This window comes from Cupriavidus sp. IK-TO18 (assembly GCF_015549295.1).
In the GTDB taxonomy this organism is placed as follows: Bacteria; Pseudomonadota; Gammaproteobacteria; order Burkholderiales; family Burkholderiaceae; genus Cupriavidus; species Cupriavidus oxalaticus_A.
This window is the reverse complement of the sequence record NZ_JADGMP010000034.1, coordinates 1-113092: the sequence shown is the minus strand read 5'-3', so window position 1 is coordinate 113092 and position 113092 is coordinate 1. Positions and strand designations below refer to the sequence as shown.

The 113092-nt window shown below is 67.3% G+C and carries 106 protein-coding genes (1 of these 106 cut by a window edge); 57 read left to right on the top strand and 49 right to left on the bottom strand.

Annotation, left to right across the window (positions count from 1 at the left end):
* From IPF36_RS26750 to IPF36_RS26690, 13 genes are all read left to right on the top strand, one after another.
* Positions 1-1131, top strand: the 3' portion of a protein-coding gene (locus tag IPF36_RS26750) for a TonB-dependent siderophore receptor (RefSeq protein WP_218959723.1). The gene continues 1089 nt to the left of window position 1, outside the view; 1131 of the gene's 2220 nt are visible here — the last part of the coding sequence; its start codon lies beyond the left edge, outside the window; the stop codon is at positions 1129-1131.
* A gap of 958 nt (positions 1132-2089) precedes the next feature.
* Positions 2090-3115: an IS110 family transposase gene (locus IPF36_RS26745; RefSeq protein WP_195431447.1), complete on the top strand. Its 1026-nt coding sequence runs from the start codon at positions 2090-2092 to the stop codon at positions 3113-3115.
* Between the two features lie 744 nt (positions 3116-3859).
* A complete protein-coding gene (locus IPF36_RS26740) occupies positions 3860-5941 on the top strand; it encodes a 3-hydroxyacyl-CoA dehydrogenase NAD-binding domain-containing protein (RefSeq protein ID WP_133096880.1) in 2082 nt (693 codons plus the stop codon).
* 30 nt (positions 5942-5971) lie between these two features.
* Entirely contained in the window at positions 5972-6616 is a 645-nt protein-coding gene (gene pncA, locus IPF36_RS26735) for a bifunctional nicotinamidase/pyrazinamidase (RefSeq protein WP_133096881.1), read from the top strand.
* Between the two features lie 45 nt (positions 6617-6661).
* A complete protein-coding gene (locus IPF36_RS26730; protein WP_135705059.1) occupies positions 6662-7840 on the top strand; it encodes an acetyl-CoA C-acyltransferase in 1179 nt (392 codons plus the stop codon).
* Between the two features lie 247 nt (positions 7841-8087).
* Positions 8088-9950 (top strand): acyl-CoA dehydrogenase, encoded by a 1863-nt coding sequence (locus IPF36_RS26725; RefSeq protein WP_135705060.1) that lies wholly within the window; start codon positions 8088-8090, stop codon positions 9948-9950.
* A gap of 41 nt (positions 9951-9991) precedes the next feature.
* On the top strand, positions 9992-10774 hold the full coding sequence (locus IPF36_RS26720; protein WP_133096885.1) for an SDR family oxidoreductase: 783 nt from the start codon (positions 9992-9994) through the stop codon (positions 10772-10774).
* Between the two features lie 106 nt (positions 10775-10880).
* On the top strand, positions 10881-11318 hold the full coding sequence (locus tag IPF36_RS26715; protein ID WP_195431405.1) for a PaaI family thioesterase: 438 nt from the start codon (positions 10881-10883) through the stop codon (positions 11316-11318).
* A gap of 80 nt (positions 11319-11398) precedes the next feature.
* Complete coding sequence (locus IPF36_RS26710; protein ID WP_116378597.1) at positions 11399-12409, top strand: NADP-dependent oxidoreductase; 1011 nt, start codon at positions 11399-11401, stop codon at positions 12407-12409.
* A gap of 103 nt (positions 12410-12512) precedes the next feature.
* On the top strand, positions 12513-13367 hold the full coding sequence (locus IPF36_RS26705) for a class II aldolase/adducin family protein (protein WP_135705061.1): 855 nt from the start codon (positions 12513-12515) through the stop codon (positions 13365-13367).
* Between the two features lie 81 nt (positions 13368-13448).
* Entirely contained in the window at positions 13449-14384 is a 936-nt protein-coding gene (locus IPF36_RS26700) for a glutathione S-transferase family protein (RefSeq protein ID WP_195431403.1), read from the top strand.
* Between the two features lie 68 nt (positions 14385-14452).
* Entirely contained in the window at positions 14453-15355 is a 903-nt protein-coding gene (locus tag IPF36_RS26695) for an SDR family oxidoreductase (protein ID WP_133096890.1), read from the top strand.
* Positions 15356-15387: 32 nt separating this feature from the next.
* On the top strand, positions 15388-16344 hold the full coding sequence (locus tag IPF36_RS26690; RefSeq protein ID WP_135705062.1) for an alpha/beta fold hydrolase: 957 nt from the start codon (positions 15388-15390) through the stop codon (positions 16342-16344).
* A gap of 63 nt (positions 16345-16407) precedes the next feature.
* Here the strand turns inward: IPF36_RS26690 and IPF36_RS26685 are convergent, their stop codons facing one another.
* Together IPF36_RS26685 and IPF36_RS26680 are read right to left on the bottom strand one after the other, a co-directional pair.
* Positions 16408-16929: an O-acetyl-ADP-ribose deacetylase gene (locus IPF36_RS26685; protein WP_133096892.1), complete on the bottom strand. Its 522-nt coding sequence runs from the start codon at positions 16927-16929 to the stop codon at positions 16408-16410.
* A gap of 62 nt (positions 16930-16991) precedes the next feature.
* Entirely contained in the window at positions 16992-18140 is a 1149-nt protein-coding gene (locus tag IPF36_RS26680) for an iron-containing alcohol dehydrogenase (RefSeq protein ID WP_133096893.1), read from the bottom strand.
* 305 nt (positions 18141-18445) lie between these two features.
* Here IPF36_RS26680 and IPF36_RS26675 point away from each other — a divergent pair, with 305 nt between their 5' ends.
* The 3 genes from IPF36_RS26675 (at position 18446) to IPF36_RS26665 (ending at position 21048) form a co-directional block, all read left to right on the top strand.
* Positions 18446-19453 (top strand): alpha/beta hydrolase, encoded by a 1008-nt coding sequence (locus IPF36_RS26675; protein ID WP_135705064.1) that lies wholly within the window; start codon positions 18446-18448, stop codon positions 19451-19453.
* 62 nt (positions 19454-19515) lie between these two features.
* Positions 19516-20499 carry a tripartite tricarboxylate transporter substrate binding protein gene (locus IPF36_RS26670; protein ID WP_133096895.1) on the top strand — a complete coding sequence of 328 codons (984 nt, stop codon included), beginning with the start codon at positions 19516-19518 and terminating at the stop codon, positions 20497-20499.
* Positions 20500-20610: 111 nt separating this feature from the next.
* On the top strand, positions 20611-21048 hold the full coding sequence (locus IPF36_RS26665) for a YbgC/FadM family acyl-CoA thioesterase (RefSeq protein ID WP_063241858.1): 438 nt from the start codon (positions 20611-20613) through the stop codon (positions 21046-21048).
* A gap of 115 nt (positions 21049-21163) precedes the next feature.
* Here the strand turns inward: IPF36_RS26665 and denD are convergent, their stop codons facing one another.
* From denD to IPF36_RS26630, 7 genes are all read right to left on the bottom strand, one after another.
* Complete coding sequence (denD, locus tag IPF36_RS26660; protein ID WP_135705065.1) at positions 21164-22138, bottom strand: D-erythronate dehydrogenase; 975 nt, start codon at positions 22136-22138, stop codon at positions 21164-21166.
* A gap of 27 nt (positions 22139-22165) precedes the next feature.
* Entirely contained in the window at positions 22166-22948 is a 783-nt protein-coding gene (gene otnI, locus IPF36_RS26655) for a 2-oxo-tetronate isomerase (RefSeq protein WP_135705066.1), read from the bottom strand.
* A gap of 65 nt (positions 22949-23013) precedes the next feature.
* Positions 23014-24378, bottom strand: a complete 1365-nt coding sequence (locus IPF36_RS26650; RefSeq protein WP_195431401.1) for an MFS transporter — start codon at positions 24376-24378, stop codon at positions 23014-23016.
* 149 nt (positions 24379-24527) lie between these two features.
* A complete protein-coding gene (locus IPF36_RS26645) occupies positions 24528-25181 on the bottom strand; it encodes an aldolase (protein ID WP_115709399.1) in 654 nt (217 codons plus the stop codon).
* Positions 25181-26452 (bottom strand): 3-oxo-tetronate kinase, encoded by a 1272-nt coding sequence (otnK, locus tag IPF36_RS26640; RefSeq protein ID WP_195431399.1) that lies wholly within the window; start codon positions 26450-26452, stop codon positions 25181-25183. Before otnK ends, IPF36_RS26645 begins: the two co-directional genes overlap by 1 nt.
* 12 nt (positions 26453-26464) lie before the next feature.
* Positions 26465-27358 (bottom strand): L-threonate dehydrogenase, encoded by an 894-nt coding sequence (gene ltnD / locus IPF36_RS26635; protein WP_133096900.1) that lies wholly within the window; start codon positions 27356-27358, stop codon positions 26465-26467.
* A 50-nt stretch (positions 27359-27408) separates the two neighbouring features.
* Complete coding sequence (locus tag IPF36_RS26630) at positions 27409-28164, bottom strand: FadR/GntR family transcriptional regulator (protein ID WP_135705068.1); 756 nt, start codon at positions 28162-28164, stop codon at positions 27409-27411.
* 209 nt (positions 28165-28373) lie between these two features.
* On the opposite strand from IPF36_RS26630, the gene IPF36_RS26625 reads away from it, so the two are divergent.
* On the top strand, positions 28374-28802 hold the full coding sequence (locus IPF36_RS26625; RefSeq protein WP_133096902.1) for a GNAT family N-acetyltransferase: 429 nt from the start codon (positions 28374-28376) through the stop codon (positions 28800-28802).
* A 16-nt stretch (positions 28803-28818) separates the two neighbouring features.
* On the opposite strand, the gene IPF36_RS26620 is transcribed toward IPF36_RS26625, so the two are convergent.
* The 3 genes from IPF36_RS26620 to IPF36_RS26610 form a co-directional block, all read right to left on the bottom strand.
* Positions 28819-29646 carry an NRDE family protein gene (locus IPF36_RS26620; protein ID WP_195431397.1) on the bottom strand — a complete coding sequence of 276 codons (828 nt, stop codon included), beginning with the start codon at positions 29644-29646 and terminating at the stop codon, positions 28819-28821.
* A 79-nt stretch (positions 29647-29725) separates the two neighbouring features.
* Positions 29726-30016: a DUF4936 family protein gene (locus IPF36_RS26615; protein WP_029048215.1), complete on the bottom strand. Its 291-nt coding sequence runs from the start codon at positions 30014-30016 to the stop codon at positions 29726-29728.
* Between the two features lie 23 nt (positions 30017-30039).
* On the bottom strand, positions 30040-31056 hold the full coding sequence (locus IPF36_RS26610) for a folate-binding protein YgfZ (RefSeq protein WP_195431387.1): 1017 nt from the start codon (positions 31054-31056) through the stop codon (positions 30040-30042).
* A 182-nt stretch (positions 31057-31238) separates the two neighbouring features.
* On the opposite strand from IPF36_RS26610, the gene mltG reads away from it, so the two are divergent.
* The 8 genes from mltG to IPF36_RS26570 all read left to right on the top strand — a co-directional run bounded on the left by mltG (position 31239) and on the right by IPF36_RS26570 (position 36951).
* Positions 31239-32234 (top strand): endolytic transglycosylase MltG, encoded by a 996-nt coding sequence (gene mltG / locus IPF36_RS26605; protein ID WP_195431385.1) that lies wholly within the window; start codon positions 31239-31241, stop codon positions 32232-32234.
* A gap of 7 nt (positions 32235-32241) precedes the next feature.
* Positions 32242-32853 (top strand): dTMP kinase, encoded by a 612-nt coding sequence (gene tmk, locus IPF36_RS26600; RefSeq protein WP_133096906.1) that lies wholly within the window; start codon positions 32242-32244, stop codon positions 32851-32853.
* Positions 32854-32881: 28 nt separating this feature from the next.
* Positions 32882-33895, top strand: a complete 1014-nt coding sequence (locus IPF36_RS26595) for a DNA polymerase III subunit delta' (protein ID WP_135705071.1) — start codon at positions 32882-32884, stop codon at positions 33893-33895.
* A gap of 98 nt (positions 33896-33993) precedes the next feature.
* Positions 33994-34398 (top strand): PilZ domain-containing protein, encoded by a 405-nt coding sequence (locus IPF36_RS26590; protein ID WP_135705072.1) that lies wholly within the window; start codon positions 33994-33996, stop codon positions 34396-34398.
* A 37-nt stretch (positions 34399-34435) separates the two neighbouring features.
* Positions 34436-34960, top strand: coding sequence for a GNAT family N-acetyltransferase (locus IPF36_RS26585; protein ID WP_195431383.1), 525 nt, complete (start codon positions 34436-34438; stop codon positions 34958-34960).
* Between the two features lie 24 nt (positions 34961-34984).
* Positions 34985-35779: a TatD family hydrolase gene (locus IPF36_RS26580; RefSeq protein WP_195431381.1), complete on the top strand. Its 795-nt coding sequence runs from the start codon at positions 34985-34987 to the stop codon at positions 35777-35779.
* A complete protein-coding gene (locus IPF36_RS26575; RefSeq protein WP_195431379.1) occupies positions 35772-36530 on the top strand; it encodes an ankyrin repeat domain-containing protein in 759 nt (252 codons plus the stop codon). Before IPF36_RS26580 ends, IPF36_RS26575 begins: the two co-directional genes overlap by 8 nt.
* Positions 36531-36543: 13 nt before the next feature.
* Complete coding sequence (locus IPF36_RS26570; RefSeq protein WP_135705076.1) at positions 36544-36951, top strand: YkvA family protein; 408 nt, start codon at positions 36544-36546, stop codon at positions 36949-36951.
* Positions 36952-36977: 26 nt separating this feature from the next.
* On the opposite strand, the gene egtB is transcribed toward IPF36_RS26570, so the two are convergent.
* Positions 36978-38267 carry an ergothioneine biosynthesis protein EgtB gene (gene egtB, locus IPF36_RS26565; RefSeq protein ID WP_195431377.1) on the bottom strand — a complete coding sequence of 430 codons (1290 nt, stop codon included), beginning with the start codon at positions 38265-38267 and terminating at the stop codon, positions 36978-36980.
* A gap of 206 nt (positions 38268-38473) precedes the next feature.
* Positions 38474-39094 (bottom strand): FMN-dependent NADH-azoreductase, encoded by a 621-nt coding sequence (locus IPF36_RS26560; protein WP_133096914.1) that lies wholly within the window; start codon positions 39092-39094, stop codon positions 38474-38476.
* Between the two features lie 118 nt (positions 39095-39212).
* On the opposite strand from IPF36_RS26560, the gene IPF36_RS26555 reads away from it, so the two are divergent.
* The 3 genes from IPF36_RS26555 (at position 39213) to IPF36_RS26545 (ending at position 41459) form a co-directional block, all read left to right on the top strand.
* Positions 39213-40160: a LysR family transcriptional regulator gene (locus IPF36_RS26555; RefSeq protein ID WP_133096915.1), complete on the top strand. Its 948-nt coding sequence runs from the start codon at positions 39213-39215 to the stop codon at positions 40158-40160.
* A gap of 219 nt (positions 40161-40379) precedes the next feature.
* Positions 40380-40790, top strand: a complete 411-nt coding sequence (locus tag IPF36_RS26550; protein ID WP_133096916.1) for a DoxX family protein — start codon at positions 40380-40382, stop codon at positions 40788-40790.
* Between the two features lie 102 nt (positions 40791-40892).
* Positions 40893-41459, top strand: a complete 567-nt coding sequence (locus tag IPF36_RS26545) for a DUF4136 domain-containing protein (RefSeq protein WP_135705077.1) — start codon at positions 40893-40895, stop codon at positions 41457-41459.
* A 16-nt stretch (positions 41460-41475) separates the two neighbouring features.
* On the opposite strand, the gene IPF36_RS26540 is transcribed toward IPF36_RS26545, so the two are convergent.
* Positions 41476-42696, bottom strand: coding sequence for an EAL domain-containing protein (locus tag IPF36_RS26540; RefSeq protein WP_135706250.1), 1221 nt, complete (start codon positions 42694-42696; stop codon positions 41476-41478).
* Between the two features lie 208 nt (positions 42697-42904).
* Here IPF36_RS26540 and IPF36_RS26535 point away from each other — a divergent pair, with 208 nt between their 5' ends.
* A complete protein-coding gene (locus tag IPF36_RS26535) occupies positions 42905-46393 on the top strand; it encodes a DNA translocase FtsK 4TM domain-containing protein (RefSeq protein WP_195431445.1) in 3489 nt (1162 codons plus the stop codon).
* Between the two features lie 26 nt (positions 46394-46419).
* A complete protein-coding gene (locus IPF36_RS26530; RefSeq protein ID WP_133098349.1) occupies positions 46420-46761 on the top strand; it encodes a cupin domain-containing protein in 342 nt (113 codons plus the stop codon).
* 57 nt (positions 46762-46818) lie between these two features.
* Here IPF36_RS26530 and IPF36_RS26525 read toward each other — a convergent pair whose 3' ends face one another.
* From IPF36_RS26525 to IPF36_RS26510, 4 genes are read right to left on the bottom strand one after another with little or no spacing between them, the layout of a single operon-like run.
* A complete protein-coding gene (locus IPF36_RS26525) occupies positions 46819-47415 on the bottom strand; it encodes a peroxidase-related enzyme (RefSeq protein ID WP_133098340.1) in 597 nt (198 codons plus the stop codon).
* Positions 47412-47945, bottom strand: coding sequence for a CMD domain protein (locus IPF36_RS26520; RefSeq protein WP_240745950.1), 534 nt, complete (start codon positions 47943-47945; stop codon positions 47412-47414). Before IPF36_RS26520 ends, IPF36_RS26525 begins: the two co-directional genes overlap by 4 nt.
* Positions 47946-47995: 50 nt before the next feature.
* Positions 47996-49462 (bottom strand): FAD-dependent oxidoreductase, encoded by a 1467-nt coding sequence (locus tag IPF36_RS26515; protein ID WP_195431373.1) that lies wholly within the window; start codon positions 49460-49462, stop codon positions 47996-47998.
* Positions 49455-50465 carry a LysR family transcriptional regulator gene (locus IPF36_RS26510; RefSeq protein WP_133098343.1) on the bottom strand — a complete coding sequence of 337 codons (1011 nt, stop codon included), beginning with the start codon at positions 50463-50465 and terminating at the stop codon, positions 49455-49457. The genes IPF36_RS26515 and IPF36_RS26510 overlap by 8 nt, the downstream gene beginning before the upstream one ends.
* A gap of 207 nt (positions 50466-50672) precedes the next feature.
* Here IPF36_RS26510 and IPF36_RS26505 point away from each other — a divergent pair, with 207 nt between their 5' ends.
* Positions 50673-52190, top strand: a complete 1518-nt coding sequence (locus tag IPF36_RS26505) for a glycine betaine ABC transporter substrate-binding protein (RefSeq protein ID WP_135706252.1) — start codon at positions 50673-50675, stop codon at positions 52188-52190.
* 60 nt (positions 52191-52250) lie between these two features.
* On the opposite strand, the gene IPF36_RS26500 is transcribed toward IPF36_RS26505, so the two are convergent.
* On the bottom strand, positions 52251-53666 hold the full coding sequence (locus IPF36_RS26500; RefSeq protein ID WP_195431372.1) for a PLP-dependent aminotransferase family protein: 1416 nt from the start codon (positions 53664-53666) through the stop codon (positions 52251-52253).
* Positions 53667-53827: 161 nt separating this feature from the next.
* On the opposite strand from IPF36_RS26500, the gene IPF36_RS26495 reads away from it, so the two are divergent.
* Genes IPF36_RS26495 through IPF36_RS26485 form a run of 3 tightly spaced genes read left to right on the top strand, consistent with a single transcriptional unit; the run spans position 53828 to position 57327 of the window.
* Positions 53828-54052: a DUF2970 domain-containing protein gene (locus IPF36_RS26495; RefSeq protein WP_133098345.1), complete on the top strand. Its 225-nt coding sequence runs from the start codon at positions 53828-53830 to the stop codon at positions 54050-54052.
* Positions 54053-54102: 50 nt separating this feature from the next.
* Positions 54103-55437 carry a cytochrome c gene (locus tag IPF36_RS26490; protein ID WP_255519909.1) on the top strand — a complete coding sequence of 445 codons (1335 nt, stop codon included), beginning with the start codon at positions 54103-54105 and terminating at the stop codon, positions 55435-55437.
* 42 nt (positions 55438-55479) lie between these two features.
* On the top strand, positions 55480-57327 hold the full coding sequence (locus tag IPF36_RS26485) for an NAD(P)-binding protein (protein ID WP_135705083.1): 1848 nt from the start codon (positions 55480-55482) through the stop codon (positions 57325-57327).
* 28 nt (positions 57328-57355) lie between these two features.
* On the opposite strand, the gene IPF36_RS26480 is transcribed toward IPF36_RS26485, so the two are convergent.
* Positions 57356-58258, bottom strand: coding sequence for an acyltransferase (locus tag IPF36_RS26480; protein WP_135706253.1), 903 nt, complete (start codon positions 58256-58258; stop codon positions 57356-57358).
* Between the two features lie 380 nt (positions 58259-58638).
* Here IPF36_RS26480 and IPF36_RS26475 point away from each other — a divergent pair, with 380 nt between their 5' ends.
* The 4 genes from IPF36_RS26475 (at position 58639) to IPF36_RS26460 (ending at position 64920) form a co-directional block, all read left to right on the top strand.
* On the top strand, positions 58639-59022 hold the full coding sequence (locus tag IPF36_RS26475) for a hypothetical protein (protein ID WP_133098347.1): 384 nt from the start codon (positions 58639-58641) through the stop codon (positions 59020-59022).
* Between the two features lie 237 nt (positions 59023-59259).
* Positions 59260-61869: a type VI secretion system Vgr family protein gene (locus tag IPF36_RS26470; RefSeq protein WP_135705084.1), complete on the top strand. Its 2610-nt coding sequence runs from the start codon at positions 59260-59262 to the stop codon at positions 61867-61869.
* Positions 61859-63700, top strand: a complete 1842-nt coding sequence (locus IPF36_RS26465; protein WP_135705085.1) for a triacylglycerol lipase — start codon at positions 61859-61861, stop codon at positions 63698-63700. Before IPF36_RS26470 ends, IPF36_RS26465 begins: the two co-directional genes overlap by 11 nt.
* Positions 63685-64920 carry a T6SS immunity protein Tli4 family protein gene (locus IPF36_RS26460; RefSeq protein ID WP_240745951.1) on the top strand — a complete coding sequence of 412 codons (1236 nt, stop codon included), beginning with the start codon at positions 63685-63687 and terminating at the stop codon, positions 64918-64920. The genes IPF36_RS26465 and IPF36_RS26460 overlap by 16 nt, the downstream gene beginning before the upstream one ends.
* Before the next feature lie 19 nt (positions 64921-64939).
* Here IPF36_RS26460 and IPF36_RS26455 read toward each other — a convergent pair whose 3' ends face one another.
* The 7 genes from IPF36_RS26455 to phnG are packed head-to-tail and all read right to left on the bottom strand — an operon-like array spanning position 64940 to position 70869.
* Complete coding sequence (locus tag IPF36_RS26455; protein ID WP_135705086.1) at positions 64940-66148, bottom strand: alpha-D-ribose 1-methylphosphonate 5-triphosphate diphosphatase; 1209 nt, start codon at positions 66146-66148, stop codon at positions 64940-64942.
* A 24-nt stretch (positions 66149-66172) separates the two neighbouring features.
* Positions 66173-66910 carry a phosphonate C-P lyase system protein PhnL gene (gene phnL / locus IPF36_RS26450; RefSeq protein ID WP_135705087.1) on the bottom strand — a complete coding sequence of 246 codons (738 nt, stop codon included), beginning with the start codon at positions 66908-66910 and terminating at the stop codon, positions 66173-66175.
* Positions 66911-66915: 5 nt separating this feature from the next.
* Complete coding sequence (phnK, locus tag IPF36_RS26445) at positions 66916-67692, bottom strand: phosphonate C-P lyase system protein PhnK (protein ID WP_133098234.1); 777 nt, start codon at positions 67690-67692, stop codon at positions 66916-66918.
* On the bottom strand, positions 67689-68591 hold the full coding sequence (locus IPF36_RS26440) for an alpha-D-ribose 1-methylphosphonate 5-phosphate C-P-lyase PhnJ (RefSeq protein ID WP_135705088.1): 903 nt from the start codon (positions 68589-68591) through the stop codon (positions 67689-67691). The genes phnK and IPF36_RS26440 overlap by 4 nt, the downstream gene beginning before the upstream one ends.
* The gene (locus IPF36_RS26435; RefSeq protein WP_135705089.1) at positions 68588-69751 is read right to left on the bottom strand and encodes a carbon-phosphorus lyase complex subunit PhnI; all 1164 of its coding nucleotides are present in this window, start codon (positions 69749-69751) and stop codon (positions 68588-68590) included. Before IPF36_RS26435 ends, IPF36_RS26440 begins: the two co-directional genes overlap by 4 nt.
* 1 nt (position 69752) lies before the next feature.
* Complete coding sequence (gene phnH, locus IPF36_RS26430) at positions 69753-70367, bottom strand: phosphonate C-P lyase system protein PhnH (RefSeq protein ID WP_135705090.1); 615 nt, start codon at positions 70365-70367, stop codon at positions 69753-69755.
* Between the two features lies 1 nt (position 70368).
* On the bottom strand, positions 70369-70869 hold the full coding sequence (gene phnG / locus IPF36_RS26425; RefSeq protein ID WP_135705091.1) for a phosphonate C-P lyase system protein PhnG: 501 nt from the start codon (positions 70867-70869) through the stop codon (positions 70369-70371).
* Positions 70870-71042: 173 nt separating this feature from the next.
* On the opposite strand from phnG, the gene phnF reads away from it, so the two are divergent.
* The 4 genes from phnF (at position 71043) to phnN (ending at position 74340) form a co-directional block, all read left to right on the top strand.
* Positions 71043-71777 (top strand): phosphonate metabolism transcriptional regulator PhnF, encoded by a 735-nt coding sequence (gene phnF / locus IPF36_RS26420; RefSeq protein ID WP_135705092.1) that lies wholly within the window; start codon positions 71043-71045, stop codon positions 71775-71777.
* Positions 71778-71846: 69 nt separating this feature from the next.
* A complete protein-coding gene (locus tag IPF36_RS26415) occupies positions 71847-73049 on the top strand; it encodes an alpha-D-ribose 1-methylphosphonate 5-triphosphate diphosphatase (protein ID WP_135705093.1) in 1203 nt (400 codons plus the stop codon).
* Complete coding sequence (locus IPF36_RS26410) at positions 73046-73768, top strand: DUF1045 domain-containing protein (protein ID WP_135705094.1); 723 nt, start codon at positions 73046-73048, stop codon at positions 73766-73768. Before IPF36_RS26415 ends, IPF36_RS26410 begins: the two co-directional genes overlap by 4 nt.
* On the top strand, positions 73765-74340 hold the full coding sequence (phnN, locus tag IPF36_RS26405) for a phosphonate metabolism protein/1,5-bisphosphokinase (PRPP-forming) PhnN (RefSeq protein ID WP_135705095.1): 576 nt from the start codon (positions 73765-73767) through the stop codon (positions 74338-74340). The genes IPF36_RS26410 and phnN overlap by 4 nt, the downstream gene beginning before the upstream one ends.
* Before the next feature lie 959 nt (positions 74341-75299).
* Here the strand turns inward: phnN and IPF36_RS26400 are convergent.
* The 6 genes from IPF36_RS26400 to IPF36_RS26375 form a co-directional block, all read right to left on the bottom strand.
* Entirely contained in the window at positions 75300-75773 is a 474-nt protein-coding gene (locus tag IPF36_RS26400) for a GNAT family N-acetyltransferase (RefSeq protein ID WP_135705096.1), read from the bottom strand.
* 5 nt (positions 75774-75778) lie between these two features.
* Positions 75779-76315, bottom strand: coding sequence for a phosphonate degradation HD-domain oxygenase (locus IPF36_RS26395; RefSeq protein WP_195431358.1), 537 nt, complete (start codon positions 76313-76315; stop codon positions 75779-75781).
* A 5-nt stretch (positions 76316-76320) separates the two neighbouring features.
* Positions 76321-77133 (bottom strand): phosphonate ABC transporter, permease protein PhnE, encoded by an 813-nt coding sequence (gene phnE, locus IPF36_RS26390; RefSeq protein WP_195431354.1) that lies wholly within the window; start codon positions 77131-77133, stop codon positions 76321-76323.
* 73 nt (positions 77134-77206) lie between these two features.
* Positions 77207-78205: a phosphonate ABC transporter substrate-binding protein gene (phnD, locus tag IPF36_RS26385; RefSeq protein WP_195431352.1), complete on the bottom strand. Its 999-nt coding sequence runs from the start codon at positions 78203-78205 to the stop codon at positions 77207-77209.
* Positions 78206-78266: 61 nt separating this feature from the next.
* The gene (gene phnC / locus IPF36_RS26380) at positions 78267-79115 is read right to left on the bottom strand and encodes a phosphonate ABC transporter ATP-binding protein (protein ID WP_135705099.1); all 849 of its coding nucleotides are present in this window, start codon (positions 79113-79115) and stop codon (positions 78267-78269) included.
* A gap of 78 nt (positions 79116-79193) precedes the next feature.
* On the bottom strand, positions 79194-79844 hold the full coding sequence (locus IPF36_RS26375; protein WP_133098301.1) for a DUF1345 domain-containing protein: 651 nt from the start codon (positions 79842-79844) through the stop codon (positions 79194-79196).
* A 332-nt stretch (positions 79845-80176) separates the two neighbouring features.
* On the opposite strand from IPF36_RS26375, the gene IPF36_RS26370 reads away from it, so the two are divergent.
* The 3 genes from IPF36_RS26370 to IPF36_RS26360 all read left to right on the top strand — a co-directional run bounded on the left by IPF36_RS26370 (position 80177) and on the right by IPF36_RS26360 (position 82070).
* Positions 80177-80419 carry a hypothetical protein gene (locus IPF36_RS26370; RefSeq protein WP_218959717.1) on the top strand — a complete coding sequence of 81 codons (243 nt, stop codon included), beginning with the start codon at positions 80177-80179 and terminating at the stop codon, positions 80417-80419.
* 223 nt (positions 80420-80642) lie between these two features.
* Positions 80643-81602, top strand: a complete 960-nt coding sequence (locus IPF36_RS26365) for a tripartite tricarboxylate transporter substrate-binding protein (protein WP_243737101.1) — start codon at positions 80643-80645, stop codon at positions 81600-81602.
* Positions 81603-81767: 165 nt separating this feature from the next.
* Positions 81768-82070, top strand: a complete 303-nt coding sequence (locus IPF36_RS26360; RefSeq protein ID WP_133098303.1) for a hypothetical protein — start codon at positions 81768-81770, stop codon at positions 82068-82070.
* 335 nt (positions 82071-82405) lie between these two features.
* On the opposite strand, the gene IPF36_RS26355 is transcribed toward IPF36_RS26360, so the two are convergent.
* The 6 genes from IPF36_RS26355 to IPF36_RS26330 all read right to left on the bottom strand — a co-directional run bounded on the left by IPF36_RS26355 (position 82406) and on the right by IPF36_RS26330 (position 88883).
* Positions 82406-83431 (bottom strand): TGS domain-containing protein, encoded by a 1026-nt coding sequence (locus tag IPF36_RS26355; protein WP_135705101.1) that lies wholly within the window; start codon positions 83429-83431, stop codon positions 82406-82408.
* A gap of 25 nt (positions 83432-83456) precedes the next feature.
* Positions 83457-84599, bottom strand: coding sequence for an AmmeMemoRadiSam system radical SAM enzyme (gene amrS, locus IPF36_RS26350; RefSeq protein ID WP_255519908.1), 1143 nt, complete (start codon positions 84597-84599; stop codon positions 83457-83459).
* On the bottom strand, positions 84596-85390 hold the full coding sequence (locus tag IPF36_RS26345) for a hypothetical protein (RefSeq protein ID WP_195431349.1): 795 nt from the start codon (positions 85388-85390) through the stop codon (positions 84596-84598). Before IPF36_RS26345 ends, amrS begins: the two co-directional genes overlap by 4 nt.
* Before the next feature lie 11 nt (positions 85391-85401).
* Positions 85402-85653: a DUF1488 domain-containing protein gene (locus IPF36_RS26340; RefSeq protein WP_133098306.1), complete on the bottom strand. Its 252-nt coding sequence runs from the start codon at positions 85651-85653 to the stop codon at positions 85402-85404.
* A gap of 331 nt (positions 85654-85984) precedes the next feature.
* Positions 85985-87208 carry a polyhydroxyalkanoate depolymerase gene (locus IPF36_RS26335; RefSeq protein ID WP_195431346.1) on the bottom strand — a complete coding sequence of 408 codons (1224 nt, stop codon included), beginning with the start codon at positions 87206-87208 and terminating at the stop codon, positions 85985-85987.
* A 748-nt stretch (positions 87209-87956) separates the two neighbouring features.
* A complete protein-coding gene (locus IPF36_RS26330) occupies positions 87957-88883 on the bottom strand; it encodes a LysR family transcriptional regulator (RefSeq protein ID WP_195431343.1) in 927 nt (308 codons plus the stop codon).
* Positions 88884-89132: 249 nt separating this feature from the next.
* Between IPF36_RS26330 and IPF36_RS26325 the strand changes: the two genes are divergently transcribed.
* The 4 genes from IPF36_RS26325 (at position 89133) to IPF36_RS26310 (ending at position 93367) form a co-directional block, all read left to right on the top strand.
* Complete coding sequence (locus IPF36_RS26325) at positions 89133-90311, top strand: CaiB/BaiF CoA-transferase family protein (protein WP_195431340.1); 1179 nt, start codon at positions 89133-89135, stop codon at positions 90309-90311.
* A gap of 97 nt (positions 90312-90408) precedes the next feature.
* The gene (locus IPF36_RS26320) at positions 90409-91224 is read left to right on the top strand and encodes a CoA ester lyase (protein WP_195431337.1); all 816 of its coding nucleotides are present in this window, start codon (positions 90409-90411) and stop codon (positions 91222-91224) included.
* 106 nt (positions 91225-91330) lie between these two features.
* On the top strand, positions 91331-92179 hold the full coding sequence (locus tag IPF36_RS26315) for a MaoC family dehydratase N-terminal domain-containing protein (protein ID WP_195431334.1): 849 nt from the start codon (positions 91331-91333) through the stop codon (positions 92177-92179).
* Between the two features lie 27 nt (positions 92180-92206).
* Complete coding sequence (locus IPF36_RS26310; RefSeq protein WP_135705107.1) at positions 92207-93367, top strand: acyl-CoA dehydrogenase family protein; 1161 nt, start codon at positions 92207-92209, stop codon at positions 93365-93367.
* Between the two features lie 182 nt (positions 93368-93549).
* Here IPF36_RS26310 and IPF36_RS26305 read toward each other — a convergent pair whose 3' ends face one another.
* Entirely contained in the window at positions 93550-95979 is a 2430-nt protein-coding gene (locus IPF36_RS26305; RefSeq protein ID WP_195431332.1) for a TonB-dependent receptor, read from the bottom strand.
* Between the two features lie 164 nt (positions 95980-96143).
* Here IPF36_RS26305 and IPF36_RS26300 point away from each other — a divergent pair, with 164 nt between their 5' ends.
* The 6 genes from IPF36_RS26300 (at position 96144) to IPF36_RS26275 (ending at position 102343) form a co-directional block, all read left to right on the top strand.
* Entirely contained in the window at positions 96144-96974 is an 831-nt protein-coding gene (locus tag IPF36_RS26300; protein WP_255519907.1) for an ATP-binding cassette domain-containing protein, read from the top strand.
* On the top strand, positions 96971-97975 hold the full coding sequence (locus IPF36_RS26295) for a PQQ-dependent catabolism-associated beta-propeller protein (protein ID WP_195431319.1): 1005 nt from the start codon (positions 96971-96973) through the stop codon (positions 97973-97975). Before IPF36_RS26300 ends, IPF36_RS26295 begins: the two co-directional genes overlap by 4 nt.
* Entirely contained in the window at positions 97968-99158 is a 1191-nt protein-coding gene (locus IPF36_RS26290) for an ABC transporter substrate-binding protein (RefSeq protein ID WP_133098316.1), read from the top strand. The genes IPF36_RS26295 and IPF36_RS26290 overlap by 8 nt, the downstream gene beginning before the upstream one ends.
* A gap of 10 nt (positions 99159-99168) precedes the next feature.
* A complete protein-coding gene (locus IPF36_RS26285) occupies positions 99169-99978 on the top strand; it encodes an ABC transporter permease (protein WP_133098317.1) in 810 nt (269 codons plus the stop codon).
* Between the two features lie 208 nt (positions 99979-100186).
* A complete protein-coding gene (locus IPF36_RS26280; RefSeq protein ID WP_133098318.1) occupies positions 100187-101938 on the top strand; it encodes a PQQ-dependent methanol/ethanol family dehydrogenase in 1752 nt (583 codons plus the stop codon).
* Positions 101939-102022: 84 nt separating this feature from the next.
* Positions 102023-102343, top strand: coding sequence for a c-type cytochrome (locus IPF36_RS26275; protein ID WP_133098319.1), 321 nt, complete (start codon positions 102023-102025; stop codon positions 102341-102343).
* A gap of 17 nt (positions 102344-102360) precedes the next feature.
* Here the strand turns inward: IPF36_RS26275 and pqqE are convergent, their stop codons facing one another.
* The 6 genes from pqqE to IPF36_RS26245 all read right to left on the bottom strand — a co-directional run bounded on the left by pqqE (position 102361) and on the right by IPF36_RS26245 (position 107754).
* Positions 102361-103530, bottom strand: a complete 1170-nt coding sequence (gene pqqE / locus IPF36_RS26270; protein WP_195431316.1) for a pyrroloquinoline quinone biosynthesis protein PqqE — start codon at positions 103528-103530, stop codon at positions 102361-102363.
* Positions 103502-103774 carry a pyrroloquinoline quinone biosynthesis peptide chaperone PqqD gene (gene pqqD / locus IPF36_RS26265; protein ID WP_195431427.1) on the bottom strand — a complete coding sequence of 91 codons (273 nt, stop codon included), beginning with the start codon at positions 103772-103774 and terminating at the stop codon, positions 103502-103504. The genes pqqE and pqqD overlap by 29 nt, the downstream gene beginning before the upstream one ends.
* Before the next feature lie 14 nt (positions 103775-103788).
* Positions 103789-104481: a pyrroloquinoline-quinone synthase PqqC gene (gene pqqC / locus IPF36_RS26260; protein WP_133098322.1), complete on the bottom strand. Its 693-nt coding sequence runs from the start codon at positions 104479-104481 to the stop codon at positions 103789-103791.
* Entirely contained in the window at positions 104478-105395 is a 918-nt protein-coding gene (gene pqqB / locus IPF36_RS26255) for a pyrroloquinoline quinone biosynthesis protein PqqB (protein WP_195431313.1), read from the bottom strand. The genes pqqC and pqqB overlap by 4 nt, the downstream gene beginning before the upstream one ends.
* An 85-nt stretch (positions 105396-105480) precedes the next feature.
* Positions 105481-105555 carry a pyrroloquinoline quinone precursor peptide PqqA gene (pqqA, locus tag IPF36_RS35025; RefSeq protein WP_012355514.1) on the bottom strand — a complete coding sequence of 25 codons (75 nt, stop codon included), beginning with the start codon at positions 105553-105555 and terminating at the stop codon, positions 105481-105483.
* A 222-nt stretch (positions 105556-105777) separates the two neighbouring features.
* Positions 105778-107754 (bottom strand): sigma-54-dependent Fis family transcriptional regulator, encoded by a 1977-nt coding sequence (locus IPF36_RS26245; RefSeq protein ID WP_195431310.1) that lies wholly within the window; start codon positions 107752-107754, stop codon positions 105778-105780.
* 287 nt (positions 107755-108041) lie between these two features.
* Here IPF36_RS26245 and pedF point away from each other — a divergent pair, with 287 nt between their 5' ends.
* Both pedF and IPF36_RS26235 read left to right on the top strand, forming a co-directional pair.
* Positions 108042-108515: a cytochrome c-550 PedF gene (gene pedF / locus IPF36_RS26240; RefSeq protein ID WP_133098325.1), complete on the top strand. Its 474-nt coding sequence runs from the start codon at positions 108042-108044 to the stop codon at positions 108513-108515.
* A gap of 81 nt (positions 108516-108596) precedes the next feature.
* Entirely contained in the window at positions 108597-109508 is a 912-nt protein-coding gene (locus tag IPF36_RS26235; protein WP_195431308.1) for an ABC transporter substrate-binding protein, read from the top strand.
* 15 nt (positions 109509-109523) lie between these two features.
* On the opposite strand, the gene IPF36_RS26230 is transcribed toward IPF36_RS26235, so the two are convergent.
* Complete coding sequence (locus tag IPF36_RS26230; RefSeq protein ID WP_195431305.1) at positions 109524-111935, bottom strand: SAM-dependent methyltransferase; 2412 nt, start codon at positions 111933-111935, stop codon at positions 109524-109526.
* A gap of 15 nt (positions 111936-111950) precedes the next feature.
* On the bottom strand, positions 111951-112586 hold the full coding sequence (locus tag IPF36_RS26225; RefSeq protein WP_135706258.1) for a protein-L-isoaspartate(D-aspartate) O-methyltransferase: 636 nt from the start codon (positions 112584-112586) through the stop codon (positions 111951-111953).
* Positions 112587-113092 lie beyond the last annotated feature (506 nt).

The following is a 113092-nucleotide window of genomic DNA, read 5'->3' as shown; positions in this document are numbered from 1 at the left end:
AGCGTGCTGTTCGGCTTCGAGTTCAGCCGCGACGATACCGACAACACGCCGTACAACGTCCTTTCGGCCAATCCTGCGAGCAATCCTACGCGGAGTTTGCCGACTGTCCCGGGCATCTGCAACGCGTCGCTGCTGGCAAGCTTCGACTGCACGTCGCTGGCCAACCCGAACCCGAACGACCCGTGGCGCGGCACCATCACCAAGATGCCCTTCACCACGACCACTACGACCAATACCCGCTCGGTCTACCTGTTCGATACGGTCGAGATCACCAAGCAGTGGATGATCAACGGTGGCGTTCGCTACGACAGCTACGACACGCACGCTTTCACCAACGCCTATACCAACCCGAACACGGGCGCGGCCGTGGCGCAGGTGGACATCCGCAACAAGTCGAATTTCTTCAACTACCAGGCGGGCGTGGTCTACAAGCCGGTCGAGTACGGCAGCATCTATGTGTCATATGGCACCTCGTCGACGCCGCCGGGTTCGACCAACGGTGACGGCGCCGACAACATCACGGCGGCGCAGCGCAACCTGGAGCCGGAAACGGCGCGCTCGGTGGAAATCGGCACCAAGTGGGATCTGCTGGCCAAGCGGCTGTCGCTGACTGGTGCGATCTTCCAGATCGAGAAGAACAATGCGCGCGTGGCGGTTGATGCCAACACGACCGTCAATGCCGGCAAGCAGCGTGTGAAGGGCTTCGAGCTGGGCTTTGCCGGCAACCTGACGGACAAGTGGGGCCTGTTCGGCGGCTATACGTACCTGAACAGCGAACTGATCGATAACGGCCCGCAGGCTGCGAACGCGGCCAACAACGGGAACCAGTTCCCCAATACGCCCAAGAACAGCTTCAGCCTGTGGACGACCTATCAGGTGCTGCCGGCGCTGACGGTTGGCGGTGGTGCGTACTATGTCGACAAGGTGTATGCCAATCCGGCCAACTCGCTGTATGTGCCGTCGTACTGGCGGTTTGACCTGATGGCGGCTTATCGCGTCAACAAGAATCTGTCGTTGCAGTTGAATGTGCAGAACTTGTTTGACAAGACCTATTACACCAAGGCGCATAACCACTACGGTGCGCTGGGTGCTGGGCGGTTTGGGATGTTGACGGCTAACTTCAAGTTCTAATTTTTTGATAATTCAATGCGGCCCGTTTCCTGTGATTTATGGGAGGCGGGCTGTTTTCGCTGGTGCCAGTGCTCTGTGCCTACTATGTCGCGGTTGGTGACATGCTGTCGGGTTTTGAGGCGCCGCGCTGTCGCTGTTGGTGACATGCTGTCGGCTTTTGAACCGCCTGGTTCCGCCCTCCTGGGCGGGTCACTTTTTGTCCGAGCGACAAAAAGTAACCAAAAAGCGCGTCGCCTAGCGGCTGGCTGGGCCAATTTGGCGCTTCTTGATGTATGGGCGTTATTGGTCTCAGTGAGAGGTGGTCGCGGGGCCAGCCTGCTACGCCAGGTGAGTGAGTGTGGGTGCCTGACGATTCCCGACTTTTGAACCATCCCCAGGACGGGTGTAGGCCGCCTGCTGCCTGCGGTATCGCGTCATCGCCTACGGCTGCGCTGCGCGCGGCTCAGTTTCGCGGGTGAGGTGTCCTGGCCCGAACCCGCATTGCTTCGCTCGCTGGGCGGCGACGGCAATGACCAGAGCGCTTTCGGCCGCTCTGCCACCTTGGGCCCGCGCGTAGCGCAGCCGAAGGCGTCCCACCGATGAGGCTTCTAGCAGGCGGCCTACGCCCGGCATGGAGATCGTTCAATAACCGGTTAACGTCAGGCACAGGCCCTGAATCACCTGGCGTTAGCAGGGTCGAACGGCCACCAAGCCCAAGCGGAAATCACCACCGCCCGAACCACCCACGCCGCCAACTTGATAGCCAGCCGCTCAGGCGACGCGTTTTTTGGTTACTTTTTGGCGCTCGGCCAAAAAGATGGAATGAACGCGCCCCGTCCCCCTACCTGCCGTCAATGAGGGGCGTAGTTCAGTGAGCATGGCGGAGAGGTGTTTGAGGAAGGGGGTCCCCCAACGCGAAACGGCATCAATGTGCCAGAGTGGAAGTTCTCACAGTCCACACAGGATGGAGGGACCCGAAATGAATACTACGACTTACGGCCTGGACATTGCAAAGACTGTTTTCCAGCTCTATTGGGTTGAGTCCGACGGCAAGTGTGTCAATCGCCGCTTCAGCCGGCAGCAACTGATCGAGTTCCTCGCCAAGCGGCAGCCTGCACGGGTGGCGCTCGAAGCGTGCGGCAGCGCTCACTGGTGGGCCCGCCAACTTTGCAGCCTCGGCCACAAGCCAATGTTGCTGCACGCCAACTACGTGCGTCCGTTTGTGCAAACCAACAAGACTGATGCCGCCGACGCCAAGGCCATCTGGACCGCGGCGCAGCAGCCCGGCATGCCGATCGTGGCGCCCAAGACCGAGTCGCAGCAGTGCGTGCTCAGTCTGCACGCCATGCGCCGGCTGCGCGTGAAGATGCGCACCATGCTGGTCAACCAGCTGCGCGGCACGCTGTTCGAATTCGGCGTCCACTTCCCCCGTGGACTGCGCACCGGCCTGCACGAGATCGTGCAGCACATGCTCGACATCGAGCAGAGCGTGCCGCCCCTGCTGTTCGAGTTCGTGCGTGAGCAATTGCAGAGCATCGAGCGGCTCGATGCCGAAATCGCCCGCCTCGACCAGCGGATCGACGCCTGGGGGCGGCAGAACCAGGCTTGCCAGACCATTCTCGCCATCCCTGGCATCGGCATGCTCACCGCCACGGCCATGGTCGCCACCATTGGCGATGTCCGCACCTTCAAGTCCGGCCGGCAACTGGCCGCCTATCTGGGACTGGTGCCTAAACAGACCGGCACCGGCGGCAAGGTCTGGCTCGGGAGCATCAGCAAACGCGGTGACCCCTACTTGCGCACTTTGCTCATTCACGGTGCCCGGGCCGTGCTGAGCCATCTGCGTCGAAAGAACCAGCCCGGCTGGCCTCTGACGCTCGCGCAGCGCCGCCCTGGCAACGTCGTGGCCGTCGCCATGGCCAACAAGATGGCCCGCACGCTCTGGGCCCTGCTGGCGCATGACCGGGCTTATGACCGAGACTACGTCTCGGTCAGGCCTGCCTGATGGCAGGCCGGGCTGGCAAGGAGGAAAGAAGGCAGGACCCGTCCCACAGGTTGCGACGGTTAGATGAACCTCATGGCAAGACAGGTCGGACCGCGGGAGCGCAAGCCCAACGGGTAACAGGTGCCTCAAAGCACGACAAAAAGATAGGGACGCTCCCGGCGCATATCCATGAAGGCCCGCAGGCTCGCCTGCACCGCAAGGCCGGATATAAGTCTGCAACCAGTCCTGCTCAAGCCAGAATGGTCGTCTTACCTTGCAAACGGGGCGCGTTCATATAAGTGACCCGCCCAGGAGGGCGGAACCAGGCGGTTCAACGGCCAACAGCATGTCACCAGCAGCCCCCGCCGCCGCCAGCCGCCACCCGCCGCCGCCAGCAGCCACCCCAGCGCCCAACCCCAAATCCCCATTTCCAAATCCCATACTAATCTAGAGCCAGCGCTCGCTACATTCACCAATGTGCCTGATGCGCCATCAGCAAACGGTCTCCCGCACGCCCAAGCTCCCGCCTCCATGCACCACGCTACAGGCCGAAATTCGCCCCACGCATGCCCCACAAAAACCCGTGAAATTGAAATTGAACGACCGTGCTATTTTGTGTATGCTTGTTTCGCCCAAGCCCCGGAAGGCTTGTGGCAAGCGGTAACCGCGGCGGGTTAACCCTGTGCCAATCACCCCTGCACCCAGCAGCAAAACAATAATTCGAGAATTCGAATCCCGAGACAAACTTTTGTAAAAGGAACCAGCATGACAGCGCAGTATCAGGTTCAGGACGGTGTAGCCGTCATCACGCTCGACAATCCCCCTGTCAACGGCCTGGGTCACAGCACCCGTCTTGGCATCGTCGAAGGCATGACCCGTGCGCTGGACGATGCCGCCGTCAAGGCCATCGTCATTACCGGCGCCGGCAAGGCATTCTCGGGCGGCGCCGACATCCGTGAATTCAATACCCCCAAGGCCATGCAGGAGCCGACGCTGCACTCCGTGATCCGCGTACTGGAAGCGTCGTCCAAGCCCGTGGTCGCGGCCGTGCACTCGGTCGCCATGGGTGGCGGGCTGGAACTGGCGCTGGGCTGTAACTACCGCGTGGCGTCCAAGGGCGCGCAGATCGCGCTGCCGGAAGTGAAGCTGGGCCTGCTGCCCGGCGCCGGCGGCACCCAGCGCCTGCCGCGCGTGATCGGCCTGGAGGCCGCCGCCAACATGATCGTGTCGGGCACCCCGGTGCTGTCCGAGAAGTTCGCCGGCACCAAGCTGTTCGATGAAATCGTCGAGGGTGACGTGCTGCCCGCGGCGGTCAAGTTCGCGCAGAACGTCGGCGCCGCCAGCGGCCCGCATCCGAAGGTGCGCGACCTGAAGGTGCGCCACGAGAACCCCGAAGGCTACCTCGGCTTCGCCCGCAACACCGTGGCCGCGATGGCCAAGAATTTCCCGGCTCCGCTGAAGTGCCTGGAAGCGGTGGCCGGCTCGCTCAAGCCGTTCGAGCAAGGCCTGAAGGAAGAGCGCGAGGGCTTCCTGTTCCTGGTGACCACGCCGGAATCGCGCGCGCTGCGCCACGCCTTCTTTGGCGAGCGTGCCGCCAGCAAGATCCCCGACGTGCCCGAAGGTACCCCCGTGCGCAAGATCGAGAAGGTTGCCGTGATCGGCGCCGGCACCATGGGCGGCGGCATCAGCATGAACTTCCTCAACGCCGGCATCCCGGTCACGATCCTGGAAACCAAGCAGGAAGCGCTGGACCGCGGCGTCGGCATCATCCGCAAGAACTACGAAAACAGCGCCAAGAAGGGCAAGCTCACGCAGGAGAAGGTAGAGCAGCGCATGGGCCTGCTGAGCACCACGCTGTCCTATGACGACATCAAGGACGCCGACATGGTCATCGAGGCCGTGTTCGAGGAAATGGGCGTCAAGGAAATCGTCTTCAAGAAGCTGGACGAAGTGATGAAGCAGGGCGCGATCCTGGCTTCGAACACCTCCACGCTGGACGTGAACAAGATCGCCTCGTTCACCAAGCGTCCGCAGGACGTGGTCGGCATGCACTTCTTCAGCCCGGCCAACGTGATGAAGCTGCTGGAAGTGGTGCGCGGCGAGAAGACCGGCAAGGACGTGCTGGCCACGGTCATGCAGATCGGCAAGAAGATCAAGAAGACCGCGGTGGTGTCGGGCGTGTGCGACGGCTTTATCGGCAACCGCATGATCGAGCAGTACAGCCGCCAGGCCGGCTACCTGTTGGACGAGGGCGCGCTGCCCGAGCAGGTCGACAAGGCCATCGAGAAGTTCGGTTTCGCCATGGGCCCGTTCCGCATGGGCGACCTGGCCGGCAACGACATCGGCTGGGCCATCCGCAAGCGCCGCGCCGTCGACAAGCCCGAGATCCAGTACTCGAAGACCGCCGACCTGCTGTGCGAGATGGGCCGTTACGGCCAGAAGACCGGCGCGGGCTGGTACGACTACAAGGCGGGCGACCGCAAGCCGTACCCGAACCAGCAGGTCAACGACATGATCGTGCAGCACTCCAAGGACTTGGGGCTGACGCGCCGCAAGATCTCGGACGAAGAGATCGTCGAGCGCCTGGTGTTCGCGCTGGTCAACGAAGGCGCCAAGATCCTGGAAGAGGGCATTGCTTCCAAGGCCTCGGATATCGACATGGTGTACCTGACCGGCTACGGCTTCCCGCTGTTCCGCGGCGGCCCGATGCTGTATGCGGACCAGGTCGGCCTGTACAACGTGGCGCTGGCAATGAAGCGCTACGCCAAGGGATACCACGGCGAAGCCTGGCAGGTCGCGCCGCTGCTGCAGAAGCTGGCGGACGAAGGCAAGGGCTTCAACGGTTAATTTGCCAAGAGGGTTCAGCAAGGAGCGGCCATGAACACCACCATCGGACCGGACGATTGCCTGCTGGTGATTGACGTGCAGAACGACTTCATGCCGGGCGGCGCGCTTGCCGTGCCCAACGGCGATGAGGTGGTGCCCGTCATCAATCGGCTGGCGCGCGCGTTCGGGCATGTGGTGGTGACGCAGGACTGGCATCCGGCCGCGCACGTCTCGTTTGCGGCCAACCATGCCGGCACGCAGCCGTTCCAGATGCTCACGCTGCCGTATGGCGAGCAGGTGCTGTGGCCGGTGCACTGCGTGCAGGACACGCCCGGCGCCGCGCTGCATGCGGGCCTGCACGTGCCGCACGCGCGGCTGGTGATCCGCAAGGGCCACCATGCCGACGTGGACAGCTACTCCGCTTTCCTTGAGGCGGACCGCACCACGCGTACCGGGCTGGCCGGCTACCTGCGCGAGCATGGCGTGAAGCGCGTGTTCTGCGCCGGGCTGGCGACGGACTACTGCGTGGCATGGAGCGCGCTCGATGCGCGCGCCGCCGGCTTCGAGGCCGCGGTGATCGAGGATGCGTGCCGGGCCATCGACCTGCAAGGGTCGCTGGCGAAAGCATGGCAGGACCTCGGCGCCGCCGGCGTCGCGCGCGTGATGTCCGCGGATGTGCTCAAGGGCCAGGGCTGAACCAAACCACCGAACTGAACGACACAAGATTCCGAGGAGCAACACATGAACGAAGCAGTCATCGTATCTACCGCACGGACCGGCCTGGCCAAGAGCTGGAAGGGCGGCTTCAATATGACCCACGGCGCCACCCTGGGCGGCCATGCGGTCCAGCATGCGATCGCCCGCGCCAAGATCGACGCCGCCGAAGTGGAAGACGTGCTGATGGGCTGCGCCAACCCGGAAGGTGCCACCGGCGCCAACATCGCGCGCCAGATCGCACTGCGCGCCGGCTGCCCGGTCACCGTCCCCGGCGCCACCGTCAACCGCTTCTGCTCGTCGGGCCTGCAGACCATCGCCATGGCCGCGCAGCGCGTGATCGCCAATGAAGGCGACATCTTCGTCGCCGGCGGCGTGGAAAGCATCTCCTGCGTGCAGCAGGAAATGAACCGCCACATGATCCAGGAAAGCTGGCTGGTGAAGAACAAGCCGGAAATCTACTGGAACATGCTGCAGACCGCCGAGAACGTGGCCAAGCGCTACAGCATCTCGAAGGAGCGCCAGGACGAATATGGCGTGCGCAGCCAGCAACGCGCCGCCGCCGCGCAGGAAGCCGGCAAGTTCAAGGACGAGATCGTGCCGATGACGGTGCTCGCCGGCGTCGCCGACAAGTCCACCGGACAGCTGGTGACGAAGGAAGTGACCATCGACCGCGACGAAGGCATCCGCGCCGACACCACGCTGGAAGGCGTGGCCAAGATCCGCAGCGCGGTGCCGGGTGGCGTGATCACCGCCGGCAATGCCTCGCAGTTCTCGGACGGTGCCTCGGCGGCCGTGGTGATGAACGCGCGCGTGGCCGAGGCCAAGGGCCTGCAGCCGCTGGGCGTGTTCCGCGGCTTTGCCGTGGCCGGTTGCGAGCCGGACGAGATGGGCATCGGCCCCGTGTTTGCGGTGCCCAAGCTGCTGAAGAAGGCTGGCCTGAAGGTCGAGGACATCGGCCTGTGGGAGCTGAACGAAGCCTTCGCGGTGCAGGTGCTGTACTGCGCCGACAAGCTCGGCATTCCGATGGATCGCCTCAACGTCAACGGCGGCGCCATCGCGGTGGGCCATCCGTACGGCGTGTCGGGTGCGCGCCTGGTCGGCCATGCGCTGATCGAAGGCAAGCGCCGTGGGGTGAAGTATGTGGTGGTCACCATGTGCATCGGCGGCGGGCAGGGTGCTGCTGGTCTGTTCGAAGTCCTGTAACTGCCGACAAAACCGGCACGCTGCCGGTTTGCTCCCCTCTCCCGCTTGCGGGAGAGGGGCAGGGGGTGAGGGCAGGCGGTGGCATACCACCGGCCTCTACTTCGTCGTCCCGCCGGCCCTCACCCCAACCCTCTCCCGCAAGCGGGAGAGGGAGCACACATGCGGTGCGATTCAATGCGGGGGCGGTTCGCACAAGAAGGCAACAAGAATTCACGGCGCACCAAGCAGTGCGCCGCATGGAGACACCATGTCGATGATCCTTTCCCGTCGCGACCTGAACTTCATTCTGTATGAATGGCTCAAGGTCGACGAGCTGACCCGCATCCCGCGCTACGCCGACCACTCGCGCGAGACCTTCGACGCCGCGCTGGACACCTGCGAGAAGATCGCCACCGACCTGTTCGCGCCGCACAACAAGAAGAACGACCAGCAGGAACCCGAATTCGACGGCGAGACCGTCACCATCATTCCCGAGGTCGGCACCGCGCTGAAGGCCTTCTGCGAGGCCGGCCTGATGGCCGCCGGGCAGGACTACGAACTGGGCGGCATGCAGCTGCCGGTGGTAGTGGAAAAGGCCGGCTTCGCCTACTTCAAGGGCGCCAACGTCGGTACCAGCTCCTACCCGTTCCTGACCATCGGCAACGCCAACCTGCTGCTGACGCACGGCACGCCGGCGCAGGTCGAGACCTTCGTCAAGCCGGAGATGGAAGGGCGCTTCTTCGGCACCATGTGCCTGTCGGAGCCGCAGGCCGGCTCGTCGCTGTCGGATATCACGACGCGCGCCGAGTATGAGGGCGAATCGCCGCTGGGCGCGCAATACCGCCTGCGCGGCAACAAGATGTGGATTTCCGCGGGCGAGCACGAGCTGTCGGACAACATCGTCCACCTGGTGCTGGCCAAGATCCCCGGCCGGGACGGCAAGCTGATCCCGGGCGTGAAGGGCATCTCGCTGTTCATCGTGCCCAAGTACCTGGTCAACCAAGACGGCTCGCTGGGCGAGCACAACGACGTGGTGCTGGCCGGCCTGAACCACAAGATGGGCTATCGCGGCACCACCAACTGCCTGCTGAATTTCGGCGAAGGCATGAAGTACAAGCCGGGCGGCAAGGCCGGTGCCATCGGCTATCTGGTGGGCGAGCCGCACAAGGGCCTGGCCTGCATGTTCCACATGATGAATGAGGCGCGCATCGGCGTGGGCCTGGGCGCGGTGATGCTGGGCTATACCGGCTACCTGCACGCGCTGGACTATGCGCGCAACCGTCCGCAAGGCCGCCCCGTCGGCCCCGGCGGCAAGGATGCCGCCAGCCCGCAGGTGAAGCTGGTCGAGCACGCCGATATCCGCCGCATGCTGCTGGCGCAGAAGAGCTATGTCGAGGGCGGCCTGGCGCTGAACCTGTATTGCGCGCGGCTGGTGGACGAGGAAGAAGCCGCGGCCGCCGCGGGCGACCAGGAAGCGCATGCGCGCCTGGCGCTGCTGCTCGACATCCTGACCCCGATCGCCAAGAGCTGGCCATCGCAATGGTGCCTGGAGGCCAACAACCTTGCGATCCAGGTGCATGGCGGCTATGGCTACACCCGCGAATACAACGTCGAGCAGTTCTACCGCGACAACCGCCTGAACCCGATCCACGAGGGCACGCATGGCATCCAGGGCCTGGACCTGCTGGGCCGCAAGGTGGTGATGAAGGATGGCGCCGCGTTCAAGCTGCTGGGCGAGCGCGTGCAGGCCACCATCGGCCGCGCGCTCGCCGCGGACGATGCCGAGCTGGCGCGGCAGGCGCGCGCGCTCGGCGCCGCAACCCGGCGCCTGGCCGAAGTGACGCAGACGCTGTGGAGCGCCGGCGACTCCAATGTGACGCTGGCCAACGCCTCGGTCTACCTCGAAGCCTTCGGCCACGTGGTGGTCGCGTGGATCTGGCTGGAGCAGGCACTGCTGGCACAGGCCGCGCTGGCGCAGGCGGGCGGCAAGGAAGACCAGGACTTCTATCGCGGCAAGCTGGCCGCGGCGGCGTACTTCTTCCGCTTCGAGCTGCCCAGGGTCGGCCCTCAGCTCGATTTGCTGGCATCGCTCGACCGAACCACGCTGGACATGCAGGACGCCTGGTTCTGACCGCTGACTACATCATTCAAAGACAACCGAGGAAGAGACACATGCGCACCATCCAGCAACTGTTTGACCTGAAGGGCAAGACCGCGCTGATCACCGGCGGCTCGCGCGGCCTTGGCCTGCAGATCGCCGAGGCACTGGGCGAGCAGGGCGCGCGTATCGTGCTGTCGGCACGCAAGGCCGACGAGCTGCGCGCGGCGCAGGAACACCTGAAGGGCCTCGGCATCGAGGCCGACTGGATCGCCGCCGATGGCTCGCAGGAGTCCGAGATTGCCCGCCTGGCCGACGAAGCCATCGCCAGGCTTGGCCACGTCGACATCCTGGTCAACAACGCCGGCGCCACCTGGGGCGCCCCGGCGGAAGACCATCCGGTGGAGGCCTGGGACAAGGTGATGAACCTGAATATCCGCGGCCTGTTCCTGCTGAGCCAGCGCATCGGCAAGCTGTCGATGATTCCGCGCCGCTACGGCCGCATCATCAACGTGGCGTCGATCGCGGGCCTGGCCGGCAATCCGCCGGGATCGATGGAGACCATCGCCTACAACACGTCCAAGGGAGCGGTGGTCAACTTCACCCGCACGCTCGCGGGCGAGTGGGGCGAGCACAACATCACTGTCAACGCGCTGGCGCCGGGCTTCTTCCCGTCCAAGATGACCAAGGGCTCGCTGGAGCGCATGGGCGTCGAAGCGATGTGTGCCGGCGTGCCGCTGCACCGCCTGGGCGACGATGAAGACCTCAAGGGCGCGGCGCTGCTGTTCGCCAGCGATGCCGGCAAGCACATCACCGGGCAGATCCTGGCGGTCGACGGCGGCGTCAGCGCGGTTTGAGCGCGGTCTGAACGACTGCCGGCGTTTGCGGCAATAATGCGGGATCGGCGCCGGCGGGCAAGCTGCCGCCGGCGCCTCTCCAGCCCCCACTTCGACTCGCATTGCCATGAACCAGTACACCGGCTCCCTGAGCCATATCCCCTTCCTTGCCGACCTCGGCGTGACCTGTAGCGTTGCAGAGAGCGGGCGCAGCGAGATCTCGCTGCCGGTTGAAAAACGCCACCAGAACAGCTGGGACATGGCCCACGGCGGCGTGATCATGACGCTGCTCGACGTGGCCATGGCGGTGGCCGGCCGCAGCAGCGATGCCGATGGTCGTGGCGTGGTGACCATCGAGATGAAGAGCAGCTTCATGGCGCCGGGCCGCGGCCAGCTGACCGCGCGCGGCACCACCGTGCACCGCACCACCACCATGGTGTTCTGCGAGGCGGAGATTGTCGATGCCGACGACAAGACCGTGGCGCGCGGCTCGGGCACGTTCAAGTACATCCGGCGCATGCCGCCGCAGCGCCCGGGCGAAACCGATACCGGCGCCGACGGCTGAGCGCCGGCGCCAGGACAGCGCGGGGCGGCTGGAGCCCCGCTTAGCAGCAGTTTCCATCTCCCATTGGAAGGAACCCGACCATGTCCAACACATTCAAGCGCATCGTCCTGGCCTCGCGTCCCGAGGGCGCGGTGACGCCGGCCAATTTCCGGCTGGAAGAAGTGCCCGTGCCGCAGATCGCCGACGGCCAGGTGCTGGTGCGCAACCACTACCTGTCGCTCGACCCGTACATGCGCGGCCGCATGAACGACAGCAAGTCGTATGCCGCGCCGCAGCCGCTTAATGAAGTGATGATCGGTGGCACCGTCGGCGAAGTGGTGGAAAGCAAAAACAGCAAGTTCAAGCCGGGCGACAAGGTGGTCGGCATGTTCGGCTGGCAGGAAATGGGCGTCAGCGACGGCACCGGCCTGCAGCCGGTCGATACCACGCATATCCCGCTGTCGGCCTACCTTGGTTCGGTCGGCATGCCGGGCGTGACCGCGTGGTATGGCCTGAACAAGATCATCCAGCCCAAGGCGGGCAAGACCATCGCGGTCAGCGCCGCGTCGGGCGCGGTCGGCAGCGTGGTGGGCCAGCTGGCCAAGCTGGCGGGCTGCCGCGCGGTGGGCTTTGCCGGCGGCAAGGACAAGTGCGACTACGTGGTCAATGAGCTGGGCTTCGACGCCTGTATCGACTACAAGGCGGCAAAAGACCCGAAAGAGCTCTACACCATGCTCAAGGAAGCCACGCCAGACGGTATCGACGGCTATTTCGAGAACGTCGGCGGCGAGATCTTCGACGCAGTGCTGTCGCGCATGAACGCCTTCGGCCGCATCGCCATGTGCGGCATGATCGCCGGCTATGACGGTCAGCCGCTGCCGCTGAAGAACCCGCAGCTGATCCTGGTCTCGCGCCTGACCATCGAGGGCTTTATCGTATCCGAGCACATGGAAGTCTGGCCGCAGGCGCTGAAGGAGCTGGGCACCGCGGTCGCGCAGGGCAAGCTGAAGTTCCGCGAGAGCATTGCCGAAGGCCTGGCCAGCGCGCCGGAAGCCTTCATGGGGCTGCTCAAGGGCAAGAACTTCGGCAAGCAGCTGGTCAAGCTGGTCTGAATGCAGCACCGGCACGCCGCGTCCCCACGGGCGTGCCGCGCAGCGAACGCAGGCAAGACAGTGCAGGCAAGACAGCGCAGGCAAGAAAGAGGAGGAGACACCCATGAATGCCCCGCAAGTTCCGCAAGTCCAGCAAGACACTAGCGACGATATCGGCGCCGGCCTGCCTGAAGAGGTCAAGGCCCGCTACCGCAACCTGCCGCGGCCGCCGCAGTTCGCCACCGTGGGCGAGGAGCGCCTGCACCGCAAGCAGCGCCTGGCCGCCGCCTTCCGGCTGTTCTCGAAATTCGGCTTCGATGAGGGCGTGGCCGGCCATATCACCGCGCGCGATCCCGAGTTTCCCGACACCTTCTGGGTCAATCCCTTCGGCGTGCATTTCAGCCAGGTCAAGGTGTCCAACCTGATCCGCTGCGACCACCATGGCGACGTGGTGGAGGGCGATTACCCGGTCAATGCCGCGGCTTTTGCGATCCATTCGCGCGTGCACCAGACCCGCCCCGACGCGGTCGCCGCCGCGCACTCGCACAGCACCTATGGCCGCGCCTGGTCGACGCTCGGCCGCCCGCTCGATGCGCTGACGCAGGACGTGTGCGCGTTCTACAACGACCACGCGGTCTATGACGACTTTGGCGGCGTGGTGGTCGAGCTGGACGAAGGCCAGCGCATCGCCAACGCGCTCGGCCAGAACAAGGCGGCGATCCTGCAGAACCACGGCCTGCTGACGGTCGGCAAGACCGTGGACGAAGCGGCGTGGTGGTTCATCACCATGGAACGCTCCTGCCAGGTGCAGCTGCTGGCCGAAGCGGCCGCGGCGCGCACGCAGGCGCCGCTGAAGGTGATTGCCGACGCTGCCGCACGGCAGGCGTATTCGATCGTCGGCACGGCGCAGGCGGGCTGGTTCCAGTTCCAGCCGCTGTACGCGCGCATCGTCAAGGAACAGCCCGACCTGCTGGACTGAGCGGCCTGCGGAAGGCATTGCAATGCGGCCGCCGCATGGCGGCCATCCCTGCAGTCGATCAACAACCGTGAGGTGGCACGCATGGCAGACATCATCCTTCACCAGTACGCAACCTCGCCGTTCTCGGAAAAGGTACGGCTGCTGCTGGGCGCCAAGGGCCTGGCGTGGCAGGCGGTGGAAATCCCGGCCATCCTGCCCAAGCCCGACCTGCTGGCGCTGACCGGCGGCTACCGTCGCACGCCGGTGATGCAGGTCGGCGCCGACATTTATTGCGACACGGCACTGATCTGCGAAGTCATCGACCAGCTGGCCCCGGCCACGCCGCTGTATCCGCCCACGCAGGCCGCGGCGGCACGCATGATGGCGGCGTGGTTCGACAGTGCGCTGTTCACCGCTGCCGCGACCTGCGTGTTCCAGCCGGCCGGCGTCGCCAGCATGCTGGGCCATCTGTCGCCCGCGCAGATCCAGGCGTTTGTCGCCGACCGCAAGGCCATGCGCGGCGACACCAACGCGCTGCGCATGCCGCTGCCCGAGGCCACCGCGCAGTTGCACGAGACCTTTGGCAGGGTCGAAACGCAGTTCGCCGCGGGCGTTGAGTATGTGGCCGGGCCATTGCTGTCCGTGGCGGACTTCTCGCTGTACCACAACCTCTGGTTTATCCGCCGCGCCGGCGCTCTGGCCCAGATGCTGGAGGCCTATCCCAGGCTGCAGGCCTGGTATGCGCGCATGAATACCTTCGGCCACGGGCGTCCGCGCGTGATCGATGGCGAGCAGGCCATCGGCATGGCGCGTAGCGCAGATCCGGTGGCGCTCGACGAAGGCGTGCGCGAGGGCGAAGGCCTGCAGCCGGGCGACCCGGTCACGGTCACGCCCACCGACTACGCGCGCGACCCCGTGGCCGGCGTGCTGCTGGCACTGGGCCCGCACCGCGTCACGCTGCGCCGGCAGGACCCGCGCGCGGGCGCGCTCAACGTGCACTTCCCGCGGCAGGGCTACCAGGTACAGCGCGCCGCCTGAACCGGTGCTGCGCTGCGCCGCTGCGCGCGGCCCTTCTCCTATTGATTTCACGCGACAGGACAGACGACATGAAGGATTTTTCCAACAAGGTAGCCGTCATCACCGGTGGTGCTTCGGGGTTTGGCAAGGAATTCGCCCGCATCGGCGCCGATCTCGGCATGAAGCTGGTGCTGGCCGACGTGCAGGAAGACGCGCTGGACGCGACCGTGGCCGAATTCAAGGCGCGCAACGTCCCGGTGATCGGGCTGCGCACCGACGTGTCGCGCGCCGAGCAGGTGCAGGCGCTGGCCGACGCGGCGATGGAGGCGTTCGGGCAGGTCAACCTGCTGTTCAACAATGCCGGCGTGGGCGCCGGCGGACTGGTCTGGGAAAACTCGCTGCAGGACTGGGAGTGGGTGCTGGGCGTCAATCTCTACGGCGTGATCCACGGCGTGCGCATCTTCACCCCGCTGATGCTGGCCGCCGCGGAGAAGGACCCGTCGTACCAGGGCCATATCGTCAACACCGCGTCGATGGCGGGCTTGCTCAACCCGCCGGCGATGGGCGTGTACAACGTGTCCAAGCACGCCGTGGTGTCGCTGTCGGAAACGCTGTACCAGGACCTCGGTCTGGTCAGCGAGCAGGTGCGCTGCTCGGTACTGTGCCCGTATTTCGTGCCGACCGGCATCAACCAGTCGCAGCGCAACCGGCCGGCGGAGCTGGCCAACCAGGCGCCGCCCACGCGTTCGCAGCTGGTGTCGCAGGCGCTGTCGGACAAGGCCGTCGGCTCGGGCAAGGTGACCGCGGCCGAGGTGGCGCAGAAAACCTTCGATGCCATCCGCGCCGATAGCTTCTATATTTATTCGCATCCGCAGGCACTGGCGCCGGTGCGCCAGCGCTTCGAGGACATCGTCGGGCCGCGCAACCCCGGCGATCCCTTTGCCGACAAGCCCGAAGTCCGTGCGGGCCTCGTGGCCGCGCTGCGCGGCTGACGCGCCAACGCCACCAACGAGGAACCACGCACATGGAGACCACCATGGCCGCCCCCGCCGTCATCCGGCACCTGCAGTACGCCAGCCTGCCCAACGGCACCCGGCTGCACTACGCCAGCGCAGGCGAGCGCGGCAAACCACTGATGCTGTTCGTGCACGGATTCCCCGAGTTCTGGTACGAGTGGGAAGCCCAGCTGGCCGAGTTCGGGCACACGCATTTCGCCGTCGCGCCGGACTTGCGCGGCTTCAACCTGTCGAGCAAGCCGGGCGACGTAGAGTCCTATCGGCCGCGCCATATCGTCGAAGACCTGGTGCAGTTCATCGGTGCGCTGGGCTATGACCAGGCCATCGTTGTCGCGCACGACTGGGGCGGCGCGATCTGCTGGAACCTGGCGATCCAGTTCCCGCAGCTCGTGCGCCAGCTCGTCATCATCAACTCGCCGCACCCGTACCTGTTCGCGCGCGCGCTGGCCACCGATCCGGAGCAGCAGGCCGCCTCCGCCTACATGAACTGGCTGCGCAAGTCGGGTTCGGAGAAGGCACTGGCCGCCAACGACTTTGCGCTGCTGGACCGCATGCTTGCCGATGCCGACGGCAAGCCGGCCGCGTGGTACACGCCGCAGACACGCGAGCGCTACCACGCCGCGTGGTCGCAGCCTGGCGAAGAGGGTGGAGAGGGTGAAGGGGGCGTGCATCCGCTGACCGGCGGCGTCAATTTCTACCGCGCGTCGCCGATGCGGCCGCCGGCCGACGGCGACGCGGGGCCGGATCTGTCAAAGCTCGATCCGGCCAGGTTCGTCATCCGCGTGCCGACGCTGGTGATCTGGGGCGAACGCGACCGCGCCTTGCCGAAATCCCTGCTCAATGGCCTGGAGGACTTTGTCACGGACCTGCGCCTGGAGCGCATCCCGGACGGCACCCACTGGGTCGTGCACGAGCAGCCGGAGCACGTCAACCTGCTGATCCGCAGCGCATTGCCTGCGGTTTAGCTGCGCCCTGCGGCATCCGGAAGGCCTGCGCTACAGGTTCTGACGCAGGCCCGGCGGCCAGCGTCAGGTCAGGCGCTCGCGGTACAGGCGGTAGTTCTCGTCGTCGAAGCAGACGAAGGTCACCTGCTCGATCTCGGGCGCTGCCGCCAGCGCTTCGCGCACCGCGGCGATGGCGATATCCGCCGCGCGCTCGCGCGGAAAGCCGTAGATGCCGGTGCTGATGTTGGGGAAGGCGAGCGTGCGCAGGTGGTGCTGCGTGGCCACGCGGATGCTGTTGCGGTAGGCGTCGGCGAGCTGTTCGTCCTCGCCCTGGCCGCCGCCATGCCAGACCGGGCCGACCGCGTGGATCACGTACGGCGCGGGCAGGCGCCCGCCCGTGGTGATGACCGCCTCGCCGGTGGGGCAGCCGCCCTGCGCGTCGCGGATCGCGCGGCAGGCCTCCATGATGGCGGGGCCGCCGGCCCCGTGGATGGCGCCGTCGACGCCGCCGCCGCCCAGCAGCCCGCTGTTGGCCGCGTTGACGATGGCATCGACTTCCATCCGGGTGATGTCGCCATGGACTACCTGCAGGTGCTCGCCGGTCATGTCGTCTCCTGGTTTGAGAGCGCGCCCGCCGCGGTGCCGGCGGGCCACCTTGCTGCTATGCACTACATGGATTGCTCAAGCATACGCCGATAATCCGCCGCGCTGGCTTCTTTCGGGTTGGTCTTGTGGCAATGGTCGGCCAGCGCGCCGGCAATCACCTTGTCGAACATGTCCTCGGTGACGCCCATCTGGCGCAGTCCGGTGGGCAGGCCAAGGCGTGCGGTCATGTCGTGCACGGCCTGCGCGAGATCAGCGCCGTCGGGCAGATGCATGGCGCGGCGCAGGCGCGCGTAGCGGTTGTCGCGCACCACCGTGGGCGCGTCGGCGTTGAAGCGCAGCACCGCCGGCATCACCACCGCGTTAAGCGTGCCGTGATGCAGGCCGGTGCGGCCGTCGATCTTCAGGCCGCCCAGCGGGTGCGATAGCGAATGCACGCAGCCCAGCCCTTTCTGGAAGGCCATCGCGCCCTGCATCGATGCGCTCATCATGTTCAGCCGCGCATCGCGGTCCTGGCCGTCGCGGGTGGCGCGCTCGATATGGGTCCAGCCGCGCTCCAGCCCGTCCAGCGCGATACCGTCGGCGGGCGGGTTGAAGGCGGGGGCGAGGTAGGTCTCGATGCAGTGCGCGATCGCGTCCATGCCGGTGGCCGCGGTCAACCCGGCCGGCAGGCCCAGCGTCAGTTCCGGATCGCAGATGGCCGATTTGGGCAGCAGGTGCCACGAGTGGAAGCCCAGCTTGCGCCCGTCGTCGAGAATGATGATGGCGCCGCGCGCCACTTCGCTGCCGGTGCCCGAGGTGGTCGGCACGGCGATCAGCGGCGCGGCCTGATCGGTGATCCTGGCGCTGCCGCCTTCGATGGTGGCATAGGTGGTCAGCTCGCCCGGGTGCGTGGCGAGGATGGCGATGCCCTTGGCCAGGTCGATCGACGAGCCGCCGCCCACTGCCACCAGCCCGTCGCAGCCGGCCTCGCGGTATTGCGCGGCGGCCTTGCGCACCATCGCCTCGGTCGGATTCGATGGGGTCTCGTCGAATACCGCGACTGGCAGGCCCTGCATGGCGTCGATGGCGCGCTGCGCCACGCCGGCCGCAACCACGCCCTTGTCGGTGACCAGCAGGGGGCGGCGGATGCCGATGCGCTCGCATTCCGACTTGAGCAGGCTGACCGCGCCGAAATCCAGGTGGATGTGGGTCAGATAGTAGATAAACGCCATATTTGCTTGCCTCCTGCAGGGATCTGCCGCGAACCGGGGTCAGGGTAAGGCACTGGCCAGGCGCGCTGCCTTCGGTTTCAATGAGTTGTTGTGACCCGCGCCGCGCGTCAGCCGATCATCGCGCAAAAAGTGGCCGCGTGGCAGGGGCTGGCGAGAGCTTTCGGGGTTATCTCGTACTGCCTCGTTTCAGAAACATCTGGCATCATACTAAAATCGAACGATCGTTCACTATTCGAACTTCCACCCGGGCGGCGTGCACGACACGCTGGCCGTCGCAGCAGAAGCTCGGATTTAACTGATTTCTCATGTCCGCCGTACCATCCTCCGTCAACCAAATGCCCGGCTTGCCGTCGGCGCAGCTCGACCCGCAGGTGGCACAGCTGCTGGAACTGATCGCCCGCGCCAAGCGGCCGCCGATCAACGCACTGGACCCGGAGGACGCCAAGATCGCCTACGAGAAGAGCGCGCCGATCCTCGACATCAGCCCGCCCGCCGTGCACGCAACCGAAGACCTGCACGTGCCCGCGCGTGACGGCCATGCCATCCCGGCGCGGCTGTACACGCCGCGCGAGGCCAGCTGGGCCGAGCCGCTGCCACTGCTGGTGTACTACCACGGCGGCGGCTTTACGGTCGGCAGCGTCAATTCGCATGATGCGCTGTGCCGGCTGCTGTGCGGCGAGGCCGATTGCATGGTGCTGTCGGTGGATTACCGCCTCGGGCCAGAATGGCGCTTTCCAGCCGCGGTCAACGACGCGTTCGACGCGCTGCACTGGATCTTTGCCGAGGCCGGGCGGCTGGGCGCCGACCCCGCCCGCATCGCGCTGGGCGGCGACAGCGCCGGCGGCACGCTGGCCGCGGCCAGCGCGGTAGAGGCGCGCAACGCCGGGTTCGCGCCCGTGCTGCAGATGCTGTTGTACCCCGGCACCTGCGCGCGCCAGGACACGCCGTCGCACCGTGCACTGGCCGAGGGGTACCTGCTGACCGCTGAAATGATCCGCTGGTTCTTCGCGCAGTACCTGGACCAGGAAGCCAGCCGCGACGACTGGCGCTTCGCCCCGCTGGACGGTGGCGGCAACGGTGCCGACGTGCGCAACGTGTGCCCCGCCTGGGTCGCCGTGGCGGGCTACGACCCGCTGCATGACGAAGGCGTCGCCTACGCGGCCAAGCTGCGCGCCGCCGGCGTGCCGGCCACGCTGGCGAACTACCCCGGCATGATCCATGATTTCTTCAAGCTGGGCCGGTTCGTGCCGGCGGTGGCGCAGGCGCATGCCGATGCCGTCGCCGCGCTGCGGACCGCCTTCGCCCAGCCCTGAACAAAAAAAAGCAGCACCGACATTTTTCAGCAGTGACTTGCAGCACAAGGAGACCTAGTCAAATGCAACGCCGCCAATTTATCGCCCGCGCGGGCCTCGCCGCCGCTACCGCAGCCATCGGCCTGTCCGCCATGCCTGCCCAGGCACAGGCCGACAAGTTCCCGCAGCGCCCGATCCGCCTGGTGATCGGCTATACCGCCGGCGGCTCCACCGACATCCCGTTCCGCGTCCTGGCTGACAACGCCTCCAAGATCCTGGGCCAGCCGGTGATCGTCGAGAACAAGCCCGGCGCTGGCGGCGTGCTGCCCGCGCAGCTGATGCAGACCACCGCGCCCGACGGCTACACGCTGGCGCAGGTCGCCATGCCGGTCTACCGCCTGCCGTACACCACCAAGATCAACTGGGACCCGGTCAAGGACCTGAGCTACATCATCAACCTGGCCGGCTATTCGTTCGGCCTGGTGGTGCCGGCCGATTCGCCGATCAAGACCATGCAGGATTACGTCGCATACGCCAAGGCCAATCCGGGCAAGCTCACCTATGGGTCGCCTGGCAGCATGACCACGCTGCACCTGACCATGGAAGAACTGGCGCTGAAGCAGGGCGTGCAGTTCTCGCATATCCCATACAAGGGCAATGCGGAATCGATGCAGGCGCTGCTGGGCGGTCACGTGATGTCGGTGGCCGACACGCCGGCGTGGGCTCCGTACGTGGAGCAGGGCAAGCTGCGCCTGCTGTCGACCTGGGGCGAGAAGCGCTCGGCGCGCTTCCCCAACGTGCCGACGCTGAAGGAACTGGGCATGGGCATCGTGCAGACCTCGCCGTTCGGCCTGGTCGCGCCCAAGGGCACGGATCCGAAAATCGTGCAGAAGCTGCATGACGCCTTCAAGAAGGCGATGGAAATGCCCAACTACCGCGAATCGCTGGCCAAGTTCGACATGGAGCCGTTCTACATGAACAGCCAGCAGTACGCGCAGTTCGCCGCCGAAACCGTCAAGAAGGAAAAGGCGATCATCGAGAAGCTGGGCCTGGCCAAGCCGCAGTAAGCCAGCACCAGTTGCGTTCAACCAGGCCGCCGCGCCTGCCGGACCCGTGCCGGCGGGGCGGCGGCCTGATGCTTTGCATTGCTCCGACAAACAAACAGGGAGACCACGTCAATGGCCAAAGAGGAGTTCCGCCACACCATCCCGCTGCGCGTGCGCTGGTCCGAAGTCGATCCGCAATCGATCGTCTTCAATGCGCATTACCTGACCTATTGCGATATCTGCGTGACGGAGTACTGGCGCGCGCTGGGGATCCGCTATCCCGAGGACGTATTGCACGCGCATGGCGTCGATATCTTTGTGGTCAAGTCCACGCTGGAGTATCACGCATCGGCGCGCTTTGACGACGAGCTGGAACTGCGCGGGCGCATGGCGCGGCTGGGGCGATCCAGCATGTTGTTCCGGGTGGAGATGTACCGGGGCGACGAGCACCTGATCACCGGTGAAATCGTCTATGTGTGCGCGGATCCGGCGACGCAGAAGTCGGCGGCGATCCCGGGGGTGGTGCGGGAGATTATCGAGGGGTATGAAGTGGTGAAGCCGGCGGGGTGATGGCGTGCCACTGAGCCTTGAATCCCGCATGTTTGCTCCCCTCTCCCGCTAGCGGGAGAGGGAACAGGCTCTCAGCAGCTGAGGAGGCCGTCGTCATAGCGAAGGCGGCAAATTTTTACTTGCCCACACCCGCATCTTCCATATAAGCCCGGATCACCGCATCAAAGCTGGCATCGCTCTCGAATCCCAGCGACAAGGCCCGTTCCGCATTCCATGCCGCCGGCCAGGTGCCGACGATCTTCTCGACGCGCTCTTCGCGTTCCCAGGTCACCCGATCCGCCACCGCATCGCCGGCCACGCGGCGCAGCGCATCGACCATGCCCGCGGCCGTCACCGACAGCCCCGGCAGGTTGATCACGCGGCGGTTGCCCAGCCGTTCGCCGGCCAGTTCGATGCCATTGATCAGCGCGGCCACCGCCGCGCGCGGCGACAGCAGCCACAGTTTGGTCTCCGGCGCCACCGGGCAGTTCGCTGCCACGCCGGACAGCGGCTCGCGGATGATGCCGCTGGCAAACGACGAGGCCGCCGCATTGGGCTTGCCCGGGCGCACGCTGATGGTCGGCAGGCGCAGCACGCGGCCGTCGACGAAGCCGCGGCGGCTGTAGTCGGACAGCAGCAGTTCGCCGATCGCCTTTTGCACGCCGTACGACGATTGCGGGTTCAGTGCGGTGTCGTCCTGCACCACCGCCGGCAGCTCGCCGCCATAGACCGCGACGGAGCTGGTGAACAGCACGCGCGGCTTGTGGCCCAGCTCGCGGCAGGTTTCGAGCAGCGCGCGCGAGGCGTCGAGGTTGACGCGCATGCCCAGTTCGAAATCCGCCTCGGCCTGGCCGCTGACCACGGCCGCCAGGTGGAACACCGCGCCGGTGTCCTGGTCGATGGCCTGGCGCAGCACCGCCGGGTCGGACAGGTCGCCGGTCACCACGCGCACGCGCGCATCGTCAAGACCTTGCGGCGCGACCACGTCGAGCAGCGTCAGGCGGTCGAAGGCGACGGCCTGGCCGTCCAGGTTCAGGGTGCCGCGTTGCAGCAGCAGGCGGGCGAGTTGCAGGCCGAGGAAGCCGGCGCCGCCGGTAATCAGTACGTTCATGGCAAGAGATCTGTGGTTGTTCTGTAATCAGCGGCCGAGGTAGGGCTTGAGCCAGCCCAGTCCTTCGGACGTGCCGGCACGCGGACGGTATTCGCAACCGATCCAGCCCTTGTAGCCGAGCGAGTCGATCAGGTCGAACAGGTACGGGTAGTTCAGCTCGCCCAGGTCCGGCTCATGGCGCTCGGGCACGCCGGCGATCTGGATATGGCCGATGCCGGCCATGTCGCGCCTGAGCTTCATCGCGATATCGCCCTCGACGATCTGGCAGTGGTAGCAGTCGAACTGCACCTTCAGGTTGGCCGCGCCGACTTCCTTGCAGATTGCCTGCGCGTCGTCCTGGCGGTTCAGGAAATAGCCCGGCATGTCGCGCGTGTTGATCGGCTCCAGCACGATGGTCACACCCTGCGCGGCAGCCGCCTTCGCGGCAAAAGCGACGTTTTCCAGGTAGGTGGCGCGGTAGCGCGCGCGGTCGGCATCGGCCGGCACCAGGCCCGCCATCACGTGCACGCGGTCATTGCCGATCACGCCGGCGTATTCCAGCGCGCGGCCGACGGCGTCGCGGAATTCCGCCTCGCGCCCCGGCAGCGAGGCCAGGCCACGCTCGCCCGCTGCCCAGTCACCCGGCGGGGCATTGAACAGCGCCTGGGTGAGGCCGTTCGCGTCGAGGCGTGCGCGCAGCTCGGCGGCGGGGTGCTCGTACGGGAACAGGTACTCCACCGCCTGGAAGCCGTCCGCCGCCGCAGCGGCGAAGCGATCCAGGAAAGCGTGCTCGTTGTACATCATCGAGAGATTTGCGGCGAAGCGCGGCATGGGAACTCCAGAGCGTAGGACGAAGCCGGGCCGGTCGCGGCCAGCGCGACCGGCCCGGCCGGATTTCAGCGGTTGACCAGTTTAGCCGGCGTCAGCCACACCAGCACGGCGCCCACCACCAGGATCGCGGACAGCACGTACATCGGCAGCTGCGTGCTGTGCGTCAGGTCCTTGAGCGCGCCAACCATGTATGGCGACACGAAACCGGCCAGGTTGCCGACCGAGTTCACCACGGCGATGCCGGAGGCGGCGGCAATGCCGGACAGGAACGCGGTGGGCAGCGACCAGAACAGCGGCGCGCAGGTCAGCACCCCGGCGGCGGCCAGCGACAGCGCGGCGATGGACACGGTCGTATTGTTGGTGAACGAGGCGGCAATGGCGAAGCCCACCGCACCCATCAGCGCCGGCACGATCAGGTGCCAGCGGCGTTCCTGGCGCGCATCGGCGCTGTGGCCGAGGATGTTCATGACGATGATGGCGCAGATGAACGGGATCGCCGACAGCAGGCCGATCTTCAGGTTGCCGGTGACGCCGCTGGCCTTGACCAGCGTGGGCATCCAGAACGTCAGCGCATACTGGCCGGTGACGAAGCAGAAGTAGATCAGGCACATCCACCACACGCGGCGGTCTCTGAACACGGCGCCCAGCGAATGGCCGTGGGCCTGGCCGGCGGCGGCGCCGGCCTTCTTCTGGTCTTCCTCGACATTGCGCTTGAGCACGCGCTTTTCATCGGCGCTGAGCCACGGTGCCTTGTCGATGCCGTCGCGCAGCACGAAGATCGTCACCACGCCGATGACCAGCGCGGGCAGGGCTTCCAGCAGGAACATCCACTGCCAGCCGCTCATGCCATGCGTGCCGTTGAAGGCGTCCATGATCCAGCCCGACAGCGGGTTGCCGAACATGCCGGCGACCGGGATGCCCGACATGAACAGCGCGATCATCTTGGCGCGGCGGTTGGCCGGGTACCAGTAGGTCAGGTACAGGATCACGCCGGGGTAGAAGCCCGCCTCGGCCAGGCCGAGCAGGAAGCGCATCACGTAGAACTGTGTCGGCGTCTTCACGAACAGGAACAGCGCCGAGATGATGCCCCACGTGATCATGATGCGCGCGATCCAGATGCGCGCGCCGATCTTGTGCATCAGCAGGTTGCTGGGCACTTCGAACAGGAAATAGCCGATGAAGAACAGGCCGGCGCCCAGGCCGAACACGGTCTCGGAAAAGGCCAGGTCCTGGCCCATCTGCAGCTTGGCAAAGCCGACGTTGACGCGATCGAGGTAGGCGACCACGTAGCACAGCATCAGGAACGGCATGATGCGCCAGAACACCTTGTTGTAGGCGCGTTTCTCGATCTGGGTGTCGGTGTCGAGCCGGGCGTTGCCGCCCAGGCTGTCGAAGGCTGGCACGCTGGCCGCCGGTTGGTTGGATGGCATTGGTGGTCTCCGGGTAGAGTCAGTCTGGTCTAGTAATGGGTGGCGGCCGCGCGAATTGCAGGCATGCGCGAGTCCCGCACGGTGGCCACAAGGCAACCGCGCCGGTCAGATCCGTATGGCCGTGTCAGTCGGAAAAACGGGTGGCCGTGCTACCAGCGCGCCTGGAAGGCGTCACGCAATTCAGCCAGTGCGCCGTCAGGCAGCGCCGCGCGGGCGGCGAAGCCCGGCGTGTCTTTCATCATCATCCATAGCTTGGCGGTCTCCTCCAGTTCTTCCAGCGCGAACGCGGCGCGCGAGACGCTGGACTCCCACACCACCGGACCGAGGCGCTCCAGCAGCACGCCGCGCACCTGCGCGGCCAGCGTGGCCACGCGCGCGGCGACCGCGGGATCGCCGGGCCGGTGATAGGGAATCAGCGGGATATGGCCGACCTTCATCACGTAATACGGCGTGAGCGGCGGCAGTACGTCGTCCGGTTGCCAGGCACCGGCCAGCGTCAGGGCCACGAGGTGCGTCGAGTGCGTGTGCACCACGGCGTGCGCCCCGGGGTTATTGTCGTAGATCGCGCGATGCAGCGTGAGCGTCTTGGACGGCTTGTCGCCCGACACCCAGGTGCCGTCGGCGGCGACCTTGGCTACCGCGGCCGGATCCATCATGCCCAGGCAGGCGTCGGTCGGGGTGATCAGCCAGCCATCGTCCAGCCGCGCGCTGATGTTGCCGGCCGAGCCGACGGTATAGCCGCGCTGGTAGAGGCTGGCGCCGATGCGGCAGATCTCTTCGCGCAGCTTGCTTTCGGTGCTCATCATTGGCCTCCGAGCTGGCGCAGCGCTTCGTCAAAGAAGTCCGGGCCGCCGAAATTGCCCGACTTGAGCGCCAGGGCCAGCGGCGTGGCGCCGAGCGTGACCGTGGCCGGCACGCCGGGTGCGATCTGCGTGCCAATGCGCAGCGCGCGGACGTTCAGCGCCTGCACCACGGCGCCGGAGGTCTCGCCGCCGGCGACGACAAAGCGGCGCGTGCCGCGTGCGAGCAGGCCGGCCGCGACGGTGGCCAGGCATTGCTCGACCAGGTGGCCGGCGCGCTCGACGCCCAGTTCGGCCTGCACGGCCTTGACCTCGTCGGGGCTGGAAGTGGCGTAGACCAGCACCGGCTCGTCGTGCGAGGCGGCGAAGTCCAGCGCGGCGTCGGCCACGGCTTCGCCGCGCGCCAGCGCGAGCGGGTCGATGCGCAGCGCCGGGCGGCCTTGCTCCAGCCAGCGGGCCACTTGTCCGTTGGTCGCGCGCGAGGCGCTGCCGGCCAGCACCACGCCCGGGCCGTCGACGGCCGGGACCGCGTCGGCATCGCCACGCTGCGGCAGCAGGCCGGCGCGGCGGAAATTCCCGGGCAGGCCCAGCGCGATGCCGGAGCCGCCGGTGATCAGCGGCAGGCCGGCGCAGGCTTCGCCCAGCGTGAGCAGGTCGGCGTCAGACACCGCATCGGCGATCGCCAGCCGCACGCCGTCGTGGCGCAGCGACGCGATGCGGTCGGCCGTGGCCTGCGCGCCGCGCGCGACCGCGTCATAGCGCAGCAGGCCGACCTTGCTCTGGCTTTGGCGCTGCAGCACGCGCACCAGGCTGGCATCGGTCATCGGCGTCAGCGGGTGGTGCTCCATGCCCGATTCGTTGAGCAGCGCATCGCCCACGAACAGGTGGCCGCGGAAGATGGTGCGGCCGTTCTCGGGGAAGGCGGGGCAGGCGATGGTGAAATCGCTGTCCAGCGCGTTCAGCAGCGCTTCGGCGACCGGGCCGATATTGCCGGCATCGGTCGAATCGAAGGTCGAGCAGTACTTGAACACGAACTGGCGGCAGCCCTGCGCGCGCAGCCATTCCAGCGCGGCCAGCGACTGCGCCACGGCCTCGGCGGCGGGGATGGTGCGCGATTTCAGCGCGACCACCAGCGCATCGGCCGCGCCGGTATCGGCCACGGATTCAGGCACGCCGATGGTCTGCACGGTGCGCATGCCATTGCGCACCAGAGTGTTGGCGAGGTCGGTGGCGCCGGTAAAGTCGTCGGCGATACAGCCAAGGAGCGCGGTCATCGTTGGTGCTCCTTATTCGGCCGTGCCCGGCAGTTCGATGCCCGGGAAGATCTTGATCACGGCCGAATCGTCTTCGCCGCCGTGGCCGGCGGTGGAGGCCATCATGAACATCTGGTGCGCGGCGGCCGACAGCGGCAGCGGGAATTTGCTGGTGCGCGCGGTGTCGAGCACCATGCCAAGGTCCTTGACGAAGATGTCGACCGCCGACAGCGGCGTGTAGTCGCCCTTCAGGATATGCGGCACGCGGTTCTCGAACATCCACGAATTGCCGGCGCTGTGCGTGATCACGTCATAGAGCGCGTCCGGGTCCACGCCTTCGCGCATGCCAAGCGCCATCGCCTCGGCCGCGGCGGCGATATGCACGCCGGCCAGCAACTGGTTGATGATCTTGACCTTGGAGCCCGCGCCGTGGGCGGCGCCCAGGCGGTATACCTTGCCGGCGATGGCGGCCAGCACGTCCTCTGCCAGCGCGTAGGCTTCGGCGGGGCCCGAGGTCATCATGGTCATCTCGCCGCTGGCGGCGCGCGCGGCACCGCCGGAGACCGGCGCGTCAAGCATCAGCAGGCCCTTTTCGGCGAGGCGCTGTCCCAGCGTCTCGGCAAAGCCCGGCGGCACCGTGGCGCTGGCGATCACCAGCTTGCCCGGCTGCATCTCGGCCACGGCGCCGTTGGCGCCGAACAGCACGGCCTCGGTCTGCTGCGCGTTGACGACCAGCGTCAGCACCACGTCGCAGCGGCTGCCCAGTTCGGCGGGCGACGCGCACGGCACGCCGCCTTCATCGGCAAAGCGCTGCAGTACTTCGGGACGCAGGTCGCAGGCGTGCACCTTGAAACCGGCACGCAGCAGCGACTGCGCGACACCAAAGCCCATGGCACCAAGGCCGATGACGCCGATATTCCTGGACATAGAGGACTCCTGAATCTGATACGGGGAAAGCTTGAAAGGTGCGGCTGGCGTCAGTTCGACGCGCCCCGCGTGGCGGCGGCTTCATCGTCACCGGCGCCGTTCTCGTCGGCGCCCAGCTGGGCCAGCCGGCGGGCGGCGTTGTACATGTGGTTCTGCGCGGCATTGCGCGCGGCCAGCGGGTCGCCGGCGCGGATCGCCGCGACGATGGCCTGGTGTTCCTCGCGCACCTGGCGCGAGAAGTCGGCGCGGCGTGCCTCGTTGGTCCGGGTCACGCGGGTGGCCGCTTCGAGGTACTGGCTGAGGAATTCCAGTGTCTTCAGGAAGTAGGGGTTGCCGGTGGCGCCGGCGATGGCGCGATGGAAGGCCACGTCCGCGGCCACGCCGTCGCCGCCTTGCCCGACTTCCTCGTCGATGCGGGCCAGCGCGGCATCGATGGCGGCCATCGATGCGTCGGTGCGGCGGCGCGCGGCCTGCGCGGCCACCTCGGCTTCGATCGCGCGGCGCAGCTCGACGATCTGCAGCACCGATTCCAGCGTGCCGGTGTCGGTGTAGTCGATGCGCAGCGGCCGGATGCCGGCCTGCAGCGTCACGAACACGCCGCTGCCCTGGCGCGATTCGACGACGCCTTCGTACTTCAGCCGGGAAATCGCCTCGCGCACCACGGTGCGGCTGACGCCGAACTCTTCGGACAGCACCGCCTCGGTGGGCAGCTTGTCGCCGCGGGCAAAGGCGCCGCTCTGGATCTTGTCCAGCAGCTGTTCGGCGACGTTGTCGGTCAGCGCTCGGGCAGGGACTTTCTGGAACATGCGGATTCGCCGGGTTATTCGGTAATCAGGTCATCATACAAATTTGCTAGGACCATGCGATCCCGGGAAAACCCTAGGATGGTGCGTTGGTAGTTACCAATGCTCCACTTTGGTGCTTCGCCGCCTGCCCCGGGCTGGCGTATCATGGGCGCCCGCCCGAGCCTGGAAGGCCGGGACACCTATTGCTACCCACGCCAGACCCAACCGCCATGCCAGTCACCGTCCTGATCTGCCCCTGGTCCGAAGCGCGCGAACGTGCCCGCGCCATCCGCTACACCGTGTTTGTCGAAGAGCAAAACGTGCCGGTGGAACTGGAATGGGACGAATGGGACGAGCCCAGCTGGCACGCGCTGGCGCTGGCCGGGGATGGCACCCCGGTGGCCACGGGCCGGCTGCTGCCCGACGGCCATATCGGCCGCATGGCCGTGCTGAAGGCGGCGCGCGGCACCGGCGTCGGCGCGCAGGTGCTGCGGGCGCTGATGGAGAAGGCCGCGCAACTCGGCTACCCGGAACTGGTGCTCAATGCCCAGACCCATGCCGCGCCGTTTTACCTGCGCGCGGGGTTTGCCCAGTCGGGGGAGGAGTTCGAAGAGGCCGGCATCCCGCATATCGAGATGCGCAAGCGGCTGGCGGGCTAAGCGCCCGCTGCCGCCATTACCGCGGCGCCTGCACGATGCCCGTATCGCGCGGCAGGTTCAGCTTGCCGTGGTAGGACACCTCGCCGATGCGGCCACTGGCGTCGAAGCTGCGTTCGCTCAGGTCGAAGCGGCCATCGTGCCGCACGCGCAGCACCGTGCTGGCGCGGGTGCCGTATGACGCCGAGCGGATAAATGCCGATGACAGCAGCTTCTCCCACTCCGGCGCGACGCCGGTGGAGGGCAGCTCGAAATCCGCCGCCTGGCGCTCGTCGGCCAGCATCTGCAGGTAGGGCTCGGCGCTGGCATCGGCTCGCCCGCTGTCGGCCGCCAGCACCTCGGCAAGCGCGCCCACGCGGCTGCGCACCTTGGGCCAGGGGGTGTCGAGCAGTGCATTGGACAACCCGTACAGTCCCGGGCGCAGCTTCTGCGGCTGGCGCGTGGCCGAGCGGTTGCTGTACCACCAGAATTCGCGCAGGTCGCAGGCAAGCAGGTTGAAGCCGTTGTAGCAGCCATCCTCGCCGGCCAGCCCGTCGAGATAATCGAACGGCGCATCATGGCCGCGCAGGAAGCCGGCCACCAGCTCGCCGCGCGAGCGCGCGTCGGTGCGTTTCTCGGAAGGGGCGCGGTAATTGGTCAGCGCGGCAAAACGCCCGTCGGCGTTGACGCCCATCCAGGTGCCGGGCTCGCCGATCACTTCCGCCAGGTCGCGTCCGGCCAGCACCTGAGGCGCATCCTGCCACCAGTGCACGGCCGCCGCGGGGCGGACATAGAATTCATCGCGGTTGCCGGCAACGACCAGGGCATAGTCCGGGTGGGATTGCCAGGCAACCAGGATCAGGCACATCGTTCGGCTTCCTTTGCCGCCGGGGACGCTGGGGGCGCGGGCGTTCCGGCGTACTTCGCGTTTCTGCAGTTCCGGGACGCTACAGCACGTCCAGGTCGATAAAGTGTTCGGCCTGCCGCTCGCCGTCCACCCACTGGTCCAGCCCGCTCTGGCGCCACAGGCCGGCCAGCGTGACATCGAAGGCGGGCGGCACGTCGGCGTAGCATTCCATCCAGGTCTGCACGCCGGCTCGGGTCTCGGGCCTGCGCATCAGCGTACCACCAATTCCGGTCGCCTCGGCAACCGTCTCCATCCAGCGGTGCCAGAGCGGCAGCGCTTCGGCGGCAACGGCCTCGGGCACGCGGAAATAGACGAACAGGTGGTCGCTCATGGCAGGGTCCCGGTTCCGAAATGTCAGCCCGCCGCCTGGGCCGCTTCGCCCAGCGGCACGTCATAGGGCAGGGTGGCGGTCGCCAGCGCAGGGCCTTCGGCGTTGCCCAGCCGCAGCGCGCTGCCGGCGGCGTCGATCTTCAGCTCGGCCAGCCCGGCCCAGCCGCCCTGCGGCGCGGGCGCGGCGTTGACGATCATGCCGCACGGCTGGCCGGGGTCTTCCGGCCGGTAGATCTCCGCCGCGGGCGCCGGCACCTCGCCATCGCCCTGCACCAGCCACATGCGGCGCTTGAGCGTGCCGCGGTACTGGCTGCGCGCGACGATTTCCTGGCCCGGGTAGCAGCCCTTGCGGAAATTCACGCCGCCGACCAGCTCGAAATTGATCATCTGCGGCACGAACTGTTCCTGCGTCGCGGCGACGATGCGGGGCAGGCCGGACTGCACTTCCAGCCAGTCCCACAGCGCCGGCGGCGCGTCCTGCAGCTTGCCGGCCAGCGCCGCGCGCACGGCCTCGGCGCGCCCGGCGGGCAGCAACAGTTGCCAGCGCGGCTGCCCGGCGGCGTCCGGCAGGCGGATCACGGCAACGCCGTCGGCCTCGGCAACGGCAAAGGCCGCTTCCGGCGCCGGCAGGTTCGCGGCCGCCAACGCATCGGCGGCACCGGCACCGGCGACGCCGACGATGGCGCTGGCGGGCGTGATATCGGCCAGTTTTGCCTTGGAGCGCAGCACGAACATCGACAGCCGCTTCTGCACCGCGGCCTGGATATCGGCGGACAGCTGCAGCACGATGCCTTCTGCATCGCGCCACATCAGAAAGGTGGCGAGCAGGCGACCCTTGGGCGAACAGTAGCCGGCCAGGCGCGCGGAGCCCGGCGTCAGGTCCTCGACCGCATTGGTGAGCTGGGTGTGCAGGAAGCTGGCGGCATCGTCGCCGGCCACGCGGATCAGTCCGAGCCCGGCGGGGGCACAGACGATTCCGCTTGCCTGCAAGGATTCGAGGCTGGCGGCGAGTTCCGGGGCTTTGGCATTCATCACTGGCATTGCGAAATCGTGGCGATCGTCCGAGACAGATCGGGTTGGAAAGGCACCGGTGGCGGCGCGCGCGGCCAGGTGCGCAAGAGGCGCCGGAGCCGCCGCGCATGGTCGGTGCGAGGCTGCCGGTTATTATATGGGGCTACGAGATTTTCGGCCGATGCGCCGCAGTCTCACCCCGATCCTGATACATGAAACGTTTTTTCCTTCGCCTGGGCCTGGCGTTCCTGGTACTCGCGCTGGCGGCAGCCGGCGGCTTTGCGTGGTGGGCCAATCACCCGCTGGCGCTGAACCGTTCGCCGGTCGAAGTGGTGATCAAGCCCAATTCGGGCGTAGCCAGCGTCGGCCGCCAGATCCAGCGCGGCGGCGTCGGCATGGACCCGCGGCTGTTCACGCTGCTGGTGCGCCTGACCGGCCACGGGCCCGACCTGAAGGCCGGCGGCTATGAATTCGAGACCGGCGCCACGCCGCTGTCGGTGATGGGCAAGCTGGTGCGCGGCGAAGTCACGCACTACGTGGTTACCGTGATCGAGGGCTGGGAGTTCCGCAAGATGCGCGCGGCGGTCGATGCCAGCCCGGCGCTGAGCCACGATACGCGCGACATGTCCGACGCGCAGCTGATGAAGGCAATCGGCGCCGCCGAGGCCTCGCCCGAGGGGCTGTTCTTCCCGGACACCTACCTGTTCGCGCGCGGCAGCAGCGATATCGACCTGTACAAGCACGCCTATCGCGCCATGCAGCGCCGGCTCAATGAAGCCTGGAACGCACGCGCGCCCGACCTGCCGTACAAGTCCCCGTACGAGGCGCTGGTGATGGCGTCGATCGTGGAGAAGGAGACCGGGCAGGCGTCGGAGCGCCCGATGATCGCCGCGGTGTTCATCAACCGGCTGCGCAAGAACATGATGCTGCAGACCGACCCGACCGTGATCTACGGCCTGGGCCAGGCCTTCGACGGAGACCTGCGCAAGCGCGACCTGCAGGCCGACACCCCGTACAATACGTACACCCGCACCGGCCTGCCGCCCACGCCGATCGCGCTGCCGGGCCTGGCCTCGCTGGCGGCGGCCACCGCACCGGCGCCGTCCGATGCGCTGTACTTCGTCGCCCGCGGCGACGGCAGCAGCCATTTCTCCAACTCGCTACCCGAACACAACCGCGCGGTCGACAAGTACCAGCGCGGCAAATAGGCATTCCATGCGCGGAAAATTCATCACTTTCGAAGGCATCGACGGCGCCGGCAAGAGCACCCATATCGACTGGGTGGCGGCACGGCTGCGGGCGCGCGCCGGCATTCCCGCCGTGGTCACCACCCGCGAGCCGGGCGGCACGCCGCTGGGCGAAGACCTGCGCCAGCTGCTGCTGCACCGGAAAATGCACCTCGAGACCGAGGCGCTGCTGATGTTCGCGGCGCGCCGCGAGCATATCGCCGAGGTCATCGACCCCGCGCTGGCACGTGGCGAATGGGTGATCTCCGACCGCTTCACGGATGCCACCTTTGCCTACCAGGGCGGGGGCAGGGGCCTGCCGACGCAGCGGCTCGAAGTGCTGGAAGACTGGGTGCAGGACGGCCTGCAGCCGGACCTGACGCTGCTATTCGACGTGCCGCTGGAAACCGCCAGCGAGCGGCTGGCCGGAGCCCGGGCGCCGGACAAGTTCGAGGCGGAATCGCGTGCGTTCTTCCAGCGCACCCGCGACGAATACCTGCGCCGGGCCGCGGCGGCACCGGGGCGCTTCCGCGTGATCGACGCCACGCGCAGCATCGACGCAATTCGAGAAGAACTCGATCAGATTATCGCAACCCTTTGATCTGACGGCACTATACTCCCTGATTCACATGCTCTATCCCTGGCAGAAGGAAGACTGGCAACGGCTCGGCATCCTGCGCGAACGGCTCCCGCATGCCTTGCTGATCCATGGCCAGCAAGGCATCGGCAAGCGCGACCTGGCGCTGCATTTCGCGCAAGGCCTGCTTTGCGAAGCGCCGCGGCCCGACGGCCAGCCCTGCGGCCAGTGTTCCGCGTGCCACTGGTTCAGTCAGGGCAATCACCCTGATTTCACCGTGGTGCGCCCCGAGGCGCTGGATGCCTCGGCCGAGCCTGATACCGACGAAGGCGGCAAGAAAAAGGCGCCGAGCAAGATCATCCGCATGGAGCAGGTGCGCGCGCTGATCGAGGCGGTGGGCGTCGGCACGCACCGTGCAGGCCTGCGCGTGGTGGTCGTGTATCCGCTCGATGCGTTGCAGACCGAGGGCGCCAACGCGCTGCTGAAGACGCTGGAGGAACCGCCCCCGTCGACCGTATTCCTGCTGGTGACCGACCGGCTCGACCGTATCCTGCCGACCATCCTGTCGCGCTGCCGCCAGTTCTCGGCCCAACGCCCGACGCCGGAGGCCGCGCTCGCGTGGCTGCAGGGCCAGGGGGTTGCCGATGCCGAGGCCCAGCTGGCGCAGGCCGGCGGTTCGCCGCTGACCGCGCTGCACGCGGCCGAGGCCGAGGAGCAGCCGCTGCAACGCCTGCTGGTCAGCCAGCTGGGCGCGGGCGCCGCGTTCGACGCCTCTGCAGCCGCCGAACAACTGCAGAAGCTGCCGGTGCCCGCCGTGCTTGGCATCCTGCAGCGCTGGACGTACGATCTGCTGAAGCTGCGGCTGGATGGCGCCGGCGGCACCGCGCCGCGCTACTTCCCCAAGGAGCGCGCCGCGCTGGCGCGCTGCGCCGGGGCCACCGACGCGCACCGGCTGCAGGCCTACGCGACGCGGCTGACCGCGCATCGCCGCAGCGAGAACCATCCGCTGGCGGCAAGGCTGGTGATGGAGGCAGTATTCCTGGAGTACCGGCAGCTGTTCCGATAAGGCAGCGCCCCTACGCAGTGCCGCTACGCAGTGCCGTTTCGGGGCAACACCATAACAACAAGCAGTAACAAGCAGCATCGTCATTCAGGGGGTCAACCATGAACACTGCAGTCACCGGGGCACCGCCGGGCGCCCCGCTGGGCGCGCCGACCGGCAGCGGTGCGGCATCGCGTCCCAACGTGCTGTCGTTGTCGATCAAGGATCAGGCCGGGCTGTACGCGGCCTATATGCCATTCCTGGCGCGCGGCGGCATTTTCGTGCCGTCGAACCGCCCGTTCCGGCTGGGCGAGCAGGTGTTTCTGGTGCTGTCCCTGCTGGACCGGCCGCAGAAGTACCAGATCGCGGGCCAGGTGGCCTGGATCACCCCGGCGGGCACGCCGATGAAGACCCCCGGCGTCGGCGTACACTTCCCCGACGACGACAACGGGCGCAACCTGCGCCGCGCAGTGGAGGAGATCCTGGGCAAGATGCTGGAATCCGGGCGCCCCACGCAAACCATATGAAGATTGCGAAGATTGCTTCGCAATCCATTGATAGTTAATGAATTCTTCCCGTTTTTCCCTGCGCATTGCCGAGCCCCGCGACCTGCCGGGCATCGTGGCGATCTATAACAGCACCGTGCCGTCGCGCATGGTCACCGCCGACACCGAGCCGGTCACCGTGGACTCGCGCCAGGCCTGGTTCGACGCCCACCAGCCCGGACGCCGCCCGCTATGGGTGTGCGAGGATGCCGACGGCCGCATGGCCGGCTGGATGAGCTTCTCGGATTTCTATGGCCGCCCGGCCTATGGCGGCACCGCCGAGGTCTCGATCTACCTGGACGCCGAGCGCCGGGGCCAGGGGCTGGGCCGGTACTTGCTGCAGCGGGCCATCGACCATGCGCCCGCGGTCGGCGTGAATACGCTGCTCGGCTTCATCTTTGGGCACAATGCCCCCAGCCTGGGCCTGTTCGCCGCGATGGGCTTTACCCGCTGGGGCGACCTGCCGCGCGTGGCCGTGCTCGACGGCGTCGAGCGCGACCTGATCATCCTCGGCCTCCGCGTGGATGGCGGGCAGCCGGCCTGAGCGGCCGAAGACAAGAGAATTCCCATGTTTGTCGATTCCCATTGCCATATCGATTTCCCCGAGCTGGCCGCGCGCCTGCCCGAACTGCTGGAAAACATGCGCGCCAACCAGGTCACGCATGCGCTGTGCATCTCGGTGACGCTGGAGGACTTCCCGCGCGTGCTGGCGCTGGCCGAGCAGCATCCCAACCTGTATGCCTCGGTCGGCGTGCATCCCGACTATGAAGAGGGGGAGGACCCGTCCGTCGAGCGCCTGGTCGAGCTGTCGGCGCACCCGCGCGTGGTCGGCACCGGCGAGACCGGGCTGGACTACTACCGCCTCAACGGCCGCAGCATCGCCGACATGGAATGGCAGCGCGAACGCTTCCGCAACCATATCCGTGCCGCGCGCCAGACCGGCAAGCCGCTGATCATCCATACCCGTTCGTCCGCCGACGACACGCTGCGGCTGATGCGCGAAGAGAACGCGGGCGAAGCGGGTGGCGTGATGCACTGCTTTACCGAGACCTGGGACGTCGCCCGGCAGGCGCTGGACCAGGGCTTCCATATCTCGTTTTCCGGCATCGTCACCTTCAAAAGCGCCGCCGACCTGCAGGAGACCGCGCGCAAGGTGCCGCTCGACCGCATGCTGATCGAGACCGATTCACCCTACCTGGCACCCGTGCCACACCGCGGCAAGACCAACGAGCCGGCCTGGGTGCGCCACGTAGGCGAGTTCATTGCGCAGCTGAGGGGGGTGCCGGTGGCGCAGGTGGCTGAGCAGACCACGGAAAATTTCTTTAACCTATTCAAGCACATCGACAGGAATGCTCATGTTTGACCTGAAGTTTGTCCGCCGTGCCGCCGGCGCCGTGGTGCTGGTGGCGGCCACGCTGGCGCAGGCCACGCCGGCCGACGACATGCGCAAGGCGGTCGAGTTCGACGATGCCAATACCGTCAGGAAGCTGCTGGCCAAGGGCGTCGATCCCAATATCGTCGACAGCCGCGGCAACCCGGCGCTGGTGCTGGCGCTGCGCGAGAAGTCGCTCAAGGTGGCAACGGTGCTGATCCGCGCCAAGGACATCGATTTCGACAAGGCCAACCCCGCCGGGGAGACCCCGCTGATGATGGCGGCGCTGCAGGGCCAGCTCGACATGGTCAAGCTGATGGTCGACGAGATGGAGGCCGAGATCAACAAGACCGGCTGGACCCCGCTGCACTACGCCGCCACCAATGGCCACAACAACGTGGTCAAGTACCTGGTCGACCATGCCGCGTATATCGACGCCGAGTCGCCCAACGGCACCACGCCACTGATGATGGCCGCGCGCGCGGGCCATATCGAGACCGTCAAGCTGCTGCTGGACGAAGGCGCCGACATGCGCCTGAAGAACCAGCAGGGCATGACCGTGATCGACTTTGCCGAGCGCTACAACCAGGCCGAGATCGCCAACGGGCTGAAGTCGCGCTGGCAGAAGATGTATCCGCAGACGCCGATCGTGCCGGCGCCGCCGCTGAAGGCGCCCACCGGGACGCCGGGCGGCCAGCGTCCCGCCACCGCGCCGGCTGCGCCGCAGACCAAGGGCTGGTAAGGCGCGCCCCGGCATGGATGCAACCCCCGCCCCGACCGCACCGGGCCGGCTGCGCCAGTGGGCACGGCGGCTCAAGGCCAGCCTGCTGACACTGTGGTTCTGCAGCCGCCACTCCGGCACGCCGCTGGGCGCGCGGCTGCTGGCGGTGCTGGTGGTCGGCTATGCCTTCAGCCCGATCGACCTGATTCCCGATTTCATCCCGGTGCTGGGCTACCTCGACGATGTCGTGCTGGTGCCGGTGGGCATCTGGCTCGCCTTGCGGATGATTCCGCCCGCGGTCACCGAGGAATGCCGCGGCCGCGCCGAGGCCTGGCAGGCCACCCATGCGCAACGGCCGCGCATTCGCGCGGCCGCCGTGGTGATCGTGCTGCTGTGGGGCGTGCTGGCGTGGCTGGCCTGGCGCTGGCTGGCGCCGCGCTGACAGCGCGCTGACAGCGGGCACAGCCTCTAGACGTCGTCCGCCAGCCGCACGCCCGTGAACTGCCAGCGCTGGTGCGGGTAGAAGAAGTTGCGGTAGGTTGCCCGGATATGCGATTCGGGCGTGACGCACGACCCGCCGCGCAACACCATCTGGCTGCTCATGAACTTGCCGTTGTACTCGCCGACCGCGCCGGCGTTCGGGCGGAAGCCGGGGTAGGGCAGGAAGGCGCTGCCGGTCCATTCCCACACATCGCCGAACATCTGGCGCAGCACGCCCGAGGTGTTCTGCCGGTCCGGCAGCGGCCGCAGCGCGCGGCCTTCGACGAAATTCCCCGTGGCCGGCAGGCTGCGCGCGGCGTGCTCCCATTCCGCCTCGGTCGGCAGCCGGCGCTCGGCCCAGCGCGCGAATGCGTCGGCCTCGTAGAAGCTGATATGGGTGACCGGGCTGTCCGGATCGACCGGATGCATGCCGCGCAGCGTCATCTGCCACCATGTGCCTTCGCGCGCTTCCCAGTACAGCGGCGCCTGGATGCCTTGCTCGCCGACCCAGCGCCAGCCGTCGGACAGCCACAGGCCGGCGGTCTGGTAGCCGCCGTCGTCGATGAACTCGAACCACTGGCGGTTGCTGACCGGGTGCGAGCACAGCGTGAACGGCTGCAGGTAGACCTTGTGGCGCGGCGCCTCGCAGTCAAAGGCAAAGCTCTCGCCGCCATGGCCGATCTCGACCACGCCGCCGTCGAAGCCGATCCAGTCGGGCGCCGGGCGCGGGTCGGCAATCACCGGCTCGGGCAGTTCCGGCGCAAAGGCCGGCCGCAGCGGATTCTGCGCGAACAGGTGCAGGATGTCGGTCAGCAGCAGTTCCTGGTGCTGCTGCTCATGCTGCAGGCCGAGCATGAGCAGCGCGGCCTCGGCGTCGGTCTGGGCGCTGCCGAGCAGCGCCATCATCGACTCGTCCACGGCCTCGCGGTAGGCCAGCACCTCGTCCAGCGACGGGCGCGTCAGCAGGCCGCGCTGCGGGCGCGGATAGCGCGGGCCGACTGCCTCGTAATAGGAGTTGAACAGGTAGCGGTAGTCCGGGTCCACCGGCTCATAGTCGGGGATGCGCGCGGCCAGCACGAATTCCTCGAAGAACCAGGTGGTGTGCGCCAGGTGCCATTTCGCCGGACTGGCGTCGTCCATCGACTGCACGGTGGCATCGGCATCGGACAAGTCGGCCACCAGCGTCTCGGTGCTGGCGCGGACGTGGCGATACTGCGAAAGCAGGGCGGGTTCGTGCGGAGGATGGAGGGCGGCGGCGGGCAACAGGGCTGAAGTCATGCGGGCTCCCGGAATGGATCGATCGATGACTGCAGGCGGCCGGCGGGCGCGTCCTTGCTGGCTGCGCCAGCGTGCCGCCAATGGCACGCGGGGCGCCGTAGCGCCCCGATCCATCATAGACCCGATCCGTTGCCGGGGCGAGCAGGCGCCGTCCTACACGGCGCGCGGCTGCCCGCTGGCTTCAGTCAGCCATTCCAGCAAGCCGTTCAGGCGGCCAGCCGGGTGGCGTCGTTCAGCGCCGCGACTTCGGTGCGGGCGTTGGCCAGGCCGGCTTCGCGGAACTCCGGACCCATGGCCAGGCCGTGGGCGCGCACGTAGGTAATGTCGGTGATGCCGAGGAAGCGCAGCACCACGTCGACGGTGACTTCGTGCAGGTCCAGCGAATTTGCATCCTGGCGCACGCCGCCGCGCGACGACACCACGATCACGCGCTTGCCGCCGGCCAGGCCGACCGGGCCGTTCTCGGTGTACTTGAAGGTGCGGCCAGCCTGTGCGATGCGGTCGATCCAGGCCTTGAGCTGGCTCGGGATGCCGAAGTTGTACTGCGGCACGCCCAGCACCAGCACGTCGGCGGCGAGGAATTCGGCCAGGAACTGCTCGGTGCGCTCCAGCTCGGCTTGCTGCACGGCGTTCAGGCCATCCTTGGGACCGCCCAGAACCGGCAGAAGGTTGCCCGACAGGTGCGCCGGGCCATCCCGGTCCAGGTCGCGCACGGTGACCTTGGCTTCAGGGTTGGCCGCGACCAGGTCGGCCACCACGCTGGCGGTCAGGTTGCGGGAAACGGAGTTGTCGCCGAGGACGCTGGAATCGATCTGCAGGATGTTCATGTCTTTCTCCACGAAGGGGCGGTTGCGATGGAGGAAAGATACTGGCTGGCCATTGGTATCGGTAGTGAGGCAAAATGCAAATGATTGTTCTGTCGATGCAACGCCAAGCCAAACCGTCATGCAAGACCTCAACGACCTGTCCCTGTTCGCGCAGGTGGTGGAACACGGCAGCTTTTCGGCGGCCAGCCGCGCCACCGGCGTCCCCAAGTCGCGCCTGAGCCGGCGCATCGCCCAGCTGGAGCGCGACCTGGGCGTGCAGCTGCTGCGCCGGACCACACGGCAGGTGCGCGTGACGCCGCTTGGCGAGTCGTTCTACGAACGCTGCCGGGCCATGCTCAACGAAGCCCAGGCCGCGCGCGAAGTGATCGAGCAGGCGCGCGAGCAGCCTGGCGGCACGCTGCGCGTCAGCTGCCCGGTGGCGATAGCGCAGATCCTGCTGGCGCCGGCCATCGGGCATTTCATGCGGGCCAACCCGGCGGTGCGGATCGAGCTGGAGGCGACCAACCGGCGTGTCGACGTGATCGCCGAGGGCTTCGACCTGGCGCTGCGTGTGCGCGAGGTGATGGAAGACTCGAGCCTGGCCGTGCGCACCTTCGGCGAGAGCCAGCTGATGCTGGTGGCCAGCCCCGCGCTGCTCGACAGCATCGGCCGGCCGCGCACGCCGCAGGCGCTCGACGGCATGCCCGGCGTGGGCCAGCACCCGCATGACGGCAAGCATGTCTGGATGCTGCGCTGCCAGCCCGGCGAGACCATCCAGATCGCCTACGACCCGCGCCTGGTCACCGATGAATTCGCGCTGCTGCGCGAGGCCGCGATCGCCGGCGTGGGCGTGGCCATGCTGCCGCGCATGTACTGCCGCGATGCCATCGACAGCGGCCAGCTTGAACTGCTGCTGCCCCAGTATGAGATGCCGGTCGGCACGCTGCACGCGGTGTTCCCGTCGCGCAAGGGCGTCACGCCGGCGACCCGGCGCTTTCTCGATTTCCTGGGCGAGATCCTGCCCGAGTGCGCGCGCAAGGTCGGCATGGTCGAACCGAGGCAGCCGGCCATGCACAGGGTGGTCTAGCGCGCGCCCCGTCCGGGAGCGTGTGGTGTGATCGGCGAGAGGGCGGACGTCGCACGGATCTCGGCCGCGCGGGTCATCGGCGCGCCACGGGCAAGTCTGGCAATTGCGGCTTTACCTTCACGCCGGCTCGCACTAAGGTACAGGGGCGGCACCTGCGCGTGAGGGTAAAGGCGCATGGAAGCCGGACCGTTCCCAAAAAACTCGGCAAGGAGAATGGCCATGGGTGGCTCTCAGGATTTGGGCAAGGCGCTGTTGCGCATCGTGCTTGGCGTGCTGATCCTGATGCACGGCATCGCCAAGGTGACCGGCGCATCCGGCATCGGTTTCGTGTCGAAGGTGGTCGCGGATGCGGGGTTGCCGGCCTGGGTTGCCTATGGTGTCTATATCGGCGAGCTGGTGGCGCCGATCCTGCTGATCATCGGGTTGTGGAGCCGGCTGGCGGCGATCATCGTCGCCATCAACATGCTGTTTGCGCTGTTCCTGGTGCACAGCGCCGAATTCGGCGCGCTATCCAAGACCGGCGGCTGGGCGCTGGAGCTGCAGGGCATGTTCCTGGGGGCGGCGCTGGCGGTGGCGTTGCTGGGCGCCGGCAGGTTCAGCGTGGGCGGCATCAACGGGAAGCTCAACTAGCTTCCGCGGGTCTGGCGCCGCGCGGCACCGTGGCGTTCCGGCGCCGCGCGGATGGGCAGGGGTGCCGGGTGAACGCGTGACCGTGGCCTCTGGAGACGTATCGTGAAATCCTTCCGGTTGTCCTTTCCGCTGGTGGCGGTGGCGCTGACCGTGGCGGGCTGCGCCAGCGCGCCCGACATCAAGACCGACTACAATCGCTCGGCCGACTTCAGCGCCTACCGCAGCTTCGGCTTCGTCGAGCATCCGGGCACCGACCGACAGGGATACGAGAGCCTGACCACCCAGTACCTGAAGGGCGCGGTACAGCGCGAGATGACCGCGCGCGGCTACCGCTACGCGCAGCAGTCCCCGGACCTGCTGGTCAACTTCAACACGCGGTTGCAGGAAAAGGTCCAGGTCAGCCCGGCGCCGGCGCCGATGATGGGCTATTACGGCTATCGCGGCGGCCTCTATGCGCCGTGGCCCGGCTACGGCTTCTACAACGACGTCTATACCTACACCGAAGGCACGCTCAATATCGACCTGGTCGATGCCCGCCAGAAGAAGCTGGTGTGGGAAGGCGTGGCGGTGGGCAGCGTCGATACCGGCGACAAGGCCGATGCGCAGCAGCGCATCGACAAGGTCGTGGGGCAGATCTTTGCGAAGTACCCGTTCCGCGCGGGGCAATAGCCCGCGCTAGCCTGCACTAGCCGGGCCGCGGCGCGCGCTCGATCGCCTCGGCGATAAAGGCATCGACGGGCTTGGGCGCCGACCACAGGTAGCCCTGGCCAAGCGGGCAGCGCAGCGCGCGCAGTGCTGCGCGCTGCGATTCCGTTTCCACCCCTTCGGCCACGCACTCCAGCCCCAGGTCGCGCGCCATTGCGATCATGTGGCGGCAAATGGCTTCGCGCTGGCCGTGGCCGTCGATCTGCGCGACGAAATAGCGGTCCAGCTTGAGCTGGGTGAAGGGCAGGTCCGCCAGCAGCTTGAGCGTGGCGATGCCGATGCCGAAATCGTCGATCGCCACGCCGTAGCCCATCAGCCGCAGCCGGTTCAGCGCGACCGACAGCGCCACCGTGTCGGGCACGGGATAGCCTTCGGTCAGTTCCACCGTCAATGCGCGCGGCGACACGCCGCTGGCCGCCACCAGCGTATCGAGCTGTTCCAGCACGCCCGGCCGGCACAGGGTTTGCGCCGACGCGTTGATGCCCAGCGTGATGTCGATGCCTGCGGCCTGCAGTCGCTGCTGTGCCGCCAGGCACTGGCGCACGACGAATTCAAACACCAGGTGGGCGGCGTCCAGCGCTTCCAGGCGCGGGACAAAGGCATCGGGCCGCAGTAGTCCGTGCCGCGGATGGCGCCAGCGCACCAGCGCTTCGGCGCCGGCCAGCCGGCCGCTGGCAAGGTCGTGCTGCGGCTGCAGCATCACCAGCAGGCCGTTGCCCGAGCGCGCCGCGGCGGTCAGCTCGGCATCGTCGGGCAAGCAGGCGGGCATCTGTGCGTCGTGTTCCGGGCCGGGCGCCAGCACGGCGGCCAGGACTTCCTCTACGGCATCGCGCGAGAGGGGTTTGCGCAAGGCATGCACGCGCGCAATGCCCGCGGCGTGCGCCAGGCTGCGATTCGATTCCAGGATGTCATCCGCCAGCGCGGTAACCCAGACCCAGACCGGCGGTGCCGCGGCAAACGCCTGCGCGCCGCGGCGATGCAGTTCGGCGATCAGTTCCGGGCCATTGCCGCCAGGCATCTCGATGTCGCACAGCACGGCGTCGAACGGCTGGCGGCCAAGCAACTCGGCGGCCTGCATGCCGCTCTGCGCCGACACCACCGTCTGCACCCCCAATTGCCGCAGCAGTCCCTCGGCCGCGAGCCGCTGGAACGGGTGGTCTTCGACAACGAGGATGCGCAGGGTAGCGTAACGGATCGGCATGGGAGGGGGGCGCGGCGAGCGCATCCGGGCATGGTAGCGCGGCATCGGCGCGCCGGCCAGCAGTGGGGCTGTCGCCATGGCGCAGCGAAATTGGCGATATAGCCGGTGAAACGCGCTGCGTTACGAATATTTGCGCTTTCCGGTTCAATGACCCGCTGCCATACCCGCTACAATCGCTGCCCGTAGTTTTGAACATGGCATGTCGATAATGGGTTTGGGCTGGTTCGGATTCTCGACTTTCTGGGTGCTGCCGCTGGTCTGGCGGATGGCCGGGCGCTGGCTTGCCGGCGATCGCCGTCTGGCCGGGCCGGGCTCGCTGCGTACCTGGCTCGGTACGCTGGCGGTGCTGTGTGCCAGCGCCAGCCTGGAGGCGCTCACCGGCGGGTCCGACCCGGAGTCCAGCGCGGGCGGTTCCGCGGGACGCGCGCTTGCCGGCATGTTCGGCAACCTGTTCGGCTGGACCGGTGCCTTGCTGCTGATGCTGGGCGTGCTGGCGCTGGCGGCACCGATGGTGTTCGGCGAAACCTGGCGCAGCCTGTTCGCGCGCAAGCCGCGCCGCGCGGCGGACCCTGATGCCCCGACAGACGAGCCGGCGCCGGCCTTCACCAACCCGTTCGCCAATACTTTCACGCCGCAGGCGCCGCGCGAAGCCGAGCGCCGCGAGGCCGCCACCGGCGCCCAGGGCAACTGGAGCGCGCCGCCCCAGCGCCACCGCAGTTTCGAAGCGGTTTCGGCGCGGCGCCAGCCCGCGTGGCAGCCGCCGCGGCGTACCCGTGAATCGCCGCCGCAGCCGGGCGAGATCTGGCTGCATGCTGCCGATGCGCCGGCCGCGGGCAAGACCGTGCGCGCCGCGGGACCCTCCGCTGCGGCAGGCGCGGCCCAGGCCGTTGCGCAGGCGGCGCCGGCAGCACGGCCTGCGCCGGCGCCGGCGCCACGCAAGCCCGCAGCGGCCGCAGCGGCCGCAGTGGCTGCAGCGCCGGCACAGGCAGCAGCGGCCGCACGTCCTGCGCAACCCCCGCGCGCAACCGTCGTCAGCACCCCGTTCCGACAGCCGCAGCCATTGGTGCGCTCGTCGATCACGACTTTGCCGGAGGCGCAGGCGAAGGCGGCGGCAACGGTGCCATTGGCTGCGCTCTCGCCTGCCGCAGAGGTTGTGCCTGCCGCGGCGGCCGGCGTTGTCCAGGCAGCAGTCGAGCCGGCGATTGCCATCGCCAAGCCGGCGGTGCCGGAAACGCCGGTGGCCGAGGCCGACACGGCTGTCGCCGCTGACACGGTTGTGATCGAGCCCGACGACGCGGCGCCGGTCACGCCGGCCGGGGCGGCAGAATCGGCAGAGCCGGCAGAGCCGGCAGAGCCGGCTGCGCAGCCGGCTATCGACAAGGACATTGCCGGCGACATCGACGCCGTCACGCTGGCAGCAATCCGGCAGGAAGCGCTGGACCTGCTGGCCGAGTTGCAGGCGCTGGCGGGCAAGGCCAGGCAGCCTGCGTCCGTAACGGAAGTCGCCGCAGTTCCTGAAAGTCCCGCAATCACGGCGGCGCTGGCCGACATTGCCGACGCGACGGATGCTGCGGACGAAATCGATGCTGCGCCGAAGGATGAAGCAGACGGCCTGGTCCCGGCAGGCGAAACTGAGGTCGAAAGCCAGCCGGTGGGCGCCGTGCCGGCTGACGACACTGACGATCTCGGTGCCGTGGCACAGGCCGTCGCTACCTCGGCGATGGAGGAGGAGAGTGGGGCTGCACCGGCCTCGGCCGACCCTGCCGCCGAGCGGGACACGGAAACGCTGATGGACGGTAACGGTCTGGTCGGCGAAGCGGTTGCTGATAGGGGGGCAGGCGAACCTGATGCGGAGGCGGAGGTCGCTGAGGCCGTTGAGGTTGCTGAATCGGCCGAGGTCGTTGAGTCGGCTGAGGTCGTTGAGTCGGCTGAGGTCGTTGAGGCAGCTGAAGCAGTTGAGACTGTTGAAGCAGTCGAGTCAACCGAAGCTATCCAGCCGGAACAAGAGCTAGCGGCTGCCGCGATCGAGGCGGCAGCGGAACCTGCGGAAGCGACCGTCGCACCCGAGCCGGCACCGCCCCCGATCGCCGCGCCCCTGGCCAAGCCCCGCATCGTCCTGCCGGCCGTGGTCGGCCGCACGGTGCCGCTGGGCTCGAGCCAGCCCGCTCCCGCACCCGCACCGGTTCCCGAACCGCCCGCGCCCCGCCCGCCGGTCGACTACCGCCTGCCGCCCGCCGACCTGCTGGAAAACCAGCTCGACAGCGGCGAGCAGGTGTCGGAAGAGCGCCTTCGCGACACCGGTGAACTGATCGCGCAGCGCCTGGCCGAGTTCAAGGTACCCGTCGCCGTGGTCGGCGCCGATGCCGGCCCGGTCATCACGCGCTTCGAGGTAGAGCCCGCCATGGGCGTGCGCGGCGCGCAAGTCGTGGGTCTGATGAAGGATCTTGCCCGCGCGCTCGGCGTGACCTCGATCCGCGTGGTCGAGACCATCCCCGGCAAGACCTGCATGGGCCTGGAGCTGCCCAATGCGCGCCGGCAGATGATCCGGCTGTCCGAGATCGTCCAGGCGGCCTCGTTCCAGGCACACCATTCGCGCCTGGTGCTGGCGATGGGCAAGGACATCACCGGCAATCCGGTGGTCACCGACCTGGCGCGCGCGCCGCACCTGCTGGTGGCGGGCACCACGGGTTCGGGCAAGTCGGTCGCGGTCAACGCCATGATCCTGTCGATGCTGTACAAGGCCACGCCGGAAGATGTGCGCCTGATCATGATCGACCCCAAGATGCTCGAGCTCTCGGTCTACGAGGGCATCCCGCACCTGCTGTCGCCGGTGGTCACCGACATGAAGCAGGCCGCGCACGCGCTCAACTGGTGCGTCGGCGAGATGGAAAAGCGCTACAAGCTGATGTCGGCGCTGGGCGTGCGCAACCTGGCCGGCTACAACCAGAAGCTCCGCGCCGCCGAGGCGGCGGAGCGCAAGGTGCCCAACCCGTTCTCGCTGACGCCGGACGCGCCCGAGCCGCTGTCGCGGCTGCCGATGATCGTGGTGGTGATCGACGAGCTGGCCGACCTGATGATGGTCGCGGGCAAGAAGATCGAAGAACTGATCGCGCGTTTGGCCCAGAAGGCCCGCGCCGCCGGCATCCACCTGATCCTGGCGACGCAGCGACCGTCGGTCGACGTGATCACCGGGCTGATCAAGGCCAATATCCCGACGCGGGTGGCGTTCCAGGTCTCGTCCAAGATCGACTCGCGCACCATCCTCGACCAGATGGGCGCCGAGAGCCTGCTCGGCCAGGGCGACATGCTGTTCCTGCCGCCGGGCACCGGCTACCCGCAGCGCGTGCACGGCGCCTTCGTCGCCGACGAGGAAGTGCACCGCGTGGTAGAGCACTGGAAGCAATTCGGCGAGCCGGATTACGATGAAGCCATCCTGGCCGGCGACCCGGCCGAGGCCGGCGGCGCCGACCTGTTCGGCGAAGGCGGCGGCGATGGCGAAGCCGATCCGCTGTATGACGAAGCCGCGTCCTTCGTGCTGACCAGCCGGCGCGCCTCGATCTCGGCAGTGCAGCGCCAGCTGCGCATCGGCTACAACCGCGCGGCGCGTTTGATCGAGCAGATGGAAGTCGCCGGGCTGGTGTCGCCAATGGGCCGCAACGGCGCGCGCGACGTGCTGGCGCCGGGGCCGGCGGACTGACACGACGTTACCTTCCGGAGGCGATGATGGCGCTCGAGCATGGAAGCTTGCTGGCCGCTGTGCCGGTGAACCTGGCGGAAGAAGTGTTCGAGCCGCTGCTGGCTCGGCCTGGCCTGAAGATCGAGCGGATCGTCTCCAACGGGCAGGCCAGTCCGGCAGGGTTCTGGTACGACAGCGCGGAAGCCGAGTGGGTGCTGCTGGTCAGCGGCAGTGCTGCGCTGGAGATTGAAGGTGAGGCAGTTCAGCATGTGATGCGGCCCGGCGACTGGCTGCACTTGCCGGCGCATTGCCGGCATCGTGTGGCATGGACTGACGAAACGCAGCCGACGGTTTGGTTGGCGGTGCATTACGGGGGCGGTGACAGCTAGACCGTGTCCCGCGACAGCGCATGTTGCTGGCTATCGAGGCCGGTCCTCAGTCACCCCTCACCCCTCAGCCTGATCCGGAAACACCGGCTCGCCAAGATTCAGCATCAACCGGTTCGCCCACGCAAAGATCGCGACCGAGTGGATCAGGTCGAGGATCTCCGCATCCGTCACCCCCGCATCGCGCAGCGGTTTGAGCAGTGCCGCGGTTACCTCCGCCGGCCGCTCCGTCAGTTCGATTGAGAACTGCGCGATCGCTTTCTCACGCGCGGTGGTCCCCGCCGAGCGCGGGTCCTCGAACACTTCCCGGATCACGTCATTGCGCTTGGCCAGTTGCTCGAAGCGCTGCGCATGCACCGACGCGCAGTACACGCAGCCATTGATGCGCGACACCACCGTGGTCGCCAGCTCGCGCTCGGCGCGCGGCATGCCGCCGGGTGCGTACATGATGGCGTTGAAGGCGGTGGAGCGCTGGCGCAGGATCTCGGGCTGGTGCACCAGGAAGCGGTAGTAGTCCTGCACCTTGGCCTTGGGATGGCTTTCTTCCAGCACGGCAACCTGTTCGGGCGTGGCCTGGTCCAGTTCGACAATATCGAGCCAAGCCTTCCAGTCCAGCACTTCGTTGGTAAAGCCGTGGGATTTGATGATCTCGCTCATGCCTGGGCTCCTGCAGTGTCGTTCAATGCCTTCAAGGCGTCCAGGCCGGCTACCAGCCGAACCTGGTACGACAGGAAGGCAATCAGCTGCGCCAGCGTGACCACGGCGGGCGTGCTCAGGCCCGCTGCGGGCAGCGCCTGCAGCGCGGCCTTGTCGCCTTCGACGGGTTTTTCGATCAGCGTGCGGGTGAACGCGAGCATCGCGCGCAGGCGCGGCTCGGCGATCTCCTGAGGCTGGCCTTCGGCGGCGGCGCGCACGTGCGCGGCATCGGCGCCGAGTTGTTCCAGCCGCGCGCGGTAGTGCGCCGCCAGCGCCGCGGAGGGCGTCAGGCGCGCCGCGTACAGCGCGACCAGCAGGCGTTCTTCGAGCGAAAGGCCGGGCAGGGCCGGGTCGAACAGGGCGTCATGGCTGCCCTGGGTGGCGGCCACGACCTTGTCGCGTTGATGGCGCAGCGCGTAAGTGGCGCTGCCGGGCACCAGGCCGGTGAGCTGGTCGATCAGGTCGACCGCGGGGGCGGAGGTCTGGGTCATCGGACTCTGTTGGTTCGGAAGTATCGGTTCAAGGTTCAAGGTATTTGCGCTCAGGCCTGCGCGGTGCGCAGAGCCGGCGGCAGCGCCGGAGTCCATTCGTCGCCGAAGACTTCCGGCTCGGCAAAGGCCTGCAACGCGGCATAGTGCAGTTCGACGTCTTCCCGGTACAGCAGCGCGGCGATGCCCTGGCCAAGCCGGCGCGCGCCGTCGCTGATCGCCGGGATATCGCCGGAAATGGTGCCGTGCGACAGCGCCGCCGGATAGCAGAAGCAGTGGATGCGCGACAGGCCAGGGCACGCGCCCGGTTTTTTTTCCTGGAATTCAAACGATTCGCCCAGGTCCGGCGAATCGGACAGCTCGCGGTCTTCCTGGCCTGCCGGCGGCACGTAGCGGTCGCGCCAGTAGCGGATATGCGGGGCAAAGGCGGCAAATTCCGCCCGGGTTTCCAGGTCGATGCGGAAGCCGGTCGAGAAGATCAGGAAATCCAGCTCGAAGGTGCCCTGCGGCGTGGCGACATGCAGCACGTCGCCACGCACTTCGACCGACTCCAGCGCCGCGCCCAGGTTGAAATGCGCATTGGCATGGCGCGAAACCCGCAGCGTGCTGCCGCGCGGCGGCGGCACCTGCTCGGTGTTGATGTAGTTTCGCAGCCGCCATTTCCAGGCATCCGGCAGGCCATAGTGGCCGTGGGTCAGCCCCGGGTTGCCGGCACCCTTGCTCTTGTTGACACGCGGGATGTCCTGGCGCCGCACCAGCATCTCGACGGAGGCCGCGCCGGCTTCAAGCGCGGTGGCGGCGCTGTCCATCGCCGACGCGCCGGCGCCAACCACGCCCACGCGCTTGCCGCGCAGCGTGGCGTAGTCCATCTCGTCGGACGAGTGCGCCCACAGGTGGCGCGGCAGCGCCTCCGCCAGCGGAGGCACGTAGGCGCCGCCGAGGCCGTCGCGGCCGGTCGCCAGCACCACGCGGCGCGCGAGGACGGTCAGCGGGCCTGCGGGGGACCGCATCGACAGCGACACCAGGCCATCGGCGCGCGGCACGATCTGTTCGACGCGGTGCTCATTGCGGATATCGAGGTCCAGCACCTGCCGGTACCAGCGCAGGTAGTCCATCCATTGCAGCCGCGGGATCTTGTCCAGCGCCTGCCATGCGTCTTCACCGAACTGCGCCTCGAACCAGGCGCGGAAGGTCAGCGCCGGCAGCCCCAGCGCGGGGCCGGTCAGCTGCTTGGGCGAACGCAGCGTTTCCATGCGCGCCGTGGTGGCCCATGGGCCCTCGAAGCCGGCCGGCGCGCGGTCGAAGGCGCGCACGCGGATGCCAAGGTGCGCCAGCGTGGCGCTGGCCGCCAGGCCGGCCATGCCGCCGCCGATCACGGCGACGTCGAGCACGTCACGGCCGTCGTGGGTGCGCGGCATGGTCCACGGCTTTGCGGGCAGTTCCAGCCAGGACAGGTCCTGGCGCAGGCGTGCCTCGAGGGCGGGCAGGCCGGCGGGGGTGGTAGTGGTGGGGTCAGTCATGGCTGGGAAGATCGGTGTCCGGTGAAAACAAGTCGGTGCCGGCGCCGGTGTCGCCGTACAGCGATTGCAGCAGCGCGCCGTGCTCGGCCGCATCGCGCAGCAGCAGGTCCGGCAGCAGCGCGGCGGCGGCATCGGCCGCCGCCTGCACCAGCGCCAGCACGGCGGTGCTGGCCGGTCGCGCCTGCGGCGTGATGACGCCGAAGTAGAACGGGATATCCGCGTCGATCGGGCGCACCGCGATGTCGGTCAGCGGCAGCCCGCGTGCGGTCACGGGCTCCAGCAGCGCAATGCCAAGCCCGGCGCGGACCAGCGTCAGCGCGTTGATCGAGGTGTTGGTGTCAATCACGCCGGCGGCCGGCACGCCCGCACTGGCCAGCGCCCGGTCCACGCGGCGGCGCAGCCGGTAGGGGTTCTGCATGGTGACGATGCGGCGCGCGCGGCAATCCTGCAGTGAAATCGCTGCCTGTGCCGCGAGCGGATCGTCGCCGCGCACCGCCGCCACGCAAGCCGACTGGCCGATCCAGTGCACGGTTACGCCGCGGTGTTCCAGCGGCAGGCTGTTCAGCCCGATGTCGGCGGCGCCGGTCAGCACGGCATGCACCACCTGTTCCGGCGATACGGCCTGCACGGCCACGCGTTCCGGCGCGCACTGGCCGCGCTCGAACGCCAGCGCCAGCGCGGGCGGCAGCAGGCCGGCGGCCAGTGCCGGCGTGGCGGCGATGCGCAACGGCCGGCCGTCGCCGCGTGCCAGTGCCGCGGCCCGGCTGCGGATCTGCTGCATGCCGGCCAGCGTCTGCTCGACCTCGTCGTAGAGCAGGAAGCCCTGTTCCGTCGGACTGACGCGCGGGCCGCTGCGGGTGAACAGCGCAAAGCCGAGTTCGGCCTCCAGCTCCTGGATCAGGCGCGTGATGGCCGGCTGCGAGCGGCCGAGCAGGCGGCCCGCGGCGGTGACGCTGCCGGTGGTCACGACGGCGGCGAAGGCTTCCAGTTGCCGGATTTCCATTGGTGTTGGCGATGTATGTTCAATCCGGATTCTGACGTGCTTATCATGCAGATGCCAAATACTATTTCGGGATAAGGCTATGCCGCGGCTATGATGTAGAGATGCCGGGAGCACACCGGCCCCCCAAAAAGGACGGACGTGTTTGCCTGGCTCGGTGGCTATCGGCAGGTCAATGAAAGGACCACGCTGTGGCGCTTGACGCTCTGGGTGCTCGCGACAGCACTCGTGGGAGCGGCGCCCGCGCAGGCCGCCGACCCCTTGCGCGTTGGCTCCAAGCGCTTTACCGAGTCCTATATCCTTGGCGAACTGCTGACGCAGGCCGCCGGTCCGCCGGGCACCGCGCAGCACCAGCAAGGGCTGGGCAATACCGCGATCGTGTTCGAGGCGCTCAAGGCCGGCAGCATCGACCTTTATCCCGACTACACCGGCACGCTCGCCGCGGAGATCCTGAAGCTGCCGCCCGGCGCCGGCCTGGACGCCATCCAGCGGGCACTGGCCCCGCTGGGATTGGGTGCGGCGATCCCGCTCGGCTTTGAAAACACCTACGCACTGGCCGTCTCCGACACCCGCCCGCCCAACCTGCGCCGGCTCAGCGACCTGGCCGCGCAGCCGCGGCTGCGGCTGGGCCTGTCGCATGAATTCCTCGGCCGGGCGGACGGCTGGCCCGGCCTTGCCAGCCGCTATCGCCTGCCGCAGCAGCCGGTCGGGCTGGACCACGGCGTTGCCTACGAGGCGCTGGCGGCGGGGCAGGTGGATGCGATCGACATCTATTCGACCGACGCCAAGATCCTCAAGTACCGGCTGCGCGTGCTCGAAGACGACCGCCGCTATTTCCCGCGCTATGACGCCGTGGTGGTGTACCGGCTGGACGTGCCGCAGCGCTTCCCGCAGGCGTGGCAGGCGCTGCAGCGCTTGTCGGGCCGCATCAGCGCGGCCGACATGGTGGCAATGAACGCCGCGGCGGAGATCGACCGCAAGCCGTTCGATCTCGTCGCGCGGGAGTTCGCGGCGCATGGCCCGAACCCCGGCGCCGAACCGGCCGCAGTACCGGCGTCCGCGGCGTCCGCGGCCTCGGTGGCAGGCACCAGCGATCGCGGCCTGCTGGGCGCGCTGCTTGGACCCGACACCAACCGGCTGGCGCGGCGCCATGTCGGCCTGGTGGCAGGCGCCGTCGGCGCCGCCACGCTGGCCGGCGTGCCGCTGGGCATCCTGGCTGCGCGCCGCCGGCGCACCGGCCAGGTGGTGCTGGGCGCCGTCAGCGTGCTGCAGACCGTGCCGTCGCTGGCCTTGCTGGCGATGCTGATCCCGCTGCTGGGCCGCATCGGCGTGTGGCCGGCGCTGGTGGCGCTGTTCCTGTATGCGTTGCTGCCGATCGTGCGCAACACCGCCACCGGACTGGAGCAGGTGCCGCCGGGCATGCGCGACGCTGCCCGCGCGCTCGGGCTGCGCGGCGGCCAGGTACTGCGCTACGTGGAACTGCCGCTGGCGCTGCCGGTGCTGCTGGCCGGCGTCAAGACCGCCGCCATCATCAGCGTGGGCACGGCCACGATCGCGGCCTTCGTCGGCGCCGGCGGCTTTGGCGAGCGCATTGCCACCGGGCTGGCGCTCAACGACACCACGCTGCTGCTGGCCGGCGCGATCCCGGCCGCGGTGCTGGCGCTCGCCGTGCAGGCCGCGTTCGAGACGCTGGAATGGGCGCTGCGCCGCCATCGCGACGCGCGCTGAGACCGCTGAGACCGCTGAGACCGCTCAGGCCGCTCAGGTCGCTCAGGCCGCTCAGGCCGCTCAGGCCGCCTGTTGCGCGATCAGCCGGCCGAGCGTGGCGACCGCCGTCTCGGCCTCGTCGTTCCACAAGTGCCCGTAGTTGAGCCGGATGCAGTTGCGGTAGCCCTGCCGCGCCGAGAAGATCGGCCCCGGCGCCAGCCCGATGCCGGCCTCCAGCGCGGCATGGTGCAGCGCCAGCGCATCGAAGCCGGGCGCGAACTCGACCCACAGGAAGTACCCGCCCTCCGGCCGCGATACGCGCACGCCCTCCGGGAAATGCCGGCCGATGGCATCGAGCATCTGGCCCTGCTGCATCTCCAGCACATGGCGCAGGCGGCGCAGGTGCTTGTCATAGCCGCCGTGCTGCAGGTACTCGGCCAGCGCTACCTGGGTGGGCACGCCGGCCGACAGCGTGGTCATCAGCTTGAGCCGCTGGATCGCCTCGCCGAAGCGGCCCGGCGCCACCCAGCCGATGCGGAAGCCCGGCGACAGCGTCTTCGAGAACGAACTGCAATGCATCACCAGCCCCTGCGTATCGAAGGCCTTGGCCGGTAGCGGGCAGCGGTTGCCGAAATAGAGCTCGCCATAGACATCGTCTTCGATCAGCGGCACCTGGTGACGGGCGAGCAGGGCCACCAGCGCCTTTTTCTTGTCTTCCGACATGCTGGCGCCGAGCGGATTCTGGAACTGCGTCATGAACCAGCAGGCCTTGACCGGGTGACGCGACAGCGCGTTGTCGAGCGCGCCCAGGTCGATGCCCTGCGCCGGATCGACCGGGATCTCCAGCGCCTTGAGTCGCAGCCGTTCCAGCGCCTGCAGCGCGGCATAGAAGCCCGGAGACTCGATCGCGACCACGTCGCCCGGCTGGGTCACGGCCATCAGGCACAGGTTCAGCGCCTCCAGCGCGCCGTTGGTGACGACCAGGTCTTCGGCCGGCTGCGGCGCGCCCGCGCCGAGGTAGCGCAGCGCGATCTGCCGCCGCAGCGCCGCGTTGCCGGGCGGCAGGTCGTTGACCGAATGCCACGGGTCCAGCGCACGGCCGGCCCGCGCCAGCGACTTGCCCAGCCGCTCCCACGGGAACAGCTCAGGCGAGGGGAAGGCCGAGCCGAACTGCACCAGCTTGCGGTCGCGCGCGCCTTCAAGCACCGCGAACACTAGCTTGGAGATGTCGACCTGGGTCGACACCTGCCGCGACGGCCGCGCCTGCGGCTGCGGCAGGTCGCGCCGGGCCGGCCCCGCCACGTAGTAGCCGGAACGCTCGCGCGCGCGCACCAGTCCGCGCTCTTCCAGCCGGTAGTAGGCCTGGAACGCGGTGGACGGGCTGACCCCGTATTGCGCCACGGTCTTGCGGATCGACGGCAGGCGGGTGCCGGGCGGCAGGCTGCCGTTGCGGATATCGGCGGCCAGGGTTTCGGCGAGGGCTTCGTACCGTTTCATGGGGCGCAGTCGGGCGGGGCGGGGCGGGGTGTAGGGTGCCATTATCGCCCCGGGTCCGGCAACTGATACGTAAATTTTCCGGGTACCTGATGCTGTTATGGCCGGCGGCTGGCGGCCATAATCGGTTGTCGTCGCCAAAGGCTTTCGTGCAAGGAGAGACAATGAACCCGTTGAGGCTGTTGCGGACCGTGCTGTGGGGCTTCTTTGGCCTGCGCAAGGGCCAGGAACACCAGCGCGACCTGGAAAACCTGCGTCCCGTGCCGCTGATCCTGACCGGCGTGGCCGTGGCCGCCGGACTGGTAGCCTGCCTGGTGCTGGCCGCCAACTGGGCCGTGTCGGGCGCATCGGCAGCGGCAAGCGCCATACCGGCCATGACGATAGCCTGAGCCGCGGCGTCGCGTTACATTCTCATCACAACAACAATCTGATCGACCCCATGTCTCGCCCGACCGGGCGGCATTGCGCCGCCGCTTTGCTGCCCGCGCAGTGGCTGTCCTGGCTACCCTGGCTGTGGCTGTCCCTGGCGCTGCTGGTTGCCTGGCCGGCCCGTTCGGCACTGGCCGCGGGCGCCGCCGAGGCGCAGCAGGTCGAACGCGGCCGCTATCTGGCGCGCATCGCCAACTGCGCCGCATGCCATACCCGCGAGGGCGGCAAGCCATTTGCCGGCGGGTTGCCGATCCGCACCGCCGTCGGCACCCTTCACTCGACCAATATCACCCCCGACGCCGCCACCGGCATCGGCGCTTATACGCTGGCGGAGTTCGACCGCGCACTGCGCCAGGGCGTGGCGCGCGACGGCAAGCGCCTGTATCCGGCCATGCCGTACCCGTCCTACGCCCGCATGCGTGCCGACGACGTGGCCGCGCTGTATGCCTACCTGCGCGCGGAAGTCGCGCCCGTGGCGCAGCGCAACCCGGCGCCGCAGCTGCGCTTTCCGTACGGCATGCGCTCGCTGCTGTCGGTCTGGAACCTGCTGTTTCTCGACGACGACCCGGTTCGCACCGAGCCCGCGCGCGGCGACCCGTGGAACCGCGGCGCCTACCTGGTGCAGGCCGTGGCCCACTGCGGAGCCTGCCACACGCCCCGCGGCCGGTTGTTCGCCGAGCAAGGACTGGACGAGCGCAGCCGGCATTTCCTGTCGGGCGCCAGCGTGGAAGGCTGGTCCGCGACCAACCTGACCGGCGACCAGGTCACCGGCCTCGGGGCATGGTCGCGCGCGGACATTGCCGAGTTCCTGCGCACCGGGCGCAATGGGCACGCAACCTCGTTCGGGCCCATGTCCGTCGTGATCTCCACCGCCACGCAATACATGAGTCCGGGCGACCTCGATGCCGTGGCGGCCTACCTCAAGTCGCTGCCCGGCGCGCGCGGCGAGGACAAGCCGTTCCGCCCCGATCCCGCCACCGCGCAGCAACTGCACCAGGGCCGCTTCGACGTGCCGGGCGCACGCCAGTACGCGGTGTACTGCATGCCGTGCCATGGCGCCGACGGCAAGGGCTTCGCGCGCGTGTTCCCGCCGCTGGCAGGCAACCCGACCGTGGCCGATCCCGATCCGGCGTCGCTGGTCAACCTGCTGCTCGATGGCGCCGTGACCGCGCGTGTCGGCACCGCCGCCACCGACTACCACATGCCCGGCTATGGCTGGACGCTGGATGACCAGGAACTGGCCAGCGTGCTGACTTTCATCCGGCGCGGCTGGGGCAACCGTGCCGGTCCGGTGACCGAAGCCGACGTGGCCGCGCGGCGCAAGGCGCTGGCGGCACAGCGCTGAGGCGAAGCGCTCCGGCACGCACCGCTTTCCGATGAGCATCCGATGACGATCACGCGCAGAGACTTCCTCAACGGCACCGCGCTGACCATTGCCGCCGGGCTGGCACCGGTGCAATGGCTGCACGCGCAGCAGGGCGGGGCGGCAAGCGCCGGCTATCCGCCGGCCCTGACCGGGCTGCGCGGCAACCATGACGGCACGTATACGCTGGCCCACGGCCTGGCGCGCGAGGGCGCCAAATATCCCGTGGTGCTGGCGCGCGAGGCCTTCGACCTGGTCGTGGTCGGCGGCGGGGTGAGCGGACTGGCGGCGGCATGGTTCTACCGGCGCCGTTTCGGCGCCGCCCGGCGCATCCTGATCCTCGACAATCACGACGACTTCGGCGGCCATGCCAAGCGCAACGAATTCACCGTCCGCGGCCAGCGGCTGGTCACCTATGGCGGCAGCGCCGAGATGCCGCCCGGCGCAGCCAGCGACGCTGCCATGCGCGAGCTGCTGGCCGGCATCGGCCTCGATCCCGCGCGCCCGCCGGCTGCACCGCCGTCCGACCCATATGCCGCGCTGGGCATGGGCCGCGCCGTGTTCTTCGATGCCGAGCATTTCGGCCGCGACCAGTGGCTCGGCGGCGATCCGTTCGGCGAACTGGCCGATGCGCGCAATGGCCTGCGCGCGCAGGGGCCCGATGCCGCTGCCTTGCAACGCTTCCTCGAGCAGGCGCCGCTACCCGCGGCGGATCGCGCCGCGCTGGCCCGCCTGGCGGCCGGCACCACCGACTACCTGCCCGGCCTCGACAACGCCGCACGCGCCGCGGCGCTGCGCACCATGCGCTACGCCGCCTTCCTGCGCGACAAGGCCGGCCTCGGCCTGCCGGCGCTGCGCTTCCTGCGCAGCCGCAGCAACGATGCCTATGCGCTCGATGCCGACGGCATCTCGGTCGCCGATGCCATCGCCATCGGACTGCCCGCCGGCGCCAACATGCCCGCGCCGGCGCCGAACCCCCGGCTGGGCAAGTCGCCGGCCTCGCGCCTGTGGTTCCCGGATGGCAATGCCTCGCTGGCACGGCTGCTGGTGCATAGCCTGATTCCGGGCGTGGCGTCGATTGCCGTGCCGGCAGAGGTGGCCACTGCCGCCTTCGACTACAACCGGCTGGACCGCGACGGCGCGCCGGTGCGGCTGCGGCTGAACAGCACCGCGATTGCGGTCGAGCCCGATGGCAACATCACGCGCGTGACCTACGGCTGGGGCGGCAACCTGCACCGTGTCGAAGCGCGCCACGTGGTGCTGGCCGGCTACAACATGATGATCCCGTATCTGTTGCCGTCGCTGCCGGCCGCACAGAAGGCGGTGCTGCGCGACGAGGCCAAGGCCCCGCTGGTCTACACCAAGGTGGCGCTCGACAACTGGCAGGCCTTCGCCGCGCTGCGCGCGCGGCGCATCCACGCGCCGGCCATGACGTACACCGACCTGTGGCTGGAGCCGCCCGCTGGCCCCCGTCCGTCCGACCCGGCAGTGCTGCACATGCTTTATGTGCCAACCGTGCCCGACAGCGGCATGCGCGCGCGCGACCGCTTCCGCGCTGGCCGCGCCTTCCTCTTGGGAACCCCGTTCGATGCGCTCGAGCGCGACATCCGCGCGCAGCTGGACCGGATGCTGGGGCAGGCCGGCTTCAGCGCCAGCAAGGTGATCCGCGGCATCACGGTGAACCGCTGGGCGCACGGCTACAGCTATATGCCGGACAGCGTGGCAGGCGAGAACGTGGCTGCCGACGCGGCCTGGCCGGACCTGGCCGGGGTCGGCAACATCAGCATTGCCAACAGCGACAATGCCGGCAGCCCGTCGGTGACGGCGGCGGTCAGCCAGGGCAAGCGGGCGGTGGAGCGGTTGCCGGGCTAGCCGGGCGGCGGCCGGCCGATGCGCGCGGTCAGTCGGCGCGCCGGGCCGTCAGGGCGTCGATCTCGTCGTCCTTGGACTGCCACTGATGCGCCAGCCAGTGGTGGAATTCCGTGCGGAACGCCTTGTCGGTGGCGTAGTCGGCCTCGCAGAATGCCGGTGGCACCGGCAACTGGTGCATGCGCACCACCACCATGCCGGCGCGGCCGCAAGCAAGGTCCCAGAAGCTTGGCACGCCGTCTGGATAGGCGATGGTCACGTCGATCATCGAGCGAAAGCGCGTTCCCATTGCATTCAGCGCCACCGCCAGCCCGCCCGCCTTGGGCTTGAGCAGGTGACGGTACGGCGACGCCTGCGCGACGCGCTTGGCCTCGCTGAAGCGCGTGCCCTCGGCAAACACCATCACGCTGGTTGGCACCAGCGAGAATTTCTCGCATGCGCGCCGCGCCGTTTCCTGGTCCTGGCGCCGCAGCGCCGGATTGCGGCGCAGTTCCGCCTTGCCATGGCGCTTCATGAACGGAAAGTCCAGCGCCCACCACGCCAGCCCGATCACCGGCACATAGATCAGCTGCTGCTTCAGGAAGAATTTCAGCAGCGGGATGCGCCGGTTCAGCGAGCGCTGCAGCACAAAGATATCGGCCCACGACTGATGGTTGCAGTTGACCAGGTACCAGTCCGCGTAGCGCAGCCCGGTATTGCCCTGGATATCCCACGGCGCCTGCTGGATGCGCGCGAACCAGCCGGTATTCCAGGAAATCCACGCCGTGGCAATACCGTTGAGTACCGGATCGATGCGCCGGCGGACCGCGGCGAACGGCAGCACCAGCTTCAGCAGCGCCAGCGGGAATAGCAGCAGGCACCAGAACAGGGTGCTGGCAACCAGCAGGATCCAGCTGACGATGCCGGTGACCCATGCAAGACGGCCGCGCGGCAAGGGCAGCGGGCGATGGGACCTGGACGAGGCGCTGGCTTGGCCAGCATTGGCGGCGCGGGGCGTGCCGGATGGCGAGGTAGGAAAAGTCATGGATGACAGTTTGCTAGCGCTCGGCGAGTAAAGGCTTGAGCAGAGTCAAGGCGGGCACTACGAACATGGAACCGCAAGCGTCAGTGCGGCGCCAGTGCCTAGTGTACGACAGCAAGCGGATCCGGAATGGCGCCGGAGGCACCTGCATTGTCAGGTCAACCGGACGCAAGCCGACGCCGCCCGGAGCGTCTATGCTTGAAGCAGGGCATGCCGGACGCAATGCGGGGCTCCGCTGGCAGCACGGCCCTGCACACGCTCCCCGCCACGCACCATGGTACGGCGGTGACGACATGAAACGTGTTCACGCCCTGATTGCAGCCAGCGCGATGCTGGCTGCCTGCGTTTCGACGGGCGTCAATGTCCGGCAGGAGCAATTGGAGAATTTCCTGCTCGATTTCTCCACGCTCGACGACGTCACCACGCAACTGGGCCAGCCTACCTCGCAGACGACCCTCAGCAACGGCTCGACCATCCTGGTCTATTCCTTCGCGAGTTCCCGGCCGAATCCCGAAAGCTTTATCCCGTTCATCGGACCGCTGTTCGCCGGCGGCTCCATCCGCTCGTCGACGGTGCTGCTCGAGTTCGACGAGAACGGGGTGCTCAGGAGCCAGCGCCGGACCATGTCGACCAGCGCGTCGGGGTTGAGTGTGTTGCCGGAGGATGCGTTGCCTTAGGGCCGTCTTACATTTCCCCGCGGCTGCGGAGAAATATCAGCGTCCGCCGTGTGAATTCAATTTGCGCTTTGTCTGCGTGTCCGCTGGGAAGAATCTGAACTTGCATCGGTACCATCAAATGTCGCGATAGTCGGGCCTCTTCAGGCATGTTTTGCGGATAGCATCGACTCCCTCCGCAGAACGTGCTCGACGTGCATCCGGGCACCCTGTGGTTGTCTTCATTCCAGGAGTGCCCGCATGAATGTCCGCGACCATCTGCCGATCTCCGTCCGCACCGTCACAGTCTCCGGCCCGGCATTGCCGCATGGCCGCGGGCAGGCACCGTTTGCCTTCGTACGCCTGCAGGGCAAGGAAGGACTCTGCGGCCTGTTCGAGTACGAGATCGAGCTCAAGACTTCCGACAAGGACTTCAACTTCCACGGCCGGGAAGGCAATGTCGATTTGCGCGAAATGAACGGTCGGGAGTTGACCGTGCATATCCAGCTCGATGGCATGGGAACCGGGCTGGCGGGCCGGATCGGCGCGGGCACCCGCGAGATCAGCGGCATCGTCGATCGTGCCCGCTACCTGCGTGCCGAAGGGCGGCACTTCGTCTATGGCCTGACCCTGCGTCCGTGGCTGTGGCTTGCCACGCTTAACAGGAACAGCCGGATCTTCGAGAACCGAACCGACATCGAGATCATCGAGGAGGTGCTGTCCGCCTACTCCTTTCGCGTTGAGCGCAGGCTGGATGTGGCGAAGTACCCAACGCGGGCCTACCGGACCCAATGCGACGAGAGCGACTACACCTTCATCGCCCGTCTCATGCAGCACTGGGGCATCTCATGGTTCTTCGCGCATTCGGAGGGAAAGCACCGCCTCATCCTGGTAGACCATGTCGGCGGCTATCCCAGGATGCCGAGCGAGGCCTATCAGGTGCTTGCAGTCCATCCGCCCGGCGTCAGGATCGACGAGGAACACCTGGACGATTTTTCCGTAGTCGATGCCGTGGTCGCCGGCAGGTACACGACCAATGCCTACAGTTTCACCCAGCCGCGCGGCAACCTGACCGCCGGCAGCGCCGATGCCCGCGAAACCGGCCAGAACACCGGCGCGCTGCACCAGGAGGTCTACGAATTTCCAGGCGAGCACGCGCAGCCGGCGACGGACAACCGCCCCTGGGATGAAGGCGAGACGATCGCCCGCATCCGCATGGAAGAGATTCGTTCCCGGGGGCTTCGCTGCTTCGGCAAGGGCAACCTGCGCGCTGTCGTGCCCGGGCACACCATGCACGTCAGCGGGCATCCACAGCTGGCCGCCAACCGGGAGTACGTGGTGCTCGACACGCACCTCACGGTCGAAGACGTGGCGGAAGCCGCCGGCGAAGGCCAGCGTTGGCACTGCAGGGTGGCATTCGAATGCCATCCGGCACAGGAGGTGTTCCGTCCCGCCCTGAGCGTGCCGTGGCCCGTGGTGACAGGTCCGCAAAGCGCGACAGTGGTCGGCCCGGAGGGCCATGCGGTATGGCCAGACCGCTTCGGGCGTGTACGCGTGCAGTTTCCGTGGGACCGGTTCAACCGGATGTCATGCTGGGTCCGGGTGGCAACGCCATGGGCGGGCTCGCAGCATGGCCAGGTCGGCATCCCCCGCATTGGCAGCGAAGTGCTTGTGATGTTCCTGGATGGCGGCAATCCGGACAAGCCTATTGTCATGGGCGCGGTGCCGAACAGCCTGAACATGCCGCCGTGGCAGTTGCCGGACCAGCATGCATTGACGGGCATTCGTAGCCGGGAACAGGACGGCTCGGGCAGCGGCCATCTGGTATTCGACGATACCAAGGGCGAGATCCAGTCCCAGCTGTCCTCCGATCATCAGCGGTCCCAGCTCAGCCTGGGCTACCTCACCCGTATCGAGGACAACCGGGGGCGGCAGGACCATCGGGGCGAGGGCTTCGAGCTGCGTACCGATGGGCACGGCGCCATACGCGGCGCCAACGGCCTGCTGGTCAGCACCGAGGCCCGGCCCGATGCCAGGGCGCATCACAAGGACATGGGCGAAACGCTGGACCGCCTGCACCACGCGCAGCACGCCCATCACACCACCGCACAGCTCGCCCGTCACCACCAGGCGCAGGACAGCGAACAGCAGGACGTCGCCACGGTCCTCAAGGCTCAACACGAAGAGATCTGTGGCTCGGGCGAGGTCAACGGCGAACTGACCGCACCCCATCTGGTAATGGCGTCCGCAGCAGCACTGGCTGCGACGGCTGCACGGTCCACCCACTTGCATAGCGGGGAGCATCTGGCCGTCACGACCGGCAAGCATGCGTCGTTCGCCAGCAGCGGCGGCTTCTTCGCCAGCGCGGCCCGGCGTATTGCGCTGTTCGCGCACAGCCTGGGGATTCGGCTGGTGGCCGCGACCGATCACATTGCACTGGAAGCGCAGGGCGGCGACATCAAGGGCACCGCTCGGCGCAACATCCACTTTCGGGCGCTCGGCGATATCGTCCTTGAAGCCGACCAGGGCATCGTGCTCAAGGTCGGGCAGACCTACCAGCGCTGGACGCCTTCGCAGATTGTGGAAGGCATGCGCGGGACAAAGCAGATTCACGCCGCCGGATTCTGTCTCGATGGCCCGGATGGAATGAGTCCAAGCTCGCTGGCATTGCCGCACAGCGATTTCGACCAGGAGGTGTACTTGCACCTGCCCGACGGCTCACCGGCCAGGAATCGGAGATTCCGCCTGACGCAGTCGGATGGCAGCGTGATCGAGGGCGTCACCGACATGGATGGGCTGAGCACGTTCCAGCAAAGCCAGGGCGCGGAAAACGTCACGATCGAGATCGGGGAGGCAGCAAGTGGCCAATGATCGCATCCACCTGAAAACCGGCGAAGAGATCGGCGGCCGCGCCGGTGCCACCGTTGCCCTGACACCGTCAACCGACAAGCGCCGCGTCAGCTTGCCGGTGCCTCCGGACTGGGTCATTCCGATCATCTTTATTCCCGGCGTGATGGGATCCCATCTGCGCATGAGCCGGAAGCGTCAGGCCGAGCTCGAGCGCACTGACAACCGGGCGTGGCGGCCGGACGAGAAGATCGACAGCCTTTCCCGCCGCAGAGACTCACCGAAACGCCGGCAACTGAACTTCGATCCCGACGAGACCGAGGTCGATCGCTACGAGGTGACCGAAGACGCGGGAAAGTTCGACCTGATGGGCGAGGCGACCGCAACTTCCGACAAACGGCACCGCAATGTTCCGGATGGCCTGCCCGACATCGGCTTGCTGATGAGCGCCCCCATGCCCGCTGCAGCAGAGCAATGGAAGGCGAAGCGCGGCAGGCATGAGGCCACCGCGGCACAGAAGGCCCGCTGGCGCGGCTGGAGCGAGGTCATGTTCGAATCGTACGGCACGGCCATCAAGCTGATGGAAGCGAGAATGAACGATCTGCTGGCACCGACGGGAGAGGTGTCGCTTGCCTGGAAGATGCCGCACAGCATACCGGTGCTGGGCGTGGACCCAAGGGAGTGGGGCGGTGGTGCAGGCCAGCCATTGACCGAGGATGAGATCCGGCGGGTCGGGAACTGCTGGTATCCGGTCTATGCCATGGGATACAACTGGCTGCAAAGCAACGGCGTATCGGCGGGCAAGCTTGCCAGGCGCATTGACGAAGTGATCGCGATGTACCAGGCCAATGGGCGCCGCTGCGAGAAGGTCATCATCGTGACGCATTCGATGGGCGGGCTGGTTGCCAGGGCGATGTTGAATCCGAAGTACGGCAACGGTATCGGCAAGAAGATCCTTGGCATCTATCACAACGTCCAGCCCCCCGTCGGGGCAGCGGCGGCCTACAAGCGGGTACGTGCGGGCTTTGAGGATGCGAAAGGCAACCTGATGGGCGCCATCGAACGCGCGGTGATCGGCAAGACCGGCAAGGAAGTCACAGCGGTCTTTGCCAACGCACCAGGGCCATTGGAGTTGTTGCCGAGCGCTTCTTATCCGCGGGGTTGGCTTCGTGTCCAGACCAGCGAGTACCGGCAGGTGATGGCGTTGCCGATTGCTTCGGACGAGCCGCTCAAGACTTATCGTAGCGAAATGCAGTTGCATAAGACCTTGGGAACAACAAGGCCCGGCGCGCCAGTAGCCGTTGGCGATCCCTTGTATGACATCTACGCCCGCGAACCTGATGCGTGGTGGCGCCTGTTGAACCCGGAGTGGGTCAATCCTGCAAACAAGAAATATGAAGGCTACAACCCGTATGGGTTGGCAACGAAGAGAATTGCCGAAGCGCAGAGGTTTCACCGGGATATCCAGGACCTGTACCATCCGACCACCTACGCTAGCTATGGCGCGGACCCTTATCAAAAAGCCTTCGGTGCAGTCACGTATCGGGTGAACGCAACAGGCCTAAAAGGATTCGGCAATCCGCTTTCATGGAGGCTTATCAGTGAAGACGGGGAAGGGCGCATTATGGTTCGCGCCGAGAATCGTCACACCCTGCAACTCAGACTTGAGCCGCCCATTGATGCCGGCGATCAGACTGTTCCCAGCGACGCATCAGCATCGCGTGTGCGCGGCACACTAGTCTTCCGGCAATCCGGCTATGAGCACCAGAACAGTTACAACAACGACAAGGTTCTCGCATCATTGTTGTATTCGCTCGTCAAGATCGCCAATACCGCACCATGGTGGAAATCATGAGCGACTGCGGAAAATTTGTTGCCATGCTGGCATGTCTGCTGTTGGTTTCTTGCCAGCCATATTCATACAAGGAGAACGGTGTGCCGAACGAAGTCGAACTGTCACCACGCCTGCAAGCCCTGTTCGGCAAGACCCGACAGGTCTGCTTCGGAAGATATGTCCTGGAAGTGCCAGCCGAAGCGAGATTGATATTCGGACCGCAGGATTTTCCCGGGAAGATTGTGACGCACGTTGCTGCAGCAGACCGCTTGACTGAAAAGGCGGACGCCTACCGCAAGAAGATTCTGGACAAGGATGACACAGCGAAGATCACCTATTTCGGTCGAAGTGCCAAAGTGGAAAGCATAGAAATCCGCTACTACGAAGACGACTTATCCGTGAAATACGGTCTTGAGGGGGCACACACCCTTGCCGCAGCGGGCAATCATTTGTACGAATGGTTCTATGGCGGAGAAGAGATTGCGCCGCTCGTTCGCGGCTTGCGCGCCCGCGACAACGCAGAAATACCAAAGGACCCCGGCGTTTGCATCGACCACGGCTTCATCGTGGACAGCAGCGGCGTACACCAGGAAATCATGCGGGCAGGCATCGCCATCCCCAGCCTGCCGGACGTCAGCTTTTCAGTCGACTCCAACAAGCTGGCGAGCGTGGACGGTGCAAACGGCGAAGGGCTGCTTGCTTCCATCGCGGCGCAGAGAGCGGACCTGGGCAAGCGCTATCCGAAGCTGACTACCCTGCGCGAAGGCAAGCGCATTGTCGGCGTCTGGCAAGGAGAGGAGTCCCTGGTCCGCCGCGCGGACGGTACCCACGATTTCGAGTGGGAAGCGGTCGGCAAGGAGCGCACCACCCTGCATCCGTCATCCATTGGCGCAAAGATGTACACAAAGGTGGCAGCCAACCGCATCGGCGCCGCGGACGAGGCGTCGCTGAGCGACGATGAGGCCGTGGCCCTGTGGGACCGGCTCCTGGGCGGGCTGCGTTTCCGTGTCGATGCGCCGCCGACGCAGACCGGCAAGCCTGTCACGGTGCGCTCGGGGCAGGTCGTACCGCGCTCAGGCATGTGGCGCGCCTCGCTGCCGTCCGGCCACCCCCTGGCGGCGTGGGTGGCCGGCAAGTCCGGCGTGGTGCGGCAGGCTGGGACGCCGATGATCAGTTTCGGGCTATCGCCGTCAGATGAAGCACAGGTGGTCTGGACGTGGATGGGCGAGGCCAGCACATGAACGCATGCCGCGCCGATGGTCAGGCCAGCGCGTGGATTTGCGGCCGCCGGGACGTACCCGTAGCCTCGGGCTGGCCGCCACGGTACCCCGCCGCGAACACCATGCGCCCCCCAGACCATGTATGGGTGACCATCGGCTGGCCGGCCACGCTGGCCACGGCGATCACGTCGGCGCGCAGCCCTGGCGCCAGCCGGCCACGGTCACGCAGCAGGCAGGCTTCCGCGGGGTTCGCCGTCACGAAGGCCAGCGCTTCGTTCAGCGGCAGCTCGGCCTGCCGGGCGGCGGCATAGGCCGCGGCGATCAGCGTTGACGGCTGGTAGTCCGAGCACAGGATGGTGCCGACGCCGGCATGGATGGCGTCGATCGCGCGCATCGAGCCGCTCTGGCTCTTGCCGCGCAGCACGTTGGGTGCGCCCAGGATGGTCGGCAGTGCCTGTGCGCACGCGGCTTGCGCGGTCTCCAGGTTGATCGGGAACTCGCTCATGCGCACGCCCAGCGCCTGCATGGCGGCGATGCGCTGCGGCGAATCGTCGTCATGGCTGGCGGTCGGGATGCCGAGGCGGTGCGCCTGAGCCACCAGCCGGTTGACGCGTTCATGCGCGCCGTCCAGCGCGGCGGCCTTCTTGTCGGCGGCGTCGGCGGCTTCCTCGCGGGTCATGCCGTGGTTGCCCATCATGTAGGCGAGGTAAGCGTCCAGCGTCTTGAACTGGCCCTGGCCCGGCGAGTGGTCCATCACCGACAGCAGGTCGACTACGCCCTCGGCCATCAGCAGTTCCAGTACGGGCACGGCGCTGGAATCGGTCACTTCATAGCGGCAATGGATGCGGTTGTCGACCAGGCTATCGCCGCGGAACGCCGCAACGGCGCGCACCAGCGTGGCCGCGGTGTCGACGTTGCGCACGCCGAAGTGGTTGCCGGCAAAGGAAAGCGCATGGTACGGCGTGGTGATGCCGGCCGCGGCATTGCGGCGGTCGACCTGCGCCACGGCGAAATCCAGCGGGAACAGCACGTTGGCGCGCGGTTCCACCTCTTTCTCGATGGCATCGCAATGCACGTCGATCAGCCCGGGCATCACGGTGTGGCCGCGCAGGTCGATCACGTCGGCATTTGCAGGCGCGGCGCCCGGTTCGATGGCGGCGATATGGCCGTCCTCGATCAGCAGCGCGCTGTCGTGCAGCACGCGGTCGGGCAGTACCAGGGTGGCGTGCGTCAGGTAGGTCGCGGTCATGTCCGGCTCCGTTGTTCTGGACAGTTACTGGCAGTTGGGGGCGAGGGCGGTGGCGGGCTGCAGCGGCAGCAGGCGCGTGGCCACGGCGTCGCGTACCGCCTCGTCGTGGAAGATGCCGATCAGCGCGCGGCCGTCGGCCAGTGCCTCGCGGATCAGTTCGACCACGACCGCGCGGTTGTCGGCGTCGAGCGACGCGGTCGGCTCGTCGAGCAGCAGGATCGGGTGCCCGCCGATCAGGCCGCGGGCGATGTTGACGCGCTGCTGCTCGCCGCCGGAGAACGTGGCAGGAGGCAGGTCCCACAGCCGGCGCGGCAGGTTGAGCCGTGCCAGCAGCACCTCGGCGCGGGCGCGCGCTTCTTCATGGCTGGTGCCGCGCTGCTGCAGCGGATCGGCCACCACGTCCAGCGCCGACACGCGCGGGATCGCGCGCAGGAACTGGCTGACATAGCCGATCACGTCGCGGCGCAGCTTCAGCACGCGCTGTTCGGGGGCGTGGTTCAGTTCGACCCACGGTTCGCCGTCGGCGCTGGTGTCGCGCAGGCGGATGCTGCCTTCGGTGGCGAGGTAGTTGCCGTAGAGGCAGCGCAGCAGCGTGCTCTTGCCGGTGCCGGACGGACCCGACAGCACCAGGCATTCGCCGCGCGCGGCGTCGAAGTCGATCGCGTTCAGCACCGGCAGGCGGATGCCGCCCTGGTTGTGCAGCGTAAACATCTTGCCGAGGCCGCGGACCTCGACCAGCTTCTGTGCATTGTCTGCTTGCATCGTCGTCAGCCTTGCAGGATGGAAGAGACCAGCAGCTGCGTGTAGGGATGCTGCGGATCGTCGAGGATCTGGTCGGTCAGGCCTTGCTCGACCACGCGTCCGCCCTGCATCACCAGCGTGCGGTGCGCCAGCAGGCGCGCGACGGCGAGGTCGTGCGTGACCAGCACGGCGGCCAGGCCAAGGTCGGAGACCAGCCGGCGCAACAGGTCGAGCAGGCGCGCCTGCACCGAGACATCGAGCGACGCGGTGGGCTCGTCCATGAACACCAGCCGCGGATGCGTGACCAGGTTGCGCGCGATCTGCAGGCGCTGCTGCATGCCGCCCGAGAACGTGCCGGGGACGTCGTCGAGTCGGGCCAGGTCGATCTCCATTTTCTCCAGCCAGCTGCCGGCGACTTCGCGCAGGTTGCCGTAGTGGCGCTCGCCCACGGCCATCAGGCGCTCGGCGATATTGGCGCCGGCGCTGACCTGCATGCGCAGGCCGTCGCGGGCATGCTGGCGCACGAAGCCCCAGTCGGTGCGTGCCAGCAGCCGCATGCGTGCGCTCGACAGCGTGGCCAGGTCGGTCAGGCCGCATTCGCGCATGTCATAGCTGACGCTGCCGCGCTGCGGCGGCGCCTGCATCGACAAGGCCTGCAGCAGCGTGCTCTTGCCGGAGCCGGATTCGCCGACCACGCACAGCACTTCGCCGGGATAGAGGTCGAAGCTGACGTCATGGCAGCCATGCAGGCCGTCCCAGGTGCGCGTCAGGTTGCGCACCGACAGCAGCGGGGTCGTGCTCATCGTGCACCTCCCGCGGCTTGCGTGACTGCCTGTTCCGCCTGGCGGTCGGCGCAGTACTCGGTGTCGGAGCAGACGAACATGCGCGTGCCCGCATCGTCGGTGACGATCTCGTCCAGGTAGCTGTCGGTGGCGCCGCATTGCGCGCAGCAGCTCGTCCATTTCTCGACCGTGAAGGGATGGTCGGCGAAATCCAGGCTCTTTACCGAGGTATACGGCGGCACGGCATAGACGCGCTTCTCGCGCCCGGCGCCGAACAGCATCAGCGCGGGGCTGCGGTCGAGCTTGGGATTGTCGAACTTGGGAATCGGCGACGGCCGCATCATGTAGCGCTGGTTGACGATCACGGGATAGTCGTAGGTGGTGGCGATATGCCCGTGATGGGCAATGTCTTCATAGAGCTTCACGTGCATCGCACCATACTCCGACAGCGCGTGCATGGTGCGGGTCTCGGTCTCGCTCGGCTCCAGCCAGCGCAGCGGCTCGGGGATCGGCACCTGGAACACCATGGTCTGGCCCGCGCGCAGCGGCGTTTCCGGAATGCGGTGGCGGGTCTGGATGATGGTCGCCTCGGCGGTACGCTCGGTGGTCTGCACGCCGGTCACGCGGCCGAAGAAGCGGCGGATATTGATGGCGTTGGTGGTGTCGTCCGAACCCTGGTCGATCACCTTGAGCATGTCGGGCTTGCCGATGATGGCCGCGGTGACCTGGATGCCGCCCGTGCCCCAGCCATAGGGCAGCGGCATTTCGCGGCTGCCGAACGGGACCTGGTAGCCGGGGATCGCCACGGCCTTGAGCAGAGCGCGGCGCAGCATGCGCTTGGTCGATTCGTCGAGGTAACCGAAGTTGTAGTGCTCGTCGCGGGCGATGCCCGTGGCGGCGGATGCGTTCGCGGCGGTCATGCCAGCGTCTCCTCTTGCGGCTGGGGCTGGGGATGCGGTTCGGGGTGCGCGGCTTGCGTGGCTTGCGGTTCGGCCTGCGCGGCGGCGTCCGTGCCTTCCTGCTCGGCGCGCAGGCGGCGCAGCAGTTCCAGGTTGGCCTGGAAGTCCACGTAGTGCGGCAGCTTCAGGTGCTGCACGAAGCCGGAGGCCTCGACGTTGTCGCTGTGGTACAGCATGAATTCGATATCGTTGGCCGGGGCGTCGGCGGCCTCGCCGAGTTCGGCGGCGCGCATCGCGCGGTCGGTCAGTGCCATCGACATGGCCTTGCGCTCGTTGTAGCCGAACACCAGCCCGTAGCCGCGCGTGAAGCGCGGCGCTTCGTCGGCGTTGCCGGTGAACTGGCTGACCATCTGGCATTCGGTCAGCTCGATTTCGCCGATCGTCACGGCGAAGCCGAGTTCTTCGACGAACAACTCGACCTCGGCGGTGCCGTAGCGGATTTCTGCGGCGAACGGGTGCGAGTTGCCGTAGCCACGCTGCGTCGAATAGCCCATCGACAGCAGGAAGCCTTCATCGGCGCGCGCCAGGTTCTGCAGGCGCGCGGCGCGGCTGGCGGGGAAGGTCAGCGGCTCGCGCGTCAGGTCGGGCGGGGGGGGGTCGCCGGCGGGGATCTCGTCGGCTTCGACCAGTTGTTCCGCCTCGAGCAGCCCGGTCACGCGCGGCATGCTGGCGGGCAGCAGCTCGGCCGAAGGCGGCAGCGGTGCGGGATCGCGGCCGGCTTCGAGCGAAAAGTCCAGCAGGCGCTGCGTGTAGTCGTAGGTCGGCCCGAGGACCTGCCCGCCGGGCACGTCCTTGAAGGTCGATGAAATCCGGCGCTGCAGGCGCATCGCGCCGGTATCGACCGGCACGGTATAGCCGAAACGCGCCAGCGTGGTCCGGTACGCGCGCAGCAGGAACACCGCTTCGATCTGGTCGCCGGCGGCCTGCTTCAGCGCCAGCGCGGCCAGCTGCGGGTCGTACAGCGAGCCCTCGGCCATCACGCGCGACACGGCCAGCGGCATCTGCTCGCGGATCTGCGCCAGCGTCAGCTCGGGCAACGCCGTGTCGCCGCGGCGGTAGGCGTCGAGCATCTGGTAGGAATTCAGGATGGCGCGTTCGCCACCCTTGACGGCTACATACATGTCAGGCCTCCATCTGCGTGGTGCGCGTCAGCGCGCAGAACCGGTCGCCGCTGGCGAGCAGCAGGTCGACGCCGAGCGGAAAGCCGGCGTTGTTGGCGCGCCAGGCGCCGCGGAAGCCGGCCGGCAGGCCGGCTACGCGCAGTGCTTGCGTGTGTTCGATACCGGGGCCGCGCAGCGTGAAGAGGTCGCCGTCGTCGAGCGAGGCGACTTCCACCAGCAGCGTGGCCGAACGGTCCGGGAACGCGGACTCGCCCTGCGTGCAGTCCGCCAGCGCCGGCATGGCGTGGCCGGCGGGCACGCACACGAAGGTGGCGGCGCGGAGGTCGTCGGTCAGCGGGCAGCCGCAATGGAAGCGCAGGAATGCGCGTGCGGCGAGGGGAACGCCCGCCGGCAGCCACACCGGGGTGTCGGGATCGGCCAGTGTCAGCAGCAGCGCGGCGAGCGCCGGCGACAGGCCCTCGGGCAGGCCGGTGGTCGCCGGCAGGGACTGGACTTGTCCGGGATGGGCAAAGGCATGCAGCGTGGCGCGGAACACCTGCTGGGCGTCGTCGACCGGGTTGTCGAAGCCCGGCACCAGCGAAGTGGCGGCGGACAGCATGGGTTGGGTTGAAATCATGTCAGTCCTCTCCCCGGACCATGGTGAAGAACTCCACGCGTGTTTGCGCGGCGGTAGCGGCCTGCCGGGCCGCGCGTGCGGCATGGGCGTCGGCCAGCGGCGCCAGCACCGCGTCGTGCACGCGCTGGTGCCAGGCCGGCCGCTGCAGCAGCGCGTCCAGCACCGCCGCCTGCTGCGCGTGTTGCGTGCTGCGGCCCTGTACATAGGCAACGCCTACGGTGCCGCCGGCACCGTCGTCATCCAGCACGACCGCGCAGCGCGTGACCGTGATTTCGCCGAGGTTGAACTGCGCTCCGGTGCCGCCGGCACGCGCGCGCACCATCGCCATGCCGGACTCCGGCTTGCGCAGCAGGCGCCACGCGGGCAGGGCCGCTGCCTGGCCCAGCCGGGCATAGGCCGCGTCGAGCGCCTCGGTTGGCGCCATCGCCAATACCCGCAGCCACGCAGCGCGGGCCGGGTTCGCATCGGTCGTTGCCGGACCGGCGGTTTCGCTTTGCATCATCACCCCTATACGTCTATACGTTTAGATGTCACAACGTGAACACGCCGCTACTAGACCACAGGCAGATGAACGTTTCGTGACGCTGCCCGGCATTAGTCGGACTCCGTGCCATGCCGGAGTAACTCGGGCACAATCGCATGGCAACAATGAACGCTTGATGACAAGAGGGCAGGATGTCTGATCGGGAAGTAGAACGGGGTTCCGGCGTGGCGGTGTGGCGCCAGATCGGCGAGGCGCTGGCGGAGGACATTCGCAACAAGCTGTACCAGCCCGGCGAGCAGCTGCCGCCGGAGCCGGAGCTGGCGACACGATTCGCCGTGAACCGGCACACCATCCGGCGCGCCATGGGTGAGCTGGAGCTGAGCGGACTGGTGCGCATCGAGCAGGGCCGCGGCACCTTCGTGCAGGAGCATGCGATCGACTATGCGATCGGCCGGCGCACGCGCTTTTCGCAGAACCTGGCCGCGCAGGGCATGCGCGGGCATACGGAGATCATCGGCTGCCAGGAGCTGCGCGCGCCGGAGATCGCACGCCACCTGGGCCTGGCGCGTACTGCGACGGTGCTGCACGTGCAGATGCTCGGGCGGGCCGAGGCCCGCACCATCGACGTTGCCGAGCACTATTTCGATCCGAAGCGCTTCCCCGGCATCGACGAGGTGTTGCGCGCGCAGCAATCGGTGTCGCGCGCGCTCGCGCAGTTCGGCATCGCGGACTACACCCGCAAGTGGTCGCGCATTACCGCCGCGATGCCGAGCGCCCCGGTGGCACGGCTGCTGAACCAGCCCAAGACGCGCCCGGTGCTGCAGGTGGAGGCGCTCAACGTCGATATCGACGGCGCGCCGGTGCAGTACAGCGTGACGCGCTTTGCCGGGGATTGGGTGCAGCTGACGGTTTCGGACACCGACTGACGTTGCCCGGACGCCGCGCGCATTGGTCTAGACATCTGCTTGTCATTTGCCGGCGCTAACGTCCCGTCCATGCATACGATCATTCCAACCCAAGCGCCGCAACTGAGCGGCATCACGGGGCGCCGCGTGCTCGGTGCAGCGGGCCTGGGGCCGGCTACACTAGGCTGGCGCGATGGCACGGTGGTCCAGCATGCGCCTGCATCCGGCTTATGGATCGACGCGGGCGACCTGCTGGTGCTGCCTGGCATCGTCGATATCCATGGCGACGCTTTCGAGCGCGCGGTCATGCCGCGACCGGGCGTCAGTTTCCCTTACGCGGGTGCGCTGCTCGACGTGGACCGCCAGCTGCTGGCAAACGGCATCACCACCGAGTTCCATGGGGTGACCCTGTCATGGGAGGGCGGGCTGCGCGGCGAAGCATATGCGCTGCGCATGTTCGAAGCGCTCGCGCAGCTACGCCCCGTGCTGGGCGCCGAGCACAAGGTGCATCTGCGCTTCGAGGCATTCCACCTCGCCGGCATCGATACGGCGCTGGCCTGGATCGCCGACAGGCGCATTGGTCTGCTCGCCATCAACGACCACTTGCCGATGATGGCGCGCCGCATGGCCGACGAAGGCAAGCTGCGCCAATACGCCGAACGCGCCGAGTGCGACGTCGAGACCTTCCGCCGGCGCCTGCGTGCGGCCAGCGCCAATGCGCAGGAAGTGCCGGAGGCGATGGCGCGCCTGATCGCCGCGGCGCGCGCGGCAGGGCTGCCGGTGGCTTCGCATGACGACCCGGACGTGGCCACGCGCCAGCACTACCACAGCCGCGGCTGCCGTATCGCCGAGTTTCCGCTGACCGTCGACGCCGCCACGCTGGCGCGCCAGCTGGGCGACGACATCGTGTTCGGCGCGCCCAACGTGGTGCGCGGCACCAGCCACACCGGCGCACCCAACGCGACCGAGATGGTCGCCGCCGGCCTGTGCACGGTGCTCGCTTCCGACTATTACTACCCGGCGCCGCTGCAGGCGGCGCTGCGCCTGGCGCAACTGTGCGTGCTCGAATTGCAGTGTGCGTGGCACCTCGTGTCGCGCAACCCTGCGCGCGCCGCCGGACTGCGCGACCGCGGCACGCTCGCCGCGGGCCTGCGTGCCGACGCGATCCTGGTCGACGACCGGCAGCCCGGCGCGCCGCGCGTCTGCGCCACCATCGTCAATGGCGAACTGAAGCATGCCGCAGCGATGCCGCCGCTGGTCGATCTTGCCGACGCCGGCACACTGGCGGCATGACCATGCACGCACACCGTTACGCGATCTACCTGGCGCCGGGCGAGCCGTTCCGTACCTTCGGCAGCCAGTGGCTCGGCCGCAATGCCGATTCCGGCGCCGCCGCGCCCATGCCGCCCGGCTTCACAGCGCCGCCGTCCGAGTGGGTGCGGGCGCCGGCCCACTATGGCCTGCATGCCACGCTGAAGCCGCCGTTCCGGCTTGCCGAGGGCACCGACGCCGCGCAGCTCGACGCCGCCGCCCGTGCTTTTGCGCGCGGCCGCGCAGCGTTCGACACGCCGCTGGCGTTGCGCTCGCTGCGGGGCTTTGTCGCATGGTGCCTGGCCGAAGCGTCGCCGCCGATGCAGGCGTTGGCCGATGCCAGCGTGGTGGCATTCGAGCGCTTCCGGGCGCCGCCGGCCCCGGCCGAACTGGCCCGACGCGTGCCGGAGCAGCTGAGCGCGGCACAGCGCAAGATGCTCGATGCGTGGGGCTATCCGTATGTGTTCGAGACCTTTGTCTTCCACATCACGCTGACGGGCATGCTCGATGCCGCCAGCGAGGCCGCCGCGCTGGCACGGCTGTCGGCGGATAGCGGCAAGCTGCTGGAAACGCCGCTGCATGTCGATGGCATCAGTGTGTTCGTGCAGCCGCAGGCGGGCGACGCCTTTATCGTCGGGCGCCACTATGGCTTCGATGGCGGTATCGATGATGGCGCCGGTGCGGCGTACCTGGACGCATGAATACGGGAATCAAGACTGACGGCAGTGGCCTGTTCTACGTAATGGGGCCGTCCGGCAGCGGCAAGGATTCGCTGCTGCGCGCGCTGCGCGAGCGCTTGGGTCCAGAGGATCGCGTCGTGGTGGCGCATCGCTATATCACGCGCGAGGCCGATGCCAACGAAGCGTCGGTGGCCCTTAGTCCCGATGAGTTCCGGCGCCGCCAGGCGCTTGGGTGCCTGGCGCTGAACTGGCACAGCCATGGGCTGCACTATGGCATTGGCGTCGAGATCGAGCAGTGGCTCGCCGCAGGGCTGACGGTGATCGTCAATGGATCGCGGGAGTACCTGCCGCAGGCGGTGGCGCGCTATCCGAAGCTTTGCGCGATCCATGTACGGGTCAAGCCAGAGGTGCTGGCTGCGCGGCTGCGTCAGCGTGGGCGCGAGTCAGAAGACGCCATCGCGCGGCGGCTGGTGCGTGCGGGGCAGGCGTTTGATGTTCCGGATGGGTGTTCGTTGGTGGAGATTGATAACAGTGGGGCGTTGGGGGCATCGGCGGAGGTTTTGGCGCGGGTGGTGGGGGTTGGGGGGGATTAGCAGGGGTTTTGGGACTGGGGTCGCTGTTGGTGACATGCTGTTGGCGTGTTGATGCGTCGCTCTCGCAATTGGTGACATGCTGTCGGCCGTTGATGTGTCGTTGTCGCAGTTGGTGACATGCTGCCGGCCGTTGAACCGCCTGGTTCCGCCCTGCTGGGCGGGTCACTTTTTGGCCGAGCGCCAAAAAGTGACCAAAAAGCGCGTCGCCTGCGGCTGGCTAAGCCAATTTGGCGCTTCTGGCTATATGGGCGGTTTTGGTCTCAGTGAAGCGTGGTCGCGATGCCCGCCTGCTACGCCAGGTGAGTGAGTGTGGGTGCCTGACGAATCCCGACTTTTGAACCATCCCCAGGACGGGTGTAGGCCGCCTGCTACCTGCGGCATCGCATCATCGCCTACGGCTGCGCTGCGCGCGGCTCAGTCTCGCGGGGGAGGTGCCCTGGCACGGACCTGCGTCGCTGCGCTCGCAGGGGCGCTGTTGGTGACCAAATCCAAATCGGCCGCTCTGTCACCTTGGGCCCGCGCATAGCGCAGCCGAAGGCGTCCCACCGATATGGCATGCAGCAGGCGGCCTACGCCCGGCATGGGGATCGTTCAATAGTGGGTCGACGCAGCCACTATCCCAAACTCACCTGGCGTAGCAGGTTCGAACCACTACCCACATCGGCCGGAAATCACCACCGCCCGAACGACCCACGCCGATGAATTGATAGCCAGCCGCTCAGGCGACGCGTTTTTTGGTTACTTTTTGGCGCTCGGCCAAAAAGTGACCCGCCCAGCAGGGCGGAACCAGGCGCTTCAACGGCCGACATCATGTCACCAGCCGCGACACCTAAGCTTCAACGGCCGACAGCATGTCACCAGCCGCGACACCTAAGCTTCAACGGCCGACAGCATGTCATCAACAGCGACACCTAAGCGTCAAAGCGCGACACCATGTCACCAACAGCGACAGCCCCGCCTCAAAGCCCAACACTAAAACTAACCCCATGCTCAATAAACCCAAGCCCCCGATAAAACCGATGCGCCTGCAGCCTCCGCGCATTCGATGACAACGCCAGCTTCGCAGCCCCAGCCTCCCGCGCCAGCCGCATGGCCTCCCGCATCATCGCCTTGCCAACGCCCATGCCGCGCGCATGCGGCGCGACCACGACGGCTTCGACGATCGCCTCGGGCCGTCCATCATGAACCATCACAGGAAACACCAGCAGGCTGAACGTGCCAAGCGGTATCCCGTCAGCCCCCACCATCATGTAGCAACGATAATCCGGATAGCGCCGCATGGTCGCATACCGCTCGCGCATCGTCTCCAGCGACAACGGTGGCTCGCCATCCATGGCGGCGAGCAGCGCCGACAGGTGCCGCAGCTCGGCATCGGAACCGCGCACCTCGCGCAGCGCCAGCACGGCTTCGGCCGTGTCCTGCAATCCGTTCATACCATTCACGAGGGGGCGTGCGCGCAGCGCGCGGCGATAGCGAGGTAGTGTGCCAGCGGCGGCGTGGCCAGGTCGACAACCTTGGCCAGGTCGTCGTAGCGGCGCAGGCGCACCGCGGCGTCGGCATGGGCGCTGGCGGCGAACGCCTCGGCGCCGGCCGCGTCATAGGGCCCGCCCTGCAGCGCCAGGCTCTGCACTGAGGCGGGCGACAGGGTGTCGAAGTAGGCGCGATCGACCGCGCACAGGTAGCGCTTGGCGGCGACGTGCAGCCGCACGGGCTCGGTAACATGCTCGCCAAACAGCGCCGCAAGCGCGTCGGCGGCGGCCTCCTGGTGGCGTATGTCGGTGGTGGTGCTTTCGGCGAGCATCAGGTGGCCGATGTCGTGCAGCAGGGCCGCTACGACCAGCGTATCGGGCTCGCCGGCCTGTTCGGCCAGTTGCGCGCACTGCAGCGCATGGGCGGTCTGGCTGATGGACTCGCCGCCATACCATTCGGTGCCATGGCTGGCGAAGAGGGCTTCGATGCGTTCGATCGTCAGCATGTCGCTCACACCAGCACCTTGCGAATCTGCGCCGAAATAATGTCGATGCTCGACACAAACAGGATGATGATGATCATCACCGCGCAGGTCTGCCCATACTGGAAGCTGCGGATGATTTCCCACAGCACGGAGCCGATGCCGCCGGCGCCGACAATGCCCACCACCGAAGCCGAACGCACGTTCGACTCGAAGCGGTACAGCGCAAACGACAGCCACAGCGGCAGCACCTGCGGAATCACGCCGTAGACGATCTCTTCGACCGGGCCGGCGCCGGTGGCGCGCACGCCTTCGACCGGGCGCGGGTCGATCGCCTCGACCGCTTCCGCAAACAGCTTGGCCAATACGCCGGTAGTGTGGATCCAGATTGCCAGCACGCCAGCGAACGGTCCCAGGCCGACGGCGACGATGAACAGCATCGCGAACACCATCTCGTTGATGGCCCGGCAGGCATCCATGACGCGGCGCGCCGGCTGGTAGACCCACGCGGGCACAATATTGGCCGAGCACAGCAGCCCCAGCGGCACCGCCATCGCGACTGCCATGGCGGTACCCCACAGCGCGATCTGCACGGTGACGAGCATCTCGTCCAGGTAGTGGCGCCAGTCGCGGAAATCGGGCGGGAAGAATTCGGCGGCGAATTTCGCCATGTTGTCGGAATCGCGCAGCAGGTCCAGCGGGCGCATGTCGGCGCCTTGCCAGGACAGGCCGAGCAAGGCCAGCACGACCGCCCAGGTCAGCATCATGGCAAGGGACGTGCGCGGCGGCCTGGCGGGGTTTCGGGACGACGGGGGCAGGCCGGGCGTGGCGGTGGCGGTCATGGGCAATCCGGTTTGAAGCAGGGAATGTGGGGACGGCACAGGGCCGGCGCCAGGCCGGCCCTGCAAGGCGCAGTTACTGCGCGGCGGTGGCCGCGGCGGCCTTGTCCAGCTCGGCCAGGCGGCGCGAGACGTCGGCCAGGCGCTTGTCCTTGTCGGCAGCGGCCAGCGTGGTGTCGGTCTCGATCTTGGCCTTCTCCCGGGCCAGCTCGATCTGGCGGATCGGCACCAGCTGCGCGTCGGTGGAGGGGCGGAAGCCCTGGTACGTCAGCGCGGCCAGCACCTGCTTCTCGCGTGCGGCGTCGGTGCCCTTGCCGTAGTTGACGAAGAAGGTCTGGATCTTCTTCTTCAGCTCGGGCGACAGGTCCTTGCGGTAGACCATCGGGTCGGCCGGGATCAGCGGCGACTTCCACAGCACGCGCACCTGGTCAAACGGATTCTTGCCCGTGTTGATGCGGTAGCGCTCCATGTTTTCGGTGTTGTTCACCGCCACGTCCACCTGCTTGTTCAGCACCGACAGCAGGTTGGCTTCGTGGTTGCCGATGCGCACGGCCTTGAACAGCGTTTTCAGGTCGACCTTGTTGGCGGTCCACAGGTAGTAGCCCGGGACCGCGGTGCCCGAGGTCGAGTTGGGGTCGCCGGCGCCGTAGCTCAGCTCCTTGCCGCGCTTGATCACGTCCTCGACGCTCTTCAGGTCGCTGTCCTTGTTGACGATCAGCAGCGACCAGTAACCCGGGTTGCCGTCCTTGTCGATCACCGAGGCAAAGACCTCGCCATTGGCGCGGTCCACGGCTTCCATCGCGGACTTGTTGCCGAACCAGGCGATCTGGACCTTGTTGAAGCGCATGCCTTCGATGATGCCGGCATAGTCCGAGGCGAAGAACGGCTTGACCGTCACGCCCAGCGTCTTGCTGAGATCGTCGATCAGCGGCTGCCAGGCTGCCTTCAGGTTTGACGACGACTCCGTCGAGATAAAGCCGATGTTCAGGCTCTTGGCGTCCTGGGCAAATGCGGACAGGGACGGCAGGGCGACCAGGCCGGAAGCGACGACGGCGACAAAGGTTCTGCGAAGCATGGACAACTCCGATTGGGAAAGCTTGGGAAAGACTGCGGGAAGGGGCGGGAAGGGGCGGCGCTCAGGCGGCCGCCAGGTTCATGGTGACCATCGCGGGTGCGGGCATTGCCGCGGCGGGTTCGTCGGCATCCGTTGCGGCATCATGCAGCAGCTCGTCGGCCTCGGTGCCGTACAGGTCGCGCAGCATGGCCGACGTCAGCGCCGCCGAGGGACCGTCATAGACCACCTTGCCGTGGCGCAGCGCCACCACGCGCGGGCAGTAGCGCATGGCCACGTCCACCTGGTGCAGCGATACCACCACCGCCACCTTGCGCGTGCGGTTGATCTGGGTGAGCAGCGACATCACGCGGCGCGACGACTCCGGGTCGAGCGAGGCGATCGGTTCGTCGGCCAGGATCACGCGCGCGTTCTGCACCAGCGTGCGCGCAATCGCCGCGCGTTGCTGCTGGCCGCCCGACAGCGTCGAGGCGCGCTGAAACGCATAGTCGTCTATACCAACCTGGGCGAGTGCATCGAGCCCGGCACGCAGTTCATCGGCCTTGAAGATGCGGAACAGGCTGCGCCATTTCGGTATGCGGGCCAGCATGCCGACCAGCACATTGGTGATCACCGGCAACCGGCCCACCAGGTTGAACTGCTGGAAGACGAAGCCGATTTCGCCGCGCACCTGGCGCACGTTGCGGGCCAGGCGGCCATTGCGCTGCACCGGGCGGCCGTTGACCAGGATCTCGCCGGCATCGGCGGTGACAAAGCCGGCCATGTGGCGCAGCAGCGTAGACTTGCCCGATCCCGAGGCGCCCAGCAGTGCAACCATTTCGCCGGGGGCAACGCTAAGCGTGACCTCGTCAAGCGCCTTGCGGTCCGCGCGGAACGATTTGGAAAGCCCGCGGACTTCAATTGTGTGGGTCATGACGACTCCGTGGCTTGAATGACGTCACGGATTCTGGCGGGCGTATATGTCAGACAGATGAACGCCGGACCACCCGTGCTACAAGCCGCCGAGGGCGTTCACGGTGAACGCCAGGATCCCCATGTTGAACAGGAACGCGGCCATGCAGTGCGCCAGCACCACCCTGCGCATATGCGCGCCGTGAATGGTGATGTCCGACGTCTGGAACGTCATGCCCAGCGTGAAACTGAAATACAGGAAGTCCCAGTAGCCGGGTTCCCGCACGCCGGGCACTTCCAGTCCGCGCCGGTCGCCGGTGGGCGACTGCAGGTAGAAGAGATGCGCATAGTGCAGCGTGAAGACAGTATTGGCGAAGAGCCAGGACAGGACCAGCGTGGCGACGATCAGCGCGACGTCGAGCCAGTGCGGCGTCCCGGGGCGCGCGACCAGCGTGCCGATCGCCACCAGGATGACCATCGACAGCAGCACGGTGATTGCCAGCAATGCGGGCCGGTTGGCGTCGTTGTGTTCTGCGGTGCGCCGCATCGTAGCGGCATCGGCGCGCAACAGCGGCAGCGCGGCGCCAAGGAAGACCAGCGCGGCGAAATCGAAGCCGATCAGCAGCGCGATGCGCAGCTGCGCGCCGAGTGCTGCCGCCGCGCCGGTCGCGACGATCAGGATGGCGCCGCACACCAGGAAGCGCGGCGGCGCAAGTCGTTTGCCGATGGCAATGAAGGGTGTCGTGTGCATGACTGAGGCTACTGTCTTTCATGGGCGCAGGCTGCCGGCGCTGCGCGGGCGCGGCGGGAATTCGCATACCGACTAACCGGTCGGACATTGCCGCCGCATCTCCATGTTGCACCGCGGCGCGAGCGCCGACTGGCAGGGCAATGTGAGGATAATGCAGCGGCTCTTCGTTCTGCATCCGGCATTGAACAGTCCCGGGTGACCGACTAAGATGGACTTTCGCGGCGCGAACGGTAAGCGTCGCCAGCCAATCTAGGCGCCCCGCAAAACAGGGTCTGCACCACCAGACCGGACCACAGAGGGCGCTAGCGCAGTCCCGTTGCAACACACTACCCATGTTTGCCGAGGAGACGCCTGTGCTGAGTCATCACGAGTTTGCCACCCTGGTCCTTGTCAACGACAGCAGCGACCCGCCCGAGCTGGACCGGACCGATGTGGAAGCGCTGCTCGCGCACCAGCTGATAACGCTCGAACGGGTCGGGCCCAGTGTCAGCCGGCCGCAGGTCACGCTCCAGGGTTACCGTTTCCTCAAGGCGCTTGGGCGCATCCGGGCGAAAGAGCCGCGCGCCTGCCGGTAAGCTCTGCCATGCGCGGCTTGCCGCCGCTGCGTGCCTGCCAGTCCCTCGAAGTCATCCCTGCATTCGGTTTTGCCATATGGTCCGTTCGGGAAATCCGGATAGCCAGCCGTAGCCTTGTGCTGCAATCTGGCGCCGATCGATAACCGACCGGTGCACAGGTGCCGGCAGCATGGAGACGGCAACGATGGTGACGCAAGCAGTGCAGGGCAAGGGTTGGCAATGGATGGTGGTCGGAGCGCTGGGCCTGGCGCTCGCCGGCGGGACGCAGGCTGCGGATGCCTTTCCGTCGAAGCCGATCACGCTGGTGGTGCCGTTCTCCGCAGGCGGACCCACCGATGTCGTGTCGCGGGCACTCGGCCAGGCGATGGCCAGGGACCTGGGCCAGAGCGTGGTGGTGGAAAACCGCCTGGGCGCCGGCGGGACCGTCGCGGCGGCGTTCGTGGCGCGCGCGCAGCCGGATGGCTACACCATCCTGATCCATCACAACGGCATGGCCACCGCGCCGGCGCTGTACAAGAAGCTGTCCTACAGCCCGCTGAAGGATTTCGAATACATCGGCCAGGTTGCCGATGTGCCGATGACGTTGCTCGGCCGCAAGGACCTGCCGCCCGCCAACGCGGCTGAACTGGTGAAGTACGTAGCGCAGAACAAGGACAAGGTGTCGCTGGCCAATGCCGGCCTCGGCGCGGTGTCGCAGTTGTGCGGCCTGTTGTTCGAGGAAGCGGTGCACGTCAAGATGACGGCTGTCCCTTACCAGGGAACGGGTCCCGCGATGACTGCCCTGCTGGGCGGCCAGGTCGACCTGCTGTGCGACCAGACCACCTCGACGCTGCCGCATATCAACGCCAACCGCGTCAAGCTGTATGGCGTGACCACACCCAACCGCATCAAGGCGCTGCCTAATGCGCCGACGCTGCAGGAGGGCGGGTTGAAGGGCTTTTCGATGAAGGTCTGGCATGGCGTGTACGCGCCCAAGGGCACGCCGCCGACCGTGGTGGCGCGGCTGACCAAGGCATTGCAGCAGGCGCTGAAGGATCCGGTGGTGGCCAAGCGCCTCGATGACCTGGGCGCCGAGATCGTGCCCGCCGACAAGCAGACGCCGGAGGGGCTGAAGACCTGGCTCAAGGCCGAAAGCGACAAGTGGCAGCCGCTGCTGAAGACCATGAAGGTCGAGGCCGACTGAGCGCGCGCGAACATCGAACTCGACTGACGGGGGGCAGTGCCGGCCGCGCGCGCCGGCACGCCTCCGGGGATGCTCCAGGCGTATTAACATGGGAATGAGCGGAGGCGGCTGCTGCCCGCGCTGATGACGTCCACGCCACGGTCTTCCGCGCGATGGGAGAAAGACATGGCAACTTACGAGTTCAAGGACAAGGATCTCCAGTTCCTGGCCCAGGGTGCTGACTCCTGTTTTGCGTCTCCTGACACGGCTTTCGTTGAATGCGCGGACGGACATCCGGCATTCATGGTGACATGGCCGGAGAGCGGATCGACGATGATGAGCCTCAAGGTGCAGATCCGGGCAAGCCAGTACGCCAGTTACCTGACGGATCCGTTCAGGGGACGGGAAGTCCTGCGCAAGGCTGTCGAAGATCGCCTTGCGCTGATCCACACCGTGAAAAGCGGAGTGCTGCTGGCTCCCGATATCTAGGGAACACCCAACAAAAAAGCACCTTCTGCAGGTGCTCGGCGCTTTCCGCCCTTTCAGCCTTTTCAGCCACCAGGGGGCGTCCGAACCGGGTCAGCAACTCATGATCCGGCTCGGACCTGCAGGCGTATTTCGCCTGCACGATCACGCTTCAACCAGCAAACCATCCAGGAAACATGATCGTTTCGCTGACCTGCCTTCGCCTTGTCAAAGCGCCTCTCAGCCAGCAGGTTGATTATAGGGCGGCCGACGAACAGGTCAACGTGAATCCGGCTGTGCCGCCGCGCGCAGCCTGATCCACTCTGCCAAGGGGCGCAGGCTTTTGGCCGGCGATGCGCCTATGCATGCAGTTCCACGACGTCCCGATCGGCGACCGGATGATCGGCGCCCACCTGCTGCCCGCTGAACTTGCCGCTCCCCCAGATGCGGGCGAATTTGAACGTACGCGCGAGATCCGGGTGCACCCGCAGGGCGACATCCAGTACGGTGTCGCCGCGGCGCATCGTAAACGGCCGACTCTGCTCGACGGGTTTCCCGGGGGCCTTGGTGTAAACACGCACAATGCCCAGGGCCCTGAAAAGAAACGGACCGATTTCGGCCAGTCCTTGTCCGCGGGTTGCCGAGGTTGCGAGCGCCGGAAAATGTACGCCGAGCAGGTCTTCGAGCACGGCCGCGTCGTCGGGGCTGGCGAGATCGGCCTTGTTGGCCAGCAGCAGTGCAGGGAGGTGGACACTGAACGGGTCAGGCGCCGACGCCGGCGATGCGGCCGATGCGGCAGGGCTGTCCGCCTCGCCTGGCCAGCGCTCCGACAGGTTGATCCTGGCTTCGGCGAGTCGCCGGAGAATCAGCGCCAGCTGTTCCGTACAGTCGGGCGCACTCAGGTCGACCACGAGCAGCACGCCGTCTGTCACCCGCACCATGTCGGTGATCCCGGGTTGCATGAATTCGGCTGAGACAGGTGGCAGGTCCACGAGCTGGAATGCAATGTCCTCGAACGGCAACATGGCGGGGACCGGAAACTGGGTTGGGTGAGGATAGGGCCCGGCCTCGCTGCCCGATCCTGTCAGCTGCGCATGCAGGCTGGATTTTCCCGCGCCGGACGGGCCGATCAGGCAGAGCTGGGCCGCGCCTTCGGCATGCACCGCATGTGACGGCCCCTTGCGAGCCGCCTTCCCGTGGCCCGCGGATTCGTGGGTCAGTTCCCTGATCCGCGATTTGATATCGGCTTGCAGGCGCTCCGTCCCCTTGTGCTTGGGAATGACACGGAGCATCTCCTTCAGGCACTCGAGCTGCTCACGCGGCTGGCGCGCCAGCCGATAGGCCTGCTCGGCCTGTTTGTACTCGGGAGAGAGGTTTGCTGGCATGGGCCGTCAGCGCTGCACCACTGGGCTACGTTCCGATGTGCACGGGAATCCGGCGCCGCCCGAAGTGATGCTCGAAATGCCCGAAGCAACCGGCAACCGGCTCAAAGCAGTCGGGGCAGGTTCCGGTTGGCGTGAGGCGATAGCTCTCGATCGCATGCCAGTCGCGCACGATCAGCGGTGCGCGGCAGGCGGGGCAGTAGGTGGTTGCGCCTTCCCTGTCGTGGACGTTGCCGGTGTACACGTAACGCAGCCCCTCATCGATCGCGAGCTTGCGGGCATGCGCCAGCGTGGAGAACGGCGTCGGCGGCACGTCGCGCATCTTGTAGTCGGGATGAAACCCCGTAAAGTGCAGCGGGACGTCGGTGCCAAGTTCCCTCGCGACCCACCGGGCCTCCGCGCGGATTTCCTCATCGCTGTCGTTCTTGCCGGGAATCAGCAGGGTTGTGATCTCGAACCAGACTTTGGTCGCGTGCTTCAGGTACAGGAGCGTATCCAGCACAGGCTGCAGATGTGCACCCGTGAATGCAACATAGAACGCGTCGGTAAAGCCCTTCAGGTCGACGTTTGCCGCGTCCATCCGGCCATAGAAATCGCGTCGTGCCTGCTCGCCGATATACCCGGCGGTTACCGCCACCGCCATGATGCCCAGTTCGCGGCAGGCATCGGCAACGTCCATCGCGTATTCGGCGAAAATCACCGGGTCGTTATAGGTGAAAGCCACGCTCTTGCAGTCATGGGCCGCCGCCGCTTCGGCAATGGCTTCGGGCATGGCTGCCACGGCCAGTGTCTCCATTTCACGCGATTTGCTGATGTCCCAGTTCTGGCAGAACTTGCAGGCCAGGTTGCAGCCTGCCGTGCCGAACGACAGGACGGCGCTGCCCGGGTAGAAGTGGTGGAGCGGCTTCTTTTCGATCGGGTCGATACAGAAGCCGGATGAGCGGCCATAGGCGGTCAGCAGCATCCGGCCGCCAACCCGCTGACGCACGAAGCAGGCGCCGCGCTGCTCGTCATGCAGGCGGCAATGGCGCGGACACAGGTCGCATTGCATGCGGCCGTCGTCCAGGAAATGCCAGTAGCGACCAGGATATGTTGCCGGAGAGGGGTTTTCGCTTGCCGTCATGGCATGTTTCTCCTGAAGCGCGCTTTCAGGCGGTTCGGGTACCGTCATGTCCCTTCCTCCACGATGCGGCGCCGCTTCAGCCTAAGCAAGACGCCATACACGGCCAGCGCTGCGATCACGTGCTTGAGCGTGTGCCCGCTGACCAGTCCCGTCAGCGCGGCGATCTGGTGGTCCAGTACATCGCAAACCAGGGCCAGCGCATAGCCGCCGGTGATGGCCAGCACATCCCGGTCGCCAGTGTAGCGCGGTGCATAGAGGCAGAGCAGTAGCGGCACCACCAGCATGGCGCAGGCCTGGACCAGGAGGTAAGGGCGCAGGTCTCCGCTGCCGCGGGCTTCGCTCCATGCCCAGTAGCCGACGCTGGCCGGCCCCGCGATCAGCAGCAGCGGCAGCAGCCGCAAGCCGGCCTTCAGGCTGGCGCGCTCGCACACGTTGGCGCCCAGCCAGGCCATCAGCGCGAGCGCCAGCGGTGCCCGGTCCCACACCAGCCGCTGGTTGTCCGGGGCCAGGTGGTAGTAACCCGAGCCCAGCCCCACGAGGAAGACGGCGAGAAAAAGCACCCGGTAAGGCCAGGCCTCAACGGGTGCGATAAAAGCTCGGCTGGAGGCGCTCGCACCGAGATAGCGCAGGCCGGCCGCGCCCGCGAGCAGGAACAGCAGGTTCGAGCCAATGTCGAGGCAGTGGGGCGTGCCGAAGCAGGCGTAAGGATCGGCAAAACGATGATACTGCGGCGGCTGCGCGATGCGCGGCAGCAGCCAGGCCCCGGCGGCCATGGCCGCCACCAGCAGCCAGACCGCGGCAGCGCTGGCGGCAGCGGGGGCTTGCCGGCAGGCGCGCATTAGCAGGCTCCTCAGTGCAGCACGTAGAGAGTCTGCTGCCCCTCGGCATAGAGCGCCATGGCGATCTTCAGAATCTCATCGCGATGCCGGTCAAAGGAGGCCAGCACCCCGGCTTCGTCGGAACAGGGCGCGGAGTCGAAACTCAGCAGTACGCGGTCGTCCACAAGGAAGCTAATTTCGCGTGCGTTGTCATAACCCCAGAACCACACGCCATGCCTGGATGCATCATAGCTGCGGCTGGGGTTGGGGAAGGCAAGTGCCATACAAGTTGCGTGTCATGTGCCGCGTCTGTGCGGCCAACCGATTTATGTCTTCTTCTTGGCGACACCTTCGTTTCCGACCCTCGAATGAACCATGCTGAACGGGGTTGCCGGCACTGGCGGCTTCTTGGGCTGCTTGGGTTTTTTCGGTTCGCGAGTGCTGCGTAGTTGACTCTTTGCCATGATTGCTCCTGGTGCGTTGCTTGCCAAGATGGCAGTTCCAGCATACGCGCGCAGAAGCTCTAACCAAATGATTTTCATCACGGCCGCACGAAAAAGGCATGCGGGCAAAGGTTAGAGGTCCGCACCTCGCTTCGAGGCTGTGACATTGCGCTCAGTCCGCACACCGCTGGATGAACTGCGAAATGGCCGGCAGGATGGATTGCCGGAATCCCTGGCCGGCGAACGTCCCGTAGTGACCCACGCCGTCAACGACCAGGTGCGCTCTGCGGTCATTGGCAATGCCTGTGCAGAGTGCGTGGGCCGCTTCGGTCTGGCCCCGGCCGGTGATGTCGTCCTCGCTGCCTTCGATGGTCAGCAGTGACACGTTCGTGATGGCCTCGGGGCAGACGCGGCGCTGGCCAACCTCCATGCAGCCGCGGCACAGGTGATGCTCCAGGAAAACCTTCCGGATGGTTTCCAGGTAGTACTCGGCCGGCACGTCGAGCACGGCGTTGTACTCGTCATAGAACTGGCGATGCCTGGCGGCCTCGTGCTGCCTGCCATCGACCAGGTGGCGGTAATAGTCAAGGTGCGCGCCGGCGTGGCGTGCGACGTTCATCGAGACGAAGCCAGCAAGCTGCAGGAAGCCGGGATAAACCTTGCGCCCCCGTCCCGGGTAACTGTCGGGTACGCGTTCGATGACATTCGACTCGAACCATGGCAGCGAATATTTTTGCGCGAACCGGTTGACCGCCGTCGGGCTGACGCGGGTGTCGATCGGCGCGGCGATCAGCGTCATGGAGCACGGTTGGGCGTGCTCGTTGTCCTCCGCCATCTGGGCGGCCGCACAGAGCACCGGAACCCCTGGCTGGCATACCGCCACGATATGCGTGCCGGCGCCGAGGTATCGCATGAACTGCTTGAGGTAATCGACGTAATTGCCAAGGTCAAAGCCGCCCGCATCGAGCGGGACCAGGCGCGCGTCGGCCCAGTCGGTAATGTAGACATCATGCCCGGGCAGCAAGGCTTCGACCGTCGGGCGCAGCAGCGTGGCGTAGTGGCCCGAGAGCGGCGCCACCAGCAGCACGCGGGGACCGGGGCTTGGCATGTCCTTCCTGAAATGCAGCAGCCGGCAGAAGGGCGCCTCGATCAGCACGGTCTCGGTAACCGGCACCTGTTGACCGCACACGATGACCTCGTCGATGGCGAAGCGAGGCTTCCCGTAGGACCTGGTCAGCCGGGTAAACAAATCAAGCGCGGCACCGGCCTCGCGCATCCCGGGCAGCCACGCGATGGACTCGCCCCAGAAATCGACGGCACGCTGACCCGCTTCGATCATGGCCCCGAGCGGCCCGACCGACTGCAGCGTGAGTTCACGCAGAGCATAGAGCGCCATGGCAATCCCTGCCTTCCGAAAATATGGTTGCCGCGTTGATCCAAGGCCGGGTCCGGCAAACCGGGCCTCTTGCTGGCGCGATGCCGCGATCGCTTCAGCGCACAGGGTGCGCCGGACAGCTGCAGGAGCGACTTCGCTCAAGGCAAAGCGGCGGACGGCAGGCTTGTAACGCAGGTCGGCAGGCGGTAGGCGGGCGTTGAAGCGCCGTGGTGAGGCGCTGGGCACGGCCGAAGTGCCGTCGGTGACGAATTGCCTGAGCGCGGATAGCGGGCGTCTTGCCGGGACGGCTGTTCCGGCTGCTGTGGCCGGATGCGAGCGTGCCGCTCAGGCCGCACGCGAATCGATTGGAATGCTGCATGACGTCCCCACTGCTCAGGGCTACCGACCTTGCAAAGTCGGCGGAACAACATGCAATCAAGTTACGTCATTTACATTCAGTAACACATTCGATGAAACCCTACTGCAACGCCTTGCATACGGTTTTTCGCCGAAAGTGACTGACGTGGCATGGTTTGTCGAAGCCGTCCGTGCCAGGGCACTTGCGAAGTGATGCTTGATTCCCGGCGCGCCGCTGCAAAAGGCACCGGCACCAGAGCAATTTGTAAATCTTTGCAAGCGGCGGGCGTGCTGTCGCCGGAGCAGTCACACATGATCCATGTTGCCCCCGGGCCAGGCGCCCTCGAGCACCAGCCGCTTCGGGCAATCCTTTCGCGATCCGCCAGGCGCGAGAAGGCTGCTCTGGTGTGGGTCATCTTGAAAGCGTGCCTTCCGGGCTCCCGCCCGCGGCCTGCGCCACTTCGATCAGTTCATCGATCAGCGCCTTCGCGCACCCGGGCAAGCCGTCCAGCTCGCGCACGATCACCGCGCGCTCGCGTACCGCCCAGGCCTCGGGCAACTCGATGATGTCGATCTTCATGGTCTGGCGATGCCGCAATGCGGCCGACAACGGCACCACACCGATGCCGACGCCGGCTTCGATCATCCGGCACATCGCTTCGAAGCTGCGGATCTGGATGCGGATCTGCAGCTTGCGGCGCTGGTCGCGCACGAGTTCGGTCAGGAACGCATGCAGCGTGCTGCCTTCATGCAGGCTGACATGCTCGTATTCGAGCGTGTCGTCGAAGGTGACGTTCTTCTTCCGCGTCAGCGGATGTCCCACCGGCGTGGCCAGCACCAGCTTGTCGGTGCTGAAGTGGATGACCTCCAGCCCTTCCGCATTGAGCGGTCCGGAGATGATGCCAAGGTCCGCGCTGCCGTCCAGTATCCCGCGGATGATGTCCCGCGTCAGGCGTTCCTGCAGGTCAACGGTGACGGCAGGGCGCTCCGCCATGAAGCGGGCCAGCACCTCGGGCATGAACTCGGTGACCGCCGTCGTGTTGGCAAAGATGCGGATATGGCCGACCGAGTCTTTCGAATATTCCTCGAACTCGCTGCGCACGTGCTCGAACTGGCGTTCGATCACGCGTGTATGCCGCAGCAGGCGCTCGCCGGCCGGGGTCAGGGCCAGGCCCTTGCTTTCGCGGTAGAAAAGCCGGGTGCCGAGCTGGTCTTCCAGCGCCTTGAGTCGCGCGCTGGCCGCCGCGGGCGACAGAAATGCCTTTCTCGCCCCGCGCGACAGGTTCTCTTCTTCGGCGATGCGCGCAAACAGCCTCAGGTCGGCAAAATCAAAATGCATGGGGGCTCCTTGGGCGTAACTTTATCAAGGTGCCGCATGGAGCGTAAACCGTTGCCGGGCACGCCAGGGCGGTGCTTTCGGCGTGGGTGAACGGCTGCTTCGAGAAAACGAGATTTACGGGCCATGCCGGGGCTGCGAGACTTGCAGCGAAGCGGCTGGCGATGCGACTAGCGAAGCGGGCCGCCAACCGGATCCCCGCCGTTCGTGCCGCGATGGCAGTGCGAGCGCAATCTTCACGAAAAGGCTGCTATGCGTCCCCTTGATGGCATTACCGTGGTTTCACTGGAGCATGCGATTGCTGCGCCGTTCTGTACCCGCCAGCTGGCAGACCTGGGTGCACGCGTTATCAAGATCGAGCGGCCGAAGGTCGGCGACTTCGCGCGCGGCTACGACGAGCGCGTCGACGGCATGTCGTCGCACTTCGCCTGGACCAACCGCTCGAAGGAAAGCCTGGCGCTGGACCTGAAGCATCCGGAAGCGCCGGCAATCCTGCAGAAGATCCTGGACCAGGCCGATGTGCTGGTGCAGAACCTGGCACCGGGTGCCGCCGACCGGCTGGGCCTGTCCTACGAAGTGCTGTCGCAGCGCTATCCCGGCATCGTCGTCTGCGATATCTCCGGCTATGGCAACGACGGCCCGTACCGCGACAAGAAGGCCTATGACCTGCTGATCCAGGCCGAGTCCGGTTTCGTCTCGATCACCGGCACGCCGGAGAGCCCGTCCAAGGCGGGCTGCTCGATCGCGGATATCGCGGCCGGCATGTATGCCTACACCAATATCCTGGCGGCGCTGCTGCAGCGCGGCAATACCGGGAAGGGCGCGCATATCGATGTGTCGATGCTGGAAAGCATGGCCGAGTGGATGAGCTTCCCGCTGTACTACGCCTTCGACGGCGCCACGCCGCCGCCGCGCGCCGGCGCCTCGCATGCCACCATCTTCCCATATGGGCCGTTCACCGCCGGCGACGGCAAGACCATCATCCTGGGCCTGCAGAACGAGCGCGAATGGGAGGCCTTCTGCCGTGTCGTGCTGGAGCGGCCGGAACTCAGTACCGACGAGCGCTTCGTCACCAACTCCCTGCGCTCGAAGAGCCGGGTCGAGCTGACGCAGGTAATCACAGAGGTCTTCGCCGCCTTGACGATCGACGACGTGGTCGAGCGGCTGGAGCGCGCGCAGATCGCCAACGCGCGCATGAACGACATGCGCGACCTGTGGAACCATCCGCAGCTCAAGGCGCGCGAGCGCTGGACCTCGGTCCGGTCCCCGGTCGGGGTGATCCCCGCGATGCTGCCGCCGGGCCTGTCGAATGCCTTCGAGCCGCGCATGGATGCCATCCCCGCGCTGGGCGAGCACAGCGAAGCGATCCTGCGCGAGCTCGGCTACAGCGGCGACGACGTCGCGCGACTGCATGCGGAGGGCGCGATCTAGTCCGCGCCGGTTCCTTCCGCCTGTTTTTCTGTATTTGCCATCTTCCCGCCACTAGCCGGCGGGAGACAGGCGCTCGCCTGTCGCCAGCAGAGTTTCCATGACAACCACCGCTATCGCCCGCTCGTATCTGTTCGTCCCGGCCAACCGCCCCGAACGTTTTGCCAAGGCTCACGCCTCGGGCGCCGACCGGGTCATCCTCGATCTCGAGGATGCCGTATCGGAAGAAGACAAGGACCGGGCCCGGCACCTGCTCGCCGACTACCTGGCGGCAGGCGGCACCGGCCTGGTACGCATCAACGCTACGCAGACACGCTGGTTCGAGGACGACGTGCGCGCCTGCCTGAAGCCTGGCGTGCAGGGCGTCGTGTTGCCGAAGGCGGAGAGTGCCGCGCAGATCGCGCAGGTGACCCGGCACCTGCCACCGGCGATCAAGGTGCTGCCTCTGATCGAGACTGCCGCCGGCATGGCCAGCGTGGCGGAGATCGCCGCGGCGCCGGGTGTGGAGCGCCTGATCTTCGGCACCGTGGACTTCCGCACGGAGCTGGGTATCGAGGGCGACGACCAGGAGCTACTGTTCTTCCGCTCCATGCTCGTGCTGGCTTCAAGGACCGCGGGCATTGCACCGCCGGTGGACGGGGTGACGGTCTCCATTGCCGATGCCGATGAGCTCCGCGCCGCCAGCACACGCGGCCGGCGGCTGGGATTCGGCGCCAAGCTCTGCATCCATCCGTCGCAGGTGGATGCGGTGAACACTGCATATCGCCCGTCGGAAGCGCAGCTGGCATGGGCCGCGCGTGTGATCGAGGGCGCAAGGTCGAGTCCCGGTGCCTTCCAGCTCGATGGCGAGATGGTCGACGCCCCTGTGATCGCGCGCGCGGCCGACCTGCTGCGCCAGGCGGGCCGCGCCGGCTGAAGACTGCTTTCCGCGCGGGCGAATGGCTCGTTCCGAACTTTCGAATTGGAGCGCAGCGCCGCAGCGCGCATAGTGGAACCCACGCAATCAACACCAGAGAGATGTGATGGACGTTGTGAAGTTGAAGGAATGGATCGGGCGGACCACTGAGAGCCAGGACGAGATCACTGCCTATCCCGTAAAGGCCCTGGCGGCAACGCTGGACTATGAGAACCCCGTAACGGTCCGCGGCACGGCCATCGCGCCGCTCTGGCACTGGCTGTACTTCCTGCCGCTGCACCGCCAGTCCGAGCTGGGTTCGGACGGCCATGCCAGCCGTGGCGGCTTCCTGCCGCCGGTGCCGCTGCCGCGCCGCATGTGGGCCGGTGGCCGGCTCTGGTTCCACCAGCCGCTGCGCGTCGGCGATGCGGTCTCCAAGGTGTCGCGCATCCTCGATGTGAGCGCCAAGACCGGCCGCACCGGGTCGCTCGCCTTTGTCACGGTCGAGCACAAGTACTCGGGCCCCGATGGCCTGGCGGTCACGGAGGAGCATGACATCGTCTACCGCGAGAACGCCTCGCCCAACGCGCCCGCACCGGAACCGGTCCCGGCGCCGACGGACGAGGAGTGGGTCCAGGAGGTGGCGACCGACCCCGTGCTGCTGTTCCGCTTCTCCGCGCTGACCTTCAACGGCCATCGCATCCACTACGACAAGCAATACGTGACCGCGGTCGAGCACTACCCGGACCTGATCGTCCACGGCCCGCTGCAGGCGATGCTGCTGATGGAACTGGTGCGCAATAACCTGCCCGATGCGGTGGTCAGGCGCTTCTCTTTCCGCGGTGTCCGGCCCACCTTCGTGCCGCAACGCATTTACGTCTGCGGCAAGCGCAGCCAGGACGGCAAGTCCGTCGAGCTGTGGATCCGCCATGAAGACGGCGCCCTCGCGATGAGCGCGTCGGCAGAACTGAACTAACCCACAAGGCAAGTCGGAGGCAAGGCTGTGCAGAACCGAATCGATGAATACCAGGAAATCCGTGAAGCCGTGCGCGACCTGTGCGGGCAGTTCTCGTCGGAGTACTTCCGCAAGGTTGACGAAGTGCGGGGCTATCCCGAGGAATTCGTCAATGCACTGACCGCGGCCGGCTGGCTGGCCGCGCTGATCCCGGAAGAGTATGGCGGTTCGGGCCTGGGCCTGACGCAGGCCTCCGTGATCATGGAGGAAATCAACCGTGCCGGCGGCAACTCGGGCGCCTGCCACGGCCAGATGTACAACATGGGCACGCTGCTGCGCCACGGCTCGGCCGAGCAGAAGAAGCTGTACCTGCCCAGGATCGCCAGCGGCGAACTGCGCCTGCAGTCGATGGCCGTGACGGAGCCGACCACGGGCACCGACACGACAAAGATCAAGACCACCGCCGTGCGCAAGGGCGACAAGTACGTCGTCAACGGCCAGAAAGTGTGGATCTCGCGCGTGCAGCATTCGGACCTGATGATCCTGCTGGCGCGCACCACGCCGCTGGCCGAGTGCACGAAGAAGTCGGAAGGCATGTCGATCTTCGTCGTCGACCTGCGCGAAGCGATCGGCAAGGGACTGACCGTCCAGCCGATCCTCAACATGGTCAACCACGAGACCAACGAGCTGTTCTTCGACAATCTTGAGATTCCGGCCGAGAACCTGATCGGCGAGGAAGGCAAGGGCTTCAAGTACATTCTCGACGGCCTTAACGCCGAGCGCACGCTGATCGCTGCCGAGTGCATTGGCGACGGCTACTGGTTTATCGACAAGGTGACCAAGTACGTCAACGAGCGCGTGGTGTTCGGCCGCCCGATCGGGCAGAACCAGGGCGTGCAGTTCCCGATCGCCAGGGCCTTCGTCAACGTCGAGGCTGCCAACCTGATGCGCTTCAAGGCGGCAAAGTTGTTCGACGCGCACCAGCCGTGCGGTGCCGAAGCCAATATGGCCAAGATGCTGGCGGCGGATGCGTCGTGGGAAGCGGCCAATGCCTGCCTGCAGTACCACGGCGGCTTTGGCTTCGCGGCGGAGTATGACGTCGAGCGCAAGTTCCGCGAGACGCGCCTGTACCAGGTGGCGCCGATTTCGACGAACCTGATTCTTTCGTACGTGGGCGAGCATATCCTGGGGATGCCGCGCTCGTTCTGAGGCGATTACGCGCGAGCGCTGGTGCTTGCCACCACCCCGGCGCAAACGCTCCCTTCTCCCGCGCGCGGGGCCTCGCTGGGCCGGCGCTCGCACGCTGATGGATTTCATCCGCCTGCACCTCGAACGGCCGGCCGAAAACAGGGGGCGGCGCAGCTTGCAGGCGCCCTCCTGAGGGCCATTCCCTACATCCGGTACACCAGCCCCACCCAGACGCTGCGCGGCGCCCCCGGCGCCACGAACAATGCCGTCGCGGCATCGCCTGGCGCCACGTGCGGCTGCACCAGGCTGCCGCCGGGAAAGACGTTGTTCGCCACCTGCCCATAGGTCTCGTAGCGCCGGTCGAACAGGTTCGCCACGCGCGCATAGACCTCGAAGCGCTTGTTGACCTTGTACGTCGCGCGCAGGTTGACGGTGGCGTAGCCAGGCACATGCCAGTCGGCGGTTTTGGGCGGCTGGCCTGGTTGCGTATCCCCGCGCAGGCCGTCCTCGTTGCCGCTGGCGACGCTGCCGGACACGGCGACCAGGTCGGCGCCGAGCGTCAGCCCGGCCAGCGGCTGCCAGTCGGCGCCAAGCTTGAGCGTGTGGCGCGGCAGGCCGGCCATGCGCATGCCGGGCTGGATCTCGATGGTGCGTTCGCCGACCGCCAGCTGGCCTGCCGCCTGGTAGGTGGCCTGCAGGTAGCTGTAGGCCAGCCGCAGCGTAACGTCGCCAACCCGCTGGCGCGCGCTCAGGTCGAGCCCCTGGTTGCGGGTGCGGTCGAAGTTGGCGAAATAGCCGAGCCGGGTGTCGGGCGCGCGCAGGAAGAGGATGTCGTCGTGGTTGTCGATGCGGTAGAGCGTGGCGGTGACCTCGGTGTCCTTGCCGGGGCGCCAGCGCACGCCGGCTTCATAGGCGTGCGAGACCACCTGCTTCAGGTAGGGATCGGCCTGCAGCCCGGCCGGCAGGCGGCACGGGCGCGCGGGGTCGGCGCAGCCGAGTTCGAGCACCGTGGGCACGCGGTTGTTCTGCGCGTAGCCGCCGAAAACCGTGACGCCGCCGCCCAGCTTCTGCACCAGCCCCAGCGCGGGATTGAGGCGGCGGTAAGTAAAGTTCTCGCGCGGCTGCTCGCTGCCGTCGCTGTTGCGCAGCGTATTGCTGACGGTGGCGAGATTCCACCGCGCCGACGCCGTCAGGAAGGTGCTGGGTGTCAGCGACCAGGTGTCGGCCAGGTAGGCGCCGAAGGTGCGCGCGTTGCCGCTGACGCCGGAGAACAGCGCATTCGGCTCCGCCGGGTCGGCCACGGCGCCGCGGTCCGCGGTAAACGTGCCGGGCTGCTCGAACTGGGAATAGGTCAGGCGGCTGCGGTCCAGGCTGACGCCGGCGTTGAGCACGTGGCGATCGGTTTCCCGGGAGAGGCTGAGCGCCACGCCGACGGTCTGCTGCCGCATATGGGTGGTGTTGACCACGGCGGGATGCAGCGCGGCGCCTTCGGCGCGGGTCACGCCGCAGTCGCCGCTGCGCGGGCTGCCGTCGGCATTGAAGCCGTCCTCGCAGGCTTCCGCATATTCCTCGTAATCGGGATTGACGTCGCCATTGGTGGTGTCGCGGCGGCTGTTGCGCACGTAGGCGAGGGCGGCGGCGCTGGTCTTGTCGTCGAACCAGTGGCGGCCGTTGACGGCAACCTGGGTCACCTGGTTGCGGGTCTGGTCCGGGTAGGTATACACGGCGCGGCGGTTCGATTGATAAATATCGGGCAGCGTCGCGCTGCCGTCGGCCCGGTAGGACGGCACCAGCCCGTTGCCGGTCAGCGTGCTGCGGCCGTGCAGCAGCGAGACGTCGACGCTGTCCGTATCGCCCGCATAACCGGCCTTGGCGAACACGTTGCCGAGCCGCCCCGACGACTGGTCGCGCCAGCCGTGCTCCTGGAACAGCGTGCCGGCGGCGAAGGCGTGCCAGCCACTGTCGTTGCGCACGCCGCCGGAAAGGTCCGCGCGCTTGCGGCTGCCGCTGCCATAAGACAGGTCAGCGGTAAAGCCCGGAGAGTCCAGCCCGGAGCGGGTGGTCATAACCAGTGCGCCGCCCAGGCTGTTCAGGCCATAGGCCGGATTGCCGCTGGATACCAGCGATACGCTGGCGAGCGCGGCCTCCGGGATCATGTCCCAGCTGACCACGTCGCCAAAGGGCTCGTTGACGCGAATGCCGTCGAGATAGACCGAGAGCCCCTGCGGCACGCCGGGGATCGATGAGGCACGGAAGCCCCGGTAGGTGATGTCGCTCTGGAACGGGCTGCCCTGGATGTCGTTGACGTTGACGCCGGCCAGGTTGCGCGCCAGGTACTCGGTCAGGTTGCCGGCCCGGGTTCCGTCCAGCTCATCGCCGCGCACGGTCTGCACGGTGTAGGGCACCAGGTCGCTGGCGACGCCGATACCGGGCAGCGGCGCCGCGGCGACCACCAGTACTTCGGGCAGCACCGCGCTGTCCTGTTTTTGAGCAGCGCTGTCCAGTTGTGCAACAGCGGGACGCTGGAGCAGCAGCGCCGCTGCCATGGCGATGGCCGTGGCAGCGCAGCGGCGGCGGGCCGCGGCATGGCGGAAAGCCTGCCTTCGCGCGGCAGGGAACGGGCTGGCTGGCATCTTGCATCTCCTCGGGCGTACACGGCGCCGCCTGCATCGGGCGGCACCTGAAATCGAACTGGCTGAGGAGTGAGCAGGTTCCGTACCGCGGGCATCGGGAAACACCCCCGGCCTGTTGCGGAACGCCGACCTGTGAGGCCGACCACCATTCCGGGAGCATGGCTTTGGCTGACATCACCGCTACCGACGCGCCGCTGGCGCTGTACTGCGCGGGCGTGCGCAAGGCGTTCGGCGCGCGCGTGGCGCTGGACGGGGTCTCGCTCACCGTGCGGCGCGGCGAGTTCGTGGCGCTGCTCGGTCCCAACGGGGCCGGCAAGACCACGCTGTTCCAGATCCTCAGCGGCCTGTTCGTCGCCGATGCCGGGCGCGTGACGGTGCTGGGCAGCGATATGCTCGGGCACGACATGGGGCGCGTTCCGGTGCGCGCGCTGGCGCGCCTGGGCATCGTGTTCCAGCAGCCGGCCATCGACCTGGACCTGCCGGTGCTGGCCAACCTGCGCTTCCACGCGGACCTGCACGGGCTGCCGCGTCGAGTCGCCACGCAGCGCATCGCCCGGTTGCTCGATGACTTCGGCCTGGCCGCGCGGGCGCACGCGCCGGTGCGCGAGCTGTCCGGCGGCAACCGGCGCAAGGTGGAGCTGGCGCGAGCGCTGCTGCACGAACCGGCGCTGCTGCTGCTGGATGAGCCCACCGTGGGCCTCGACCCGGCTTCGCGGGCGCAGCTGGTCGGCATGGCCAGGCGCCTCGCCGCGCAGGCGCAGGCCGGTGTGCTGTGGGCCACGCACCTGGTGCAGGAGGTGGAGCACGCCGGCCGCGTGATCGTGCTGGACCGCGGCACCGTGCGCTTCGATGGCACGCCGGCGGCGCTGCGCGACGCGGCCGGGCGCGACGACGTTGAGAGCGCGTTCCTGGCCTTGACGCGGGCACCGGCCGCTTCTGTCGCCGCTTCTGCCGCCGCTTCTGCCAACAACCCCGAAAGGAGCGTCCCCGCATGAACCAGATGCCATCGCCCAAGTGGTTCGCCATCACGCTGCTGCTGGTGACGGCATTGCTGGTGGCCGCCGGGCTGGCCGAAGCGGCGCGCGTGGCCACTGGCCAGGTGTTCGTGTCGAGCGAGAAGGACGATGCCATTGCCGCCTTCGATGCGCGCAGCCGGCAGCAGCTGGCCGTGTGGCGCCAGTGCAAGCGGCCGCGCCACCTGCAGCTCTCGCCCGATCGTGCGCGCCTGTATGTAGCCTGCAGCGACGACCACCGCGTCGACGTGGTCGACGTGGCCAGCCGCAAGACGCTGGCTTCGCTGCCGGTGGGCGACGACCCTGAGCTGTTCGACCTGAGCCTGGACGGCCGCATGCTCTATGTCTCGAACGAAGAGGATGGCCTGCTCTCGGCCTACGACACCGCTTCGGGCAGGCGCGTGTTCGCGGTCAAGGTGGGCGAGGAGCCGGAGGGCGTCAAGGTCAGCGCGGACGGCAAGCGGGTCTACGTGACCTCGGAGGTGGCCAACCTGGTCCACGTGATCGACGTGGCCACGCGCAAGGTGGTGAGCAATATCCAGGTCGGCAACCGGCCGCGCCGGCTGCTGCTGTTGCGCGACGGCAAGGAGTTGTGGGTCTCGAACGAGCTGTCCGCCAGCGTCAGCGTGATCCGCACCGATACGCTGGAGGTGGCCCATACCATCCACTTCACGCCGCGGGGCTTCCGCGCCGGGGATGTGACCCCGGTGGGGATGGCGGCCAGCGGCGACGGCACGCGTGCCTATGTCGGGCTCGGGCGTGCCAATCACGTGGCGGTGGTGGACGTGGCGTCGCGCCGGGTGCTGGACTATGTGCTGGTCGGCCGGCGCGCTTGGGGGCTGGCGCTGAGCCGCGACAACGCCAGGCTCTATGTCGCCAACGGCCTGTCGGACGATGTCAGCGTGGTGGATGCCGCCAGCGGCAAGGCGATCGCAACCCTCAGGGCGGGCCGGGTGCCGCACTCGGTAGCGATCGATGACTGAACGCCTGCGCTCGCGCTGCCAGGCGGTTGCCGCCGCATTTGGCCTGCTCGCGGCTACCGTGCAGGCCGCAGAGGTGCGCGTGGCGGTGGTGTCGCTGGCCGGCGATCCACGCCATGAACCCCGCCGCCTCGCGCAGCGCTATCCGGGCCAGCCGCAAGGCCGGGCACTCGACGGCGCACAGGTGGCGGCGTCGGAGGCGCGTTTCGCCTTGGAGGCGATGGGCCAGTCGCTCAGGCTCGATGCGCAGGAAGCGCGCAGCGAAGCCGAAGTCGGGACTATGGTCGCGGCACTGGCGCGGCAGGGCACGCGCTTTATCCTGCTCGACCTGCCGGCCGCGTCGGTGCGGCAGGCGGCGGCCGCCGTTAGGCCGGGCGAAGCCCTGCTGTTCAACGTCTCGGCCCATGACGACGACCTGCGCGGCGCCGCCTGTTCGCCCGTGCTGCTGCACACGCTGCCCAGCCTGCGCATGCGCGCCGACGCCCTGATGCAGTACCTGGCGCAGCGCAAGTGGCGCCGCGCGCTGCTGCTGAGCGGCCCGTCGGCGGGCGACGCGGCGCAGCGCGACGCGCTGGTCCAGTCCGCGCGCCGCTTCGGCATCGCGTGGTCGGCGCAACGGACGTTCAGGCTGTCCAACGATCCGCGCGAACGCGACCAGGCCAACCTGAACCTGCTGACCAGCGGCACCGACTACGACGTGGTGGTGGTCGCCGATGCCGACGGCGAGTTTGCCCGCGGCGTGCCCTATGCCACGCAGCTGCCGCGCCCCGTGGCGGGTGCCAGCGGCCTCGGCGCCCAGGCCTGGCACTGGGCCTGGGAGCGCAATGGCGGGCCGCAGCTCAACCGGCGCTTCACGCGCGCGGCGGGGCGCCCGATGACGGGCTACGACTGGGCCGCATGGGTGGCCATCAAGGCGATCGCGGAAAGCGTGGCAAGGCAGCCGAAGGCCGGCTTTGCCGCGCAGGCACAGGCGCTGGTCACCGGCAAGGTGGTGGTGGACGGCTTCAAGGGCCCGCCGCTGTCGTTCCGGCACTGGGACCGCCAGTTGCGCCAGCCGGTCATGCTGGCGCACCCCGACGGCGTCGTTGCCGTGGCACCGGTGGAAGGCGTGCTGCACCCGAAGAACAACCTCGACACCCTGGGCGCGGACGAGGCCGACACCCCGTGCCGCGCCCCGTCCTCGTAAGGCGCAACCCATGGCCACCGTGCTGATCCATCGCTGGCGCGCGCTGCGCGCCGTCTGCGGGCGCGAGCTGCGCAAGTACCTGCGCCAGCCCGGGCGCCTGCTGTCGTCGCTGGTGCGGCCGCTGCTGTGGCTGCTGGTGTTCGCGGCCGGCTTCCAGAATGCGCTCGGCGTCGCGATCGCGCCGCCGTATGAGACCTACATCGAATACAAGGTCTACGTGGCGCCCGGGCTGCTCGGCATGATCGCGCTGTTCAACGGCATGCAGTCGTCGCTGGCGATGGTGTACGACCGCGAGATGGGCGTGATGCGCCTGCTGCTGACCGCACCGTTGCCGCGCGGCTGGCTGCTCGGCTGCAAGCTGGTGGCGGGCACGGTGCTGTCGCTGCTGCAGATGGCCGGGTTCCTGCTGGTGGCGATGATGTTCGGCATCCGCTTCGAGCCGCTGCACCTGCTGCTTGCAAGCGGCGCCATGGCGCTGGCTGCGCTGATGCTGGGCGCGCTGGGACTGCTGCTGTCGGTCCATGTGCGCCAGCTCGAGAACTTTGCCGGCACCATGAATTTCGTGATCTTTCCGATGTTCTTTGTCAGCTCGGCGCTGTATCCGCTGTGGAAGCTGCAGGAATCGGGGGCGGAGATCGTCTATCAGCTCGCGCGCTTCAACCCCTTCACGCATGCGGTCGAGGCCATCCGCTTCGCGCTGTACGGGCAGGTGGCTCCGGTAAGCCTGGCGGTGGTGGCAGGCTGCGCGGCAGTGTTCTTTGCACTGGCGCTGCACGGCTACGACCCGCAGCGCGGCATGGCCCGCCGGGGGCAGGCTTGAACCGTGCCGCGCCCGGCATGGATGGCTGTTCAGATCTGGAGCAGGTGCAACGCAGTGTTGCGTGGTGACACGGCCGCCGGCACGCAATGCGGCCGCATCCGGCGTGCTCGCGCGGCAATCCGATTGGCATGGGAATTGCCGTGTTCGTGTCTGGTGTGTGGTGCATTGGCGCACCGGTGGGAAACCAAAACAAAGAGAGGAGAAGGCAATGAGGACGTTACGAGCAGTGATGGTTGCCACGGCAGTCGCGGCCGCTACGGCCAGCGTGGCCGCGCAGGCGGCGGTGACCGACGCCATGATCGAGAACGACGCAAAGACCCCCGGCGACGTGCTGTCGTGGGGCATGGGCCCGCAAGGGCAGCGCTACTCCACGCTGGCGCGCATCAATACGAAGAACGTCGGCAACCTCGTGCCGGCGTGGTCGTTCTCGTTTGGCGGCGAGAAGCAGCGCGGCCAGGAAGCGCAGCCGCTGATCCACGACGGCAAGATGTTCGTGACGGCATCGTATTCGCGCATCTACGCGCTCGACCTGAAGACCGGCGCCAAGCTGTGGAAGTACGAGCACCGCCTGCCCGAAGGCATCATGCCGTGCTGCGACGTGGTGAACCGCGGCGCGGCACTCTACGACAACCTGGTCATCTTCGGTACGCTGGATGCGCAGCTGGTGGCGCTGGACCAGAAGACCGGCAAGGTGGTGTGGAAGGAAAAGCTGGAGGACTACGCGGCCGGCTACTCGTACACGGCCGCGCCGCTGATCGTCAAGGGCATGGTGCTGACCGGCATCTCGGGCGGCGAATTCGGCGTGGTCGGCCGCGTCGATGCGCGCGATGCCAAAACCGGCCAACTGGTGTGGTCGCGCCCGGTCGTGGAAGGCCACATGGGGTACAAGTACGACAAGGACGGCAACAAGACCGAGATCGGCGTGACCGGTGCCGAGAACGCCAGCTGGCCTGGCGAGACCTGGAAGACCGGCGGCGCTGCCACCTGGCTGGGCGGCACCTATGATCCGGCCACCGGGCTGGTGTACTTCGGCACGGGCAACCCGGGGCCGTGGAACAGCCATATCCGCAAGGGCGACAATCTCTACTCCGCGTCGACGGTGGCGATCGATCCGGCCACCGGCAAGATCGTCTGGCACTACCAGAACACGCCGAACGACGGCTGGGACTTCGACGGCGTCAATGAGTTCGTGACCTTCGACCTCGATGGCAAGCGCATGGGCGGCAAGGCCGACCGCAATGGCTTCTTCTATGTCAACGACGCGCGCAGCGGCAAGCTGGTCAACGCCTTTCCCTTCGTCAGGAAGATCACCTGGGCCAGCGGCATCGACCTGAAGACCGGCCGGCCCGACTTTATCAGCGAAGGCCGTCCCGGCGACCCGGCCGCCGTCGCCGACGCGAAGAAGGGCAAGTCCGTGTTCGCCGCGCCCGGCTTCCTCGGCGGCAAGAACCAGCAGCCGATGGCCTACAGCCCGCAGACCGGCCTGTTCTATGTGCCGGCCAACGAATGGGGCATGGACATCTGGAACGAGCCGGTCAGCTACAAGAAGGGGGCGGCTTTCCTGGGCGCGGGCTTCACCATCCAGCCGCTGAACCAGGACTACATCGGCGCGCTGCGCGCGATCAATCCCAAGACCGGCAAGATCGTCTGGGAGGCGAAGAACGGCGCGCCGCTGTGGGGCGGCGCGATGACCACCGCCGGCGGCCTGGTGTTCTGGGGCACGCCGGAGGGCTACCTGAAGGCAGCCGACGCGCGGACCGGCAAGGAACTGTGGAAGTTCCAGACCGGCAGCGGCGTGGTGGCGCCGCCGGTCACGTGGGAGGACAACGGCGAGCAGTATGTGGCCGTGGTATCGGGCTGGGGCGGCGCGGTGCCGCTGTGGGGCGGGGAAGTCGCCAAGCGGGTGAATTTCCTGGAGCAGGGCGGATCGGTGTGGGTGTTCAAGCTGCACAAGAGCTGAACGCGGGCTAGTCGATGGGCATGCACGCTGGCATCGCGATGCCGATGCCGGCGTGCCGGCAGAACGAAACAGCGAGACAAGGGTATGAAGAAGGAATGGATGGCGCTGGCAGCGGCGGTACTGCTGCCTTGCGCGGCGCAGGCGGGCACGGCGGCCGAGATGCAGGCACTGGCCGACAAGAACGGCTGCTTTGCCTGCCACGGCATGCAGTCGAAACTGGTGGGGCCCGGCTTCGCCGAAGTGGCGGCGAAATACAAAGGGGACAGCCAGGCAGCCGGGCGGCTGGCCAGGAAGATCCGCGAAGGCGGCAAGGGGGTGTGGGGGCCGGTGCCGATGCCGGCGCATGGGAATCTCGGCGAGGCGGATGCGAAGCAGCTCGCGGAGTGGGTGTTGAACGCAGGGTAGGAACGCGGGAGCTTTCTTTACTTGCGCGCAGCGCTCAGGCTCAGGGAGTTGCCATCGCTGCGGAACACCATCGGCTCGCCTTCGCCACGCGGATGCAGGGCCGCCAGCCGTCCCTGCAGCACGATCTTGCTGACCTTGCCGTGGTCGGCGGAGCGCTCGCAGACCGGGTCCGTGGCGGCGGGGTCGCCGGTCAGCAGGAAGGCCTGGCAGTGGCAGCCGCCGTAGTCCTCCTCGCGGTGGTCGCAGGACCGACACGGTTCCTGCATCCATGCCGTGCCGCGAAAGCGGCGGAATGCCTCGCTGTCGCGCCAGATCTCGCGCAACCCCTGCGTCGTCACATTCGGCAGCGCCAGCCCCGGCAGCATGCGCGCCGCATGGCACGGCAGGGCGGTCCCGTCGGGCGCCACGCCCAGGAAGGTCGTGCCCCAGCCATTCATGCACTTCTTGGGCCGGTCCTCGAAATAGTCGGGCACCACGAACAGGACCTGGCAGCGCTTGCCGATGCGCGCGCGGTATTCCCTGACCACGGCCTCGGCCTCCAGCAACTGCTCGCGCGTGGGCAGCAGCGCAAGCCGGTTCTCCCACGCCCAGCCGTAGTACTGGGTATTGGCCAGCTCCAGGTATTCCGCTCCCATCTGCAGCGCCATCTCGATGATGGTGCCGACATGCGGCAGGTTGTGCCGGTGCAGCACGCAGTTCATCACCATCGGGTAGGCGTGCGCCTTGATCATCCGGGCAACGCGCTGCTTCAGGTCAAAGGTGCGGGTGCTGGACAGGAAGTCGTTGAGCTCGCGCGTGGAGTCCTGGAAGGACAGCTGGATATGGTCCAGCCCGGCCTCGCGCAACGCCGCGAGCCTGGCGTCGGTCAGGCCCACGCCCGAGGTGACGAGGTTGGTATAGAAGCCCAGGCCATGCGCATGCCGCACCAGTTGTTCCAGGTCCTTGCGCAGCAGCGGCTCGCCGCCCGACAGGCCGAGCTGAACGGCGCCCAGCGCGCGTGCCTGGCTGAATACGTCGCACCACTGCGCGGTGTCGAGCTCGGCCGTGTGCCGGGCATAGTCAACCGGGTTCGAGCAGAAGGCGCAGTGCAGCGGACAGCGGTAGGTCAGCTCGGCCAGCAGCCACAGCGGCGGGCCGGGCGGTGCGAGGGTGGTGGCGTCAGACCAGCCAGCCGCGTTCGGTCGCATGTTTGACAAAGGCGTGTACCTCCGGGGCGATGCCCTGCACGCCGAATGCGGACTGCAGGTCGTCGATCAGCATGTCGAGCGTATGGCCGCCGTCGCAGCGCTGCAAGATCGCGGCGGCGCTGTCGTTGAGGGTGACCATGCCTTCCGGGTAGAGCAGCACCCAGCTCTGCTGCGCCTCTTCCCATTGCAGCCGGAAGGTCCGGTGCAGCAGCGGGCGGGCGAGGTCTGGCGCGTTGGCTGTCATGGCTGTCATGGCGGTCATGGCTGGGCGTGCTGGATGGCGTCGAGCATCGACCAGAGGACGTCGAGCTTGAACTGCAGGATGTCGAGCGCGCGCTGCTGTTGTTCCGGCGTACGGAAGAAATCCAGCGTCACGCGCAGGCCATGGTCGACGTCGCGCTGCGCCAGCGGGATGCGCGAACGGAAATAGTCCAGCCCGGCGGCCTCGATCCATGGGTAATGCGTGGGCCAGCCCGCCAGCCGCTCCTTGTGGATCTCCGGCGCAAACATCTCGGTCAGCGACGAGCACACCGCTTCCTGCCACGGCGCGCGGCGGCCGAAGTTGACGTAAGCGTCGACGGCAAAGCGCACGCCCGGCAGCACGTGCCGCTGGTCCAGCAGCGCGTCACGCTCCAGCCCGACGGCCTGGCCCAGCCGCAGCCAGGCTTCGATGCCGCCAGGCACGATGTCGGTGCCGTCATGGTCGAGGATGCGCACGATCCATTGCCGGCGCGTGTCGCGGTCGGGGCAGTTGGACAGGATCGCAGCATCCTTCAGCGGGATATTCGCCTGGTAGTAGAAGCGGTTTGCCACCCACGCGCGGATCTGCGCGGGCGAACACTCCCCCGCGGCCATGCGCCGGTTGAACGGATGGTGGATGTGGTAGCCGCTTTCCTTGGCACGCAGGCGGGCCTCGAACTCCGCGGGGCTCCATGCAATGGGATGTGTCATAGCGCGATCTCCATGCCGTCGCAGGCCAGCTCGATGCCGTGCCGCGCCAGCTCGGCGCGTTCGGGCGAGTCTTCCACCAGCACGGGGTTGGTGTTGTTGATGTGGATAAGGATCTTGCGGGCGGCGGGCAGCCGGTCGAGGATTTCGATCATGCCGCCGGGGCCGGACAGCGGCAGGTGGCCCATGTCGGCGGCGGCCTTGGCGGAGAAGCCGAGCGCCTGCATCTCGTCCTCGCGCCAGAAGGTGCCGTCGACCAGCACGACGTCGGCGTCGCGCAGTTCCGCAAAGACGCGGTCGTCGACGCTGCCGAGGCCGGGCGCATAGAATGCGCGGCGGCCGCTGCGGCAGTCTTCGATGCGCAGGCCGATGTTGTCGCCGGCGCGCGGGGCGTTGCGGCTGGGGGAATAGGGCGGGGCCTTGCTTTGCAGCGGCACGGCAGTGAGCCGCATGCCCGCCAGCGGCGGCACGGTGAACGGCGTGCCGTCGCAAGGCAGCGCGTGCGTCTGCACGCCGCAGTAGTGCGACAGCATGCGGGTCAGCGGAAAGGCCGCGCCAAGGTCGTCGAGGACCGCCGCGGTCGCATAGAGCGGCAAGGCGTGGCAGTGCTCGCGCAGCATCAGCAGGCCGGTGACGTGGTCGATCTGCGCGTCCATCAGCAGCACCGCCGCGATGGCGCTGTCGCGCGGCGCGCGCGCCGGCTGCAGCGCCGGTGTCTGGCGTAGCTGCTGCAGGATGTCGGGCGAGGCGTTGACCAGGATCGCGTCCGGCCCGTCGCCGGACAGCGCGATCGACGACTGCGTGCGCGGCGTGGCGCGCACGGTGCCGCGGCGCACGCCGTCGCAGTTGTGGCAGTTGCAGTTCCACTGCGGGAAGCCGCCGCCGGCGGCCGACCCCAGTACCCGGATGATTGTCATGGCGCGAGCGCTTGGTCGTGGGCATGGCGTCACGGAGCAGGCGCGCGGCCCGGCAACGCGGGCGTTGCGCCTGTCCGGGGCGCGATCAGCGGTTGGCGATATACATCGTGATCTCGAAGCCCAGCCGCAGCTCGGTGTAGGCGGGGGTGGTCCAGGTCATGTCTCTCTCCTTGGATGGCGTGGTTAGTGAATATCGTTGTGGCGCGGCAGGCTGGCTGCCGCATCCCTCTCGAGGCAACATCCATGCCCGGGATTTCCTCGCATCATGCCGCCGGGTGAAGGCCTGGCCGAAGCCCGTGCGCGCCTGCTCCCTGTGTCACGACTGTTTCAAAATGGGACACCTGTCCAGGAACGGGACACCACTGCATCGTGGCGGGCGCGCTCAACCGGGCTGGTGCGGCAGCCCGCGCGCCTCTTCCATCTTGCGGTAGACCGTATTGCGCGAAATGCCCAGCGCCTTGGCCGCCGCCGAGATATTGCCGTGGTGTGCCCTGACGGTGGCGACGATGGCCTGGACCTCGACCTCGGCCAGCCGCGTCGGCTGCGCGGCCGGCGGCGCGCTCGCCAGGGCATGGGCCGCCGGCGTGGCCGCGCGCGCCTGCCGTTCGCGCAGGTCGTCCAGGAAATCGTCGGGCAGGTGGTCTTCAGTGATCTCGGCTTCGCCTTCCGCCATCAGCCGGGCGGTGCGCAGCAGGTTGCCGAGCTGGCGGATATTGCCCGGCCAGTGGTAGGCGCGGAACATCTCCATCACCGAGTCCCTGATGCGGGGCGGCACGCCGGCGGTTCGCTCCTGGCGCAGCAGCTTGCCCGCCACCACGTCCAGGTCGCTGCGCTCGCGCAGCGCGGGCAGCCGCACCACCATGCCGTTGAGGCGGTAGTACAGGTCCTCGCGGAACTGCCCGCCGGCGACCATCTCGCGCAGGTTGCGGTTGGTGGCGCACACCAGCGAAACATCGATATGGATCACCTTGCTGCTGCCTAGCGGCTGCACCGCGCGCTCCTGCAGCGCCCGCAGCAGCCGTCCCTGCAGGTGCAGCGGCATGTCGCCGATCTCGTCCAGGAACAGCGTGCCGCCGTTGGCCAGCAGCATCTTGCCGATGCCGCCCTTTTTGCGGGCGCCGGTGAAGGCGCCTTCCTCGTAGCCGAACAGCTCCGACTCGATCAGGTTCTCGGGGATCGACGCGCAGTTCACCGCGATGAACGGTCCGGCGCGGCGCGGGCTGTCGGCGTGGATGGCGCGCGCCATCAGTTCCTTGCCGGTGCCGGTCTCGCCCAGCACCATCACCGGGATGTCCTTGCCGATCACCTTGCGGAGCTTGCCGATCACGGCCCGGATCTGCGTGTCGCCGGTGTCCAGGTCATCCAGCCCTTCCGGCCCCGCGGGCCCGGACGGGTGGGCGCGCAGGCGCTGTGGCGCCATGACGGCGTCGTGCGCATCGGGGCGCGCCTCGTCCACGCCGGGCACCGCGGCCCGGCCGGTCTTCCATTCCACGCGCGCGCTGACCTTGACGCCGCTGGGCAACTGCAGCTGCACCATGCCCGCCTGTGCGGCGCGCACCACATCGAACAGCTGCGACATCGACAGGCCGAACAGCGACGAGAAGGTATGCGCCTGCAGCGCGCCGTTGGACAGGCCCAACTGGAACTGCCCGCTGCGGTTGGCCGACAGGAAGCGCCCGCCCGGCGTGAACGACACGATGCCCTCCACCAGCGTGCCCAGGAACTCCGCGCGCGAATGGAAGCGGATGCACACCATGTCGCGGAAAGCATTGCCGAACAACTGGTTCTCGATCATCTGCGCCGACATCCGCACCAGCGCCATGGTGTGCTTGTGGAAACCGCGCTGGTCGCCGGTCACATCGAGCGCGCCGACGGTCTTGCCGTAGGGATCGAGGATGGTCATGCAGGAGCAGGTCAGGAACTGGTTGGCCTCCAGGAAGTGGTCGGCGCCATGGACCAGCGTGGCCCGGTTCTCGGCCAGCGCGGTGCCGATCGCGTTGGTGCCGCGGGACGATTCCGACCAGTCCGCGCCGGCGCGCAGCGCCACCTTGTCGGCGCGGGCCAGGAAGTCGTCGTCGCCCAGCGAGTGCAGGATCAGGCCATCGGCGTCGGTCAGGATCACCATGCTCTGGGTGTTCACGATCTGGTCGTACAGCGTTTCCATCACCGGCAGCGCATAGGTGAACAGTGACTGGCTGCGTTCGATGCGGGTCTTCAGTTCGCTCTGCAGCACCGGGCAGAAATCCGGCGACTCATAGGGGCGCAGTCCGTAGGAAGCGGAGCGCTGGTGGGCCTGGGCAATCAGTTCGGCGCGCTCGGGTTGCGCGGGTTCACCCGCCGGTGCGGCTTGGATGGTCATTTCTGTGTCTCCTGTGGAAGGTCGCCCGCGATCTTTGCGCGGGTCGCTGCCGGCGCCTTCAGCGGGCGCGTGTCCGACAGTGTTGCGCCATGAAGCAAGACGCTTGCCAGAGTGTGGCATTCCGGGACACCGGCGCGGCGATGACTGGTGCCGCTGCGGCAGGACCGGCCCCGGCCAGTGCTGCTGCGACGCGGTTCCGCGTCCGGTCTGGCGCGTGCCGCACCCGCTGGTATGGCTCTTGCGGAAATGCCGTCAAACACAACACCCATTCACCGCAGGAGACATCCATGAACACGCAGCGCCATCTGCTTGCCTTGCTATCGCTTTGCGCGGCCCTTGCCGCACCGTCCACCGCGCTCGCGCACGGCGACGTCACGCCACAGGCCGTCGACACCAAGGCCCTGCCACAGCTTGGCGACGAATGGCGTCCGGACAATCCCTACCGCGCCGGCGCCGCGCAACAGGAAGCGCAGCGCATCGGCAGCTCGGCCTACAACCAGAACTGCGCGCGCTGCCACGGCCTGGAAGCGGTGTCCGGCGGCATCGCCCCCGACCTGCGCAAGCTCGACGGCGACTGCGTGTCGCTGGCCGATGCCAAGAAGAAGCAGGCCTGCATGGGCGAGATCTCGCAGTTCTACACCACCACCGTGCGCAAGGGCCGCACACGCGACGGGCGCGTCTATATGCCGCCGTTCGAAGGCGTGCTGAGCCAGGAAGCGGTGTGGGCAATCAAGACCTACCTGGAATCCCGGCGCGAGTGAGGGCCGCGCACGGTCCCGCAGGCCGTGCCATTCGTCTTGCTGCTCCGACAACCATCGTCATTCGATTCCAGGAGAGACCTCATGCCTGCCAGCCCAGTCAGTGGCCAGAGGCTTTGCCAGACCCCTGCCGCACCCGCCGCACCGGCATCGACCCGGCGCCGGCTTTGCGTCGCCTTGCTGGCGGCCGGCGCGCTGCTCGGCACGCAGCCGGCATTGGCCGACCTTGCCAGGATCCGCCAGAACGGCTCGCTCAAGGTCGCGGTCTACAAGGGCCTGCCGCCTTTCTCGGCGGCGGCGGGCAGCCAGTACGAAGGAATCGACGTGGCGCTGGCCCGGGCCCTGGCCAGCGAACTGGGGGTCTCGGTGTCGCTGCTGCCGTTCGATGCCGACGAGAACATGTCCGATGACCTGCGCTCGATGGTGTGGCGCGGCCACTACCTCGGCTACGGCCCGGCGGACGTGATGCTGCACGTGCCGGTCGACCGCGCCTTCATGCGCGCCAACGACAAGGCGCTGATCTTCGCGCCTTACTACCGCGAGACCTTCGTGCTGGTGCGCGACCGCGAGCGCCTGCCGGACGTGCGCAGCCTGGACGGCCTGGCGGGCCAGCCCGCCGGCGCGGCGGCTGGCTCTGCCGGCGCCAACGCGCTGCTGTCCGGCGCGGGCGGTGCCTTGCGCGACAAGGTGAAGATCTACCCCGAGGCCGCCCAGGCGCTGCGCGCGCTCTTCGCCGGCGAGATCGCCGCCGCGATGGTGACCCGCGCGCAATACGAGAGCGCGCTGCGGGCCGCCGGCCAGTCCGCGGCGCGCTTTGGCACGGCGGACGTCAGCTCGCCGCTGTTGCCGCCGCGCGGCTGGGCCGTCGGCATGGCGATCAAGGCCGGCGACAAGGAACTGGCGCAATCGCTGGAGATTGCACTGGACGCGCTGCGGCGCAAGGGCGAACTGGCGCGCATCTTTGCCGGCTATGGGGTCACAATGCAGGAGCCGTGAAGCGCGGGCGGGCCGTCATGGGCAGGCCAGCGCTGCAGCAAAGTACAACAGCAGCGCCACCAGGATCACCACGGTAAAGCCGGCATGGATGGCAACCAGCGTGGCCAGCACCGCCGCCACTACGGATGCGCAGGCGTTGATGCCCCAGGCCCACGGCACCAGCGCTTCGTCGCCGGCCGCGACCCGGCTCAGGCCGAGCGGAAAGGGCATGCCCATCAGGAACGCCAGCGGCGCGATCAGCAGTACCGCGACGGCAATCCGGGCCGGATCGGGCAACGCGATCAGCAGCCTGAATACGGCGGGCAGCGCCACGAGGTAGAGCAGCGATACCACCCAGATGCCGGTGATCGCCAGCATCGCCTGGCGCCCATCGCGTGCAGGGAGGCGTTGCGAGTAGCGGCTGCCGAGGCCGGCGAAGCAGAGGAAGGCACACAGCACCACCGCGACCGCATACAGTGGATGGCTCAGGAACAGGATGAATTTCTGGATGAAGGCGATCTCGACGAACATGAAGCCGACGCCGACTGCAAGGAAATAGAAGCCGACGCGCCATGCGTGCGGACGCTGGCTGCCGTTTGTGGTGACGGGGGGGCGCCGTCGGAGTACTCGCAGCGGGACCACGATCAGCAGCAACGCCGCGGCGGTGGCCTGCAGCAGCGTGGCGACCAGCACCGGATAACCCCATTCCAGCAGCGGCAGGCCGCCCTGCGACTTCAGCGCCAGCAATTCAGGCAGCGTGCGCCATTTGAAGAAATGGAAGAAATAGGGTTTGTCGTCGGTTGCGGGCCGCACGTCGAACTTGTATTCCGACAGGAAGCGCGCACGTTCGGGACCGAGCAGGGCTTGCGCAGTTTCGAAGAAGTAAGGCTTGTCGAGCACGTTGTAGCGATTCGCCTGGCTTGCCTGGATGCCGGGAAAGTATTCGACGTCGAATGAACGGGCGCGGCAGAAGGCCTGCAGCGCGGCAAGCTCCGCCGCGTCGAATGCGCCGTTCTTCACCAGCAGCGTTGCCGTCTTCCAGCCGCGGATCAGCACCAAGCGCAGCGCAGGCGCGGGCACGTCCATTCCTTCCATCGCCGCCACGGCGGTGGCGAACAGCTTGGGAATATCGCGCGGCGGCAGCGTGACCCAGCGCGTGATCGCCAGCATGCCGCCGGGGCGAAGATGGCGCAGGTAGCCCTGGAAGGCTTCCACGGTATAGAGATAGCTCTCGGACAGCGCATACAGACCCGCCGAGGACGTGCTGAACGAGTCGAGCAAGGCGACCTGGATCAGGTCGTAGCGGTCCTTGCTCGCCGCCAGGAAGCCGCGCGCCTCGCCGGTAAAGACGCGCACGCCCGGTGCGCTGTAGGGTTTGCCGGAGAACGCGGCAAAGCGGCCCTGGACCAGTTCGATCACCTGCGGATTCAGCTCCACCGCATCGACGGCGCTGGCGTGATGCCAGATCGCCTGCAGGACGTCCGCTCCGGCGCCACTGCCCAGCACCAGCACCTTAGGGTTTTGCAGCAGGTGGAACGGCAGGGCAGAGGTGAGGTCGCCAAGGTAGGCCAGCGGCTCGCGCCGGCCGTCATAGCGGTTGAGCGCGCTGAGCCCGTCGCCGTCCGTCAGCACGGCCAGTTGCGGCGGCGGCTCGGTGCTGGCATTCAGGCTCAACCCGGGCGCGTGACGCAGCGGGATCGACGGGCTTTCCACTACCGTGACCAGCCCGAGCGGACTGGAGCGCTGGGCCACCAAGCGTGCATCGCCGATGCGCAGCAGCTGGCTCAGTTCCTTGTACTCGGATGGCCGCAGCGCGATCCATGCTCCAGGCACGGCAGCCGGCACCATCGCCGCCATCAGCAGGAACGCCGGCAACCATCGGCGATGCCAGCGGCATTCCACGCACGCCAGCGCGGCCGCCGCCATGCCTGCGGCGCTGACCAGCCGCAGCGCCCCCACCGGGCTCAAGGCGAACAGCGCCACGATGATCCCAAGGCAACCCAGCCCCGCACCCAGGATGTCGAAGCTGTACACGCGGTGGATTTGCGTGTCGAAGCGCGAAAACACCAGGCAGACGCTGGTCGCCGCGCAGAAAAACGGCACGAACAGCAGCAGGTAGAGCAGCAGCAGGCGCAGCGGCTGCGATGGCTCCCACAGGATTTCGAGCGGATTGAACGCGACCAGTTGGGCAATCGCGAAACAGGCCATCGCGGTGGCGCCGAAGAGCAGGGCGCCCGCCACGAACGCCGGCATGAAATGGCGCAGCAGCACCGGCCGTGCGAAGGCGACCAGCGCGCCGGCCGCGCCATAGCCAAGCAAGGCGACGCTGATCATCATGTAGGCGAAGTGGTGCCACAGGATGATGGAAAGCAGCCGCATCAGCAGGAGTTCATAGCCCAGCGCGGCGGCGGACAACAGGGCCAGGGCAAGCAGCGGCGGTCGTGGCATGGTGCCGGCGGCGCGCTATGGCTTTCTGACCAGCGGCACGAACCTGACCGGCAGGATCTGCCGGGTGGACACGGCGCCGTCGGCGGCCTTCTCGACCAGCAGCAGGTATTGCGTCATGAACTGCGCGCCCACCGGGATCACCATGCGGCCACCTGGCTTGAGCTGGCGGATCAACGGAGGCGGCACATGGCTGGCCGCAGCGGTGACGACGATGGCGTCATACGGCGCGTGCTCCTCCCAGCCGTAGTAGCCATCGCCGACTTTGCATGCCACTTGCTGGTAGGCCAGCCGCTTAAGCCGGTCACAGGCCTGCCGTCCCAGCGGCTCGATGATCTCGATGGTGTAGACCGCCTTGACCAGTCCGGCCAGCACAGCCGCCTGGTAGCCCGAGCCGGTGCCGATCTCCAGCACGGTATCGCCGGGCTTTGCCATCAGCAGGTCCGTCATCAGCCCGACGATATAGGGCTGCGAGATGGTCTGGCCATGGCCGATGGGCAATGGACGGTTGTGATAGGCGTACGGCTTCTGCGCATCCGGGACGAACTCGTGCCGCGGCACCTGGCCCATCACCGCCATGACGCGCCGGTCCAGCGTGTGCCTGCCGCTGGTTGCGCCGGTTTCGGCCGCGATGGCGGCGATCTCCTTCACCATGTCGGCGCGCTCGGCCGCGCTTGCGTCCTGCGCGCCGGCGCTGCGCCATGGCAGCGCCACGGCCAGGGCGGCGGCGAGCAGAAAAAGGGCGGGTGACGGTTTCACGGCAAGCAGCGGTAGGTTGCCTTATGGACATCGTAGTCACGAAAAGGCGCGCGTCTAAGGGCTCCGGCCCGGCGGATGATGCACATGAACAAGAAAGTGGAAACCAGGGCACTTTCAGTGTTTTTTGAAAAAGGCTTGCCACTTTCTTTCTAAGGCACTAATATTCGCCCCCTCCTGCAGCGCAAGCAGCAATGCAAGCATGGCAGGGGAATTGGTTGTTTGAGATTTACTTCGGCTGGCAGCGCCGGTCGGAAAAAGAAAGTTCTCGAAAGTAGTTGCTAAATCGTAGAAAATTCTTTAAGATCTCGTTTCTTCGCTGCTGACAAAACAGCGACGCGACAGGCAAAGCGAATCGCGCAAGTTCTTTAACAAACAAACACCGATAAGTGTGGGCGCTTGAT

Bases quoted from the DNA above. Each gene is read 5' to 3' on its own strand.
- IPF36_RS26675 (WP_135705064.1), top strand. From the start codon at position 18,446: ATGTCCGCCGTACCATCCTCCGTCAACCAAATGCCCGGCTTGCCGTCG.
- IPF36_RS26475 (WP_133098347.1), top strand. From the start codon at position 58,639: ATGAAACGTGTTCACGCCCTGATTGCAGCCAGCGCGATGCTGGCTGCC.
- IPF36_RS26235 (WP_195431308.1), top strand. From the start codon at position 108,597: ATGCCTGCCAGCCCAGTCAGTGGCCAGAGGCTTTGCCAGACCCCTGCC.
- IPF36_RS26435 (WP_135705089.1), bottom strand. From the start codon at position 69,751: ATGTATGTAGCCGTCAAGGGTGGCGAACGCGCCATCCTGAATTCCTAC.
- IPF36_RS26710 (WP_116378597.1), top strand. From the start codon at position 11,399: ATGTCCAACACATTCAAGCGCATCGTCCTGGCCTCGCGTCCCGAGGGC.
- otnK (WP_195431399.1), bottom strand. From the start codon at position 26,452: ATGACCGCGCTCCTTGGCTGTATCGCCGACGACTTTACCGGCGCCACC.
- IPF36_RS26290 (WP_133098316.1), top strand. From the start codon at position 97,968: ATGACTGAACGCCTGCGCTCGCGCTGCCAGGCGGTTGCCGCCGCATTT.
- IPF36_RS26415 (WP_135705093.1), top strand. From the start codon at position 71,847: ATGCATACGATCATTCCAACCCAAGCGCCGCAACTGAGCGGCATCACG.
- IPF36_RS26625 (WP_133096902.1), top strand. From the start codon at position 28,374: ATGCCAGTCACCGTCCTGATCTGCCCCTGGTCCGAAGCGCGCGAACGT.
- IPF36_RS26330 (WP_195431343.1), bottom strand. From the start codon at position 88,883: ATGCATTTTGATTTTGCCGACCTGAGGCTGTTTGCGCGCATCGCCGAA.
- IPF36_RS26470 (WP_135705084.1), top strand. From the start codon at position 59,260: ATGAATGTCCGCGACCATCTGCCGATCTCCGTCCGCACCGTCACAGTC.
- egtB (WP_195431377.1), bottom strand. From the start codon at position 38,267: ATGACTTCAGCCCTGTTGCCCGCCGCCGCCCTCCATCCTCCGCACGAA.
- IPF36_RS26400 (WP_135705096.1), bottom strand. From the start codon at position 75,773: ATGAACGGATTGCAGGACACGGCCGAAGCCGTGCTGGCGCTGCGCGAG.
- IPF36_RS26295 (WP_195431319.1), top strand. From the start codon at position 96,971: ATGAACCAGATGCCATCGCCCAAGTGGTTCGCCATCACGCTGCTGCTG.
- phnN (WP_135705095.1), top strand. From the start codon at position 73,765: ATGAATACGGGAATCAAGACTGACGGCAGTGGCCTGTTCTACGTAATG.
- IPF36_RS26525 (WP_133098340.1), bottom strand. From the start codon at position 47,415: ATGAGCGAGATCATCAAATCCCACGGCTTTACCAACGAAGTGCTGGAC.
- IPF36_RS26595 (WP_135705071.1), top strand. From the start codon at position 32,882: ATGCTCTATCCCTGGCAGAAGGAAGACTGGCAACGGCTCGGCATCCTG.
- IPF36_RS26485 (WP_135705083.1), top strand. From the start codon at position 55,480: ATGACGATCACGCGCAGAGACTTCCTCAACGGCACCGCGCTGACCATT.
- IPF36_RS26230 (WP_195431305.1), bottom strand. From the start codon at position 111,935: ATGCCACGACCGCCGCTGCTTGCCCTGGCCCTGTTGTCCGCCGCCGCG.
- IPF36_RS26680 (WP_133096893.1), bottom strand. From the start codon at position 18,140: ATGGCGTTTATCTACTATCTGACCCACATCCACCTGGATTTCGGCGCG.
- IPF36_RS26245 (WP_195431310.1), bottom strand. From the start codon at position 107,754: ATGACCATCCAAGCCGCACCGGCGGGTGAACCCGCGCAACCCGAGCGC.
- tmk (WP_133096906.1), top strand. From the start codon at position 32,242: ATGCGCGGAAAATTCATCACTTTCGAAGGCATCGACGGCGCCGGCAAG.
- IPF36_RS26535 (WP_195431445.1), top strand. From the start codon at position 42,905: ATGGGTTTGGGCTGGTTCGGATTCTCGACTTTCTGGGTGCTGCCGCTG.
- IPF36_RS26720 (WP_133096885.1), top strand. From the start codon at position 9,992: ATGCGCACCATCCAGCAACTGTTTGACCTGAAGGGCAAGACCGCGCTG.
- phnG (WP_135705091.1), bottom strand. From the start codon at position 70,869: ATGATGCAAAGCGAAACCGCCGGTCCGGCAACGACCGATGCGAACCCG.
- IPF36_RS26740 (WP_133096880.1), top strand. From the start codon at position 3,860: ATGACAGCGCAGTATCAGGTTCAGGACGGTGTAGCCGTCATCACGCTC.
- IPF36_RS26320 (WP_195431337.1), top strand. From the start codon at position 90,409: ATGACAACCACCGCTATCGCCCGCTCGTATCTGTTCGTCCCGGCCAAC.
- IPF36_RS26670 (WP_133096895.1), top strand. From the start codon at position 19,516: ATGCAACGCCGCCAATTTATCGCCCGCGCGGGCCTCGCCGCCGCTACC.
- IPF36_RS26695 (WP_133096890.1), top strand. From the start codon at position 14,453: ATGAAGGATTTTTCCAACAAGGTAGCCGTCATCACCGGTGGTGCTTCG.
- phnK (WP_133098234.1), bottom strand. From the start codon at position 67,692: ATGAGCACGACCCCGCTGCTGTCGGTGCGCAACCTGACGCGCACCTGG.
- IPF36_RS26575 (WP_195431379.1), top strand. From the start codon at position 35,772: ATGTTTGACCTGAAGTTTGTCCGCCGTGCCGCCGGCGCCGTGGTGCTG.
- IPF36_RS26500 (WP_195431372.1), bottom strand. From the start codon at position 53,666: ATGAAACGGTACGAAGCCCTCGCCGAAACCCTGGCCGCCGATATCCGC.
- phnL (WP_135705087.1), bottom strand. From the start codon at position 66,910: ATGCAAGCAGACAATGCACAGAAGCTGGTCGAGGTCCGCGGCCTCGGC.
- IPF36_RS26360 (WP_133098303.1), top strand. From the start codon at position 81,768: ATGGCAACTTACGAGTTCAAGGACAAGGATCTCCAGTTCCTGGCCCAG.
- IPF36_RS26700 (WP_195431403.1), top strand. From the start codon at position 13,449: ATGGCAGACATCATCCTTCACCAGTACGCAACCTCGCCGTTCTCGGAA.
- IPF36_RS26730 (WP_135705059.1), top strand. From the start codon at position 6,662: ATGAACGAAGCAGTCATCGTATCTACCGCACGGACCGGCCTGGCCAAG.
- phnH (WP_135705090.1), bottom strand. From the start codon at position 70,367: ATGATTTCAACCCAACCCATGCTGTCCGCCGCCACTTCGCTGGTGCCG.
- IPF36_RS26705 (WP_135705061.1), top strand. From the start codon at position 12,513: ATGAATGCCCCGCAAGTTCCGCAAGTCCAGCAAGACACTAGCGACGAT.
- otnI (WP_135705066.1), bottom strand. From the start codon at position 22,948: ATGCCGCGCTTCGCCGCAAATCTCTCGATGATGTACAACGAGCACGCT.
- IPF36_RS26495 (WP_133098345.1), top strand. From the start codon at position 53,828: ATGAACCCGTTGAGGCTGTTGCGGACCGTGCTGTGGGGCTTCTTTGGC.
- IPF36_RS26690 (WP_135705062.1), top strand. From the start codon at position 15,388: ATGGAGACCACCATGGCCGCCCCCGCCGTCATCCGGCACCTGCAGTAC.
- IPF36_RS26550 (WP_133096916.1), top strand. From the start codon at position 40,380: ATGGGTGGCTCTCAGGATTTGGGCAAGGCGCTGTTGCGCATCGTGCTT.
- IPF36_RS26520 (WP_240745950.1), bottom strand. From the start codon at position 47,945: ATGACCCAGACCTCCGCCCCCGCGGTCGACCTGATCGACCAGCTCACC.
- IPF36_RS26395 (WP_195431358.1), bottom strand. From the start codon at position 76,315: ATGCTGACGATCGAACGCATCGAAGCCCTCTTCGCCAGCCATGGCACC.
- phnC (WP_135705099.1), bottom strand. From the start codon at position 79,115: ATGACCCACACAATTGAAGTCCGCGGGCTTTCCAAATCGTTCCGCGCG.
- IPF36_RS26745 (WP_195431447.1), top strand. From the start codon at position 2,090: ATGAATACTACGACTTACGGCCTGGACATTGCAAAGACTGTTTTCCAG.
- IPF36_RS26650 (WP_195431401.1), bottom strand. From the start codon at position 24,378: ATGCCATCCAACCAACCGGCGGCCAGCGTGCCAGCCTTCGACAGCCTG.
- IPF36_RS26560 (WP_133096914.1), bottom strand. From the start codon at position 39,094: ATGAACATCCTGCAGATCGATTCCAGCGTCCTCGGCGACAACTCCGTT.
- IPF36_RS26375 (WP_133098301.1), bottom strand. From the start codon at position 79,844: ATGCACACGACACCCTTCATTGCCATCGGCAAACGACTTGCGCCGCCG.
- pqqC (WP_133098322.1), bottom strand. From the start codon at position 104,481: ATGACACATCCCATTGCATGGAGCCCCGCGGAGTTCGAGGCCCGCCTG.
- IPF36_RS26305 (WP_195431332.1), bottom strand. From the start codon at position 95,979: ATGCCAGCCAGCCCGTTCCCTGCCGCGCGAAGGCAGGCTTTCCGCCAT.
- IPF36_RS26585 (WP_195431383.1), top strand. From the start codon at position 34,436: ATGAATTCTTCCCGTTTTTCCCTGCGCATTGCCGAGCCCCGCGACCTG.
- IPF36_RS26440 (WP_135705088.1), bottom strand. From the start codon at position 68,591: ATGACCGCCGCGAACGCATCCGCCGCCACGGGCATCGCCCGCGACGAG.
- IPF36_RS26725 (WP_135705060.1), top strand. From the start codon at position 8,088: ATGTCGATGATCCTTTCCCGTCGCGACCTGAACTTCATTCTGTATGAA.
- IPF36_RS26275 (WP_133098319.1), top strand. From the start codon at position 102,023: ATGAAGAAGGAATGGATGGCGCTGGCAGCGGCGGTACTGCTGCCTTGC.
- IPF36_RS26715 (WP_195431405.1), top strand. From the start codon at position 10,881: ATGAACCAGTACACCGGCTCCCTGAGCCATATCCCCTTCCTTGCCGAC.
- IPF36_RS26285 (WP_133098317.1), top strand. From the start codon at position 99,169: ATGGCCACCGTGCTGATCCATCGCTGGCGCGCGCTGCGCGCCGTCTGC.
- IPF36_RS26335 (WP_195431346.1), bottom strand. From the start codon at position 87,208: ATGGCGCTCTATGCTCTGCGTGAACTCACGCTGCAGTCGGTCGGGCCG.
- IPF36_RS26225 (WP_135706258.1), bottom strand. From the start codon at position 112,586: ATGGTGAAGGAGATCGCCGCCATCGCGGCCGAAACCGGCGCAACCAGC.
- pqqD (WP_195431427.1), bottom strand. From the start codon at position 103,774: ATGACAGCCAACGCGCCAGACCTCGCCCGCCCGCTGCTGCACCGGACC.
- IPF36_RS26280 (WP_133098318.1), top strand. From the start codon at position 100,187: ATGAGGACGTTACGAGCAGTGATGGTTGCCACGGCAGTCGCGGCCGCT.
- IPF36_RS26685 (WP_133096892.1), bottom strand. From the start codon at position 16,929: ATGACCGGCGAGCACCTGCAGGTAGTCCATGGCGACATCACCCGGATG.
- pncA (WP_133096881.1), top strand. From the start codon at position 5,972: ATGAACACCACCATCGGACCGGACGATTGCCTGCTGGTGATTGACGTG.
- IPF36_RS26315 (WP_195431334.1), top strand. From the start codon at position 91,331: ATGGACGTTGTGAAGTTGAAGGAATGGATCGGGCGGACCACTGAGAGC.
- IPF36_RS26590 (WP_135705072.1), top strand. From the start codon at position 33,994: ATGAACACTGCAGTCACCGGGGCACCGCCGGGCGCCCCGCTGGGCGCG.
- IPF36_RS26490 (WP_255519909.1), top strand. From the start codon at position 54,103: ATGTCTCGCCCGACCGGGCGGCATTGCGCCGCCGCTTTGCTGCCCGCG.
- IPF36_RS26570 (WP_135705076.1), top strand. From the start codon at position 36,544: ATGGATGCAACCCCCGCCCCGACCGCACCGGGCCGGCTGCGCCAGTGG.
- denD (WP_135705065.1), bottom strand. From the start codon at position 22,138: ATGAACGTACTGATTACCGGCGGCGCCGGCTTCCTCGGCCTGCAACTC.
- IPF36_RS26540 (WP_135706250.1), bottom strand. From the start codon at position 42,696: ATGCCGATCCGTTACGCTACCCTGCGCATCCTCGTTGTCGAAGACCAC.
- phnE (WP_195431354.1), bottom strand. From the start codon at position 77,133: ATGACCGCCACCGCCACGCCCGGCCTGCCCCCGTCGTCCCGAAACCCC.
- ltnD (WP_133096900.1), bottom strand. From the start codon at position 27,358: ATGTCCAGGAATATCGGCGTCATCGGCCTTGGTGCCATGGGCTTTGGT.
- IPF36_RS26615 (WP_029048215.1), bottom strand. From the start codon at position 30,016: ATGAGCGACCACCTGTTCGTCTATTTCCGCGTGCCCGAGGCCGTTGCC.
- IPF36_RS26365 (WP_243737101.1), top strand. From the start codon at position 80,643: ATGGTGGTCGGAGCGCTGGGCCTGGCGCTCGCCGGCGGGACGCAGGCT.
- pqqE (WP_195431316.1), bottom strand. From the start codon at position 103,530: ATGCGACCGAACGCGGCTGGCTGGTCTGACGCCACCACCCTCGCACCG.
- IPF36_RS26515 (WP_195431373.1), bottom strand. From the start codon at position 49,462: ATGACTGACCCCACCACTACCACCCCCGCCGGCCTGCCCGCCCTCGAG.
- phnD (WP_195431352.1), bottom strand. From the start codon at position 78,205: ATGCTTCGCAGAACCTTTGTCGCCGTCGTCGCTTCCGGCCTGGTCGCC.
- IPF36_RS26645 (WP_115709399.1), bottom strand. From the start codon at position 25,181: ATGAGCACCGAAAGCAAGCTGCGCGAAGAGATCTGCCGCATCGGCGCC.
- IPF36_RS26610 (WP_195431387.1), bottom strand. From the start codon at position 31,056: ATGCCAGTGATGAATGCCAAAGCCCCGGAACTCGCCGCCAGCCTCGAA.
- IPF36_RS26530 (WP_133098349.1), top strand. From the start codon at position 46,420: ATGGCGCTCGAGCATGGAAGCTTGCTGGCCGCTGTGCCGGTGAACCTG.
- pedF (WP_133098325.1), top strand. From the start codon at position 108,042: ATGAACACGCAGCGCCATCTGCTTGCCTTGCTATCGCTTTGCGCGGCC.
- IPF36_RS26370 (WP_218959717.1), top strand. From the start codon at position 80,177: ATGTTTGCCGAGGAGACGCCTGTGCTGAGTCATCACGAGTTTGCCACC.
- IPF36_RS26460 (WP_240745951.1), top strand. From the start codon at position 63,685: ATGGTGGAAATCATGAGCGACTGCGGAAAATTTGTTGCCATGCTGGCA.
- IPF36_RS26665 (WP_063241858.1), top strand. From the start codon at position 20,611: ATGGCCAAAGAGGAGTTCCGCCACACCATCCCGCTGCGCGTGCGCTGG.
- IPF36_RS26555 (WP_133096915.1), top strand. From the start codon at position 39,213: ATGCAAGACCTCAACGACCTGTCCCTGTTCGCGCAGGTGGTGGAACAC.
- pqqB (WP_195431313.1), bottom strand. From the start codon at position 105,395: ATGACAATCATCCGGGTACTGGGGTCGGCCGCCGGCGGCGGCTTCCCG.
- amrS (WP_255519908.1), bottom strand. From the start codon at position 84,599: ATGACGGTACCCGAACCGCCTGAAAGCGCGCTTCAGGAGAAACATGCC.
- IPF36_RS26410 (WP_135705094.1), top strand. From the start codon at position 73,046: ATGACCATGCACGCACACCGTTACGCGATCTACCTGGCGCCGGGCGAG.
- IPF36_RS26510 (WP_133098343.1), bottom strand. From the start codon at position 50,465: ATGGAAATCCGGCAACTGGAAGCCTTCGCCGCCGTCGTGACCACCGGC.
- mltG (WP_195431385.1), top strand. From the start codon at position 31,239: ATGAAACGTTTTTTCCTTCGCCTGGGCCTGGCGTTCCTGGTACTCGCG.
- IPF36_RS26340 (WP_133098306.1), bottom strand. From the start codon at position 85,653: ATGGCACTTGCCTTCCCCAACCCCAGCCGCAGCTATGATGCATCCAGG.
- IPF36_RS26580 (WP_195431381.1), top strand. From the start codon at position 34,985: ATGTTTGTCGATTCCCATTGCCATATCGATTTCCCCGAGCTGGCCGCG.
- IPF36_RS26630 (WP_135705068.1), bottom strand. From the start codon at position 28,164: ATGTTCCAGAAAGTCCCTGCCCGAGCGCTGACCGACAACGTCGCCGAA.
- IPF36_RS26355 (WP_135705101.1), bottom strand. From the start codon at position 83,431: ATGCCAGCAAACCTCTCTCCCGAGTACAAACAGGCCGAGCAGGCCTAT.
- IPF36_RS26345 (WP_195431349.1), bottom strand. From the start codon at position 85,390: ATGCGCGCCTGCCGGCAAGCCCCCGCTGCCGCCAGCGCTGCCGCGGTC.
- phnF (WP_135705092.1), top strand. From the start codon at position 71,043: ATGTCTGATCGGGAAGTAGAACGGGGTTCCGGCGTGGCGGTGTGGCGC.
- IPF36_RS26620 (WP_195431397.1), bottom strand. From the start codon at position 29,646: ATGTGCCTGATCCTGGTTGCCTGGCAATCCCACCCGGACTATGCCCTG.
- IPF36_RS26455 (WP_135705086.1), bottom strand. From the start codon at position 66,148: ATGACCGCGACCTACCTGACGCACGCCACCCTGGTACTGCCCGACCGC.
- IPF36_RS26325 (WP_195431340.1), top strand. From the start codon at position 89,133: ATGCGTCCCCTTGATGGCATTACCGTGGTTTCACTGGAGCATGCGATT.